The organism is Paraburkholderia sp. Cy-641 (assembly GCF_011752945.1).
In the GTDB taxonomy this organism is placed as follows: Bacteria; Pseudomonadota; Gammaproteobacteria; order Burkholderiales; family Burkholderiaceae; genus Paraburkholderia.
Map to the genome: position 1 here is coordinate 1 of NZ_VWWM01000038.1, position 86864 is coordinate 86864.

At 66.0% G+C, this 86864-nt stretch carries 72 protein-coding genes, 1 tRNA gene, 1 other RNA gene and 1 riboswitch; of the genes, 40 read left to right on the forward strand and 34 right to left on the reverse strand.

Annotated elements, in window-relative coordinates; all coding sequences use genetic code 11:
• The first annotated feature begins 368 nt into the window (after nt 1-368).
• Together F3J20_RS20420 and lgt are read left to right on the forward strand one after the other, a co-directional pair.
• A complete protein-coding gene (locus F3J20_RS20420; RefSeq protein ID WP_167284368.1) occupies nt 369-1460 on the forward strand; it encodes a LysR family transcriptional regulator in 1092 nt (363 codons plus the stop codon).
• 36 nt (nt 1461-1496) lie between these two features.
• Nucleotides 1497-2402, forward strand: coding sequence for a prolipoprotein diacylglyceryl transferase (gene lgt, locus F3J20_RS20425; protein ID WP_167036551.1), 906 nt, complete (start codon nt 1497-1499; stop codon nt 2400-2402).
• A gap of 205 nt (nt 2403-2607) precedes the next feature.
• Here lgt and F3J20_RS20430 read toward each other — a convergent pair whose 3' ends face one another.
• From F3J20_RS20430 to F3J20_RS20450, 5 genes are all read right to left on the reverse strand, one after another.
• Complete coding sequence (locus F3J20_RS20430; RefSeq protein WP_167036554.1) at nt 2608-3336, reverse strand: SIMPL domain-containing protein; 729 nt, start codon at nt 3334-3336, stop codon at nt 2608-2610.
• Between the two features lie 262 nt (nt 3337-3598).
• Nucleotides 3599-4057 (reverse strand): EVE domain-containing protein, encoded by a 459-nt coding sequence (locus F3J20_RS20435; protein WP_167284369.1) that lies wholly within the window; start codon nt 4055-4057, stop codon nt 3599-3601.
• A 131-nt stretch (nt 4058-4188) separates the two neighbouring features.
• A non-coding RNA gene (ssrS, locus tag F3J20_RS20440) (6S RNA) lies at nt 4189-4370 on the reverse strand.
• 177 nt (nt 4371-4547) lie between these two features.
• Nucleotides 4548-4862 carry a cell division protein ZapA gene (locus F3J20_RS20445; protein ID WP_167036560.1) on the reverse strand — a complete coding sequence of 105 codons (315 nt, stop codon included), beginning with the start codon at nt 4860-4862 and terminating at the stop codon, nt 4548-4550.
• A complete protein-coding gene (locus F3J20_RS20450) occupies nt 4859-5218 on the reverse strand; it encodes an ATPase (RefSeq protein ID WP_167036563.1) in 360 nt (119 codons plus the stop codon). Before F3J20_RS20450 ends, F3J20_RS20445 begins: the two co-directional genes overlap by 4 nt.
• 208 nt (nt 5219-5426) lie before the next feature.
• A riboswitch (cobalamin riboswitch) is annotated at nt 5427-5687 on the forward strand.
• 89 nt (nt 5688-5776) lie between these two features.
• Between F3J20_RS20450 and F3J20_RS20455 the strand changes: the two genes are divergently transcribed.
• The 6 genes from F3J20_RS20455 to cobC are packed head-to-tail and all read left to right on the forward strand — an operon-like array spanning nt 5777 to nt 12228.
• Nucleotides 5777-7777 carry a TonB-dependent receptor gene (locus F3J20_RS20455; RefSeq protein ID WP_167284370.1) on the forward strand — a complete coding sequence of 667 codons (2001 nt, stop codon included), beginning with the start codon at nt 5777-5779 and terminating at the stop codon, nt 7775-7777.
• A gap of 27 nt (nt 7778-7804) precedes the next feature.
• Nucleotides 7805-8875, forward strand: coding sequence for an iron ABC transporter permease (locus tag F3J20_RS20460; protein WP_167036569.1), 1071 nt, complete (start codon nt 7805-7807; stop codon nt 8873-8875).
• Nucleotides 8872-9714 carry an ABC transporter ATP-binding protein gene (locus F3J20_RS20465; protein WP_167284371.1) on the forward strand — a complete coding sequence of 281 codons (843 nt, stop codon included), beginning with the start codon at nt 8872-8874 and terminating at the stop codon, nt 9712-9714. The genes F3J20_RS20460 and F3J20_RS20465 overlap by 4 nt, the downstream gene beginning before the upstream one ends.
• Nucleotides 9715-9759: 45 nt before the next feature.
• Nucleotides 9760-10821 carry a nicotinate-nucleotide--dimethylbenzimidazole phosphoribosyltransferase gene (gene cobT / locus F3J20_RS20470; protein WP_167036575.1) on the forward strand — a complete coding sequence of 354 codons (1062 nt, stop codon included), beginning with the start codon at nt 9760-9762 and terminating at the stop codon, nt 10819-10821.
• Nucleotides 10822-10876: 55 nt separating this feature from the next.
• A complete protein-coding gene (locus F3J20_RS20475; RefSeq protein WP_167284372.1) occupies nt 10877-11653 on the forward strand; it encodes an adenosylcobinamide-GDP ribazoletransferase in 777 nt (258 codons plus the stop codon).
• On the forward strand, nt 11638-12228 hold the full coding sequence (cobC, locus tag F3J20_RS20480; protein WP_167036581.1) for an alpha-ribazole phosphatase: 591 nt from the start codon (nt 11638-11640) through the stop codon (nt 12226-12228). Before F3J20_RS20475 ends, cobC begins: the two co-directional genes overlap by 16 nt.
• 6 nt (nt 12229-12234) lie before the next feature.
• Here cobC and F3J20_RS20485 read toward each other — a convergent pair whose 3' ends face one another.
• The 4 genes from F3J20_RS20485 to cobU form a co-directional block, all read right to left on the reverse strand.
• A complete protein-coding gene (locus F3J20_RS20485; protein WP_240162851.1) occupies nt 12235-13185 on the reverse strand; it encodes a cobalamin-binding protein in 951 nt (316 codons plus the stop codon).
• A 223-nt stretch (nt 13186-13408) separates the two neighbouring features.
• On the reverse strand, nt 13409-14446 hold the full coding sequence (cobD, locus tag F3J20_RS20490; protein WP_167284389.1) for a threonine-phosphate decarboxylase CobD: 1038 nt from the start codon (nt 14444-14446) through the stop codon (nt 13409-13411).
• A gap of 40 nt (nt 14447-14486) precedes the next feature.
• Nucleotides 14487-15422, reverse strand: a complete 936-nt coding sequence (cbiB, locus tag F3J20_RS20495) for an adenosylcobinamide-phosphate synthase CbiB (RefSeq protein ID WP_167284390.1) — start codon at nt 15420-15422, stop codon at nt 14487-14489.
• Nucleotides 15422-16003, reverse strand: coding sequence for a bifunctional adenosylcobinamide kinase/adenosylcobinamide-phosphate guanylyltransferase (gene cobU / locus F3J20_RS20500; RefSeq protein WP_167036587.1), 582 nt, complete (start codon nt 16001-16003; stop codon nt 15422-15424). The genes cbiB and cobU overlap by 1 nt, the downstream gene beginning before the upstream one ends.
• 244 nt (nt 16004-16247) lie before the next feature.
• Between cobU and F3J20_RS20505 the strand changes: the two genes are divergently transcribed.
• Nucleotides 16248-17726, forward strand: a complete 1479-nt coding sequence (locus tag F3J20_RS20505; protein ID WP_205192485.1) for a cobyric acid synthase — start codon at nt 16248-16250, stop codon at nt 17724-17726.
• A gap of 184 nt (nt 17727-17910) precedes the next feature.
• Here the strand turns inward: F3J20_RS20505 and F3J20_RS20510 are convergent, their stop codons facing one another.
• A complete protein-coding gene (locus tag F3J20_RS20510) occupies nt 17911-18330 on the reverse strand; it encodes a PaaI family thioesterase (protein ID WP_167284373.1) in 420 nt (139 codons plus the stop codon).
• Between the two features lie 229 nt (nt 18331-18559).
• Here F3J20_RS20510 and F3J20_RS20515 point away from each other — a divergent pair, with 229 nt between their 5' ends.
• The gene (locus F3J20_RS20515) at nt 18560-19198 is read left to right on the forward strand and encodes a ParA family protein (RefSeq protein ID WP_167036593.1); all 639 of its coding nucleotides are present in this window, start codon (nt 18560-18562) and stop codon (nt 19196-19198) included.
• 83 nt (nt 19199-19281) lie between these two features.
• Here F3J20_RS20515 and panD read toward each other — a convergent pair whose 3' ends face one another.
• The 4 genes from panD to F3J20_RS20535 all read right to left on the reverse strand — a co-directional run bounded on the left by panD (nt 19282) and on the right by F3J20_RS20535 (nt 22082).
• Nucleotides 19282-19668, reverse strand: a complete 387-nt coding sequence (gene panD / locus F3J20_RS20520) for an aspartate 1-decarboxylase (protein WP_167036596.1) — start codon at nt 19666-19668, stop codon at nt 19282-19284.
• An 89-nt stretch (nt 19669-19757) separates the two neighbouring features.
• A complete protein-coding gene (panC, locus tag F3J20_RS20525; RefSeq protein WP_167036598.1) occupies nt 19758-20591 on the reverse strand; it encodes a pantoate--beta-alanine ligase in 834 nt (277 codons plus the stop codon).
• A 382-nt stretch (nt 20592-20973) separates the two neighbouring features.
• Entirely contained in the window at nt 20974-21876 is a 903-nt protein-coding gene (locus F3J20_RS20530; RefSeq protein ID WP_240158624.1) for a ScpA family protein, read from the reverse strand.
• A gap of 20 nt (nt 21877-21896) precedes the next feature.
• A complete protein-coding gene (locus tag F3J20_RS20535; RefSeq protein ID WP_167036601.1) occupies nt 21897-22082 on the reverse strand; it encodes a DUF3460 family protein in 186 nt (61 codons plus the stop codon).
• A 210-nt stretch (nt 22083-22292) separates the two neighbouring features.
• On the opposite strand from F3J20_RS20535, the gene F3J20_RS20540 reads away from it, so the two are divergent.
• On the forward strand, nt 22293-24137 hold the full coding sequence (locus tag F3J20_RS20540; protein ID WP_167036604.1) for an autotransporter assembly complex family protein: 1845 nt from the start codon (nt 22293-22295) through the stop codon (nt 24135-24137).
• A gap of 45 nt (nt 24138-24182) precedes the next feature.
• On the forward strand, nt 24183-28484 hold the full coding sequence (locus tag F3J20_RS20545; RefSeq protein ID WP_167036607.1) for a translocation/assembly module TamB domain-containing protein: 4302 nt from the start codon (nt 24183-24185) through the stop codon (nt 28482-28484).
• Nucleotides 28485-28747: 263 nt separating this feature from the next.
• Here the strand turns inward: F3J20_RS20545 and metG are convergent, their stop codons facing one another.
• Together metG and F3J20_RS20555 are read right to left on the reverse strand one after the other, a co-directional pair.
• A complete protein-coding gene (gene metG, locus F3J20_RS20550; RefSeq protein WP_167036610.1) occupies nt 28748-30880 on the reverse strand; it encodes a methionine--tRNA ligase in 2133 nt (710 codons plus the stop codon).
• Between the two features lie 482 nt (nt 30881-31362).
• A complete protein-coding gene (locus F3J20_RS20555; protein WP_167036613.1) occupies nt 31363-32016 on the reverse strand; it encodes an OmpA family protein in 654 nt (217 codons plus the stop codon).
• A 399-nt stretch (nt 32017-32415) separates the two neighbouring features.
• Between F3J20_RS20555 and apbC the strand changes: the two genes are divergently transcribed.
• The 5 genes from apbC to F3J20_RS20580 all read left to right on the forward strand — a co-directional run bounded on the left by apbC (nt 32416) and on the right by F3J20_RS20580 (nt 38034).
• Nucleotides 32416-33504 carry an iron-sulfur cluster carrier protein ApbC gene (gene apbC / locus F3J20_RS20560; RefSeq protein WP_167036616.1) on the forward strand — a complete coding sequence of 363 codons (1089 nt, stop codon included), beginning with the start codon at nt 32416-32418 and terminating at the stop codon, nt 33502-33504.
• 146 nt (nt 33505-33650) lie between these two features.
• Nucleotides 33651-34184 carry a superoxide dismutase family protein gene (locus tag F3J20_RS20565; RefSeq protein ID WP_167284374.1) on the forward strand — a complete coding sequence of 178 codons (534 nt, stop codon included), beginning with the start codon at nt 33651-33653 and terminating at the stop codon, nt 34182-34184.
• Between the two features lie 142 nt (nt 34185-34326).
• Nucleotides 34327-34896 carry a dCTP deaminase gene (gene dcd / locus F3J20_RS20570; protein WP_008924193.1) on the forward strand — a complete coding sequence of 190 codons (570 nt, stop codon included), beginning with the start codon at nt 34327-34329 and terminating at the stop codon, nt 34894-34896.
• A gap of 88 nt (nt 34897-34984) precedes the next feature.
• Nucleotides 34985-37270, forward strand: a complete 2286-nt coding sequence (locus tag F3J20_RS20575; protein ID WP_167036621.1) for an arginine/lysine/ornithine decarboxylase — start codon at nt 34985-34987, stop codon at nt 37268-37270.
• A gap of 2 nt (nt 37271-37272) precedes the next feature.
• Nucleotides 37273-38034 (forward strand): lysozyme inhibitor LprI family protein, encoded by a 762-nt coding sequence (locus F3J20_RS20580; protein ID WP_167036624.1) that lies wholly within the window; start codon nt 37273-37275, stop codon nt 38032-38034.
• A 21-nt stretch (nt 38035-38055) separates the two neighbouring features.
• On the opposite strand, the gene F3J20_RS20585 is transcribed toward F3J20_RS20580, so the two are convergent.
• The 4 genes from F3J20_RS20585 to zwf form a co-directional block, all read right to left on the reverse strand.
• Entirely contained in the window at nt 38056-38982 is a 927-nt protein-coding gene (locus tag F3J20_RS20585; RefSeq protein ID WP_167036627.1) for a bestrophin family ion channel, read from the reverse strand.
• A 175-nt stretch (nt 38983-39157) separates the two neighbouring features.
• The gene (locus F3J20_RS20590; RefSeq protein ID WP_167036630.1) at nt 39158-41074 is read right to left on the reverse strand and encodes a bifunctional transcriptional regulator/glucokinase; all 1917 of its coding nucleotides are present in this window, start codon (nt 41072-41074) and stop codon (nt 39158-39160) included.
• On the reverse strand, nt 41052-41777 hold the full coding sequence (pgl, locus tag F3J20_RS20595) for a 6-phosphogluconolactonase (RefSeq protein ID WP_167284375.1): 726 nt from the start codon (nt 41775-41777) through the stop codon (nt 41052-41054). The genes F3J20_RS20590 and pgl overlap by 23 nt, the downstream gene beginning before the upstream one ends.
• A 204-nt stretch (nt 41778-41981) precedes the next feature.
• Complete coding sequence (gene zwf / locus F3J20_RS20600; protein ID WP_167036636.1) at nt 41982-43445, reverse strand: glucose-6-phosphate dehydrogenase; 1464 nt, start codon at nt 43443-43445, stop codon at nt 41982-41984.
• Nucleotides 43446-43979: 534 nt separating this feature from the next.
• Here zwf and F3J20_RS20605 point away from each other — a divergent pair.
• From F3J20_RS20605 to ugpC, 4 genes are all read left to right on the forward strand, one after another.
• Entirely contained in the window at nt 43980-45227 is a 1248-nt protein-coding gene (locus F3J20_RS20605) for an ABC transporter substrate-binding protein (RefSeq protein WP_167036639.1), read from the forward strand.
• Nucleotides 45228-45389: 162 nt separating this feature from the next.
• Nucleotides 45390-46328, forward strand: a complete 939-nt coding sequence (locus F3J20_RS20610; RefSeq protein ID WP_167036642.1) for a sugar ABC transporter permease — start codon at nt 45390-45392, stop codon at nt 46326-46328.
• Nucleotides 46318-47175 (forward strand): carbohydrate ABC transporter permease, encoded by an 858-nt coding sequence (locus F3J20_RS20615; protein WP_167036645.1) that lies wholly within the window; start codon nt 46318-46320, stop codon nt 47173-47175. The genes F3J20_RS20610 and F3J20_RS20615 overlap by 11 nt, the downstream gene beginning before the upstream one ends.
• Nucleotides 47176-47287: 112 nt before the next feature.
• Entirely contained in the window at nt 47288-48403 is a 1116-nt protein-coding gene (gene ugpC, locus F3J20_RS20620; RefSeq protein ID WP_167284376.1) for a sn-glycerol-3-phosphate ABC transporter ATP-binding protein UgpC, read from the forward strand.
• Between the two features lie 181 nt (nt 48404-48584).
• Here ugpC and F3J20_RS20625 read toward each other — a convergent pair whose 3' ends face one another.
• The 4 genes from F3J20_RS20625 to trxB form a co-directional block, all read right to left on the reverse strand.
• The gene (locus F3J20_RS20625) at nt 48585-49505 is read right to left on the reverse strand and encodes a LysR family transcriptional regulator (RefSeq protein WP_167036651.1); all 921 of its coding nucleotides are present in this window, start codon (nt 49503-49505) and stop codon (nt 48585-48587) included.
• A gap of 271 nt (nt 49506-49776) precedes the next feature.
• The gene (locus F3J20_RS20630; protein WP_167284377.1) at nt 49777-50436 is read right to left on the reverse strand and encodes a glutathione S-transferase family protein; all 660 of its coding nucleotides are present in this window, start codon (nt 50434-50436) and stop codon (nt 49777-49779) included.
• A gap of 309 nt (nt 50437-50745) precedes the next feature.
• The gene (locus F3J20_RS20635; RefSeq protein ID WP_167284378.1) at nt 50746-51513 is read right to left on the reverse strand and encodes a Smr/MutS family protein; all 768 of its coding nucleotides are present in this window, start codon (nt 51511-51513) and stop codon (nt 50746-50748) included.
• 423 nt (nt 51514-51936) lie between these two features.
• Nucleotides 51937-52938 carry a thioredoxin-disulfide reductase gene (gene trxB / locus F3J20_RS20640; protein WP_167036660.1) on the reverse strand — a complete coding sequence of 334 codons (1002 nt, stop codon included), beginning with the start codon at nt 52936-52938 and terminating at the stop codon, nt 51937-51939.
• 438 nt (nt 52939-53376) lie between these two features.
• Here trxB and F3J20_RS20645 point away from each other — a divergent pair, with 438 nt between their 5' ends.
• The 4 genes from F3J20_RS20645 (at nt 53377) to F3J20_RS20660 (ending at nt 57550) form a co-directional block, all read left to right on the forward strand.
• The gene (locus F3J20_RS20645) at nt 53377-55686 is read left to right on the forward strand and encodes a DNA translocase FtsK (protein WP_167284379.1); all 2310 of its coding nucleotides are present in this window, start codon (nt 53377-53379) and stop codon (nt 55684-55686) included.
• Nucleotides 55687-55838: 152 nt separating this feature from the next.
• Nucleotides 55839-56582: an outer membrane lipoprotein chaperone LolA gene (lolA, locus tag F3J20_RS20650; RefSeq protein WP_167284380.1), complete on the forward strand. Its 744-nt coding sequence runs from the start codon at nt 55839-55841 to the stop codon at nt 56580-56582.
• Between the two features lie 319 nt (nt 56583-56901).
• Entirely contained in the window at nt 56902-57132 is a 231-nt protein-coding gene (locus tag F3J20_RS20655; protein ID WP_167036670.1) for a hypothetical protein, read from the forward strand.
• Nucleotides 57133-57322: 190 nt separating this feature from the next.
• Entirely contained in the window at nt 57323-57550 is a 228-nt protein-coding gene (locus tag F3J20_RS20660; protein WP_167036673.1) for a hypothetical protein, read from the forward strand.
• 264 nt (nt 57551-57814) lie between these two features.
• Here the strand turns inward: F3J20_RS20660 and cytX are convergent, their stop codons facing one another.
• Nucleotides 57815-59131, reverse strand: a complete 1317-nt coding sequence (cytX, locus tag F3J20_RS20665; RefSeq protein ID WP_167036676.1) for a putative hydroxymethylpyrimidine transporter CytX — start codon at nt 59129-59131, stop codon at nt 57815-57817.
• A gap of 413 nt (nt 59132-59544) precedes the next feature.
• Here cytX and F3J20_RS20670 point away from each other — a divergent pair, with 413 nt between their 5' ends.
• The 3 genes from F3J20_RS20670 (at nt 59545) to F3J20_RS20680 (ending at nt 62581) form a co-directional block, all read left to right on the forward strand.
• Nucleotides 59545-60858 (forward strand): replication-associated recombination protein A, encoded by a 1314-nt coding sequence (locus tag F3J20_RS20670; RefSeq protein ID WP_167036679.1) that lies wholly within the window; start codon nt 59545-59547, stop codon nt 60856-60858.
• A 93-nt stretch (nt 60859-60951) separates the two neighbouring features.
• Nucleotides 60952-62247 (forward strand): serine--tRNA ligase, encoded by a 1296-nt coding sequence (serS, locus tag F3J20_RS20675; protein ID WP_167036682.1) that lies wholly within the window; start codon nt 60952-60954, stop codon nt 62245-62247.
• A 243-nt stretch (nt 62248-62490) separates the two neighbouring features.
• A tRNA-Ser gene (locus F3J20_RS20680) sits at nt 62491-62581 on the forward strand.
• Nucleotides 62582-62742: 161 nt separating this feature from the next.
• On the opposite strand, the gene F3J20_RS20685 is transcribed toward F3J20_RS20680, so the two are convergent.
• On the reverse strand, nt 62743-63168 hold the full coding sequence (locus F3J20_RS20685; protein WP_167036685.1) for an ester cyclase: 426 nt from the start codon (nt 63166-63168) through the stop codon (nt 62743-62745).
• Nucleotides 63169-63270: 102 nt separating this feature from the next.
• On the opposite strand from F3J20_RS20685, the gene F3J20_RS20690 reads away from it, so the two are divergent.
• Nucleotides 63271-64182 (forward strand): LysR family transcriptional regulator, encoded by a 912-nt coding sequence (locus tag F3J20_RS20690; protein WP_167284381.1) that lies wholly within the window; start codon nt 63271-63273, stop codon nt 64180-64182.
• Nucleotides 64183-64261: 79 nt separating this feature from the next.
• Here the strand turns inward: F3J20_RS20690 and F3J20_RS20695 are convergent, their stop codons facing one another.
• On the reverse strand, nt 64262-65803 hold the full coding sequence (locus F3J20_RS20695) for a methyl-accepting chemotaxis protein (RefSeq protein ID WP_167036691.1): 1542 nt from the start codon (nt 65801-65803) through the stop codon (nt 64262-64264).
• 421 nt (nt 65804-66224) lie between these two features.
• Between F3J20_RS20695 and map the strand changes: the two genes are divergently transcribed.
• From map to F3J20_RS20725, 6 genes are all read left to right on the forward strand, one after another.
• The gene (gene map / locus F3J20_RS20700) at nt 66225-67010 is read left to right on the forward strand and encodes a type I methionyl aminopeptidase (protein ID WP_167036694.1); all 786 of its coding nucleotides are present in this window, start codon (nt 66225-66227) and stop codon (nt 67008-67010) included.
• Between the two features lie 171 nt (nt 67011-67181).
• Entirely contained in the window at nt 67182-67712 is a 531-nt protein-coding gene (locus F3J20_RS20705) for a GNAT family N-acetyltransferase (RefSeq protein ID WP_167036729.1), read from the forward strand.
• 290 nt (nt 67713-68002) lie between these two features.
• A complete protein-coding gene (gene minC, locus F3J20_RS20710) occupies nt 68003-68857 on the forward strand; it encodes a septum site-determining protein MinC (protein WP_167036732.1) in 855 nt (284 codons plus the stop codon).
• Between the two features lie 103 nt (nt 68858-68960).
• A complete protein-coding gene (gene minD, locus F3J20_RS20715) occupies nt 68961-69776 on the forward strand; it encodes a septum site-determining protein MinD (protein ID WP_167036735.1) in 816 nt (271 codons plus the stop codon).
• Between the two features lie 15 nt (nt 69777-69791).
• Nucleotides 69792-70046, forward strand: coding sequence for a cell division topological specificity factor MinE (gene minE, locus F3J20_RS20720; protein WP_094783024.1), 255 nt, complete (start codon nt 69792-69794; stop codon nt 70044-70046).
• A gap of 429 nt (nt 70047-70475) precedes the next feature.
• Nucleotides 70476-70787, forward strand: a complete 312-nt coding sequence (locus tag F3J20_RS20725) for a YXWGXW repeat-containing protein (protein WP_167036737.1) — start codon at nt 70476-70478, stop codon at nt 70785-70787.
• Nucleotides 70788-71074: 287 nt separating this feature from the next.
• On the opposite strand, the gene F3J20_RS20730 is transcribed toward F3J20_RS20725, so the two are convergent.
• On the reverse strand, nt 71075-72682 hold the full coding sequence (locus tag F3J20_RS20730) for a chloride channel protein (RefSeq protein ID WP_240162852.1): 1608 nt from the start codon (nt 72680-72682) through the stop codon (nt 71075-71077).
• Between the two features lie 246 nt (nt 72683-72928).
• On the opposite strand from F3J20_RS20730, the gene waaC reads away from it, so the two are divergent.
• Nucleotides 72929-73933, forward strand: coding sequence for a lipopolysaccharide heptosyltransferase I (gene waaC / locus F3J20_RS20735; RefSeq protein ID WP_167036741.1), 1005 nt, complete (start codon nt 72929-72931; stop codon nt 73931-73933).
• Between the two features lie 615 nt (nt 73934-74548).
• On the forward strand, nt 74549-74683 hold the full coding sequence (locus F3J20_RS32430; protein ID WP_275691474.1) for a hypothetical protein: 135 nt from the start codon (nt 74549-74551) through the stop codon (nt 74681-74683).
• A 26-nt stretch (nt 74684-74709) separates the two neighbouring features.
• On the opposite strand, the gene F3J20_RS20740 is transcribed toward F3J20_RS32430, so the two are convergent.
• The 5 genes from F3J20_RS20740 to F3J20_RS20760 form a co-directional block, all read right to left on the reverse strand.
• The gene (locus tag F3J20_RS20740; RefSeq protein ID WP_167284382.1) at nt 74710-74901 is read right to left on the reverse strand and encodes a hypothetical protein; all 192 of its coding nucleotides are present in this window, start codon (nt 74899-74901) and stop codon (nt 74710-74712) included.
• 306 nt (nt 74902-75207) lie between these two features.
• Nucleotides 75208-76515, reverse strand: coding sequence for an MFS transporter (locus F3J20_RS20745; RefSeq protein ID WP_167036747.1), 1308 nt, complete (start codon nt 76513-76515; stop codon nt 75208-75210).
• A 473-nt stretch (nt 76516-76988) separates the two neighbouring features.
• On the reverse strand, nt 76989-77489 hold the full coding sequence (locus F3J20_RS20750) for an energy transducer TonB (RefSeq protein WP_167284383.1): 501 nt from the start codon (nt 77487-77489) through the stop codon (nt 76989-76991).
• 475 nt (nt 77490-77964) lie between these two features.
• Nucleotides 77965-79371: an argininosuccinate lyase gene (argH, locus tag F3J20_RS20755; protein WP_167284384.1), complete on the reverse strand. Its 1407-nt coding sequence runs from the start codon at nt 79369-79371 to the stop codon at nt 77965-77967.
• Nucleotides 79372-79611: 240 nt separating this feature from the next.
• Nucleotides 79612-80424, reverse strand: coding sequence for a helix-turn-helix transcriptional regulator (locus tag F3J20_RS20760; RefSeq protein WP_167036754.1), 813 nt, complete (start codon nt 80422-80424; stop codon nt 79612-79614).
• 135 nt (nt 80425-80559) lie between these two features.
• Here F3J20_RS20760 and F3J20_RS20765 point away from each other — a divergent pair, with 135 nt between their 5' ends.
• The gene (locus F3J20_RS20765) at nt 80560-81312 is read left to right on the forward strand and encodes a class I SAM-dependent methyltransferase (protein ID WP_167284385.1); all 753 of its coding nucleotides are present in this window, start codon (nt 80560-80562) and stop codon (nt 81310-81312) included.
• 166 nt (nt 81313-81478) lie between these two features.
• On the opposite strand, the gene ppc is transcribed toward F3J20_RS20765, so the two are convergent.
• Nucleotides 81479-84793 (reverse strand): phosphoenolpyruvate carboxylase, encoded by a 3315-nt coding sequence (gene ppc, locus F3J20_RS20770; protein WP_167284386.1) that lies wholly within the window; start codon nt 84791-84793, stop codon nt 81479-81481.
• Nucleotides 84794-85326: 533 nt separating this feature from the next.
• On the opposite strand from ppc, the gene hemC reads away from it, so the two are divergent.
• Together hemC and F3J20_RS20780 are read left to right on the forward strand one after the other, a co-directional pair.
• Entirely contained in the window at nt 85327-86409 is a 1083-nt protein-coding gene (gene hemC / locus F3J20_RS20775) for a hydroxymethylbilane synthase (protein ID WP_167284387.1), read from the forward strand.
• On the forward strand, nt 86409-86864 hold a 456-nt coding region (locus F3J20_RS20780; protein ID WP_205299347.1), incomplete at its 3' end, for a uroporphyrinogen-III synthase. The genes hemC and F3J20_RS20780, both read left to right, overlap by 1 nt.

An 86864-nucleotide genomic window follows, 5' to 3' on the forward strand; every position in this document is an offset into this window, starting at 1 on the left:
AGTGGCCGTTGGCGACGCCGATCATCGGCTTGTCGAAGTCCTCTTTCTGGTAGCCGAGCGCGTAGTACATCGAGCGATTCGGCGAGCGCGCTACACCTTGCGTGATGTTTTTCGAACGACGGTTGTATGCCATGGGGACGCTCCAGTCTGTCTGTTCTGTTCGTGATCCGGGCCGCGAGGGCGGGGCGCCGGCGCGGCTCGCGCCCCGCCCGGGGGCAGCCGCCGGGGCATGCGCCAGCGGGCGCGCCGGCACATCCGTTCAGTGTAGTGCCGCCGCGCCGGGCAGACAGGCGGTTTTGCGTATCATGCGTCGCGTGTATTATTTGCGCGTGTTCAGGTCGTAAAACATATTAATCCGGGTCTTCATCATGCTGCCGACGATTCCCGATCTGCGCCAGTTGCGCTACTTCGTCGCCGTGGCCGAGGAAAAGCACTTCGGCCGCGCGGCCGCGCGTTTGTCGATGACGCAGCCGCCGCTCTCGCAGGCGATCCGTGCGCTCGAGGAGACGCTCGGCGTCGAGCTGTTCGCGCGCACCAAGCGCTCGGTCGAACTGACGGCGGTCGGCGCCGACCTCCTGCCCGAGGTGCAGCGCCTGCTTGCGGCGGCCGAGGGGCTGCGCCCGCTCGCGCAGAGCCTCGCGCGCGGCGAGGCGGGCGTGCTGTCGCTCGCGTTCGTTTCCACCGCCGATTACGGCTTGCTGCCGCTGCTCCTGCGCGATTTCGGCGCGCGCCATCCGCGCGTGCGGCTCGAACTGACCGAGGCCACCAGCGACGTGCAGGTCGAGGAATTGGTGGCGGGGCGCATCGACGCCGGGCTCGTGATCGCGCCGCTGCCGCCGCGCCATGCCGCGCAGCTGTCGTGGCTGCCGATCGCGCGCGAGCCGCTCGTGATCGCGATGTCGACGGAGATGGCGGCGCGTGTGCCAGGCGCGGGCGGCGTGAATGGCGGGGTGGAAGACGGTCTGAAGGACGGTGGGCGTGGCCGCGAGAAGGGCGAGGCTGGAGAGATAGGAAAGGCACGAGGCAAGCCCGGCGCCGACCCCGGCGCGGAATGGCTCGACACGCCGGTGAGCCTGCGCGATCTCGCCGACGCGCCGCTCGTGATCTTCCCAAGACGTCTGGCGCCAGGCTTTTATGACATCATTATGGATTGCTACGGCGTCGCGGGTCTCGCTCCCCGGATCGGCCAGGAGGCGATCCAGATGCAGACCATCGTCAGCCTCGTGTCGGCCGGCATGGGCGTCGCACTGGTGCCGCAATCGTTGCGTAACCTGCGGCGCACGGGCGTCGTGTACCGGCCGCTGTCCGAGTCGGTGCCCGCAATCGAAACGGGTCTCGTCTGGCGTACGGACGAGGTGAGTCCGGTGCTCGCGGGCTTCATCGAGATCGTGCGCGCGCATGCCGCGACGGTCGCGCCGCGCGCCGAGCGCGGCGACGCTGCTGTAAAACCTCTGCTGTAGAAGCATTCCTGAACCTGAACTGCCCATAACCACACGATGCTTATTCACCCCAATTTCGACCCCGTCGCCATTCATCTGGGGCCGCTCGCCGTGCGCTGGTATGGCCTGATGTACCTCGTCGCGTTCATCGCGGCGATCGTCGTCGGCCGGCTGCGGCTGCGTTTGCCGTACGTCGCCGCGCAGGGCTGGAGCGCGAAGGATATCGACGACATGCTGTTCTACGGCGTGCTCGGTACGATCCTCGGCGGCCGGCTCGGCTACGTGCTGTTCTACAAGGCGAGCTTCTACTTCGCGCATCCGCTCGACATCTTCAAGGTGTGGGAAGGCGGCATGTCGTTTCACGGCGGCTTTCTCGGCGTCACGCTCGCGATGATCCTGTTCGCGTATCAGCGCAAGCGCTCGTGGCTGCAAGTCACCGACTTCGTTGCGCCGATGGTGCCCACGGGCCTCGCGGCGGGGCGCCTCGGCAACTTCATCAACGGCGAGCTGTGGGGCCGCGTGACCGATCCGGCTTCGCCGTGGGCAATGCTGTTTCCGGGCGCCGCGCCCGACGATGCCGCATGGCTCACCGCGCATCCGCAACTGGCCGCGCAATGGCATCTGAACGAAGTGTTCGCGCAATATCACATGCTGCCGCGGCATCCGTCGGAACTGTACGAGATCGCGCTCGAAGGCGTGGCGCTGTTCTTCGTGCTGATCTTCTTCTCGCGCAAGCCGAAGCCGCTCGGCGCGATTTCCGCGATGTTCCTGATCGGCTATGGCCTCGCACGCTTTACGGTCGAGTTCGCACGCGAGCCGGACGATTTCCTTGGCCTGCTCGCAATGGGTCTGTCGATGGGGCAATGGCTGTCGCTGCCGATGATTCTCGCGGGCATCGGCCTGATGGTGTGGGCCTATCGACGCGGGCGCCGCGAGTCGGCGCAGGCGGTGAGCGCGAGCTGAGCCTTGGGTCGATGCGGTTGATCCGTCGAGCCGCGCGCCACGGTTTGCCTTGTCTTGTCGGGCAGCGTGGCGGTTGGCGCGGTGGGTCTTTAGAACCTTTAGAGTTTTCAGGACCTGCAAATAGAAACGCCACGGCATGAAGACATGCCGTGGCGTTTTTCCTTGCAGGTATGTGTGTTTGCGCGTTTGCGTTCCCGCGCGCGCGTTACTTCATCTGCACCGATCCCGACACGTTGACCGTCACCGTCGACGTGCCGCCTTCGAGCGGCATCGGCGCCACGCTCTTCGCTTCGGCGCCCATGGCACGCGCGCTCATCATCATGACCGGGCGCGGCATGACGCCGCCGTGATTCACATTGACCTCGCGGATCGAATAGCCATTAAAGCCGAATGCCTGCGCCGACGAAGCGGCCTGTTCGCGGAACGATCGGATCGCCTCGCCGGTGAGCTTTTGCTCGGCGGCACGCTGCGCTTCCGGCGACAGCGAGAAACTCACGTTGCCGACCTGCATGATCGATGCCATCTGTCCCGCGAGCTTCGATGCCGAACCGAAGTCGCGGGATTCGAGCACGACTTCGGCGCGGCCGCGCCACGTCGAAATGTGGCCATCGCGATCGGTGGATGGGAAGATCGAGAATGCGCCCGTGCGCGCCGTTACGCCGCTGACGCCGCGCGCCTTCTGCAAGGCGGCGTCGGCGCGCTCGTTCAGCGTGGCCGTGAGCGAGGACGGATCGCTCGCTTCCTGCTCGTAAAACAATGTGATGTCGACGACGTCCTGCGGGACTTCCGCGCTCGCCTGCGCATTGAGCGACAGCACGCCCGCGGGCTGCGGCATGACGCTTTGCGCGCGCGCGAGGGTCGGGGTCAGCGCGAGCGCGACAGGCGCGGTGCAGGCGAGAGCGAGTGCGAGGGCCCGTGCGGCTTGTTTCGTCATTGTTGAACTCCTTGTATGAACAGGTTGTGCACGTGTGACACAAGTGACATGTGATGGCGTAGGGGTTGCGGGTTCGCTTTCGCGACGGGCTGGCTCGCCGGCCAGGCGAAGCCCTTCAATGAGCCCTGCAACACGCGTGTCCGATCATTAGGCGCGGCTCGCGTTGTCTTGGTTCCCTAATTCGGCGTTATCCGCCATGTGGAGAACAACACGGTGCGTTCACCCGTTCGTCATAAGTCACGAGCGAACGCCGGATATGCCCTCAAACAAGCTGTTTTGTGATGAAACGCCATTCGGCTTCGGTCACCGGCGTGATCGACAGACGGTTGCCTTTGGCGAGCACACGCATGTCCTGCAACTCGGCATGCTCGCGCAGCGCAGCAAGCGGAATCAGCGGAATCTTCTTTTTGAACACGACGTCGACGAGCATCCAGCGCGGCGTTTCCTGCGACGACTTCGCGTCGTAGTACGGACTCTTGTTATCGAACTGGGTCGGGTCAGGATACGCGGTGGACGACACTTCCGCGATGCCCGCGATGCCGGGCTTGGGGCAGCTCGAATGGTAGAAGAGCACGCCGTCGCCGATCTGCATGGTGTCGCGCATGAAATTGCGTGCCTGATAGTTGCGCACGCCGGTCCACGGCAACGTGCGATGCGGTGCGTTGGCGAGATCGTCGATGCTTGCTTCGTCCGGTTCGGACTTCATCAGCCAGTAGCGCATGAATCGAATTGAACGTGAGGGATTGAACGACGCGCGCGAACCGGCGCCTGCAAAAAGCACCTGAAAGCAGCACCGGAAAACGCAGCCCAAAGAAAAACGGCATCGAACCGAAGTACGATGCCGTTCCAGATAAGGTCCCCGCCTTAGCCGCTAGGCCGGCATCCTGAACCGGGGGTTCAGAATTGGTCGCAGTTAGCAACACTTCGGGTACATCAGACAGAGTGACGCGCACGCCCGTGCTACAAATTTCCGCAACCGTGCACATGGCATTGGTTCAAGGAATATATGACCTTGGCGAACCAGGCAGGGAAGCTAAACCGATGAAGCTACAGCAGTTCAAACTTTAACAGAAGAACTCAAACGCTTGCGAGAGGTGCTCATGTGCTTTACCAACACCGCACACCCGCTTTGCAAAAAAGTACTGCGTTTCAAGTTACTTCGTTGAATTCACGACCGGTTCGACATTGGGTTCGAAGCCGGCTGTGACCGCTTACTGCAAGCTGTACTGTTCAATCACAGTACCGAGCTGTTCGTTCATTTGCTGCATTGTACGCCGGATTTCTTCAGCGGGAAATGCTTCTCCGTGTCGCACGCTGTTTTGCAGCTTAAGCAGTTCCGATGCCAGCGACAGCGCGGCCATGACGGCAATGCGATCCGTGCCGCGCACGTTGCTGCCGTTGCGGATTTTCTTCATTTCCGCATCGACGCGTGCGACCGCTTCGAGCAGGGCGGCTTCGGTTTCCGGCGAGCAGGCGAGACGATACGGTACGTCGAGAATCGATACTTCGATCTGCTTGGTGGTCATGCGTTTTCTCCGTGGCGGCTCACGTCGCTTTCCGCTTCCTCGGGTTCGGGTTGAGCGGAGTCGAGCAGATCGAGCTGGTTATCCGGTTCGCTGCTCGCGCGGGCACGCGGCAATTTCTCGAGAATCGCATTCAGGCGCACCTGAGCGTCGTCGATCTTGGCGGAGAGCGCATCGCGTTCCGCCTGCAGGGCATCGCGCTCCCCGCGCAATTGCGCGAGTTCCGCATGCGTGGCTTCGACTTCGGCACGCGTGTGCGCGAGTTGTTCTTCGAGCGCGAGCCGCGCTTCATGGTGGCGCTGGCTGATCGCAATCAGCTTGCCGATGTTCTGGGAGAGTGATTCGAGTTCGGTGAGCATGTGCTGCGTCCTCTAAAGACCTCGCATTTTAGCGCGGAATGTTACAGGTTCCGACAATTGTCTCGTTTCGAGACGTAACAACTTGGCTTTATGCAAGCATTTTCCCGACCATAAGATGAAAAACCGCTCGTCGATCGGACAATAACCTGCACTCAACGGCACGGCTCGCGCAGGGATTGACCTTTCTTGACGCTCGCCGGGGTCGCTCCTAAACTGGCCGCACTCTGGTGCCCGCGCGCGCTTTTCGGCGCGCGCAGTTAAACGGGAAGCAGGGCGCGCGCGGGGTTCGACACCGGCACGCGCGAACCTGCGCTGCCCCCGCAACGGTAAGCGACCGCATCTCGTCATGCAGGTCGGTCCTGATTGCAGGTCGAAGCTTAACCTGCAAGTGTGCCACTGCGCGTCACGCGTGGGAAGGCGGGGCCGATGTGTCGCAGCCCGGATACCGGCCAGAGGGAGAGGACGTCCCCCGCGAAAACGTTAAACATCGGGGGCGCCTCGTTACGCGGCGGCCTGCGGGGAAGCGGGCTGCGCACGCTATCCACAGGACTCTCACCCATGCTGTCCCCCTTCGCCCGCGCGGCGCTGCTCGCGTTCGCGGGTCTGCCGCCCGTCGTGCATGCGCAGACTGCCGGGACCACGGCTGCCGCGTCGGCGGCGTCTTCCGTGCCGGCCGATGTTGCATCGCCCGTTGCTTCGCCGGCTGCTTCGTCGGCCGCATCATCGGCTTCAGCTTCGAGCGCGTCCGCCGATGCGAATACCGATGCCGATGCGAGCCCCCGCGCGAACCCGCCGGCCACCGTACTCTCGCCAGTCGTCGTGACCGCCGAACGCGGACCGCAGGCACTCGCCGATACGATCCCGCCGACCACGCTGTTCGATCAGCAGGACATTGCCGACACGACCGCGACCGATCTGCCCGGCCTGCTGCAGCTCGCGCCCGGCGCGCAAATCTCGCGTACAGGTGGCCCCGGTTCGACGACGAGCCTCTTTTTGCGCGGCGCGTCGTCGACGCAATCGCTGGTGCTGATCGACGGCGTGCGCGTCGATTCGGTGAGCCTCGGTTCCGCGCAACTCGCGCAGATTCCGCTCGACCAGGTCGATCACGTCGAGGTCGTGAACGGCAATGTCTCGGCGTTGTACGGCTCGGGTGCGATTGGCGGCGTCGTGCAGGTGTTCACGAAAGATGGCGGCGATCATCCGCCGCGCTTCAATTTTTCGCTGGGCTACGGCAGTTATCACACGCAGACGCAAACCATCGGCGTCAATGGCGCGCTCGATCAGGACGGCCGCACGACCTTCAGCATCTCGCTCGCGCGCACCAAAACCGATGGCTTTTCCTCGCTCGATCCGCTGCAAGCGCCCGGCGCGAATCCGAACGCGAACGGCAATCTGAACGAGAGCCTCTCGGCATCGCTGCGTCACAAGTTCAGCGACAGGTGGGACGCCGGCGTCACCTATTTCCAGTCGAACGGCAACAACAGCTACGACAACGCCTATGGCGAGCCGACCGATCTGAACAACCTCTATAGCAAGGTGCGTCAGGTCTCGGTGTTCGCGAACGGCAAGCTGACCGACTGGTGGACCACGCATTTCACGGTCGCCGAGGGCGACGACCGCAGCGTGTCGAATACCAACGGCATCGACAACGGCCGCTTCGATACCGACAATCGCCAGTACACCTGGCAGAACGATTTCGCGCTGGCCGCGAACCAGAAGCTGCAACTCGGCTACGAGCATCTCGATCAGAGCCTCGATTCCGATACGTTCGCGGCGCCCAACCGTCACGTCGATTCGGTATTCGCGGGCTATACCGCGCGCTTCGGCCGCAATCAGATTCAGGCTAACGTGCGGCGCGACCAGTACTCCGATTTCGGCGGGGCGAACAGTTACTATCTCGGCTATGGCTTCGACATCACCTCGCACTGGAAGGCAACCGCAAGCTATTCGGACGCGTTCCGCGCGCCGAGCTTCGACGATCTGTACTATCCGTTGAGCGGCAATCCGTCGATCCGGCCCGAGCGCAGTCATTCGGTCGAAGCGGGTTTGCAGTACGCATCGAACCTGCTCGGCGTGGTGCGTGTCAGTGCCTTTCAGACGCGCTATACGAATCTGATCGATTACGTGCAGACGATCCCCGGCATCTATCTGGCCGAGAACGTCGGGCACGCGAAAGTGCAGGGGCTCGAAGGATCGTGGAGCGGGCATGTCGGCAAGACCGACGTGCGCGCCTCGCTGACGCTGCAGAATCCCGTCGATCTCGACAACGACGTCGACCTCGTGCGGCGCGCGCGACGCTTCGGCTCGCTCGCGATCAATCGCAGCATCGGCGGCTGGCGCGTGGGCGGCGAGTGGATCGTGAGCGGCCCGCGCGTGGACAGCACCGGCAATCTGGGCGGCTATGGCATCGTGAATCTGTCGGCGCGCTACAACATCACGAAAGCGTGGTACGTGAGCGCGCAAATCGAGAATCTGCTGAACAAGGACTATGAAACGGCCTACTCGTATAACTCGCCGCGACGCGGTGCCTACGTCACGCTTGGCTGGCAGCAGCAGTAACGCACGCACCGGCGTGAGCGCGCGCGCATGAATCGCGCGCCGGGCTCGCTGCCGGCTGCCGGCCACGTCACGCCTACCATGCGCACGATGAACGCAAGGCGCGCGGCCGCGATCTGGCTCGGACTCGCGGTCATCGCCCTGGCCGTGCTGGTCGCGTCGCTCGCGCTCGGCAGCGTGCCGCTCGCGCCATCGCGCGTGCTGGCCGCGTTGATGCCGTGGCATGCCGGACCCGCGCGCGCCGACGACCTCGCCGGCGAGATCGTGCGTACGTTGCGCTTGCCGCGCGCGCTCGCGGGCTTCGCGTGCGGGGCGTTGCTCGCGCTCGCCGGCGCGCTGCTGCAGGTGCTGTTGCGCAATCCGCTGGCCGAGCCGTATGTGCTCGGCGTATCGGGCGGCGCGGCGACGTTCGCGCTCGTGGCGATGATCGCGGGCGGCGCATGGTGGATCGTCGATGCGAGTGCGTTCGCCGGTGCGTTGGTGTCGATCCTGCTCGTGCTTGGCCTCGCGCGGCGCGAGTTATGGCGCGGCGAACCGCAGGACACGTCGCCGCGGCTGCTCCTGACCGGTGCGGTGATCGCGGCGGGGTGGGGCGCGCTGATTACGCTGCTGCTCAATCTCGCGCCCGACAGCCGCTTGCGCGGCATGCTGTTCTGGCTGACCGGCGACCTCAACGGCGGCGCGCTGCCGTGGACCGCGCTCGTCGCGCTGCTGCTCGCGCTGCTTGTGATCGTGCCCGCCGCGCCGCGCCTGAACGTGCTGCTGCGCGGCGATGCGGCCGCGCAGGCGTTGGGCGTTGCGGTCATGCCGTTGCGTCTGCGCGTGTACCTGGTGGCCTCGCTTGCGGCTGCCGCTGCCGTGACGACGGCGGGCACGATCGGCTTCGTCGGCCTCGTGGTGCCGCACATGCTGCGGCTCGCGTTCGGCAACGATCAGCGCATGCTGTTGCCGGCGGCCGCGCTCGGCGGCGGCGTCGCGGTGATGGGCGCGGATCTCGTCGCGCGCACTGTGATTGCGCCCGCGCAGTTGCCGGTCGGCGTGATGACGTCGCTGGTCGGCGTGCCGGTGTTTCTCTGGATGCTGCTGAAGAGGCGTCCATGACACGCGCCCACGATACCGTCCCGGCTTCGGCGCTGAGCGCGCAACGCGTGACGTTGCGCGCCGGCGCGCGCACCTTGCTCGATGCGTTCACGCAGACCTTCCATGCCGGCGAAATCTGGTGCGTCGCCGGGCCGAACGGCGCGGGCAAGACAACGCTGCTGTCCACGCTCGCGGGGCTGCGGCCGGCGTCGGCGGGGCACGTCGAACTCGATGGCAGGCGTCTTGCCGACTGGCCGCCGTTGCCGCTCGCACGGCACCGCGCGTTGATGCCGCAAAGCGCGCACGATGCGTTCAGCGCCAGCGTGCTCGACATCGTGATGCTGAACCGCTTTCCGCATCTCGGCGGCTGGGGGTGGGAGCGCGACGCGGATCGCGCGGCCGCGCAGGCGGCGCTCGAACGGCTCGGCCTGGGCAGTTTCGCCGCGCGCGATGTGCTGTCGTTATCGGGCGGCGAGCGCCAACGTGTCGCGCTGGCGGCCGTGTTGTGCCAGGATGCGCCGCTTCTGCTGCTCGACGAACCGCTGTCGCATCTCGACCTGCATCATCAGATCGATTGCCTCGAAGCGCTCGTTGCATGGACGCAGGAACCGCGGCGCTGTGTGCTGTTTTCGTGTCACGATCTGAATCTCGCGCGCCGCTTCGCGACGCACGCATTGCTGCTCGATGGAGCAGGCGGCGCATGCGCCGGCCTGGTGCGCGCCGTGTTGACGCCCGAATTGACGAGCCGCGCGTTCGGCTATCCGCTGATTCTGATTCGCGACGGCGAGCACGAGGCGCTGATTCCCGCGCCGCGTATGCGTCATGAATCGCATGCCGATCATGACATTGCATCAGGCTGACTTTTTTATTCCGACATTCTTTTGCGGCGATTTCCGCTTATACCTATGACTCGCTTTCCACGCCCGGCCGGTTTGCCCAACGTCGCTCCGCTCGATCAGACGCTGCGCGCCGAGCTGCAACACATCATCGATACGCGGACCAAGCCGCCCGGCAGCCTCGGCCGTCTGGAAACGCTCGCGCGGCAGATGGGGCTGATTCAACGCAGCACGCATCCGACGGTCGCGCGCCCGGCCATGATCGTCTTCGCCGGCGATCACGGCATTGCCGCCGAAGGCGTGAGCCCGTATCCGCAAGCGGTGACCGCGCAGATGGTCGCCAATTTTCTCGCGGGCGGCGCGGCGATCAATGCGCTGAGCCGCGTCGCGGGCATCGAGCTCGAAGTGGTCAATGCGGGCATCGCGACGCCGTTGCCGACGACGCAAGGGCTCGTCGACATTCCTGTCGCACCGGGCACGCGCAATTTCGCGCACGAACCGGCGATGACCCAGGCCGAGGCGCTGGCCGCCTTGCAGGCGGGCGCGGCGCGCGTGCGTCATCACGCGGCGCTCGGCACCAATGTGATCGGCTTCGGCGAGATGGGGATCGCGAACACCTCGTCGGCCGCGTGTCTGATGAGCCGCTTGTGCGACGTGCCGCTCGACGAATGCGTCGGGCGCGGCACCGGTCTCGACAACGCGGGGCTCGCGCGCAAGCGCAACGTGCTCGCGGCGGCGCTTGCGCATCACGCGCCAACGCCGGCGCCGCTCGACGTGCTCGCGACGTTCGGCGGCTTCGAGATCGCGATGATGGCGGGCGCGTATCTCGCGGCCGCCGAAGCACGCATGACGATTCTCGTCGACGGCTTCATCGCGACGTCGGCGCTACTCGTTGCCGATGCGTTCGCACCCGAGGTGCGCGAGTACTGCGTGTTCGCGCATGCGTCGAACGAGGCCGGGCATCGGCGCATGCTCGATCATTTCGGCGCGCAGCCGCTGCTGTCGCTCGACATGCGGCTCGGCGAGGGCACCGGCGCGGCACTCGCGGTGCCGCTGCTGCGCGCGGCGACGGCCTTCGTCAACGAGATGGCGAGTTTCGACTCGGCCGGCGTGGCCGATCGCGAGGGATGATGTGTGACCTAAGGTGTGACCCAAGGCGTGACGTGACGCGAACCTCGCCCCGCTCATGAACCCGCTCGCGGAATTGCGCTACTTCTTCACGGCGCTCGGTTATTTCACGCGCGTGCCCGTGCCGCGCTGGGTGGGCTACGAGCCGCATTATCTGAATGCGGCGGCGCGCTACTTTCCGCTCGTCGGCGTATTGATCGGCGGCTTGAGCGCGCTCGTCTATCTCGCCGCGTTGCGCGTATTTCCGGCGGGCGTCGCGGTGCTGCTGTCGATGGCCGCGTCGCTGCTCGTCACGGGCGCGTTTCACGAAGACGGTCTCGCCGATTGCGTCGATGCGTTCGGTGGCGCCTATTCGCGCGAGGACGTGTTGCGCATCATGCACGACTCGCGCGTCGGCGCATTCGGTGCGATCGCGCTCGTCGTCGCGCTCGCGTTGAAGTGGCAAACGCTCGCGGCCTTGCCGCCGTCACGCGCGGCCGGTCTGATGATCGCGGCGCACGGCGCGAGCCGCGCGATGGCGATCAGCTATCTGGCCACGCTCGACTACGTGCGCGCCGAGGGCAAGGCGAAGCCGGTCGCACAGCGCCTGAGCGGTCCCGCGCTGGCCTGCGCGGCGCTGTTCGGTTTGCTGTGGCTGCTGTGGCCGAACGGACGCGGCGCGCCCGACTGGCGTTTCGCGCTTGCGGCATGCTGTGTGCTGCTCGTGCTGCGCGTGGCGATCGGCCGTTATTTCGTGAGACGCATCGGCGGCTATACCGGCGATTGCCTCGGCTTCGCGCAGCAGGTTTTCGAATTGAGCATCTATCTGGTGGGGCTCGCATGGATATCGTCCTGATTCGTCATCCCGCCGTCGCGCTCGATGCGGGCATCTGTTACGGACACAGCGACGTCGCATTGGCCGAAAGCGCCGAGGTGTCGGCGAGCGCGCTCGCGCTGCGGCTCGCGACCTTGCAGGTGCCGGCGCCGCGCGTGCTGATTTCGAGTCCGCTCACGCGCTGCGCGGCGCTCGCCACCGAGATCGCGAGCGACTTCGGCTGCGTGGTCAGCCATGACGAACGTCTGAAGGAAATGAATTTCGGCGCTTGGGAAACGCAGCGCTGGGACGCGATCGATCGCGCGCAGCTCGACGACTGGGCCGCCGATTTCGAGCATGCATGCGCGCATGGCGGCGAGAGCGTCGCGCAGTTCGCACAGCGCGTGCATGCGTGGTTCGATGCGTTCGCGCAGACACGCGAGTTGTCGCCGGCCTATGTGGTCACGCACGCGGGCGTGATTCGCGCGATCGCCTCGCAGGTGCTCGACGTGCCGCTCGCGCGTTGTCTGCACTGGGCGCTCGATATGACCGGCATCGTCTGGCTGCGGCGCAACGAGGCCACGCAGCAGTGGGTGCTGGTGCGCTGGAATGCGTGAGGGGATTTACGGCGCGCGCGGTTTTCTGCGTGAGCGCGCGAGGTCGAGGTCTTCGCAGAGTTCGCGCGCGCCCTGCGCGATGCGAGGCGCCGGACGGTTGATGAGATCGCCGTCGATCGCGAAGAGGTTGTTGTTCGCGACCGCGGCAAGGCCCGGCCATGCGCGCCACGTGTCGAGTTGCGGCAGCGTCGTGTCGGGACGCGTCGCGCCCGGCGCGGCGGTGACGATCGCCTCGGGATTCGCCGCGAGCACCGCTTCGGTCGACACGGTCGGCACGAGCGGCTGCAATTGCGCGAAGACATTGCGTCCGCCGCACAGCGCGATCACGTCGCTGATCATGTGCTCGCCGTTGAGCGTCATCAACGGTTTGTCCCAGACCTGGTAGAACACGCTGACGACCGGCCGGCTCGCGTACTGCGCGCGCAGTCGCGCGATGTCGTCGCGATACGCGGCCGCCGCCGCATCGGCCGTCGCCGACGTGCCGAGCAATTGACCGAGCTTCGTCAGCGATACGGCGACGTCGTCGAGATGGCGCGGCTCGCTGAAAAAGAGCGGGATATGCAGTTCGCGCAGCCGGTCGAGCTGACGCTGCGCATTGCCGTGCCGCCACACGACGATCAGATCGGGCTTCAACGCGACGATGCGTTCGAGGTCGAGCGCTTTGTTGTCGCCGACGCGCGGCAGCTGCTTCGCCTCGGGCGGATAGTCGCTGTACGAAACCGCGCCGACCATTTTCGCGCCGCCGCCCGCCGCATACAGCAACTCGGTGACGTGCGGCGCGAGGCTGATGACGCGCTGCGCGGGCGCGGCGAGCGTGACGGTCGCGCCGCTATCGTCGGTGACGGTGATCGCCGCGTGCGCGGTCAGCGCGGCGAGGCCGAGCGATACGGCGCAGAGGAAACGAGCCAGGTGGAGCGGGAGCGTAGAGCGGTGGAGCGGGCAAGCGAAGCGGATCATCGGGCGAGGACCTGGAACCTGGACGAGACGTTGAGCGTGTGGCGCGTGTAGGGCGATAAGCGAGGCGCAGTGAGTGAAGGGCGGCATGAGGCTCGGTATGAAGCGCCGCATAAAGCTCGACATGAGGTACGACATGACGCTCGATTCAAAGCGCAGCACGCGTAGCGCGATGCGCGAAGGACGGCAGCAGGTTCGCGCGGCATCACCGTCTCCCATTTCCGTACTAACCCGTTTGCGTCGCACCGATGGCGCGCATCGCTTCATGCAACTGCTGTTCGAAGCGAGCCCACTCGGCTTCCGTTCCCGGCAGTCCGAAACGCACGCTGCCCTTGGGTGCAACGAGCGACGGCGCGAACCGCCGCGTCCACACACCGCGTTGCGCGAGCGCTTCGTGCAACGCGGCGGCACGCGCATCGTCGGTCCATGCGAAGAGCGGCGTGCCGCGCGTGGCGAAACCGTGCGAATGCAATAGCGCGCCGAGCCGCGCGCTTTCGCCGGCGAGCCGCGCACGCATCTGCGCCTGCCATGCGGTATCGGCGAACGCGGCGCTCACCGCATGACGCGCCGGACCGCTGACCGTCCACGCGCCGAGCCTGTCGCGCAGCGTGGCGAGCCACGCGGGCGCGGCGAGCACGAAACCGGCGCGCACGCCCGCGAGACCGAAGAACTTGCCGGGCGAGCGCAGCACGATCAACCCGTCGAGCTGCGTGCGCGCCGCGAGCGACGCGGCAGGCACCGTATCGGCGAACGCCTCGTCGACGAGTAGCGTGCCGCCGCGCTCGCGCAGTTGCGCGTGCCAGTGCAGCAGCTTGTCGGCGCTGAGATGCGTGGCGGTCGGATTGTCGGGATTCACGATCGCGACGTGCGTGAGCGTGGCGGGCAGCGTGTCGCACTGCACGTCGAGCGCGGCGACGTCGTGCCCCGCGCGCGCGAACGCCGGCGCGTATTCGCCGTACGTGAGCGGCGCGATGCCGACCGTCGCGCGCGGCAGCAGCGCGGGCAGCGCGCGAATCGCGGCCTGGCTGCCGGCGACCGGCAGCACGTGCGCGGCATCGGGCGCACCGTAGTATTGCGCGGCGCGCGCGGCGAAGCCGTCGCCATCGTCGGGCAGGCGGCGCCATGCGTCGGCGGGAACCGGCGGCACCGGATAGCCGTGCGGATTGATCCCTGTCGACAGATCGAGCCATTGCGCGTACGGCAGGCCGTAGCGCGCGGCCGCTTCGTGCAGGTTGCCGCCGTGCGCGATCGGGCCGGCGGGCATCGGCTCGGCGCTGGGCCGATCCTCGCGCGGGTCGATGGCCTTAACCATGAAACGGCACGCTCAGCAAAGCCAGCACGATCAGCACGGCCAGCCACAGAATGATCGTGCGCTCGACCAGCATCAACGCGGCGCCCACATGGCGCGCTTCGGCGGGATGCCCGAAGCCGAGCGTCGGGCGCTGTTCGAGCGTGCCGTGATACACCGCCGCTCCGCCGATCAGCACGTTCAGGCTGCCCGCGCCAGCCGCCATCACCGGGCCCGCGTTCGGGCTATCCCAGCGCGGCGCCTGCTCGCGCCAGCAGCGCCATGCGCTCAGCGTGTCGCCGAGCAGCGCGTAGCTCGCGGCGGTCAGGCGCGCGGGAATCCAGTTCAGCACGTCGTCGATGCGCGCCGCGGCCCAGCCGAAGCGCAGATAGCGCGGCGTGCGATAGCCCCACATCGCGTCGAGCGTATTGGCAAGGCGAAAGCCGAGCGCGCCCGGCCCGCCCGCGATCGCGAACCAGAACAGCGCGCCGAAGATCGCGTCGTTGCCGTTTTCGAGCGCCGACTCGACGGCGGCGCGCGCGAGCGCGGCTTCGTCGGATTGCGTGGTGTCGCGCGACACGATGCGCGCGGTCAGAAGGCGCGCGCTGGCGAGATCGCGGGCACCGAGCGCCCGCGCGATCGGCGCGATGTGGTCGCGCAGGCTGCGCGCGCCGAGTGCGAACCACAGCAGCGCGACGTGCAGCGCGCAGGCCGCGAAAAACGGCAGCACGGCGACGAGCCACCACGCGACCAGCACTGGCGGCAGCACCGCGAGCGCCCATGCGAGCAGCCCCTTCAGACGCAGACGCCGCCCGCGGTTGCAACGCGCTTCGAGGCGCGCGGCCCAGTGGCCGAAGCCGACCAGCGGATGCGCGCGGCGCGGCTCGCCGAACCAGCGGTCGACGGCCACGCCGGCGGTGGCGAGCGTCGCGATCAGCGGCAGAGTCAGCATCACGCGGGGCTCGCGGTTTTCAGGGCGAGCGGCAGGCCCGCGACCATCAGCGTGGCGGTGCGGCTTAGTGCCGCGATGCGTTGATTGAGCCGTCCGAGTTCGTCGACGTAAAGACGCGTGGCCGCGCCGAGCGGCACGACGCCGAGGCCGATTTCGTTGCTGACCACGATGATCTTGCCGCGCGCCGCGGCGAGCGCCGCTTCGAGCGCGGCGGCGCGCGCGTGGTAGGGCTCGATGGGCGGGGCGTTTTCGCGGGTATTGTCGGTGGCGTCGGCGGTGTCGGCAGGACAGAGCAGGTTCGCGAGCCACAGCGTCAGGCAGTCGATCAGCAGGCACTGACCCGGCGCGTCGTGTTGCGAGACGACGCCGGCGAGGTCCTGGTCCGCCTCGACGAGACCCCAGTGCGCGGGCCGCCGCGCGCGATGATGCGCGATGCGCGCGCCGAATTCGGCGTCGCCGCTGACGCGGGCGGTGGCGATGTAGGTGACGGGCAGGGCGCTGTCGCTCGCGAGCCGCTCGGCGTGCGCGCTTTTGCCCGAGCGGGCGCCGCCGAGGACGAAGGTGAGGTCGGGGGAAATCATCGCGTGATTGTACCGGCGTGCGCCTCTGGCCGGCGCGGTGGGATAATGCTGGTCTTGCCGCCGCGCGCCCTGTGCCGGGCATCGGGCACCGAGTGCAGCAGGCGCACGATGCGCGCAACGTGTACGACGTGCATGAAGCACGCGCGGCATCGCCCCGACCGCCCATTCCGATCCGACCGCCCTTGCCGTGACCCGAACCCCGCCGATTTCCACCAACGCCTTGCCCGTGCCGCGCGGCACGCTGATGATCCAGGGCACCACGTCCGATGCGGGCAAGAGCACGCTCGTGGCCGGCCTGTGCCGTCTCGCGCGCCGCGCGGGCGCGCGGGTCGCGCCGTTCAAGCCGCAGAACATGGCGCTGAACAGCGCGGTGACCGTCGACGGCGGCGAGATCGGCCGCGCCCAGGCGCTGCAGGCGGTCGCCGCCGGCATCGCCGCGCATACCGATCTGAACCCGGTGCTGCTCAAGCCGACCAGCGATCGCGGCGCGCAGGTCATCATCCACGGCAAGGCGCGCATGAATCTCGACGCGCGCGCGTATCACGAGTACAAGCCGGTCGCGTTCGAGGCCGTGCTGGCGTCGTATGCGCGGCTGCGCGCGGCGTACGACACGGTGTTCGTCGAGGGCGCGGGCAGCCCGGCCGAGATCAATCTGCGCGAGCGCGACATCGCCAACATGGGTTTCGCCGAAGCGGTCGATTGCCCGGTCGTGCTCGTCGCCGACATCGATCGCGGCGGCGTGTTCGCGCATCTGACCGGCACGCTCGCGTGCCTGTCGGCAAGCGAGCAGGCGCGCGTGCGCGGCTTCATCATCAACCGCTTTCGCGGCGACGTGAGCCTGCTCAAGCCCGGCCTCGACTGGCTCGAAGCGAAGACCGGCAAGCCGGTGCTCGGCGTCGTGCCGTATCTGCACGGCCTCACGCTCGACGCCGAGGACATGCTGCCGGCCGAGCTGCGCGCGGCCGGCAGCGGCGACGCGGCGCGCCTGCTGCGCGTGGTCGTGCCGGTGCTGCCGCACATCAGCAATCACACCGATTTCGACGCGCTGCGCGTGCACCGCCAGGTCGATTTCCAGTACGTGCGCGGCGGCACGCCGCTGCCGCCCGCCGATCTGATCATTCTGCCGGGCTCGAAGAACGTGCCGGGCGATCTCGCGTTTTTGCGCGCGCAGGGCTGGGACGCGGTGCTCGCGAAGCATCTGCGCTACGGCGGACGCGTGATCGGCATTTGCGGCGGCATGCAGATGCTCGGGCGCGAGATTGCCGATCCGCATGGCGTGGAGGGCGCGCCGGGCACGTTCGCAGGGCTCGGCTGGCTCGACTATGCGACGGTGCTCACGCGCGAGAAGACGCTGAAGAACGTGACCGGGCGGCTCGCGCTGCCCGGTGCGCCCGAGGTGGCGGGTTACGAGATTCATATGGGCGAGACGCGCGGGCCGGCGCTCGACGCGCCGGCGCTGCGGCTCGATGGCGCGCGGGAAAACGCCGGTGCGCAGGGCACGTGTCCCGACGGCGCGTTGTCCGTCGACGGACAGATTCTCGCGACCTACGTGCATGGCCTGTTCGACACGCCGGCCGCGTGCGCGGCGCTGCTCGCCTGGGCGGGCCTGAGCGACGCCGAGGAAGTCGATTACGCGGCGCTGCGCGAGGCGTCGCTGGAGCGACTCGCGGATACGCTCGCCACGCACGTCGATATGCGCAGGCTGTTCGCGGCGGTGGGGTGAAGGCTGGCACTGGCCCGAGCAGGTCGCAACGTGTGCTGCGATTGCACCGCGCCTACGGCCGGAGCGCCGAAACACGCCCGCAAGCTGCAAAAAGCGTGCGCCGTCCCGGCCGCGCGCCCGTTGCCTCGACGCGGGGCGAATCGGGCGCGCCCCGCGCCGCTTGCCGTATCGCTTACGGCATCGCTCAGTACAGCACCATCTGCGTGCAGCGGAACAGCGCGATCGTCTTGCCGTCCGGACCGGTGACGGTCGCGTCCCAGACCTGCGTGCTGCGCCCGAGGTGCACGCCCTTCGCGACCGTGCGGATCGTGCCCTGCGTCGCCGTGCCGAGGAAATTGCTTTTCAGCTCGATCGTCGTGAAATTGCGCGCGTTCTCCGGCAGGTGCGCGAGGCACGCGTAGCCGCAGGCGGTGTCGGCGAGGCCGATCACGCTGGCCGCGTGCAGGAAGCCGTTCGGCGCCAGCAGTTCCTCGCGCACGGTCAGCTCCGCGACCAGCATGCCCTGTTCGACGGACAGCGCGCGCAGGCCGAGCAGGTCCGGCAGCTTGCCTCGCTGGCGCTCGTGCAGGCGTTCGACGGTATATTCCGGGCGCAGTGTGCTCATGAGATTCGGGTCCTTATCGATAAAACGGCGGGTTCAGGCAGCCGATTCGCCGTTTTGGGGCTTCGGCCGCGCTGCATTTGTCGATATTATCAACGGCTGACGGGCGGGCGAACCTGAGAAACGACCGATCAGGCACGGATCGGAACCCGCGGGCGCTGGTCTGAACCGATCAGGCGCAATGGCGCGGCAAACCGGCTGGCGGAGTCCAGCCTTCTTTCCAGGAGAATTCATGTCGGTGATCGTGGTGGCGAATCCGAAGGGCGGCGTGGGCAAAAGCACGCTATCGACCAATCTGGCCGGCTATTTCGCCGCGCAGGGCGAATGGGTCGCACTGGCCGACCTCGACAAACAGCAGTCCGCGCATGCGTGGCTCGCGCTGCGGCCCGAGACGCTGCCGGCCATCGAGACGTGGGAAGTCAACACCGAGACGCCGGCCAGGCCGCCCAAGGGGCTCGATCACGCGGTCATCGACACGCCGGCCGGCCTGCACGGCAACCGCCTGAACATCGCGCTCGATCTGGCCGACAAGGTGATCGTGCCGCTGCAGCCGTCGATGTTCGACATTCTCGCGACCCAGGATTTTCTCGAACGTCTCGCGAAGGAAAAGGCGGTCAGGAAGGGCGCGATCGAGGTCGGCGTGGTCGGCATGCGCGTCGATTCGCGCACGCGCTCGGCCGAGCAACTGCATCGCTTCGTCGAAGGGCTCAAGCTGCCGGTGCTCGGCTTTCTGCGCGACACGCAGAACTACGTGCAACTCGCGGCACACGGCCTGACGCTGTGGGACGTCGCGAAAAGCCGCGTGGAGAAGGATCTGGAGCAGTGGCGGCCGATCGTCGAGTGGACGAACGGCACGGGGAAGAAGGACTGAAGCGAAGGACTGAAGCAGAGGGCTGAAGCGAAGCACCGCGGCGGGGCGGCCCGCCGTCGGTCAGGCGGCAGGCCGGGCCGCGCTCAGGTCCAGTTCTGCGTCGGCACGTGATCGCGGCTGCCCTTGATCCGGTTGTTTTCGTCGACGAACACGAGGTCCGGCTTCCAGCCCGCTTTCAGCTCGGCTTCGTCGACCACCGCGAACGCCGCGATGATGACCAGATCGCCGAGCTGCGCGCGACGCGCGGCCGAACCGTTCAGCGAAATCATGCCGCTGCCGCGCTCGCCCTTGATCGCGTAGGTCGAGAAACGCTCGCCATTGTTGATGTTCCAGATGTCGATGCGCTCGTTTTCGACGATGTTCGCCGCTTCGAGCAGGTCTTCGTCGATCGCGCACGAGCCTTCGTAGTGCAACTCGCAGTGCGTGACCACGGCGCGGTGGATTTTCGACTTCAGCATGTTGCGTTGCATGACCAATCCTGTGTGACTGTGCTGGGTAGTTTCGATGAAACCCGGTGCCGTCGCGACCGGTTCGATCGTAGCGCCGGCGGCTGGCGGCGTCAGATTTCGAGGTTGTCGATGAGGCGGGTCGCGCCGAGCTTGGCGGCCGCCAGCACGACGAGCGGCGCGTTGGCGTCCTGCGTGCCGGGCGCGATCAGGTTCGAGCGCTTGCGGATCGCGATGTAGTCGGGCTTCCAGCCGCGCGCGGCGAGGGCTGCTGCCGCCGCCTGTTCGAGCTTCGCGAAGTCGCGCTCGCCCGCGAGCACCGCGTCGCGGATGCGATTCAGCTCGGCGGCCAGCACCGGCGCCTCGGCGCGCTCGGCGTCCGACAGATAGCGGTTGCGCGAGCTTAGCGCGAGGCCGTCGGTGTCGCGCACGGTTTCGGCGGCGACGATTTCGGTCGGCAGCGCGAACTGGTGGCACATCTGGCGCACGATCATCAGCTGCTGGTAATCCTTCTTGCCGAACACCGCGACGCGCGGCTGCACGCACGACATCAGCTTCATCACGACCGTGCATACGCCGTGGAAGAAGCCGGGGCGGAATTCGCCCTCGAGAATGTCGCCGAGATCGTGCGGCGGATGCACGCGATACTCTTGCGGCTCCGGATACAGGTCCTTTTCGGCCGGCGCGAACAGCACATAGACGCCTTCCTTCTGCAGCTTCTCGATGTCGGCTTCGAGCGTGCGCGGATATTTGTCGAAGTCCTCGTTCGGGCCGAACTGCAGCCGGTTGACGAAGATGCTCGCCACGACCGGGTCGCCGTGCTGGCGCGCGAGGCGCATCAGCGACAGATGGCCCTCGTGCAGATTGCCCATGGTCGGCACAAAGGCCGTGCGATTCTGGCCGCGCAACTGGTCGCGCAATTCATGGATCGAGCTGATGACTTTCATGATCGGACAGGAATGGGTTCGCGCGCCGCGCGCGCCCCGGTTGGCGCAAGACCTCGGGGAATCGCGCAGGCCGCCGCCTTACCGGCGATGACGGGTTCGGAGCGCGGATTGTAGTGGATTTGCGGGCCGGGCGCACCGAATGGCGGCGTGTGTCCGGCGCGGGGCGCGGCGGGTTCGCCCGTGGCGCCCGCCAGGCCTTGCGTTGGCGGGGTTCTAGCGGTTTTCCCGTGGGCCGGCCGGCGGCCCGGCGCGGTGCCGGTTCCGTCGCGCGGCCGGGGGAGCTAGGAGCCGCCGTTGCGCCGGCCCCACCGAAAAACAGCAGGACCGATCGGGCCGCCGCGATCGGCCGGTTCACAATCAGGCCGCTTGATCGGCCGCTCAATCAGGCCGGCAGATAAGCGAGCCGCACGTAAATCGGCGCGAACGGCTCCGCCTGCGTAATCTCGACGAGCGATTCGCGGCACAGTTCGAGCACGGCGATGAAGTTCACCACCACGACCGGCACACCCCGGCTCGTATCGAACAGGTCGGAGAACTCGATGAAGCGCGTGTTCTGCAACTGCCGCAGGATCAGGCTCATGTGCTCGCGCACCGATAGCTCTTCGCGCGAAATCTTGTGATGCTGGACGAGCTTCGCGCGCTTGATGACGTCGGCCCACGCGGCGCGCAGATCGTCGCTGCTCACGTCCGGGAAGCGCGGCGTGATGCTCTGCTCGATATAGACCTCGGCGCGCAGGAAGTCGCGCCCGAGCTGCGGCAACTGGTCGATGCGCTGCGCGGCGAGCTTCATCTGCTCGTATTCGAGCAGGCGGCGCACGAGTTCGGCGCGCGGGTCCTCGGCGTCCTCGCCGGTGTCGGCCTTCTTGACCGGCAGCAGCATGCGCGATTTGATCTCGATCAGCATCGCGGCCATCAGCAGATACTCGGACGCGAGTTCGAGATTGGTCTTGCGCAACTGCTCGACGTAGCCGAGATATTGCGTGGTGACATCCGCCATCGGGATGTCGAGCACGTTGAAGTTCTGCTTGCGGATCAGGTACAGCAACAGATCCAGCGGTCCCTCGAAGGTCTCGAGGAACACTTCGAGCGCGTCCGGCGGGATGTACAGGTCGTTCGGCAGCTTGAACAGCGGCTCGCCGTACAGGCGCGCGAACGCGACGCCGTCGACCGTGTCGGGTGTCGAGTCGGTGGCGGGAGCGGCGAGCGCGGCATCGGCCGGCGGACCGTGCAGCGGCCCATGGACCGGCCCATGCAGCGGGCCGTGGGCCTCGTCGGCGTGACTCATCGTCGGCGTGACTGGGGCGCTCAGAAGTTCTGGTAGTACTGGTAGGGTGTCTGCGCGACGCGCGAGGCTTGCTGCTCGGCGCGTTCGTCGAGATCGACCGGCTGTTTGTCCCACAGCAGCGCTCGGCCGCGGCGTTGCTCGGCTTCCAGATTGGGTTTCTGCTGCTTGAGCTGGTTCAGGAACTGGGTGATGTCCGATTGATACATGGCTCGACGTCCGTGATGGGTGAAAGGGCGCGCGTCTGGCAGTGCCGGCGACGCGGCGCCATCGTGGCGGAATTTTACCGCATGCGCCGCGCGCGGTCGAAAAACGCCGCCCCCTCTTTTTGGGATCTCGCCCCCCGCGCCGATGTGGTCAAATAGCAGGCCCGGGCGCGCCGGGAGCAAGCACTGATCAATTCTGGCCGGAGGTCCTGTTTGGCGGTAGGTACGATCGACAAGCCGCGTGGGCGGCGCGGGCGAGAACGGCAGCGGCACGCCGCGCGGCACCGTTCGCTGCCCGTGCGGTGCTGGCTGCTCGCGTGGCTCGCGTTGAGTCTCGTCCTGCTGACGCTCGTGGCCGGCGAGGCCCACGCGGCGCGCGCGAAGCCGAGCTACAAGGTCGACGTCGTCGCCGAGCCGCGCGCGCTGCGCCGGCTGCTCGAACAGCACCTCGACATCGCCCGTTTCGCGAAGCGGCCCGACATCAGCGAAGACCAGTTCTCGTTTCTGATTACCGCCACGCCGCAGCAGGTGCGCGATCTCGCCGCGACCCAGGGCTATTTCTCACCGGTCGTCAGCACCGACGTGCGCACCGTCGACGACGTGCGGCGCGTCACCGTGCGGGTCGAGGCGGGCCCGCAGACCCTCGTCAGCTCGGTCGACCTGTCGTTTCGCGGCGCGGTCGTGACCGAGGACACGGCGCAGGAAAACGCCACCCGCTTCGCGTTCTCGCTGCACGAAGGCCAGCCGTTTTCGCAGAGCGACTGGGACGACGCGAAGAACGCCTCGCTGCGCGAGTTGCAATCGCGCCGCTATCTTGCCGCGAAGATCTACCACTCCGAGGCGCTCGTCGATCCGCGCACGCACACGGCGAAGCTGTCGGTAACTTACGACAGCGGCCCGACCTTCACGATGGGCGCGATTGACGTGCAGGGTACGCGGCGCTATCCCGAGCGCATCGTCCATAACGTCAATCCGATTTCGCCGGGCCAGGTCTACGACACGCGCAGCGTCGCCGAACTGCAGCGGCAATTGCAGAACACGCCGTACTTCGCGAGCGTCGCGATCGATCTCGACAACGACCCGGCCAAGCCGCTCAACACGCCGGTGCACGTGAAAGTGTCGGAGTTTCCGTATCACAGCTTTCGCGGCGGCGTCGGCTATTCGACCGACAACGGTCCGCTCGTGCAGGGTGCGTACACCTATCTGAACACGTTCGGCAAGGCGTGGCCGTTCACGGTCGAGGGGCGCGCCGACCAGACCCAGCAGTACGGCCAGATTCAACTGTCGATGCCGCCGGGCCCGCGCGCGTGGACCAATAGCGTGCTCGCCTCGTACACGACCACCGACGTCTCCGACACGCGCATCTACAGCATTCGCGGTGGTGTGCAGCGCTCGCGCACCTCGCAATACCTCGACTACAGCTACTCGCTGCTGTTCTACGACGACCGGCTCGACCAGAACGCGGCGCCGCCGACCACCGCGCACGCGCTCGTGCCGGCGTGGTCGTGGACCCGGCGCAATACCGACGACCCGCTGTTCCCGCGCAGCGGCAACCTGATCCACGCCGAGGCGGGCTTCGCGGTCAAGGGCCTGCTGGCCGACCAGACCTTCATTCGCGGCTACGCGCGCGGCCAGCAGTATCTGCCGATCGGCCATGACGACATCGTGCTGATTCGCGCCGAACTCGGCGGCGTGTTCACGAGCGGCAGTTCGAGCGGCATTCCGGCATCGCTGCTGTTCCGCGCAGGCGGCTCGAACTCGGTGCGCGGCTACGGCTTCCAGAGCATCGGCAACGACGTCGCCGGCTCGATCCTGCCGACCAAATATCTCGTGACGGGCGCGGCCGAATATCAGCACTGGTTCTCGCACGACTGGGGCGCGGCCGCATTCTTCGACATCGGCACCGCCACCGACACCTGGGGCGAGAAAGTCTTCTATCCGGGTGTCGGCGTCGGCGCGCGCTGGCGCAGCCCGGTCGGTCCGGTCAACGTCGATCTCGCGTACGGCATCCGCAACAGAAGCGTGCGGCCTTACCTGACGCTCGGCATCGCCTTCTGACGCGCCGATGCAAACCCGCCAGCCTATCTGCCAACTTATTCACGCATGACCACGGACGTCACCGACCCGACCCCCGCGCAGCCGCCCGGCGCCACGCCGCCAGCGGAGCCGCCGGGGCAGCCGCCCGAAACGCCGCCGCCGAAGCGGCGCTGGGGCCGGCTGCTGCTCAGAACGGTCGCGGGCACGGTGGCCGTGCTGGTGCTGCTCGTCGCGCTCGCGGCCGGCCTGCTGTACGGCGCGCTTACGACCGAACGCGGCACCGCGTACGCATGGCACGCGGCGCTCAGGCTATTGGGCGGCCAGCTCGGCGGCACGCTCGACGGCGGTACGCTCGCAAGCGGCGTGCAACTGCGCGACGTTCACTGGCGCAGCCTCGACGGCAGCGGCACCGATATCCGGATCGACCGCGTCGCGGGCCGCTGGGCGCTGGCGCGCACGCCGTGGCGCTTCACGATCGACTATCTGCACGTCGGCACGATCGAGACGTGGCTGGGCGCCTCGTCGTCGAGCAGCAGCGAGCCGATGAAGCTGCCGCGCGATCTGCGCCTGCCGATGCCGCTCGACATCCGCGACGTGCAGGTCGAGCGTTTACTGCTGCACCAGGGCACTTCGACGACGGAGTTGTCGCACTTCGCGTTTCATGGGCGCAGCGATGGACGCCACCACGAGGCCTCGATCGATCGGCTCGATACGCCGTTCGGCGCGCTGACGGCGTCGGCGAAACTGGACGGCGTGCAGCCGTTTCCGCTGACCGGCGAGGTCGGCTATTCGGGCAAGGTCCGCGACGAGGCGGTGCAGGTCGGCGGGCATCTGAGCGGCACGCTCGAACAGCTCGTCGCCGAACTCGATGCGAGCGGCATGAAGCTGACCGGTCACGCGCGGGTCGAGGCCGCGCCGTTCGACGCGGTGCCGCTGCAGCGCGCGACGCTGAGCTTCGATCACGTGAATCCGCAAGCTTTTGCGCCTGGCGCGCCGCTGGCCGATCTGGCCGTGCGCGCGGAGTTGCAGCCGGTGGGGCAGGGCGGCGCGGCCGGGGTTCCGGCCGGTGCCAGCGGGGCTGCTACTACCGCGGCTGCTTCTACAGGAGCAGGGGCTGCGAACGCGGCGAGTGGCGCGACCGCGGGCTTTGCCGTCGCGGGTCACCTGTCGATCGTCAACGCGAAACCCGGCGCGATCGACCAGAACCTGCTGCCGCTCATCGACGCGAACACCGACGTGCGGCTCGACGCCCGGACGCAAAGCATCTCGAACCTGAACGTGCGGCTCGTGCGCGACGCGACGGTCACGGGCGGCGGCACGCTGAGCGACCGGCACGGCCAGATCGACCTGCGCGTCGCGCGGCTCGATCTGAACGCATTGCAGGCGACGGTGCGGCCCACGCAACTGGGCGGCACGATCGGCATCCGCCTGAACGACGATATCCAGAGCCTCACGCTCGATCTCGCCGACCCGGCCGCTGCGCTGCGCGCCCAGGGCAAGGTCACGTTCGACCCGGCGCGGATCAGCTTCAACGACGTGCGCGTGACGTCGGGCCGCGGCCGTATCGATCTGTCCGGCGCGCTCAAGCACGACGCGAATTCCACCTACAACCTGAAAGCGCAACTGACCGACTTCGACCCGCTGTCGTTGACTTCGCAGATGCCGTCGCGTACGCCGGTCACGCCGCCGGCCGCTTCATCAGTGGCGTCGGCGGCCGCGCCGGCTGCGGGGACCACCCGAACCGCCGGCGCGAAAAGCGCGGCCCCAGGCGATCAGGCCGCCGCCGTGGCGAAGAACACCGCCCAGGCGGCGGTGCGCAGCGAGGTGCTGGAGCGCAAGACGCCGCCCGCGCATCGTGCAACCCCCGCGCCACGTACGGCAGCGCCCGCGCGCCGGATCGAGGCGCGCGTGAACGGCACGCTCAGCGCAACCGGCGTGCTCGCGCCGGTCTTCACGACGCGCGCCGAATTCAAGCTCGGGCCGAGCGTCTACGACGACTTGCCGCTCACGGGCAGCGGCACGATCCAGCTGGCCGGCACGCGGATTCTGCCGAGCCGCGCGACGCTGTCGGTGGCGGGCAACCAGGTCGATCTGCAAGGCAGCTTCGGCGCGCCGGGCGACCGGCTGCGTTTTCGCCTCGACGCGCCGCAGCTCGAACGGCTCGGTTTCGGCATCGCGGGCGCGGTCGCCGCCGACGGCGACGTGACCGGCTCGCTCGCGCATCCGAACGTCACGCTGAACTACAAGGCCGACGGCTTCGTGTTCGCGAGCAACCGGGTCGGTCATGCGGAAGGCCATGCCGAATTGCGCGACGGCGCGAACGGCGTGCTCGCGTTCACGACCGACGCGCGCAACGTGAGCGCGGGCGGCGTCGATCTGAGCACGTTGACGGCGCGTCTCTCGGGCACGCGCGCCAATCACACGTTGGAGGCTGCGGCCACCGGCAAGATGCAGGACCATCCGCTCGATCTGACGCTCGCCGCCAACGGCAAGCTGACCGATACCCGCGACGGCACGCGCTGGGACGGCACGGTCACGCGTTTGCAGAATCGCGGCATGCCGTCGCTCAATCTCGATGCGCCGCTCGCGGTCGGCGCGGGGCCGGGCCGGCTCACGCTCGGCGCCACGCATCTGATGATCGAAGGCGCGGTGCTGAGCCTCAAGTCGTTCGTGTTCGATCACGGTCGCATCCAGTCGGCGGGCAATCTGACCGGCGTGTCGCTCGCCCGTCTGCAGGACCTGCGCCGCGAAATCACCGGCGAGCCGCCGGCCGTCAGAACCGATCTCGTGTTCGACGGCGACTGGGACTTCTCGCTCGGCACGACGGCGAGCGGCCATATCGAACTGCGGCGGCGCAGCGGCGACGTGACGGTCGAAATCGGCCGCGGGCTGGCCTCGATGGGGATTGGCGAGGTTCGCGCGCGCGCCGAATTCACGGGCGGCAATCGCCTCAACGCGACCGTGCATGCGCAAGCGAGCCGGGTCGGCGTGATCGATGCCGATGCGCACACGCTGCTCGTGATGCGCGATGGCCTGTTGAGTGTCGATCCGCAGGGCGCGTTGTCGGGCAACGTCAATGTCGACGTGCCGTCGCTGCGCACCACGGGCGGCCTGCTCGGTCCGAGCTATCTGCTCGACGGGCACCTCGCGCTCAAGCTCGCGCTCGGCGGCGCGGTCGCGAAGCCGAGCGTGACGGGCTCGCTCGTCGGCGACGGGTTGTCCGCGACCGTGGTCAGCCAGGGTGTGCAACTGAAGGACGGCGTGGTGCGCATCGCGCTGTCGCAGAACATGGTGGATTTCCAGCAGGTCGAGTTTCATGGCTCGAGCGGCACGTTGCGCGCGACCGGCCGCATTCGCCTCGACGGCGCCGAGCCCGATCTGACCGCGAGCATCGTCGCCGACAAGCTCGATGTGTTCGCGTCGCCCGATCGTCATCTGTCGTTGTCGGGCAGCGCGGCCATCGCGAACGGCGGGACCGAGCGCGGGCTCGCTATCGACGGCAAGTTCGTCGTCGACAGCGCGCTGTTCGATATGCCCGAGCAGGCCGCGCCGAGCCTCGGCGACGACGTCGTGATCATCCGCCCGGACGGCACGCGCTCGGGCGGCCAGCCGCGTCCGAGCGAAGGCGGCGAGCAGCGGGTCAGCCCGTTCTCGCCGCGCGCCAATATCCAGATCGGTCTCGGCAACAACTTCCGCTTCCGCGGCCAGGGTGCCGATCTCGGCCTTGCCGGCACGATCACCGCGACGAGTGCGCCGAACATGCCGCTGCGCGCGGTCGGCAACGTGCGCGTGACACCGGGTTCGACCTATACCGCGTTCGGCCGCAAGCTCGCGATCGAGAACGGCTTCTTCACGTTCAACGGTCCGGTCACGAATCCGGGCATCAACATTCTCGCGATGCGCCGCAACCAGCAGGTCGAGGCGGGCGTGCAGGTGACGGGCACGCTGCAATTGCCGGTCGCGCGGCTCGTGTCGGAGCCGAGCGTGCCCGATAACGAAAAGCTCTCGTGGCTGCTGTTCGGCCATGGCACCGACCAGGGCAACAACCTCGGCCAACAGAGCACGATGACGACGGCGCTTGCGCTGCTCGGCAGCGCGACCGGCAAGCGGATTGCGCAGACGGTCGGGCTCGACGAGTTTTCGATCGGCCGCAGCGACGTCGGCCTGACCGATCCGCAGGTCGTGATGGTGTCGAAGGCGATCAACGAGTGGCTCGTGATCGGCTATGAGCAGGGGTTGCAGTCGGCGAGCAACGCGGTCAAGGCGACCATCAACCTGTCGCGCTACTGGTCGTTCGTGGTGTACGGCGGCACGTTCTATGGGGCCGACGTGCTGTATACGCGGCGGTTCGACCGGATCAAGTGGTGAGGGTGGCGGTGGGGCGGGCGGGTGACGTGACGCCGTTGCAGGGCGCTACGACTACACACGGTTGCGTTTGCTGTTCGGCGCGGCTGTTTCCGCTGGCTTAAGCGCGGAGATTGGCTGCAAGCAGTCAGCGCAAACGCCCCGTGCCGTCGCTGCCGCCGCGCCGTCGTGTCATCGCGTTATCGTGCCGCCGCAAAAGAAAACGGCACGCTTCAGGCGTGCCGTTTTCCCACGATTGCCGCACAGCGCCCGAACGGCGCCGCGTCTTACTTCACGCGCATGCCCGGCTTCGCGCCGCTATGCGGTTCGAGTACGTAGAGCCCCGGCTCGGCCTTCTCGTCCGTTGCCGATGCCGCGAGCACCATGCCTTCGGACAGGCCGAACTTCATCTTGCGCGGCGCGAGATTGGCGACCATCACGGTCAGCTTGCCGATCAGCTGCTCCGGCTGATACGCCGACTTGATGCCCGAGAACACGTTGCGGGTCTTCTCTTCGCCGACGTCGAGCGTCAGTTGCAGCAGCTTGTCCGAGCCTTCCACGGCCTTGCAGTCGACGATTTTCGCGATGCGCAGATCGACCTTCGCGAAGTCGTCGATCGAGATGATGCCGGGCTCTTCTTCCTTTGCGGCAGGAGCCTTCGCGGTTTTCTTCGAGGTGCCCTTTGCGTCGGCCGAGGCCGCTTCCGGCGTGGCTTGCAGCGACTCGCGGTTGGCCGCGAGCAGTGCTTCGATCTGCTTCGGATCGACGCGCGTCATCAGATGCTTGTAGGCGTTGATCGGCTGCGCCGAGCTGAGCGGCACGCCGGCGTCGGCCCACTTGAGCGGCTCGATGCCGAGGAACGCCTCGACCGCTTCGGCGAGCTTCGGCAGCACCGGCTTCAGCGCCAGCGACAGCAGACGGAACGCCTCGATGCTGACGCTGCAGGTCTCGTGCAGCGCGACCGCGTTCGCCGGGTCTTTCGCCTGATCCCACGGCTTCGCGGTGTCGACGTAGGCGTTGACCGTGTCGGCCAGCTCCATCGTTTGACGCAGCGCGCGGTTGTACTCGCGCGCTTCGTAGTTTGCGGCGATCTGCGGAATCGCCTCGCGCAGCGTGGCGAGCAGCGGATGATGCATCGCGCTGTCCTGCACGCGGCCGTCGAAGCGCTTGATGAGGAAGCCGGCCGCGCGGCTCGCGATGTTCACGTACTTGCCGACCAGATCGCTGTTCACGCGCGCCTGGAAGTCGTCGAGGTTCAGGTCGAGGTCTTCCATCGTGCTGTTGAGCTTGGCGGCGAAGTAGTAGCGCAGCCATTCGGGGTTCAGCCCCGTGTCGATCACGCTCTGCGCCGTGATGAAGGTGCCACGCGACTTCGACATCTTCGCGCCGTCGACGGTCAGGAAGCCGTGCGCGAACACGTTGGTCGGCGTGCGATGGCCCGAGAATTCGAGCATGGCCGGCCAGAACAGCGTGTGGAAATAGAGGATGTCCTTGCCGATGAAGTGGTACTGCTCGGCCTTCGAACCCTTGCGCACCCACGCGTCGAAGTCGAGGCCGCGCTTTTCGGCGAGGTTTTTGAAGCTCGCGTAGTAGCCGACCGGCGCGTCGAGCCATACGTAGAAGTACTTGCCGGGCGCGCCGGGAATCTCGAAGCCGAAGTACGGCGCGTCGCGCGAGATGTCCCAGTCGGCGAGCTTGGCTTCGCCGGCGTCGCCGAGCCATTCGCGCATCTTGTTGGTCGCTTCCGGCTGGGCCAAACCACCGACCCATGCGCGCAGGAAGTTTTCGCAGCGCGGATCGGACAGGCGGAAGAAGTAGTGCGTCGAGGTCTTGCGCACCGGCGTCGCGCCCGAGACGACCGAGTACGGATTGACGAGCTCGGTGGGCTGGTAGGTCGAGCCGCAGACTTCGCAGCTGTCGCCGTACTGGTCTTTCGCGCCGCATTTCGGGCATTCGCCCTTGATGAAGCGGTCCGGCAGGAACATTTCCTTGACCGGGTCATACGCCTGTTCGATCTCGCGCGCCTCGATCAGACCCGCTTCCTTGAGCGCGAGGTAGACGTTCTCGCTGAGCACGCGGTTCTCTTCGGAATCGGTCGAGTAGTAGTTGTCGAACGAAATGCCGAAGCTGTCGAAGTCGCGCTTGTGTTCCTGCCAGACGCGGTCGATCAACTGTTTAGGCGTCAGCCCTTCCTTTTCCGCGCGCAGCATGACCGGCGTGCCGTGCGTGTCGTCGGCGCCCACGTAGTAGACCTCGTGGCCGTGCATTCGCAGCGTCCGGACCCAGATGTCCGTCTGGATATATTCGACCAGGTGGCCGATATGAATCTGCCCGTTCGCATACGGAAGGGCCGACGTGACGAGAATCTGGCGATGGCCGGACGGCGCGCCTGCGGTGAGATCGGTGGCGGGGGCTGACATAAGGATCTTGGGTGCCTGCGGTGGGACGAAACGGCAATTCTAGCAGGGCGGGCGCGTCACGCGGCACGGGCGGGACCGGCCGGCAGAGCCGCTGTCACGGGGACGGCGAGGGCATTGGACGAGCGGGGGATCAGGGGCAAGGCAGGGGCGGAAGCACGGCTGACCACATCAAAACCGCGCGCCCAAAAAAAAACCGGGGTGATTAACCCCGGAGCAACAACGACAAGAGGAGAATGGTGCCGCGGCGGCTTCGCCAGCCACGTACCGTAAAGAGAGACCACGGTTTTTCGGCAGAGTTCGAAATTTTTTTAACCATCTTTCAAATTCCTTGGATGCCGGCAATTGATGCGAACCCGAGCCGAAATTGTCTTCGGAACGGATCAAAATCGCCGTACCTCCATGCCGGTCTTCCCGATGGCGCCCGAACCGGGGCGGGCGGCAACGCCCGGCCCCTGGCTCGCTCATTCTCCTGAAGCGCGTCCTTATTGCGGAGCGTGCTGAGCCGTCGCGCGCAGATAGATTTCCACGCGGCGGTTCGCGGCGCGGCCCGCTTCCGTGTTGTTGTCGGCGATCGGCTGGCTCGCGCCCATGCCGCTTGCGGAGAGGCGCTGCGGCGCGATGCCGCGTTGCGCCAGGTAGCCCGTCACGCTTTGCGCACGGTTGACCGACAGCGTCTGGTTATATTGCGCCGAGCCGGTGCTGTCGGTATGGCCGACCACCTGGGCGATGATTTCCGGGTTCTGCTGCATCGTCTGCGTGAGCTGGTCGAGCACCGGTGCAAACGACGGCTTGATCGCGTAGCTGCTCGTGTCGAACGTGACCGAGCTCGGGATGTTCAGCTTGAGCGAGCCGTCCGGCTGCTCGGTGATCTGCGTGCCGGTGCCCTTGGTGGCGCCCGACATGCGGTTGCGGATCGCTTCCCAGTTGTAGCCGGTGATGCCGCCGACCGCCGCGCCGGCGGCCGCGCCGATCGCCGCACCCTTGCCGCCGCCGAAGATCGCGCCGAGCGCGGCGCCCGTGCCGGCGCCGACGCCGGTGCCGACTGCCGTATTCGTGCCCTGTTGGGTGGCACAGCCTGCCAGCAGGGAGCCAGCAACTGCGAAGACAGCCATGCGAGTCATGATTTTTGCATTCATTTTCAAATCCCCTTGAGTGAAGCGAGTGAACCAGCGGGTACGGTTGATCCAGCCAAACTATCGAGCCGACGTGACGGCGGTCGTACGGTACAGCGGACTACTCGAAAAACTGCGCGAAACAGCATGAAACGGTGAAATTCGGGTGAAATCCGGGATGAAATCCGGCGCCTGTCTTCGCCGCCGGTCCGACAGCGAAGAAGGGTCTTCGGGCAACGCCTGCCACCAGACACTACAATGATGCCTGAAACACGCGGTGATGCGACCCCATGGCGTCCCGCCTGCGCAAGCGTGCATGGCACGTCTGATTTTCGCAATGCCGTATAACAATTTTTTTCAAATTCTGGCGCGCGGCCGCGACTTCGTTGCCGCCGTGCCCCATGTGTTTCCCACGGAGTGCCAATGAGTATCGATCGGGCTTTGGTGGACGCCGCCCTCGCGGCCGTCACTGACCCTAACACCGGCTTGCCGTACGCGGCCGCAAAAAATGTCCGCAACGTGGTCGTGGCAGGCGACATGGTCAGCCTCGAGGTGGTGCTCGGCTATCCGGCGCAAAGCCAGTTCGAGACGATTCGCCGGCAGTTCGCCGACGCGCTGCGCGCGGTGCCGGGCGTGGCGAACGCGCGCGTCGAGGTGTCCCAGCAGATCGCCGCGCATACGGTGCAGCGCGGCGTGAAACTGCTGCCCAACGTCAAGAACATCGTGGCGGTCGCCTCGGGCAAGGGCGGCGTGGGCAAGAGCACGACCGCCGTGAACCTCGCGCTCGCGCTCGCGAGCGAGGGCGCCTCGGTCGGCATTCTCGACGCCGATATCTACGGCCCGTCGCTGCCGACCATGCTCGGTATCGAGGGCCGCCCCGAGTCGCCCGACGACAAATCGATGAACCCGATGACGGGCCACGGCGTGCAGGCCAACTCGATCGGCTTCCTGATCGAGGCCGACAATCCGATGGTGTGGCGCGGTCCGATGGCGACCTCGGCGCTCGAACAGCTGCTGCGCCAGACCAACTGGCACGATCTCGACTACCTGATCGTCGACATGCCGCCCGGCACCGGCGACATCCAGCTGACGCTCGCGCAGCGCGTGCCGGTGACGGGCGCGGTGATCGTCACGACGCCGCAGGACATCGCGCTGCTCGACGCGAAGAAGGGCCTCAAGATGTTCGAGAAGGTCGGCATTCCGATCCTCGGCATCGTCGAGAACATGGGCCTGCATATCTGCTCGAACTGCGGCCACGAGGAGCACATCTTCGGCGCGGGCGGCGGCGAGCGCATGGGCAAGGAGTACGGCGTCGACGTGCTCGGCAGCCTGCCGCTCGACATCACGATCCGCGAGCAGGCCGACTCGGGCACGCCGACGGTCGTGGCCGATCCGCACGGGCGCATCGCGGAGATCTATCGCGCGATCGCGCGCAAGGTCGCGATCCACATCGCCGAGCGCGCGCGCGACATGACCTCGAAGTTTCCGAACATCGTCGTGCAGAACACCTGAGGGCGCGACCCGCGAAAAACACGCGGGTCGCCGTTCGGGCAAGGGTCCGGGGCGTCTGTTTATGCGTGCTCTCGCGGTATCATGTCGGCTTCACAAGTTCGGCTCGGCGGCCGCAGGGGCGGCCGCCAGGCCGGCAAGAGGATCGCATGGGAAAACGAATCGACGGGCAGGCGGTGCGTGCATTTATCGTTCTGACTGCCTGCTGCGTATTGCTGAACGGCTGTGGCGTGTTCCTGAGACCGCAGGAGAAGCGCGCCGACGCGCAGCTGCTGCCCACCGTGGGCAATCAGGCGCACGGCCTCGTGACGTTCATCGAGCGCTCGGACGGCGTCCAGGTCACCTACAATCTCGCGGGCTTGCCGCCCAATAGCGACCACGCGCTGCAGGTCCACGAGCGCGGCGACTGCAATGCCGCCGACGGCTCGAGCGCGGGCCAGGTGTTTTCGCCGGCGGCCGAGCGGCTCAAGATGGGCGCGCGCGTCGAGGGCGACCTCGGCAACATCCACGCGGATGCGAACGGCGTAGCCACCGGCTTCATCGTCGCGCCGGACGTCTCGCTCGACGGCATCCGCTCGGTGCTGCAACGCGCGGTCGTACTGCATCGCGATGCGACCGATCCTTATGCGTATCCGCAGCACGGCGCCGGCGTCGCGCTGGCCTGCGGCGTGATTCGCCCGTAGCCGGCCGTGGTGGCCGGCGGCGGCATCGCCGTGATCGCGTAAAATATGCGCCTTTCGCAGCGGGCTGGGCACCTGGCGCCGGCCCGCTGTTTTTCACCCACCTTTCGTTACACCTGACATTCACGTCGAGCAGCGTTCACCTATGACCATCAAATCCGACAAGTGGATCCGGCGCATGGCCGAGTCGCACAAGATGATCGAGCCGTTTGCGCCCGATCAGGTCCGCGTCTCCGAAGACGGCCGGAAGATTGTCAGCTACGGCACCTCGAGCTACGGCTACGACATCCGCTGCGCCGACGAATTCAAGATCTTCACCAACATCAATTCGACGATCGTCGATCCGAAGAACTTCGACGAGAAATCGTTTGTCGATTTCAAGGGCGATGTCTGCATCATCCCGCCGAATTCGTTCGCGCTCGCGCGCACGGTCGAGTACTTCCGCATCCCGCGCAGCGTGCTGACCGTGTGTCTCGGCAAATCCACCTACGCGCGCTGCGGGATCATCGTCAACGTGACGCCGTTCGAGCCGGAATGGGAAGGGCATGTCACGCTCGAATTCTCGAATACGACACCTTTGCCTGCGAAAATCTACGCGAACGAAGGCGTCGCCCAGGTGCTGTTTTTCGAAAGCGACGAAATTTGTGAAACGTCGTACGCGGATCGCGGCGGCAAATATCAAGGTCAGCACGGCGTCACGTTGCCGAAAACGTGACCCCGGCAGCGTCTTGACCCATCAGCTATGCGGGTGACCGCTGCACTTGCCAGGTAAGTCAGCGGTCGTTCTTTTTGGAGAATCGCCCATGAAGTTCCGTTTTCCCGTCGTCATCATCGACGAAGATTTCCGCTCCGAGAACATCTCGGGTTCCGGCATCCGGGCGCTGGCCGAAGCCATCGAGAAAGAAGGCGCGGAAGTGCTCGGGTTGACGAGCTATGGCGACCTGACCTCGTTCGCGCAGCAGTCGAGCCGCGCCTCGTGCTTCATCCTCTCGATCGACGACGACGAACTGCTGCCGTACGTCGACAACGTGGTGGTCGAAGGCGAGACGCCGGAGCTGGCCGCCGCGATCGTCGCGCTGCGCGCGTTCGTGACCGAAGTGCGCCGCCGCAACGCCGACATTCCGATCTTCCTGTACGGCGAGACGCGCACCTCGCGCCATCTGCCCAACGACATCCTGCGCGAACTGCACGGCTTCATCCATATGTTCGAGGACACGCCGGAGTTCGTCGCGCGCCATATCATCCGCGAGACGAAGGTGTATCTCGACTCGCTCGCGCCGCCGTTCTTCAAGGAACTGGTGCAGTACGCGGAAGAAGGTTCGTACTCGTGGCACTGCCCCGGCCACTCGGGTGGCGTCGCGTTCCTGAAGAGCCCGCTCGGCCAGATGTTCCATCAGTTCTTCGGCGAGAACATGCTGCGCGCCGACGTCTGCAACGCGGTCGACGAACTCGGCCAGCTGCTCGACCATACCGGTCCGGTGGCGGCCTCGGAGCGCAACGCCGCGCGCATCTTCAGCGCCGACCACGTGTTCTTCGTGACCAACGGCACCTCGACCTCGAACAAGATCGTCTGGCACGGCACGGTCGCGCCCGGCGACATCGTGCTGGTCGACCGCAACTGCCACAAGTCGATCCTGCACGCGATCACGATGACGGGCGCGATTCCGGTGTTCCTCACGCCGACGCGCAATAACTTCGGCATCATCGGGCCGATTCCGCGCAGCGAGTTCGAGCCGGAGAACATCCGCAAGAAGATCGAGGCGAACCCGTTCGCGCGCGAAGCACTCGCGAAGAACCCGAACCTGAAGCCGCGCATCCTGACGATCACGCAAAGCACCTACGACGGCGTGATCTACAACGTCGAAATGATCAAGGAGATGCTGGGCGAATGGCTCGACACGCTGCACTTCGACGAGGCCTGGCTGCCGCACGCCGAATTCCACGAGTTTTACCAGGACATGCACGCGATCGGCGCGGGCCGTCCGCGCATCGGCGCGATGGTGTACGCGACGCACTCCACGCACAAGCTGCTCGCCGGCATCTCACAGGCCTCGCAGATCGTCGTGCAGGATTCGAAGAACAGCCGCTTCGACAAGCATCGCTTCAATGAAGCGTATCTGATGCACACGTCGACGAGCCCGCAGTACGCGATCATCGCCTCGTGCGACGTGGCCGCCGCGATGATGGAAGCGCCGGGCGGCACTGCGCTCGTCGAGGAGTCGATTGCCGAAGCGCTCGACTTCCGCCGCGCGATGACCAAGGTCGACGCCGAATACGGCGACGACTGGTTCTTCAAGGTCTGGGGCCCGGAACAGTTCGCCGAGGAAGGCATCGGCTCGCGCGACGACTGGATGCTGCGCCCGAACGACGCATGGCACGGCTTCGGCCCGCTCGCCGAAGGCTTCAACATGCTCGACCCGATCAAGGCGACCATCGTCACGCCGGGTCTCGACATGGACGGCGGCTTCGGCGAAACCGGCATTCCGGCCGCGATCGTCACGAAGTACCTGGCCGAGCACGGCATCATCGTCGAGAAGACGGGGCTGTACTCGTTCTTCATCATGTTCACGATCGGCATCACGAAGGGCCGCTGGAACTCGATGGTCACCGAACTCCAGCAGTTCAAGGACGACTACGACAACAACCAGCCGCTGTGGCGCGTGCTGCCCGAGTTCGTCCAGCATCACCCGATGTACGAGCGCGTCGGCCTGCGCGATCTGTGCCAGCAGATCCACAGCGTCTATCGCGCGAACGACATCGCGCGCCTGACGACCGAGATGTACCTGTCGAGCATGGAGCCGGCGATGAAGCCGTCCGACGCGTTCGCGAAGCTCGCGCACCGCGAGATCGACCGGGTGCCGATCGACGAACTCGAAGGCCGCGTCACCTCGATCCTGTTGACGCCGTATCCGCCGGGCATTCCGCTGCTGATCCCGGGCGAGCGCTTCAACCGGACCATCGTCAACTACCTGCGTTTCGCGCGCGAGTTCAACGAGCGCTTCCCGGGCTTCCATACGGACATCCACGGGCTTGTCGGCGAAATGATCAACGGACGCATCGAATACTTCGTCGATTGCGTGCGCGTTTGACGATGCAGTGGGCGAAGTTCCTCGCGGGTAGCGATGGCTGGCGGCGCGTCTCGGGCGCGCTGGCCGTCGCGGGTTCGGTGGCAGCGGCGGTAGCCGGGCCGGTTGTGGTTGCGGTGCTCGGCGGCGCGTGGAGTCCGGTCGCGCATGCCGAAGTCGCCGCCGCCGATCCGATCGACGCGTCGATGCGCGCGTGTCTCGCGCGCGCCGACATGTCGACGACGGTCGGCCAGGTGCAGTGCATGGACAATGCGCGCATCGGCTGGAAGGCCGCGGTCGATAGCGCCTACCAGCAGTTGCTCGACAAGCTGCCGGCCGCGCGGCGCAGGCTATGGCAAAAGAGTCAGTCGAGCTGGCTCGCCTCGCGCGACGCCGAGAAGCAGTTGCTCGCCGCGGTATTCGCGACGACGCAGGGCTCGATGTACGTGCTCGCCGAAGCCGACATGCAGTTGCAGCCGGTGCGCGACCGCGCGCTCGTGCTGCGGGGCGCGCTCGCCAACGTGAGCGGGGCGCAGCCGCGCCGTCCGCGCGCGTGCAATGCCGATGCCCGCTGCGAACACGCGATGTTCGATCTGAACCGCTACTACCGTTTGCTCAATTCGCGGATGCCGGCATCATCGCGGCCCACGCTCGTGCGCGCGCAACGCGCGTGGAGCGCGTATCTCACGGCGTCGACGCCGCTCGTCGACGAGCGCGGGCGCATCGACATCATTGGCGCGCGCGTGGCGACGATCAAGCGCCTCTCCGAAACGGTCGGCAACGACTGAGCGCCGCACGCGGCACCCGCCTCAATCGAGCTGATAAGTTTCGGCGCGCGGCCGTGGCGGCGCGAGCGGCGGCTCGCCGCGCAGATCGCGCATCGCGTCCTCGATGACCGCCGACATCGTATTGAGCGCGAGGTCGTTGTCGTCAGTGCCGAACGGCTCTTCGAGCTGCGCGGCAATCGCTTCGTGCGCCATGAACGTATAGGCGACGAACACCGCGAACACCGGCGTGAAGATGCCGATACTGTCGACGAGCCCGAACGGCAGCGACGCGCAGAAGAAATACACGGTACGGTGAATCATCACCGAATAGGCGAACGGCAGCGGCGTGGACGCGATGCGCTCGCAGCCGCCGATCACATCCGACAGCCCGTTCAGATTGCGGTCGAACGCGAGCACCGCCAGCGGATCGAGCGCGCCCGCGCGGGCCTCGCGCTGCACCCATTCGCCGAGGCACAGCATCAGCGTGGCCGGTTTGTAGCGCGATGCGATCACGCGCTCGAACAGCGCGGCGGGCAGCCGCGCGGCAAGGTCTTCACGCGGATCGCTGCCGCGCAACTGATGGCGCAGCGCATGCGGCAGCGCGCTCAGCAGCGCGAGAAATTCGTCGACGTCCTGTTGCGGCAACTCGCGGTTGGGCAGCGTCAGCGCTTCGCGCGTCAGCGAGCGCGACTCGTTCAGCAACTGGCCCCACAGCTTGCGCGCTTCCCACCAGCGGTCATAGCTCGCGTTGTTGCGAAAGCCGAGAAACACCGCGAGCGCGATGCCGACCAGCGAAAACGGCGCGGTCGTGTTGAGGTTCAGGCTGACGGGCAGCAGATGATCGTGCGCGGCGAGCGCGACGATCGAAATGCAGAAGATCAGGGCGAGCCGCGGCAGCAACTGCGGCAACACCGAGCCGCGCCACGCGAGCAGCATGCGGAACCAATGGAGATGCGGGCGGATGATCATCGGACTGGGCGGACGGCGCCGGGCGGGAAAGCCCCTATTATCGAACGCTTTGTGCCGCGCCCGAAGCGCCGCACGCAGAAGAAAACCCGCACGGCGCACATCGGATTCGATGCGTGCCGCGCGGGTTCATCGAGCGCAAGCGCAGAACGCCAGGCAGATTCAGCGCCGGGCGGATTCAGTCGCGCGCCGACGGAGCCGCGCCGTGGCTGAGCCAGTCGAGCACGGCCGTTGCGTCGTCGTCGGCGCCTTCGCGCGCCTTCTCGACCGTCTCGGTCACGTCGTCGCTCGGCACCGCGCGGCGGATCGCCACGCCGACCGCCAGAATGTCGATCATCACGAGATGCAGGATGCGCGAGATCATCGACAGCTGCGACTCGCGAATCTCGATGTGATCGGTTTCCAGCGCGACGGTCGCGCGCTTGGCGAGCGGCGTATTGCTCGAGGTGATCGCGATCACCTTCGCGCCGGCCTGCATCGCCACGTCGAGCACGCGCAGCAGTTCGGGCGCGCGCCCCGACTTCGACACGGCCACGATCACGTCGCCCTTGCCGAGCAGCGCGGCCGAGGCCGCCTGCATGTACAGGTCGCCGTAAGCGATCGTCGGGATGCCGAAGCGGAAGAACTTGTAGTGCGCGTCCTGCGCGACGATGTTCGAATTGCCGAGCCCGTAGAACTCGATGCGCCGCGCGCCGTTCAGCAGGTCGATCGCACGCTCCACATGCTCGAAGTTCAGATGTTCGCGCAACTGCAGGATCGCCGAGACGGTGTTGTCGAGCACCTTCGCGCCGAAGTCGGTGGCGGTGTCGCCGAGATGCACCTGGCTGTGGCTGACCGGGATCGTGCCGGTCAGGCCGGTCGCGAGCTTGAGCTTGAAATCCGACAGGCCCTGGCAGCCGAGCGAGCGGCAGAAGCGGATCACGGTCGGCTGGCTTACGTCGGCCTTGCGCGCGATGTCGACGATCGGATCGTTGATGATCGAGCGCGGATGGTTCAGCGCGAGGTCGGCGACGCGGCGCTCGGCCGGCGTCAGCGCGTCGCGCATCTGGCGAATCCGCTCGAACACGGCCGACGAACTGCCGCCCGCGCGGTTCGACAGCTGCTCCGCGAGAATCGCCGAGACGCCGAGAAACGCCGGATATTCGGCGGTAATCACATAGGTCGGCACGTTCTGCAAGTACGCTTCGAAGCGGCCCTTCGCCTCGAAGCGCTTGCGGAACGACGAGCGCGCGAAGAATTCGCCGAGGCGCGGCACGACGCCGCCGCCGATGTAGATGCCGCCCAGCGCGCCGAGCGTCACCGCGATATTGCCGGCGAAGGTGCCGAGAATGCCGCAGAACACGTCGACCGATTCGGCCGCGAGCGGCTCGCCTTCGAGCGCGCGCTTGACGATCTCGATCGTGTCGACGTTGGCCGCCACGCGCTTCTTGTCACGGCCCGCGAGCGCACGGTAGATCACCTCGATGCCGGGACCCGCGGCCACGCGTTCGAACGACACGTGCGACCACTTCTTGCGCGCGTAGTGCAGCACGATATCTTCACGCTCGTCGGCGGGCGCGAAGGTGGCGTGGCCGCCTTCGCTGCCGAGTGCGATCCAGCGGTCGTCGGCGGGAATCAGGCCCGACACGCCCATGCCGGTGCCGGGGCCGAGCAGGCCGATCACGCTGTTCGGCCGGCGCTGGCCGCCGCCCACCTGCACGCGCTGCGCGTCGGTGAGGCCCGGCAGCGCCATCGCGAGCGCGGTGAAGTCGTTGACGACGAGCAGCGTGTCGAAGCCGAGCGCGCGGCGCGTCGCTTCGATCGAAAAGGTCCAGTCGTGATTGGTCATGCTGACCTGGTCGCCGTCGACCGGGTTCGCAATGGCGATCGCCGCGTGATTGACGCGGCCGATCTTGGTGTCCTTCAGATACTTCTTGATGACCTCGGCGATGCCCGCATACTCCGCGCACGGATAGACCTGCACCGAGCCGATTTCGCCGGGGCCCGTCTCGAGCGCGAAACGCGCGTTGGTGCCGCCGATGTCGGCCAGCAGCCTCGGTCCGTCGGCGTGCTGGCCTGCGCCCGGCACAGCTTTAGTTTGCACACCAGTAGACATCGAGTCTCACTCCCTTGTCGTTTGCCAGTTGCGAGATGGCATTTTTTTGTAGCGCGGCGGTGGCGGCATTGAGCACGTCCATCTTGCGCGGTCCTGCGATCAGCAAAAACAGCTGCTTCACTTCCTTGAGCGCCGACATCGACCAGCTCACGCGCGCATGCGGCGCCGCGCCCGGATGCACGGCCACGAAGCGCTCGGCGGTGGTGATCGCGTGATCCCATTCGGGCGCGTCGGCGAAGATCGACGCGGTGTGGCCGTCCTCGCCCATGCCGAGCACCGCGACGTCGGGCACCGCGGCAAAGCGCGGGTCCGCGTTCAACGCCGCGACGTGCGCGTGCAGATCCTGGGTGGTGTCGACGAGCGGCCAGAACGTCGCGTCTTTGGCGGCGTTCTGCAGCAGCGTGGCATGCGCGAATTGCGCGTTGCTCGCGCTGTCGGTTTCCGGCACCCAGCGGTCGTCGACCAGCGTGACCGCGATGCGCGCCCAGTCGAACGCTTGCGTGGACAGCGTTTGCAGGAACGGCCGCGGACTGCTGCCGCCCGACACGGCCAGCATGGCGGGACGCGCGGGGCGCACGAGCGGGGCCGGCGTGCCGGTGGCGGCCGCCTGTGCGGCAAGCGACGCATGCAACGCATCGCCGACCGCTTGCGCCAGCGCCTCGGATTGGGCGCGCTGGTCGTCGAAAGCGTGAAGCTCGATCACTTCTCCTCCGTGCAGCTTTTTGTTGGGTCTGCGGCAACGCGCCGTCTGCCCTCGTGCGATACCTGCAAGGCGAGGTGGCCTGCAGCGTGTTCGCGCGAGTCCGGTGCGTTGCCGTTCAGTTCGTCAGTGGGTTTTTTGCCTGCGCCGCGCGGTGTTGCCCTCGAACCGGTGCGGCGCCTTCCCTCAATCTCAATGCAGTACCACTTAATTCTCTTCCTCGAGCCAGCAGGTGCCGTGCTGCGCGAGCATCGCGCTCGCCGCGGCCGGTCCCCACGTGCCCGCCGCGTACGGCTTGGGCGGCCGCGTCGAGGCTTTCCATTCGTTCAGGATCGGCTCGACCCAGCGCCATGCGGCTTCCTGTTCGTCGCGCCGCACGAACAGCGCGAGGCGCCCGTGGATCACGTCGAGCAGCAGCCGTTGATACGCCTCCATCTGGCCTTCGCGGAAGAACTGGTCGAACGCGAGGTCGAGGTGCACGCTCGCGAGGTTCATGCCTTCGCCGGGCTGCTTCGCAAGACAATACAGACGGATCGTCTCGTTCGGCTGCAAACGGATCACGAGCCGGTTCGCGCCGGCGCGCAGCGCCGAGGCGCCGAGCGCCGAATGCGGCACCGGACGGAAATTCACGACGATTTCGGCGACGCGATCGGCAAGCCGCTTGCCCGTGCGCAGAAAAAACGGCACCCCGGCCCAGCGCCAGTTCTCGATCTCGACCTTCAGCGCGACGAAGGTTTCGGTCGAGCTATCGGGCTTCACGCCGTGCTCGGTCGCGTAGGCCGGCACCGCGCTGCCGCGGATCACGCCCGAATGATACTGGCCGCGCACCGCGACCTTGGCGATTTCCTGCGAATCGATCGGTTTCAGCGCGCGCAGCACGCGCAGCTTTTCGTCGCGCACCGAGTCGGAATCCATCGAATGGGGCGGCTCCATCGCGACGATCGAGAGCAATTGCAGCAGATGGTTCTGCACCATGTCGCGCAGCGCGCCGGTGTTATCGTAGAAGTCGCCGCGCGCTTCGACGCCGAGCTCCTCGGCGATCGTGATCTGGATGCTCTCGACCCATTCGCGGCGCCACAGCGGCTCGAACAGCGCATTGCCGAAGCGCAGCGCGAGCAGATTCTGTACCGGCTCCTTGCCGAGGTAGTGGTCGATCCGGTAGATCTGCTCTTCCGCGAAGATTTCACCGACTGCATCATTAATTGCATTCGACGACCTGAGATCGTAGCCGAGCGGCTTTTCGAGCACGATGCGCGCGTTGGCATTGAGCCCGACCGCGGCGAGCGCGTGGCAGATCGGCACGAACAGCGACGGACCGGTCGCCAGATAGAACACGCGGATGCCGGGCAGGTCCTGAAGCGCGTCGCGCAGATGCACGAAGTCTTCCGGCTTGCCGAGATCGATCTTTACGAACTCGATGCGCGCGAGGAAGCCGGCCCATGCCGCCGCGTCGACACCGTTCTTCGACACATGCGGCTTGACATGCTCCTCGACCCATTGCAGGTACTCGCCGCGATCCGCCACATGCCGCGCCACCGCGACGATCTTGCCGCTTTCGGCCAGCATGCCGCCGGCCCGATGCGCCTCGAACAACGCGGGCAGAATCTTGCGCATCGACAGATCGCCGGTTCCGCCGAAGAGAACGAAAGTGAAGCTTGAGTCGGTTTGCATGAGTCTCCGTCGATGTCCTGAAGGGCCGCCGCGCTGAGCGCGTATCTGCACCGGAAAGGCGACCGTAGTCCGATAAAATATTTTTTGACACTGAATTGTAGTTTAACTACAATCCAAATCAAGAGGTAGCGTAAATTCGATGAAAAAAGCGTGAGCTGTTCAGGCGGTACGCGCGCTTCTGCGAATCGATGGGCGTCCCCGGCATGTTAGCGGACAACGCCCGTCGATACGTGTCAGCCGCCGCTGGCGATAGCTGGCCGAGGTCGGGTTTGCGTCGAATTTGCGTATGAAGCACCTCGAGTCTGCCGCGCGACGCGGGCAGGCAAAAATCAAAAGAGGAGACAGTCTTTGCATTCCGAACCACTCACCTCTTGAGCGTCCGGCGGCCGGCCATCGGTCCGCCGGCACATGCTTCGCGCATGCGCCCGACCGTGCTCGATCGCCCAGTGTTTTGCCTGTTTGAACCAACCACAGCACCCTGGCGATATCAGGGGTCATTCGTTTTTTTGTTCAGGTGTCTGGAGGAGATAAGCAATGAAATTTCGCGCGATCATGGGCGCTCTGTGCGCTGCGGGTCTGATGTGTGGCGTGTCGGCCGTGCAGGCTGCCGAGTCGGTCGAAGTGCTGCACTGGTGGACGTCGGGCGGCGAATCGAAGGCCGTCGGCGTCCTCAAGGACGACATGACGAAGCAGGGTTACACGTGGAAGGACTTCGCGGTCGCGGGCGGCGCCGGCGCGGCTGCCATGACGGCACTGAAGACGCAGGTGATCTCGGGCAACGCGCCGAGCGCCGCGCAGATCAAGGGCCCGCTGATCCAGGACTGGGCTTCGCAGGGCGTGCTGGTGCCGATCGACTCCGTCGCGGGCGACTGGAAGAAGAACCTGCCGCCGGAAATCGACAAGATCATGCATGCGGACGGCCATTACGTCGCCGCGCCGTTTTCGGTGCACCGCGTGAACTGGCTGTACATCAACAAGGCAGCGCTGGATAAAGCCGGCGGCAAGGTGCCGACCTCGTGGCCCGAGTTCTTCGCGGTCGCTGACAAGATGAAAGCCGCGGGCATCCAGCCGATCGCGATGGGCGGCCAGCCGTGGCAGGACCTGACGCTGTGGGAAGACGTCGTGCTGTCGCAAGGCGCGGACTTCTACAGGAAGGCGCTGGTGGACCTCGACGAGAAGACGCTGACCTCGGACAAGATGGTTCAGGTGTTCGACACGGTCCGCAAGATCCAGGGCTACTTCGACGCGGGCCGCACGGGCCGTGACTGGAACCTCGCCACCGCCATGGTCATCAACGGCAAGGCCGGCATGCAGTTCATGGGCGACTGGGCGAAGGGCGAATTCTCGAACGCCGGCAAGAAGTCGGGCACCGACTTCATCTGCGCGGCCGTGCCGGGCACGGAGAAGGCCTATACGTTCAACGTCGACTCGTTCGTGTTCTTCCAGCAGAAGGACCAGAAGGCGGCAACGCCGGGTCAGCTCGCGCTTGCGAAGACGATCATGTCGCCGGACTTCCAGGAGCAGTTCAGCCTGTACAAGGGCTCGATCCCGGTGCGTCTCGGCGTGTCGATGGCCAAGTTCGACGACTGCGCGAAGAAGTCGTACGCGGATGAGCAGGTCGCGATCAAGGCCGGCGGCTACGTGCCGTCGCTCGCTCACGGCATGGCGCAGCCCGATGCGGCAGCCGGCGCGATCTCCGACGTCGTCACGAAGTTCATGAACTCGCAGGAAGATTCGAAGAGCGCGGTGCAGGCGCTCGCGAAGGCAGCGAAAACCAGGTAAGCGAAGTCAGTCGGTGAAGTAAGCGAGGCATTGCGCCCGGCGCTCTTTCAGGCGCCGGGCGCGGGCTTCATCGTGGTTTCATGGAGTCACATCCAGGCCGTCGCGGTTTCGCGCGCAACGCGCGAGCCAGCCTGACGGTCCAGTTTCAGCAGGAGTCGAGTAGTGACTGCTTCTATCAGCGGAAACGGGAAAACGGCCGCCGCCACCCGCCGCGCGTCGCCCACGGCGGCCTTGGCCGATCGCTGGATTCCGAAGCTGGTGCTCGCACCCAGCGTCGTTATCAGCCTGGTCTTCGTCTATGGCTTCATCGCAATCACCGGCTATCTGTCGCTGTCCGATTCGCGGCTGATGCCCCGTTTCGACTTCGCGGGCCTCGACCGTTACCGCGAACTGTTCGACAACGACGTGTTCTGGACCTCGGCTGCCAATCTCGGCTGGTTCGGCATTCCGTTCATCGCCATCTGCATCGGCCTCGGGCTTTTTCTCGCGATCCTGCTCGATCAGCAGATTCGCAACGAGGGCGCGCTGCGCGCCGTGTTCCTGTACCCGATGGCGCTCTCGTTCATCGTGACCGGCACGGCCTGGCAGTGGATTCTCACGCCGAGCATCGGCATCGAGAAGGTGTTTCACGACTGGGGCTGGACGAGCTTCTCGTTCAACTGGCTCGGCGACCCCGACAAGGCAATTTTCTGTATCGTGATCGCGGCGGTGTGGCAGTCGACCGGCTTCGTGATGGCGCTGTTCCTCGCGGGCCTGCGCGGCGTGGACGGCGAAATCTTCAAGGCCGCGCAGATGGATGGCGCGAGCCTGCCGACCATCTACCGCAAGATCGTGATTCCGAGCATGCGCCCGGTGTTCTTCTCGGTGCTGCTGATTCTCTGCCACATCACGATCAAGACCTTCGACCTCGTCGTCGCGCTGACCGCGGGCGGTCCGGGTACCTCGTCGTCGCTGCCGGCCATCTTCATGTACACGTTTTCGTTCAATCGCGGGCAACTCGGCGTCGGCGCGGCATCGTCGATGATGATGCTCGCCACCGTCGTGGCCGTGCTCGTGCCGCTGATGTATATGGAATCGAGGAGCACGCGCAATGCAGCCTAAGATGACGCTCAGCCGTGCCGTCATTTACGCGGCCCTGATCCTGTTCGCCCTGTACTTCCTGTTCCCGCTCTACGTGATGCTGTCGACGTCGTTCAAGGACATCGACCAGCTGCGCACCGGCAACCTGCTCACGCCGCCGTCGCACTGGACCTTCGCGCCGTGGCTCAAGGCGTGGAGCGGCGCCTGTACGGGCGTGCGCTGCGACGGCATGCAGCCGTTCTTCATGAACTCGGTGCGCATGGTGATTCCGGCCGTGCTGATCTCGTCGATCATCGGCGCGTTCAACGGCTACGTGCTCACGCACTGGCGCTTTCGCGGCGCCGATCCGATCTTCACGATGCTGCTGGTCGGCTGCTTCATTCCGTTCCAGGCGATCCTGCTGCCGATGGCGCGTCTCGAAGGCTTTCTCGGCCTGTCGAACACGACGAGCGGCCTCGTGCTCGTGCACGTGATCTACGGCATCGCGTTCACCACGATGTTCTTCCGCAACTTCTACGTGAGCGTGCCGGCCGAACTCGTGAAGGCGGCACGCATCGACGGCGCGGGTTTCTTCACGATCTTCACGAAGATCCTGCTGCCGGTGTCGCTGCCGATTTTCATGGTGTGCCTGATCTGGCAATTCACGCAGATCTGGAACGACTTCCTGTTCGGGATCGTGTTCTCCGGCGTCGATTCGATGCCGATCACGGTGGCGCTGAACAACCTCGTGAACACCTCGACCGGCGTGAAGGAATACAACGTGGACATGGCCGGCGCGATCATCGCGGCATTGCCGACGCTGCTGGTCTACATCATCGCCGGACGCTATTTCGTGCGCGGCCTGACGGCCGGCGCGGTGAAGGGCTGAACGAGGACCGGGCGAGGAGCCACTCCCTTGAGGCGCGGCGGCGCATCGCGAAGAGAGCGCCGCCGTCACACAGACGTTTTCAGGCAGTACCAGAGAATAGAGGATTCACAGCATGGCAAGCCTTTCCATCCGTGACGTGTACAAGACTTACCCGAACGGGATGCCGGTTCTGAAGGGTGTCAACATCGACATCGAAGACGGCCAGTTCCTGATCCTGGTCGGCGGCTCGGGCTGCGGCAAGTCGACGCTGCTCAACATGATCGCCGGCCTCGAAACCGTGACCAAGGGCGAGATCCAGATCGACGGCAAGACGGTCAACAACCTGTCGCCGAAAGACCGCGACATCGCGATGGTGTTCCAGTCGTACGCGCTCTATCCGTCGATGACGGTGCGCGAGAACATCTCGTTCGGCCTGAACATCCGCAAGGTGCCGAAGCAGGAGCAGACGCAGATCGTCGAGCGCGTGTCGAACACGCTGCAGATCAAGCATCTGCTCGATCGCAAGCCGGGCCAGCTGTCGGGCGGCCAGCGCCAGCGAGTCGCGATGGGCCGCGCCCTCGCGCGCGATCCCGTCATGTTCCTGTTCGACGAGCCGCTCTCGAACCTCGACGCGAAGCTGCGCATCGAGATGCGTTCGGAAATCAAGCTGCTGCATCAGCGCCTCGGCACGACGATCGTCTACGTGACGCACGACCAGATCGAAGCCATGACGCTCGGCGACCGCATCGCCGTGATGAAGGACGGCATCGTGCAGCAGTTCGGCGCGCCGCAGGACATCTACGACTCGCCGTCGAACCTGTTCGTGGCGGGCTTCATCGGCGCGCCGCCGATGAACTTCATCGAAGGCAAGCTGGTCGAGCAGGGCGCGGGCGTCGGCATCGAACTCGATACGGGCGTGGCGCGCAAGGTGCTGGTGTTGCCGTTCGATTCGTCGAAGGTGCGCTCGCACGTCGGCAATAACGTGATCCTTGGTCTGCGCCCGGAGCGCATCACCGATGCGCGCGGCGCGCACGGCGACGACGGCAAGCTTCAGCCGGTCGAAGTGAAGGTCGACGTGATCGAGCCGACCGGTCCGGACACGCTCGTGTTCGCGCAGGTCAACGGCAAGCGCGTGGTGAGCCGCGTGCACCCGGCGTCGAACCCGCAGCCGCAGACGAATACGACGCTGCTGTTCGATACGTCGAAGGCGGTGTTGTTCGATCCGAGCAATGAAGAGCGGATTGCCTGATTGGGCGGTTTGCCGCGATTTGCAGTGCTGTAGCGCGGCGGTTTGCTCATCGTAGTTCGCGCGGCAGGCCGTGCAATGCGTTGAGTGCGCTGCTGCTGCATTGAAAAAGCCCCCTGCGTCGTATGGACGCAGGGGGCTTTGTGTTTGGCGCAGGCTGCATGAGGCCGACGCCCCCGACGCGTTAGGCCCCGTCCGGCAAACGCAAATCCGGATTATTGCGCGCCAGCTCGCTGACCCAATCGATGAACGCGCGCAGCCGCGAACTCAGGTTGCGGCGATGCGCGTACAGGATCGACAGCGGCGTGCCGGGGCTCGTGTAGTTGCCGAGAATCTCGGTGAGCGCGCCTTGCTCGATCAACTCGGCGACCATGAAGCGCGACGGCTGGATGATGCCGTGGCCGAGCACGCCGGCGGTGATGTACACCGAGCCGTCGTTGACGGCGAGCGTGCCCGTCATCGCAATCCGCTCGATCTCGCCCTCCACCTCGTATTCGAACGGGAACGTCTTGCCGCTGCGCGCGGACACGTAGTTGACCGCGCGATGCCGGTCGAGCTCCGCGAGCGTGGCCGGCGTGCCGTGCTTTTCCAGGTACGCGGGCGAGGCGCACGTAACGATGCGCGCGAGCCCGATGCGCCGCGCGACGAGGCTCGACTCTTCCGGCGTGCCCATGCGGATCACGCAATCGACGCCGTCCTGAATCAGGTCGATGTTGCGGTCCGCGAGACCGAGCCGCACGTCGATCGCGGGGTACTGGCGGTAGAAGTCGTCGAGCGCGGGCAGGAGCAGCGAGCGCGCGAGCGTGCCCGACGTATCGACGCGGATCGTGCCGGCCGGGTTTTCGCGCTTGTTCGACAGCGACGATTCGGCATCGGTGACGTCGGCGAGAATGCGCACGCAGCGCTCGTAGAACTCGGCGCCGTCTTCGGTCACGCTGACCTGGCGCGTCGAGCGGTTCAGCAGGCGCACGCCGACGTGTTCCTCGAGCGCCTGGATCGTGCGGCTCACCTTGGCGCGCGGCAGGTCGAGCGATTCGGATACCTTGGTAAAGCTGTTTGCTTCGACCACACGCGTGAAGATCTCCATCGCTTCGAAACGGTCCATGGTGTGCCTTGTGGGTGGTGAGCCGGGGAAAGGTCGAGACGCGCTTGCGAAATGAAGTCTACAGCGAGGAAAGGGGGTTGTCTGCGCGTGGGGGCGAGCGGTGAGGGCGCGCGCAGCCCGGCCGCGGTGGGGGCGACTGGTGCGGCGGTTGTGCGGGTTGCGGCCGTTGTGTCCACCGCGTTTGCCGGGGGCGCGGGGCTTGCCGAAGGCCGCTGAAGTTGCCGTGTTTGCTGGGGTTGCCGAGGTCGCCGCGGCCAATGCTTTGCCTCGCTCAATCGCGGTCCGGCGCGCCGAGCGGAAAGAAATGACGATACGGCCGTGCTTCGTCGACCGCGCGCGCGAACGATGGCCGCGCCAGCAGCCGCTGCCGGTACGCGCGTACGTGCGCGAAGGCCGGGTCGATCGGATGCGTCCAGTCGGCGTAGAACAGGAACGGGCCCGCGCCGCAGTCGGCGAGGCTGAAGCGGTCGCCGGCGGCCCATTCGCGGCCGGCCATGTGTTTGTCGAGCCACGCGTACGCGGTATCGAGCATCGCGCGCGCCTCGGCGACGCCGCGCGGATCGCGCTCGGCCTCGGCGCGCAGGCTGTCGTAGACGATCCGCTGCTGCGGCGTCGAAATGTAGTTGTCGAAGAAGCGGTCCATGCCACGCACGTCGAGCGCGGCGCGCGCGTCGGCGGGCAGCAGTGCGACCGGGCCCGGATGATAGAGGCCGAGATATTCGATGATGATGCTCGCCTCAGCCACGGTCCGGCCGCCGTCGACGAGCACCGGAAAGCGCTTGATCGGCCAGAGCGCGGCGAATTCGGCCATGATCTGCGGGTCGTCGTGCGCGAGCAGGCGCATCTCGAACGGCGTGCCGTTTTCGTAGAGCGCGGTCAGGGCCTTCTGGCAGTAAGACGAGAACGGGTGGGCATAGAGCTGTAGAGGCATCGCGATCACCTTTTGACGGTTGCACGGCACGGTGCGGTGGCAATGGCGGCCACCGCGCGACGGCCACGATGGCCGTTTACCCGACGACGAACGGCGGCAGCGAAAATCGACAGATTGCGATGAGAGTGTGGAAGTGCGGCCGCGTGACCACAAGCTCACGCGAGACCTTGCGGGTTATAAGCGGGGATGCGTGGGCGGGGCCGCCCAGCGGCTCGGGCTCAGGTCCGGAGCCAGAGCCAGAGCCAGAGCGGCCCAGGTCTTAGCCCAGGCCGAGGCTTAGCCTTGCAGCCTCGCCCCCGGAGAGGCCCGTCAACCCTTCGCCTGCACCCCATGCGCCAGCAACGCGCCCGGTTGCAGCAGCACGACCACCGCGCCGGCACCGCCGTCGTGCGGCCGCGCCTGACAGAACGCGATGACCTCGGACTTCTGCACGAGCCATGCGCGCACCTTGCCCTTCAGCACCGGCTCCTTGCCGATCGACCCCAGGCCCTTGCCGTGGATCACGCGCAAACACCGCAAGCCGCGCCTCACCGATTCGCGGATGAACTCCGCCAGCGCCTCGCGCGCTTCCTCGCGCCGCATGCCGTGCAGGTCGATTTGCGCCTGCACGATCCAGTCGCCGCGCCGCAGTTTGCGCACGACGTCGCGGCTCACGCCGGGGCGGCAATACGAGAGCGTCTCGTCGGTTTCGAGCAGCACCTCGGGATCGAATTCATCGGAGATCGCTTCGTGCAGCACAGCCTCTTCGTCGAGCAGCGTTTGCACCGGCAGCGGCGGCGGGGGATTGCGTGTCAAGGTCGCGCGCGGCGCCGCCACGAGCGGCGCGACTTCGCCGATCTCGTGGCGGAACAGGTTGGCGTCCGCCGCGGCTTCGCGCTGCGCCGCCCGGGCCGCCGCCTGTTCGCGCTCGCGCTGCTCGGCATCGCCCTTCAACGCCTCGCGTAGCGCGCCGAGACCGGCGAGCCCCGTCGTGCGATCGGGTTTCGGCACGGCTGCGGGTGCCGCTGGGGCCGGCGCGGGCCGTGCGGCGGCTTGCGGGCGTTTCGGTTCGTTGGGGTGGGGCAGATTCTTCGGCATATCGGCAATACACGGAAAGAGTAGGTCGGTCGCGCGGGGCTTGGGCGGCGGATGCGTTGGCTTGCAAGGTCGGCTCAAGCGAAGCGCGAAGATCGTGCGCCGGTGCCAGCGAGCGCAAGTCGGACACACAAGCTCGGCGGGACGCTTGGCGCAAAGCCTGGCACAAAGCGCTCGATGAAGCGCGGCACACAGCACGAGCGCGTCACACGAAGCCTGGCGAGAAGGCGCAACGCGCAAAGTGCATCAAGCAAGTGCATCACGCGGACGCATCGCAAACCCTCAATCCGAGCGCGCCGGACACAAAAAAGGCCGCCGGCTTTTCAGCCGCGGCCTTCTTTCGGTCGGACGGCCGGGCTGCGCCCTGCCGTCATTTTACCGTCGCGCTTTCCCTCACAGTCCCGCATCGCGACGAAGCGCTGTGAATCAACGCTCCGCTTCCTGGCTCATCGCGTGCTCGCCGGCCATCTCGTCGATGGTTTCGAGGTAGCGCTGCGCGTCGAGCGCGGCCATGCAGCCCGTGCCCGCGCTCGTGATCGCCTGACGGTACACGTGGTCCTGCACGTCGCCGGCGGCGAACACGCCCGGCACGCTCGTCGCGGTCGCGAAACCGTTCAGGCCGCCCTTCGTGATGATGTAGCCGTTCTTCATCTCGAGCTGGCCTGCGAAGATGTCCGTGTTCGGCTTGTGGCCGATCGCGACGAACAGGCCCTGCAATTCGAGGTCGGTGGTTGCGCCGGTTTGCGTATGCTTGATACGCAGTCCGGTGACGCCGGACGCGTCGCCGGTCACTTCGTCGAGCACGTGGTTCCACTTGATTTCGACGACGCCTTCCTTTTCCTTCGCGAGCAGGCGGTCGATCAGGATCGGCTCGGCGCGGAACTTGTCGCGGCGATGGATTACGGTCACCTTCTTGGCGATGCCGGAGAGGTACAGCGCTTCTTCGACCGCGGTGTTGCCGCCGCCGATCACGGCCACGTGCTGCTGCTTGTAGAAGAAGCCGTCGCAGGTCGCGCAGGCCGACACGCCCTTGCCCATGAACGCTTCTTCCGACGGCAGGCCGAGGTATTGTGCCGAGGCGCCGGTCGAGATGATCAGCGAGTCGCAGGTGTATTCGCCCGCGTCGCCGATCAGGCGGATCGGCTTCTCGTCGAGCTTCGCCGTGTGGATGTGGTCGAAGATGATTTCGGTGTTGAAGCGCTCGGCGTGCTCGAGAAAGCGTGCCATCAGTTCCGGGCCTTGCACGCCGTTGGCGTCGGCGGGCCAGTTCTCGACGTCGGTCGTGGTCATCAGCTGGCCGCCTTGCGCGAGGCCCGTGACGAGCACCGGCGAGAGGTTGGCGCGCGCCGCGTAGACCGCCGCCGTGTAGCCGGCGGGACCGGAGCCGAGAATCAGAACCTTGGCGTGTTTCGTTGCAGTTGCGGGCATGATCGAATCCTTGTGCAGCGCGCGGCCCGCTCATGCGAGGCCGTGCGGTTTTGAGCTGAAACGGTAGATGGGTGTCAGTCCGGCATTATAAAGGGCGAGGCGCGCGGCTGCGCCATGAAGCTTTCCGATCGCCGCGATAGGGTGGCGGCATAGGCCGGCGCCATGGCTGCGCGCAGGCGGACAGCCGGACGTCGGGCACGCGGCTCGCGCGCCGAACCGGTCGGGCCGCCTTCCGCGCCCCCGCGTTTCAAGCAGCCGAACGGCCAAAGCGGTCAAGTTACCGTCATTTACAGCCCTGTGCGGGGCACAGCGTTTACAATAGGCCGGATCGAAGTTTCCGGTAGCCGGGATCGGGCCCGAAGCCACGCGCGGCGAGGCCCGGGCCGTGTTCCCGGCGGCAGTCTCGGCCTGAACCGGCTACCCCAGGCAACAGGATCAATGGCAAAAGCTCCTTATTCCGCGAGCGCGCAGGCATTGCCTCACCGCATGTCGCGCCTCTTCACCGAAATTCGCTGGATTCTGCAGGTAGCGCTCGGCGTGTTCCTGCTGATGGCCCTCGTCAGCTATAGCAGGCACGACCCGAGCTGGACCCACGCCGCGCAGGTCGACCACATCTCGAACTGGGCGGGCCGCGTCGGCGCATGGACGTCCGACATTCTGCTGCTGCTGTTCGGCCTGTCCGCCTACTGGTGGATCGTGCTGCTCGGCCGCCATATCTCCGCGAACTACCGGCGTATCACCCGCCACGAAGAGCCGCAGGACGACGCCGCGCCGCACGGCGTGAGCTGGCTCGCGGACGCATTCGCGTTCATGCTCGTGCTGCTGTCGTGCAACGGCCTCGAGGCGCTGCGCATGTGGTCGCTCAAGGTGCAGTTGCCGCGCGCGCCGGGCGGCGTGATCGGCGAGGCCGTCGCGCGCGGCATCTCGCATGCGCTCGGCTTCACCGGCGGCACGCTCGCGCTGCTGCTCGGGCTCGCGATCGGGCTGTCGCTGTACTTCCGTTTCTCGTGGCTATCGGTTGCGGAGAAGGTCGGCGAGTCGATCATTTCCGCGGTCACGTTCGCGAAGCTGCGCCGCGAAGCCGGGCGCGACCGCAAGCTCGGCGAAGCCGCCGCCGTCAAGCGTGAGGGCAAGGTCGAGAAGGGCCGCGTGCGCATCGAGGAACATGAGCCCGTGATGATCGTGCCGCCCGTCGTTACGCCAGTGAAGTCGGAGCGCGTCGAAAAGGAACGGCAGGTGCCGCTCTTCACCGATCTGCCGGGCGACTCCACGCTGCCGCCCATTTCGCTGCTCGACCCCGCGCCCGCCGCCCAGGAAACCATTTCCGCCGATACGCTCGAATTCACTTCGCGCCTGATCGAGAAAAAGCTCAAGGACTTCGGCGTCGAAGTGAGCGTGGTCGCCGCCTATCCGGGGCCGGTCGTCACGCGCTACGAAATCGAGCCGGCCACCGGCGTGAAGGGCAGCCAGATCGTCAATCTCGCGAAGGACCTCGCGCGTTCGCTGTCGCTCGTGTCGATCCGCGTCGTCGAAACGATTCCGGGCAAGAACTACATGGCGCTGGAGCTGCCGAACCAGCGCCGTCAGACCGTGGGCCTCTCCGAGATTCTCGGCTCGGCCGTCTATGCCGATGCGGCTTCGCCGCTCACGATGGGCCTCGGCAAGGACATCGGCGGCAAGCCCGTGTGCGCCGACCTCGCGAAGATGCCGCACCTGCTCGTCGCCGGCACGACCGGTTCGGGCAAGTCGGTCGGCATCAACGCGATGATCCTCTCGCTGCTCTATAAGGCGAGCGCCGAGCAGGTGCGCATGATCCTGATCGATCCGAAGATGCTCGAAATGAGCGTCTACGAAGGCATTCCGCATCTGCTCTGCCCGGTCGTCACCGACATGCGCCAGGCGGGCCACGCGCTGAACTGGGCGGTCGCCGAAATGGAGCGCCGCTACAAGCTCATGAGCAAGCTCGGCGTGCGCAATCTCGCCGGCTACAACAACAAGATCGACGACGCGGCCAAGCGCGAGGAGAAGCTGCCGAATCCGTTCAGCCTCACGCCGGACGATCCGGAACCGCTTACGCGCTTGCCGAACATCGTGATCGTGATCGACGAACTGGCCGACCTGATGATGGTGGTCGGCAAGAAGGTCGAAGAGCTGATCGCGCGCATCGCGCAGAAGGCGCGTGCGGCCGGCATCCACCTGATTCTCGCCACGCAGCGGCCGTCGGTCGACGTCATCACCGGGCTCATCAAGGCCAACGTGCCGACGCGCATGGCCTTCCAGGTGTCGTCGAAAATCGACTCGCGCACGATTCTCGACCAGCAGGGCGCCGAGTCGCTGCTCGGCATGGGCGACATGCTGTATCTGCCGCCGGGCTCCGGTTTGCCGGTGCGCGTGCACGGCGCGTTCGTGTCGGACGACGAAGTGCATCGCGTCGTCGACAAGCTCAAGGAACAGGGCGAGCCGAACTACATCGAGGGCATTCTCGAAGGCGGCGTGACGGGCGAGGGCGACGAAGGCTCGGCGGGAACCGTGTCCACCGAAGGCGAGTCGGACCCGTTATACGATCAGGCGGTCGACGTCGTGCTGAAAAACCGCCGCGCGTCGATCTCGCTCGTGCAGCGGCACTTGCGCATCGGCTACAACCGCGCGGCGCGCTTGCTCGAACAGATGGAGAATTCGGGCGTGGTGTCGGCGATGTCGTCGAACGGCAATCGCGAAATTCTGGCGCCGGCGCGGGAAGCGGAATAAGCCGTTGCCGCTGCGGGTAGGCAGCGCGGCATGCCGTTTCGGTATGCGCGGCACCGCAGCCTCGCTGCCGGATGCGCGCAAAGGCGGCCCGAGTGTTTATCCACATGCGCCTCGCGCGGCCCGTCGGCGAATTCAATCAAGGGAGAAACCATATGCACACCATCGCGCAGCATGACGTTCGAGAGCGTCGATCTGGCCGTCTCGGCGAGCGCATTCGCCAGAGCGCGCGCAAGTTCGCGCGCGGCGCGGGCAGCGTGGCGATCGGCGCGTCGCTGCTGGTCGCTTCGCACGCCTTCGCGAGCGGCACCGAGCAACTGAAGGCGTTCGTCGCACAGGTTCATGCGGCGCGCGGCACCTTCGTGCAGCAGGAAGTGCGCGCGCCGAGCAAGGCGCAGGGCTCGTCCGGCGCGCTGCCCACGGTGGACGCGGGCCAGCCCACCACGTCGAGCGGTACGTTCACGTTCGCGCGGCCCGGCAAGTTCATCTGGCAATACGAGAAGCCTTACGCGCAACTGTTGCAGGCGGACGGCGACAAGCTCTACGTCTACGACAAGGACCTGAACCAGGTCACGGTGCGGGCGCTCGGCAATGCGCTCGGCGCGAGTCCGGCGGCGATCCTGTTCGGCAGCAACGATCTGGACAAGAACTTCACGTTGCATGATGCCGGCGTGAAGGCCGGCATCGACTGGCTCGAATTGACGCCGAAGGCGAAGGACACGCAGTTCCAGCGTGTTGGTATCGGCTTCAAGGACGGCAATCTCGAAGCGATGGAATTGCATGACGTGTTCGGCAACGTGACGCTGCTGACCTTCTCGAATATCCAGAAAAATCCCGCGTTGCCGGCCGATGCGTTCAAGTTCACCGTGCCGAAGGGCGCGGACGTCATCAACGGATAAGCTGCGTGGCCGGCGTCGGTGGTCGACGCCGTGTGAATCGCTTCGCAAAGCCGCGTTCGCCGGGCGCGGCTTTGCTTATTGACGCGGAGTGCGCGGGCCCTTGCCCGTGGTTGGTGCAGATGTGGTTTTTTCGGCGCAAACCGTCGTTGTCGTGCGGAGCCGGATAAGCGGCATCCTCAGAAGATTGACACAGGCGTGTCAGACTCTTTTCAGTTTTCCTCTACATTCTCTGACATTTTTTTGCTGCAACGCAGCAAGATAACGCCTAAACTGGTCGAAGTGGGTAGTGGCTTCGAATGTTCGGAAAGTGAGGCATGTTATGAGAGGATCTTTATCACAAGATTCGCATTTATCCCCGACGCTCCATGTCTTCGAGCAGGAGGGCGGTTGGCATTGGGGCATCACGATTCCGCGGCCGGTCGGCAGCGGCGTCAAGGTCATCGATTACAGCGAAACGACCTTCGGCGATGAAGCCGAGGCTCAACGCGACGGGAAGCGGGCGCTCAAGCGCTTCGCCGACACGCCCGTGCTAGCGCTCGAGCACCATTAACGCGCGGCCGGAACTGGGGTGGGACCCGAGGCCAATGCACGCCAATCGCGGCCATAGCGAGGTTTGCGGGCGCGCCGCGGACGGGGCGGCGACACGTAATGACTTAATATGCAACAATTTGCATATATTTTTTGATTTGTAGGAGATCGAAGCGATAATGTCTCGTCTTTTTTGAGATATCGCTTTTATCTTGACCTTTGCAGAATACGAAACCACGCACGCGCTGAGCGTGGAACTGGACGGCGTCAATTACGCCGGTACCTATCGCGTGATGACGGGAACCGTCATCGTTCACTTCGAAAACGAAACCAAATTCGCGTCCTATGCGCCGAATCGCCCTGAAACCGTGGCGCGTTGGCTGCTCACGGACTTGTGCCGAAAAATCGAATCGCGCAGGCGTAAAGCCGCGAAGAAATAGAAATCGGCCGTATCGCAGCAGGGGCATTGCTTCGGCCGCGTGATTTTCACAGCGATCAAACTGATGGGTGGGGAGACGGCGCGCGGCACGCCGTTTCTCCACGCGGCCGAGGCTGGGTGATTCGACTGCGGGCATATCGCGCAGATCGGTTTGCGCGATATGCCGCGATACGCCGCGCTATGCAGCCCACGACTTCGGCCAATGCCGTCGTGCTGAGAGCTTCGAGCTCGCACGGGCCGCATGCAGCGCCGAAGCATTCACCACTCAGGCATACGCGGTCTTGCGCGTCGACACGAACACGAAATAACACACCGCTCCGATCGCCAGCGAAGGCAGCGTTGCGCCGAGATTCGGCAGCCATTGATTGATCACCTGATACGAGGCGATGCCGATCGCCCACGCGACGAACGCGCTCAGATGCCAGCCGCTCGAGAAGCCGTAGCGGCCGCGCAGGTCGGCGAGCACCGTGGCGTCGATGCGGCGTTTGCGCACGATAAAGTGATCCATCAGCACGACGCCGAACAGCGGCGCGAATACCGAGCCGATCAGCAGCAGGAAGTTCTGATACTTCGCCATCGGCACGAGCAGCGCGATCAGCGTGCAGAGCGCGCCGAACGCGGCCGACAGCAGCGGCACGCTCGCTCGCGTCCAGAACGTGCCGGTCGACACCGCGGCCGAGTGGATATCGGCGAATGCGTTGTCGATTTCGTCGATCAGGATCAGCAGCAGCGCAAAGCCGCCGCCCGCTTGCGCGAGCGCGCTCGTCAGCAGCGCGTCGCCGCCGCCCGCCGCGAGACCGTAGATCGCGCCGAGCGCATAGAACCAGATGTTCGCGATGCCGTAGCCGTACAGCGTGCCGCGAAACGTCTCGCCGGCGCGGCGGCCGAAGCGCGTGTAGTCGGAAATCAGCGGTAGCCACGAGAGCGGCATCGCGACCACGAGGTCGATCGCGCCGCCGAACGACATCTCGCCCGTGCCGGGGCGCTGCATCAGGTCCGCGAGATGGTGGCGCGCGAGCAGGTTCCACGTGAGCCATGCGGCGCCCGCGAGCAGCAGCCAGATGCCCCATTTGCGCAGAAAGCGCCGCACGAACGACAGCGGCCCGCTGACCGCGAGCAGCGTCGCGAGCGCGCCGAAGAGCACAGTCCAGACGAGCGGCATCGACAGGCCGAATGCCTGCTTCGCGAGCGCGTCGGCGGAATCGCGCATCACGATCACCTCGAACGAGCCCCAGCCGACCAGCTGCACCATGTTCAGCACGGCCGGCACCGACGCGCCGCGCACGCCGAGCGTCGGACGCAGCGACGACATCGCCGCGAGCCCGGTGTCGGTGCCGATCACGCCCACGAGCGCGAGCAGCACGACGCCGATCACGCTGCCGAGCGCGATCGCAATGAGCGCGTGCGGCAGCGATAGCCCCGGCACCAGCAGTGCGCCCGCCTGCGCGACGAGCAGGCCGATGCCGAGGGAGAACCAGAGCGCGAATGCGTCGCCGGTACGGAAGGCGCGGCGCGCGTCGGGCACCGGCGTGAGCGGCGCGTAGGTGGAGCCGGTGTCGCCGGCGAGGGGTTCTTGTGCCATCTGATGTCTGTTCCTGTTGGTGTCGCTGCCTGTCGTTCTGCCGAGCTTGGCCGATGCCGCTTGCCGCGCTTCGGGCCCGGCATTCTGCCGTATCGTCTTGCCGTATCGCTGTGCCGTATCGCCTTGCCGGTTATCCACGCCGCGATTTACTCCGGCGCTCCCCTCAGGCATGCCTCGCCCGCGCCCACGCGATACGCCGCTTGCGCGAACCGATGCGCCGGCTCCGCGACACCCGGCCTTCGCCCGGACGCCGTCGCTGTCATAATGCAGGACGTTGCCCGTGGCTTGGCCGGCGGGCGTTGCGCTTGTCCGGCCGGCCGCCGCGTTCTCGCGGACCGCGCCCGGGAAGAACCCGCAAGGGCCGGGGCACCGCCTCGAAAAGCCCGGAAAGCCGAGATTATCCCCAAAACGTCATGTTTGAAGAAACCCGTGCCAATGTTCCGCTCGCCGAACGCCTGCGGCCCCGCAATATCGACGAAGTGATCGGCCAGGCGCATCTGCTCGGGCCGAACAAGCCGCTCAGGGTCGCGTTCGAATCCGGCGAAGCCCATTCGATGATCCTCTGGGGGCCGCCCGGCGTCGGCAAGACTACGCTCGCGCGGCTCATGGCCGATGCGTTTCATGCTCAGTTCATCGCGCTCTCGGCGGTGCTCTCGGGCGTGAAGGATATCCGCGAGGCGGTCGAGACCGCGCAGATTCATCGCGCGAACGGGCATCAGACGCTGGTGTTCGTCGACGAGGTGCATCGCTTCAACAAGAGCCAGCAGGACGCGTTCTTGCCGCACGTCGAATCGGGGCTGTTCGTATTCGTCGGCGCGACGACCGAGAACCCGTCGTTCGAGGTCAACAGCGCGCTACTGTCGCGCGCGGCGGTCTACGTGCTGAAGAGCCTCACCGACGACGAGCAGCGCGAACTGCTCGAACGCGCGCAGAAGGAGCTCGGCGGCCTCACGTTCACCGACGAAGCGCGCGCCGCGCTGATCGGTTCCGCCGACGGCGACGGCCGCAAGCTGCTGAACAACCTCGAAATCGTCGCGCGCGCGGCCGCGCAGCAGAAGACCCGCGAGATCGACGGCACCTTGCTCGGCAGTGCGCTCGCCGAAAACCTGCGGCGCTTCGACAAGGGCGGCGACGCATTCTACGACCAGATCAGCGCGCTGCATAAATCGGTGCGCGGCAGCAGTCCGGACGGCGCGCTCTACTGGTTCTGCCGCATGCTCGACGGCGGCGCGGACCCGCGCTATCTCGCTCGGCGCATCGTGCGCATGGCGTGGGAAGACATCGGTCTCGCCGATCCGCGCGCCGCGCGCATCGCGCTCGACGCCGCCGAAACCTACGAGCGGCTCGGCACGCCCGAAGGCGAGCTCGCGCTTGCGCAGGCGATCATCTATCTCGCGGTCGCGCCGAAATCGAACGCCGGATACAACGCGTACAACGAGGCCCGGCGCTTCGTCGGCAAGGACCAGTCGCGCGCGGTGCCGGTGCATCTGCGCAACGCGCCGACGAAGCTGATGAAGGAACTCGGCTACGGCCACGACTACCGTTACGCGCACGACGAGCCCGATGCGTACGCGGCCGGCGAGACCTATCTGCCGGACGGCATGCGCGATCCGCGCTGGTATCAGCCGACGCCGCGCGGGCTCGAAGGCAAGATCGGCGAGAAGCTCGCGCGGCTTGCCGATCTCGATGCGCAGTGGCGCGCGGAGAACAAGGCGAAGAAGGGGTGAGCCACTCGCCACACCTCGCTTTCCGGACGTTCCGGCCGCCCGTGCCGGTGCGTTAAAATCGCGCTTTCATACAACGAACACCCGTCCCATCCCATGCTCGACATCCAGCTGCTGCGCAAAGACCTCGACGGCGTCGCCAAGCGCCTCGCCGACCGCGGCTATACCCTCGACGTGGCGGCTTTCGCCGCGCTCGAAGCGGAACGCCGCGACACCCAGACCCGCACCGAAGAAATGCAGGCGCGCCGCAACAGCCTGTCGAAGCAGATCGGCGCGATGAAAGGACGCGGTGAGGACACCTCGGCGGTGATGGCCGAAGTCGGCGGCATCGGCGACGAGATGAAGGCGTCGGCCGTCAAGCTCGACGAGATCCAGAAGCGTCTGTCGGACCTGTTGCTCGGCGTGCCGAACCTGCCGCACGAGAGCGTGCCGGTGGGCCGCGACGAAGCGGACAACGTCGAAGTGCGCCGCTGGGGCACGCCGCGTCAGTTCGATTTCGAGGTCAAGGATCACGTCGATGTCGGCACGCCGCTCGGCCTCGACTTCGAGACCGGCGCGAAGCTGTCGGGCGCGCGCTTCACGATGCTGCGCGGGCAGATTGCGCGGCTGCATCGCGCGCTCGCGCAGTTCATGATCGACACGCACACGCAGCAGCACGGCTATACCGAGATCTACACGCCGTACATCGTGAATCCGGACATCCTGTACGGCACCGGCCAGTTGCCCAAATTCGCGGACGACATGTTCCGCGTCGAGAAGGGCGGCGGCGAAAACACGGTGACGCAGTATCTGATCTCGACCTCGGAAATTTCGCTGACGAACACGGTGCGCGAGAGCATCGTCGAAGCGGACGCACTGCCGATCAGGTTGACCGCGCATTCGCCGTGCTTCCGCTCGGAAGCGGGCTCGTATGGCCGCGACACACGCGGCATGATCCGCCAGCATCAGTTCGACAAGGTCGAGATGGTGCAGATCGTCGCCCAGGAAGCGTCGTACGATGCGCTCGAACAGATGGTCGGCCACGCCGAGACGATTCTGCAGAAGCTCGAACTGCCATATCGCGTGATCACGCTGTGTACCGGCGACATGGGCTTCTCGGCCACGAAGACCTACGACCTCGAAGTGTGGCTGCCCGCGCAGAACACGTACCGCGAGATTTCGAGCTGCTCGAACACTGAGTCGTTCCAGGCGCGGCGCATGCAGGCACGCTATCGCAATGCGCAAGGCAAGCCCGAACTTGTGCATACGCTGAACGGCTCGGGGCTCGCGGTGGGCCGCACGCTCGTGGCCGTGCTCGAGAACTTCCAGAATGCCGATGGTTCGGTGACGGTGCCGGCGGCGTTGCGTCCGTACCTCGGCGGCGTCGAGCGGCTGGAAGTGCCGGCGGCCTGAGTGCGTGATCGGCTGGTGCAGCTGTTGTGAGTGGCGTGTCGTTCGGCGTCGTCGTGTGGTTCGATTGCGCCGCAACGGCTTGCTGCCTGCCCGCCTGTCGGGCTTTTCTAAAAAAATTTTCGGCGAAGGGCTTGGAAAACAGGCTCGAGCTGTTCTATAATCTTGTTCTCCCAAGCAACGACCCGCTTGGATCTGGCGAAGCAGTAGCAGGAAGTTGAAGTCGCACTGCGAGTTGGAATACCCGGAAAGGTGGCAGAGTGGTCGAATGCGCTGGACTCGAAATCCAGTGTACGGTTATACCGTACCGTGAGTTCGAATCTCACCCTTTCCGCCAAATTAGAAAACCCCGTAAGCCTCAGGCTTACGGGGTTTTTGCTTTTTAGTCTCCAGTTCCTGGCGCATCACCTTGCTCGATTCGAGGTGGTGTTGCGTTTAAAAACTGCTGGAAACCAGAGACCGCCTCATCAAAACGAAGCACAAACACGAACCACGCGTCTAGCTCGCCTCTGCGCGCTTGAGCAGGCTCCGATGCACCTCCAGCGCATTACGCTCGACCCAGTTGTGCTGAAGCAACCCATCTTCGCGGACATGAATCACCGCGGTCCCGGTCATGTAAATCGGCGACCCGCACGGCTCGGCGCCCATCACGCCGTTGTTCTTGCCCGTGACCGCCCAGCGGGTCGCGACACGGTCTCCCGCTTCGTTCTGAAACATCTCGACGATTTCGAAGTTGAAGTCGTCGATCGAGGTGAGGAACGCGCCGACCCACTGTTTGAACGTTTCGCGAGGGCCGATTACCGTGCCGCCCGATGTGATCGCAAAGTCTTCCGCGACGAGCCGATCGGCGGCCTCGGGATTCTTGCCTTGCCATACTTCTCGCCAGAAAGCCTCGACGATCGAAACAGAATTTCGCTTGCTCATTTTTTCTCCAGTAAAACGAGGTGATGAGGTAATATCCGCCTCTATAATGAAGAAATCAAACGAATAAGACTTATAGGATCAAGTAGCGATACTTATAGATAGATGAAACTTCCCGACCTCGAAATGGACCTGCTGAGAGCTTTTGTCGCCGTTGCCGAGGCGGGCAGTTTCACGGCCGCCGCGGAACGGGTCGGCCGCACGCAATCGGCTGTCAGCCAGAAAATTCTTCGTCTCGAAGAGGCGCTGCAGATGCGCGTGTTCGAGCGGACCAGCCGCTCGCTCACGCTGACGCGCGACGGCGAGCGCGTTCTGGTTGCCGTGAGGCGGCTGCTCGATCAATACGAGAGCTTTCTGCGCGAAGTATTCGAGCCGCCCAACGTGTCTGTTCTGCGGCTTGGCGTGGCGGAAAATCTGCTACAGGCGCAGTTGCCGAATTTTCTCGCGCGCCTGAAGAGTCTCTACCGCGACGTGCAGCTCGAGCTGACGACCGATTCGAGCCAGCACCTTCTGAAAGCCCTCGAACAGAAAAAGCTCGATGTCGCCATCGTTGGGGTCATCGGCAAAACGTCGGCGCGGCGTAGCCGGGTCGTCTGGAGCGAGCCGCTAGTGTGGGTCGCCGGAGCCGGTTTCCGCGACGAACCCCGCTATCCCGCGAAGCTCGTCATGATGCAGCCGCCCTGCATCTATCGCGAGATCATTGCCGACTCGCTCGCGTCGGCGCGGCGCGAATGGACCCCTACCTGCACGGTCAGCAATCTGGGCGGCATGCAGGCGGCGATCCTTGGCGGCTTGGGGGTGACGGTGCTGAGCCGCTCGCAGGTGCGGGACGGCATGCGGGTCATGCCGGCGTCGAGAAACTGGCCTGCGCTACCGCCGATCAAAGTCGAAGTAATGGGCGACCGGACCGAAATTCAGCACATGATCCCGCCGCTCGTTTCGCTGCTCCAGGAAAGCCTGGAAATGGGCCTCGCAACGAACCTGGAAACGTCGTCGAACCCGGCGCAGGCCCGCTGATTCCGCCAGCCTCGGTCGAGGCTGGCTGGCCCACACCACGAGGCTCGAATCCGCGTTTCGAGTCCCGCGGCGGCGGCCCTCACGCCACCTTGAACCCTTCCATCAACTCGCTCAAGGCGCGCGCCTGATCCGCCAGCGATGCCGCCGCCGCCGCGCTTTCCTCGACGAGCGCCGCGTTCTGCTGCGTCACTTCGTCCATCTGCGTGATCGCGAGTCCCACCTGCTGAATCCCGTCGCTCTGCTCGCGCGAAGCCTGCGCGATCTCGCCGACGATGCCCGTCACGCGTGCAATCGCCGCCTCGATCTGCTGCATCGTGCCGCCCGCGTCTTCGACGAGGCCCGCGCCGCGTTCGACGCGCGAGGTCGAATCGGCAATCAGCGCGCCGATCTCGCGCGCCGCGGCCGCCGAGCGTTGCGCGAGGCTGCGCACCTCGCCGGCCACCACCGCGAAGCCGCGGCCTTCGTCGCCGGCGCGCGCGGCTTCGACGGCCGCGTTGAGCGCGAGGATATTCGTCTGGAACGCGATGCTCTCGATCGTGCCGATGATGCCCGTCATCTGCGCGGAACCCGTGTGGATCGCGCGCATCGTTTCAATCATGCTGCCGACCGCGTCGCGGCCGTGCGCGGCGAGGTCCGACGCGCCGCGCGCGAGTGTGCTGGCCTGCTCGGCATGGCTCGCGTTGAGCTGCACGGTCGCGGTGATCTGTTCCATCGCGGATGCCGTTTCGCCGAGCGAGGCCGCCTGTTCCTCGGTGCGTTGCGAGAGGTCCTGATTGCCCGCCGCGATCTGCTGCGTGGCCGAGGCGATCGCCGTCGAACCCGAGCGCACCGACGTGACCGTGCCGAGCAGACGCGCCTGCATCGCGGCGAGCGCGCGCAGCAGCGTGCCCATTTCGTCGTTCGCGTGCGCCGCCGCGCGCGTGCGCAGATCGCCCGCCGCGATCGCGTCGAACTGATGCAGCGCGCTCGCGAGCGGCGTCATGATCGCGCGGCGCAGCGAGCGCCAGCTCAGGAACGCGACCGCAAGCGCCAGCACGATGCTTGCCGCGCAGGTCGCGAGCATCGCGCGAAAGAGCGCGTTGGAGCGCGCGCCGGCCTCGGTCGCCTGCGCGTCGAGATAGCTTTCGAGCTTGCCCTGGCTCTCGTTCATCGCGCTGTAGAGCGCGATCAGGTGCTGCGCGCGGCTTTCGTCCATCCAGCCCGTGTCGCCGCCGCGGATCGCCTCGATCAGCTTGTCGATGCCGTCGTGGCGCACGGCACTGCGTTTCGTGTCGAGGTCGGCGGTGAGGGCCGCGAGTTCGGCGCTCTTCGGCAAGGCGCGGAACTCGGCCCAGTGACGGTCGGATTCCACGAGCAGGCTGTTCGCGCGATCGAGCTGCATCGCAAGCTGCGGCGAGTGCGGATTGGCCATCGCCCAGTCGAGCCCGTAGCGAGCGCGCGACATCGCCGTGCCGGACTTGCCGAGCACGACGACCGACGCGTAATGCACCGCATAGGCGTCGCGCTGCGCGCGATTGCTTTGGGCCATGCCGACGATGCCGATCGCGCCGGTCGCGATCAGCAGCAGGGCGAGGAACGCGATCGTGGCGGCGATGCGTGCGTTGAGCGTGAGATTTTTCATCGGAAGGGAGCGTTCGGGTTGCCGTAATCGTCGTCTCGTTCCTTTAATGAAACAAAACGACACCAATGGAATGAATAACGGCATATAACGGCATTTCGACGCGATCTATTTAGGCCTGGTGGCGAAGTTAAGGCACCTCGCCGTGGGTCCGCCTGCGGGTCGCCGAGATGCTCGGCCCGCCCCGGCAAGCCGAACGGACTGCTAAGCGATACTGATTTATTCCGGGCTCCGGCGCGACGACGCGTCTCGAATGGTTCACCGCCGCGCAGGTCGTTTTGCCCGGTTTTGCCAGGGGGGCCGCGCGATCCTCTGTACAATTGACACGATCGACCGCTGGCGCGAGCAGGATCGGCCGCTTCGCTCGCGGCGGCACGACGTCGTCGAACATTCGAAATCCATCCGACCCACATCGACTGAATTCATGGCCATTACCTACAAGACTCCCGACGATATCGCGAGGCTGCGCATTGCCGGCCGCCTCGCGGCCGACGTGCTGGCAATGATCGGCGAGCACGTCAAGGCCGGCGTGTCCACCGACGAACTCGACGCGCTGTGCAACGACTACATCGTCAACACGCAGAAGTCGATTCCGGCCAACGTCGGTTATCTGGGCTTTCCGAAGACCGTCTGCACCTCGGTCAACAGCGTGGTGTGCCACGGCATTCCGAACCGCAACGAGGTTCTCGAGGACGGCGACATCATCAACATCGACGTCGCGATCATCAAGGACGGCTATTTCGGCGACACGAGCCGCATGTACTGCGTCGGCCAGCCGAGCCCGGTCGCGCGTCAGCTGATCGACACGACTTACGAGGCGATGGTCGCCGGCATGCGCGAGGTGAAGCCGGGTGCGACGCTCGGCGACGTCGGCCACGCGATCCAGAAGGTCGCGCAGCGCGATGGTTTTTCGATCGTGCGCGACTACTGCGGACACGGCATCGGCCGCGTCTATCACGAGGACCCGCAGGTGCTGCACTACGGCCAGCCGGGGCAGGGCGTGCGCCTGAAACCGGGCATGGTCTTCACGATCGAGCCGATGGTCAACGCGGGCCGCGCCGGCACGAGCGTGCAGCGCGACGGCTGGACCGTGGTCACGAAGGACCGCTCGCTCTCGGCGCAATGGGAGCACATGGTTGCCGTGACCGAGGACGGCTACGAACTGCTCACACCGTGGCCGGACGGCACCGGCCGCTACGAGGCGCCGTGAGCGCGCCGCATGCCAGATTGCAGCGCATGCGGGCCGTATCGAGAGTGGCCTGCATGGTTCGCATGCGAGGCGAACACGTCGCGCGCGCGGCTGTTCTGGTCAATAATAATTTGACTCGCGTGCCGGTTCGGTTAAAGCTACGCGTTAGGGTTTCAAGGGGTTTTTGTCTGCATGAGTCCGTCACTGACCGTTCGCCGCATCACCGCTGAGCAGGGCGCCGTTTTTCGCGAACTCCGTACTGCGTCGCTGCGGGAGGCGCCCTATGCCTTCGGCGCGACACTCGAGGACGCGTTGTCGGCCGACGCCGCCAGCTTCGATGCCACCGCGGCCGAGCACGCGGTTTCGCCGGCCGTCGGCACCTTCATTCTCTACACCGAGGGTCATCCAGCCGGGCTGATCGAAGCGCATTTCGAGGACACCGCGGCGCGCCGCGCGTTCGTCTGCGAACTATGGGTGGCGCCGGCGGTGCGTCATCTGCGCGGTGGCGAACTGCTCGTCGATACCGCGAGCAACTGGCTTGCGAGCGCGAGCGCCACCGAAATCTACGCATGGGTTGCCGACGCGAACCGCAACGCGATGCGCTTTTACGAAGCGCTCGGCTTCGGTCCCGCCGGCGAGCACCGGCGCGTCGTGCGCGCGCCCGAGCAGGCCGAAAGCCTGCTGGTGCGACACGTGAGCGCCACCTCGCACACGCACGGGTAGCGGCGAGCGGCGTGCCAGCAGGCCGCCTGCCTCTGCGTCGCGCTGCTTCGAGATGTCTCCGGCGCGCATGTCCGGTGGGCCAATTTCTTTTGTCTCGTCCACGATTGCGGCCGCGCCACGGTGTTGCCGTCGTTCGCGCATGTCTTGCGCGATATGTCTTGCGCGAGACGTGTGGCGGCGCGTATCGGGCGCTGCGCCGCGCCACGCGCGCGACAGCAGATTCTCCCGGCAAAAAAACTGGCCGGGCGCGTGTACGCCTGTAAAATACGCAAAATTTTTTGCCGAACGCTATGTCGCCCAAGAAATCGCCTTTTTTCGAACTTCGCAGCGGCTCTGTCGACACGCTCATGTTCGTGGTCAAAACGACCGACCTCGACGCGATGCGCGCCGAACTGACGCGGCGCTTCGAGGCGACCCCCGAATTCTTCGCTAACGACGTCGTCGCGATCGACGTGCGGCGTCTCGCCGAAAACGAACGCGTGCCGCTCGTCGACATCGCGCAACTGCTCGACAGCGTGCGCATGCGGCCGGTCGGCGTGGTCGCCCATGCGGCGCAAGCGTGGGCGACCGAAACCGCCTTGCCGCTGCTCGAAGCGCGCGACCGGCGCGGCGCCGCGGCGAAGCAGGGCGACGAAGAGGGCACGGCGGCAAACGTGAGTGCCGGCGTAGCGGCAAGCGCGACAGCAGGCACGGCGGCAGATACCGCGACGAACACCGCAACCGCCACGGCCACCGCGTCCATTGCCGCTGGCGTAGGCACCACGCTCGACCCGGCGGCCGCCGCTGAATCCGCGCGGCTCGCCGCCTCGCCGCAAACCATGGTGATCGACAAGCCGCTGCGCTCGGGCCAGCGCATCTACGCCAAGGGCGACCTCGTCGTGCTCGGTCTCGTGAGCTACGGCGCCGAGGTGATCGCGGAAGGCAACATCCACATTTACGCGCCGCTGCGCGGCCGGGCATTGGCCGGCGTGCAGGGCAATCACGACGCGCGCATTTTCTGCACGTGTCTCGAACCGGAACTGATCTCGATCGCGGGCATCTATCGAACGACCGAGAACCCGCTGCCGGCCGACGTGCTCGGCAAGCCGGTGCAGATCTGGCTCGAACAAGAAAAACTGATGATCGAACCGTTGCGGCTCACCTGAGAGAGGCGACGCGCGTGCTGCCCCGGGGGTAGTCCGGCACACCGCGTTTCACGGGAAAAAGCCGCACATAATTGACGCATTTGACGAACACAAGGTAAGGGTAATGGCAAAAATCATTGTGGTGACTTCGGGCAAGGGTGGCGTGGGCAAGACGACCACGAGCGCGAGTTTTGCATCGGCCCTCGCATTGCGTGGCAGCAAGACTGCCGTGATCGACTTCGACGTCGGCCTGCGCAACCTCGACCTCATCATGGGCTGCGAGCGCCGGGTCGTGTACGACCTGATCAACGTGATCCAGGGCGAAGCGAATCTGAACCAGGCGCTGATCAAGGACAAGAAGTGCGAGAACCTGTTCATCCTGCCGGCGTCGCAGACGCGCGACAAGGATGCGCTGACGATGGAAGGCGTCGAGAAGGTCATCAACGACCTGATCGCGATGGACTTCGAATACATCGTCTGCGATTCGCCGGCCGGTATCGAATCGGGCGCGCTGCTCGCGATGCACTTCGCCGACGAAGCGCTGATCGTGACGAATCCGGAAGTGTCGTCGGTGCGCGACTCGGACCGCATTCTCGGCATTCTCTCGTCGAAGACCAAGCGCGCGATCGAGGGCAAGGAGCCGATCAAGGAGCATCTGCTGATTACGCGCTACAACCCGAAGCGCGTGAACGAAGGCGAAATGCTTTCGCTGACCGATATCCAGGAAATCTTGCGCATCGACCTGATCGGCGTGATTCCCGAGTCGGAAGCCGTGCTGCACGCGTCGAACCAGGGTCTGCCGGCCGTGCACCTCGACGGCACCGATGTGGCCGAAGCCTATAAGGACGTCGTGTCGCGTTTCCTCGGCGAGCAGAAGTCGCTCCGCTTTGTCGATTACCAGAAGCCCGGGCTGCTGCAGCGCCTCTTCGGCACCAAGTAAGGGGGGACGCACGTAATGTCGATTCTTTCGTTTTTGCTGGGCGAGAAAAAGAAGTCCGCGTCGGTAGCGAAGGAACGCCTGCAGTTGATCATCGCGCACGAGCGCGCCGGCGGCCATGCGCCCGCCGATTATCTGCCTGCGTTGCAACGCGAACTGGTGGCCGTGATCTCGAAGTACGTGAAGATTTCCGACGACGATATTCGTGTGAGTCTCGAGCGTCAGGACGATCTCGAGGTGCTCGAAGTCAAGATCGAAATACCGCAGGTCTGATCGTTCCGCGGGTGGGTTTGCCTGGCCGCCGGTGAGCGGCCAGTTTGTATCGCCGCAAATGCGCTGCATGGTGTCGTGTTGATTCAATGCGATGCTGTGCGGCGCTTTTCGTTTGTTGCTTCCCGTTTGTTGTTTGCGCTCGCATAGGCATGCACATGCGGCGGTCATGTAGACGCATCGTGCTGATGCTCATGTGCAGACCTTCTCTCCGAGTCTTCCCTCACCGTTGTCTCGCTGAAACTCCTTCGGTCATCGGCTTTCCGCTTCTCTCCCGCCTGACCCTGGAGGCGCTCGCCGCGCCCGATTCTCCGATCGAAATAATCCGTTGCATTTCAGCGTGCACCGTTACACGCGGCTCGTCAGCCGCCCGGAGCCCTCGCGCATTAAACCGGTAACGCCGCATCCGGTGTTCAACCCAAGAGGGAGATCATGAACAGAACCTTTCGCCTGCTGCTTGCCAACACCGTTCTGATCGCCGCCGGCGCTGCCGCGATGGCGTCGGCTTCGGCCGAGGAAGTCGTCATCGTCGCGCCGTCCGCGCCGCCGCCGGTCCGCTTCGAGGCCGTGCCCGCGCCGCGGGTCGGCTACGTGTGGGATCACGGTCACTGGCGCTGGGATCATGGCCGCTACGTGTGGGTCGTCGGCCACTGGCAGGCCGAACGCGTCGGCTATCACTGGGTGCCGGGTCACTGGGTCGAGCATGGTCCGAACTACCGCTGGATTGCGGGGCATTGGGCGTAACGACCGCAGTCGCGTGCGTGGCAGCGAACGCATGGGCGAACGCGAAGCCGCACGCAAAAACGCATGCATTGGCGACGCGGCGGCGTTCGATACCGCTCGCGTCGCGTCTTCAGCGCATTTTCCCGTTTGATCGATAACACAGGCGTCGGCGATCGCGCGCTTGGGAGTGTGGAGAACTATCCGATGAAAAAGAATCTGCTCGTGCTCGCAGCGCTCGCGGTGATGCTGGCCGGTTGCGTCGTCGTCCCCGCGCGGCCGGTGTATGTGCATGCGCCGCGCGTCGTGGTTTATTGACGCGGGGTGTCGGAGGCGTCGTTCGCGAGGTCTGTCGAGGTTGGCGCGACGGCGTTCGCGGCGGTGTCCGCCACGGTGCTCGCAGCGCCGTTTGCCGGGACATTCGCAGCGCCATTCGTCGCGGTGTTTCGAGTTGCGCTCTCCGGGGCTTGCACCTGTGCGTCCGTTGCCGGTTGCTCGCCGTGAGTGCCGTCGGCTTTGGCCATGGCAGCATCGACCTCGGGGCTTTCTTCCGCCGTCGGCTCGGGCACTTCAACCTTGGGTACTTCAACCTCGGGCACCTCAGGCGCGGGCGCAGGCTGCGGCAACGGCGCCATATAACGCCGCGCCAACGACTCGTACAACGGCGGCGCAAACAGACGCGATACGCGGCTCGCGATCAACGCGGTGGCCATCAGCGAAATCACAAGCGCATGGCCGTCGATCATCTCCATCACGATCACGAACGACGTAATCGGCGATTGCGTGACGGCGGCCAGATAGCCGACCATCGCGAGCGCAATCAGCATCGGCAATTGCATCGAGTCGAACACCATGTGCAGCAGATTGCCGAAACCCGCGCCGATCGACAGCGACGGCGCGAAGATGCCGCCTGGAATGCCGGGCAGGTATGAGCCGATCAGCGCGATCATCTTCAGGAACGGATAGAACACCGATTGCGCGTGTCCGTCGAGCAATCCGCGCGCTTCCGCATAACCGCTGCCGAACGTCGCGCCGCCCGACAGCAGCCCGACGACCGCGATCGTGAAGCCGCATAGCGCGGCGAACGCGACCGGCCGCTCGCCGTGCAACTGGCGCAGCGGCGCCGGAATCCAGCGCGCGGTATTGAGCAGCAGCCAGCCGAACCCGCCGCCCGCGATACCGGTGACGAGTGCCGTGAGCAGCACCGCGAGCGCGAGCAGATCGGGGAAATGCGAGCCGATCTGGATCGTGCCGAAATACGTGTAGTTGCCGTTCAAGCCCAGCGCGACCACCCCCGCGATGATGATCGCGGTAATCAGCACACCGCTCGCGCGTGCTTCGAAGCTGCGCGTCAGTTCCTCGATGGCGAACACGATGCCGGCCAGCGGCGTATTGAATGCCGCCGACAAACCCGCGGCCGCGCCCGCCAGCGCGAGTTGCCGTTCGATCTGCGCGTTCGAGCGCGGATAGAGCCGGCGCAGATTGAACATCAGCGCGGCGCCGACCTGCACGGTCGGTCCTTCGCGGCCGATCGTGAAGCCGCCGAGAATCCCGAGAAACGACACGCCGATCTTGCCGAGCAGAAGCCGCACCGAGAGCAGCCGCGCGCCGTAGGCGCCAGGCTTCGTGTGCAGCGTTGCGATGACCTGCGGAATGCCGCTGCCCTCGGCGCCGCGGAAAAACGTGCGCGTGAGCCACACGGCGAGCGCCGCGACCGCCGGCGTGATGATGAGCGGCGCCCACGTATGCTGTTGCTGCACGCCGCGAAACACGTCGTAGCCCCAGTCGATCAGCCGCGCGTACAGCACCGCGACGAGGCCGACCGCGATCGCGCCGAGCCAGAAAATGCCGTATTGCCGCCACAGGCGTTTCGCGCGGCGCAGGAGGACGGATGGACTGGGAGGGAAGGACCGGGGCATGGAATCGGCTGGCGGTGGGCGGGATCGGACAGGCGTAAAGGAAAGAGTATAAGGCGTACCGCATGGCCCAGGATTTGGGAAAGCCTTTTGAAATGCCATGGGCGGACAGTCTGGGGCGACACTTTTCGCGCCCCCGGTGTAATAGACGGTATTAAGAGACAGACTGTGTCCGTTGCGCGTTTGGCAGGGGTGTGACGGAATCGTCAGCTAAAATGGTTTGAATCTCGAACAACGAACAGTTCCTCAATGAAGCGAGTCCTTATCGTCAAGGTCACTTCACTAGGCGACATCGTGCAGGCACTGCCGGTCGTTGCCGATATCAAGCGCGCGTTTCCCGGCGTTCAGGTCGACTGGGCCGCCGACGAGGCGTTCGCGGATCTGGTGCACTGGAGCCAGGGCGTCGACCGCGTGCTGTGCGCGCCGCTGCGCCGGTTCAAGAAAGCGCGCCGCTGGAGCGATTTCAAGGCAATCTGGGCATCGATTTCCGATCTGCGCGCGCATCGCTACGACTACATCATCGACATTCACGGCGTCTACAAGAGCGCGATCATTGCGTTTCTCGCGCGCTCGTCGAAGCGCATCGGTTACCAATCCCAGGATCTGGGCGAGCGCGGTGCCGCATTCGCGTATACGGGCCGTTTCGGTCCGCGTCCCCAAGGTAATGCGTGGCATGGCATGCGCATCAGCGCGAGCGAGGCGCTCGGCTACAAGGTAGACGGTCCGGCGATCTACAACCTGCGTCTGCCCGAACCGGTCACGCGGCCGTTCGCGCGCACCAAGGCGCCCGTCGCGGCATTTTTTCATGCCACCTCCAAGGACGACAAGAAGTGGCCGCTCGGTCATTGGGTGGCGGTGGGGCGTAAGCTGGGCGAGCGCGGTTTTCAGGTCGTGCTGCCTTGGGGGTCGCCTGGCGAACGTGCCGAGGCCGAGCAGATCGCGGCGCAAGTGCCGGGCGCGACCGTGCTGCCGCAAATGAGCGTGACCGAAGTCGCGCAGATGATCGACGCGTGCGCGCTCGTCGTCGGCACGGATACGGGTTTCGTCCATCTCGCGCACGCGCTGCAGAAGCGCACGGTCATGATCTTCGTGGCGACCTCGCCGTCGCATTGCGGCGTCGAAGCGCCGTTCCGTTCGACCTCGATCGGCGACGGCCGCTCGGTGCCGCCGATCAGTGCGGCGCTCGACGCGATCGACTATGTGCACTCAGGCGCGGACGCGTTTGCGGTGCAGGACGATTCGGCTGCCGCCTGAATTCCGCCGGTTTTCCCCGGGTCGTTTGGCAAACGTTTGCGCCAAAGAAGTGAGGCGCGACGCACAATCCGCTCCTGCGAGCCGGATGGCCTCGTCGCGCCTCTAAAAAACGCCCGCGTCGGGGAACGACGGGCGTAGAGGAATCGCGGGCGTAGCGGAATCGATTACACGCCTGTTAAATCTGTCGCTTTTCGTTGGGCGCCAGGGCGGCGGTCATGCCGTTCTTACACCACGCTCATGCGGTTCCGTCTGCATGCGCGATGCGATCGGGCCTCATTGCAAACTCGCGAGATACCGCGCGCCAAGGTCCCGCTGTCGTGTCTGAAATCGCTGCCGAGGCGCGTGCAGGCGCGCTCGGCGGGGCAGCCGCTATGCCGGCGCGACATCGACGCGCTCAACGCAGTATAGGCGTTGTTTTTCGCCATATCGACGTGCTCGCGCTTCAGTGACAAGTGCTTGTCGAATACGTTTCAGCGGCGTGAATCGGCCCCGCCGGTTCTGTAACACCGCGGTGATTTTCCCTTACAAATGGCAACGTTCACGCGGGGGCGGATCGTGTTCAATCGGGTCATTCGGGGCTTCGACTCGAATCAAACTGACTCGATGGAGAACAACATGAAACGCTTGATTCTGACTCTGGTTGCCGGCACGGTCCTCGCAACGGCACTCGGCGGCTGCGTCATCGCACCGGCGCCGGGCTATTACTACGGCGGCGGAGGCTACTACCATCACGGCTACTACTACCGTTGAGCGCGATGCGCGGCTCGGGTCTGGACTCAGGCCATGAGCATTTCGAATGCGATGACCGCGGCGATGACCGCGGCGATGGCCGCGGCGTTCGCCGCGAGCGCCTCGACGACGATGCCTTTCCAGCTCGCCGGGCGAAAGCGCAGCGCGAGCAGCAACGCGCCGAGCAAGGCCAGCGCGATGATCGTCACGATCTCGGCATTGTGAAGATGGAGGTTCATGCGAGTCTCCCTGTTTTTCGTAGGGTTATGACAGGGAGTATAGGCACGTCGAAAAGACGTACAAGGCGGGGGATTTACCGAGCCGCCTGCCGCCAAGGGCGGAGGGGAGAGGGCGCCGCAAAGGCCGGGTGCGTGAGCGCGTCGGCGGTGATGTCGGCGCGCAGAAGCAGCATGAAGCGGCAGCGCCAAAACAGCCGCGCATGAGTCACGATGCGCGAGGCAGTACGAAAGGGCAGTATGAGAAAAACGGCATACGCGCATCGGCGGAAGAACATTTCCGCCGATGCGCGCCGCGACCTCATTGCCTCATTTCATGAGGCTTTCATCGCGCGTTTCGCGCATGCACAGCACGCCGAACAGGCTCACGGCCGCGGCGACCGACACGTACGCGCCGACCCACGGCAGGCCGCCGTGCGCGGCGAGCACCTGGGCGATATACGGCGCGACCGATGCGCCGAGAATCCCGCCGAGGTTATAAGCGACGCCGGCGCCGGTATAGCGCACGTTGGTCGGGAACAGTTCCGGCAGCAGCGCGCCCATCGGCGCGAACGTCACGCCCATCAGGAACAGCTGGATCACGAGGAACAGCAGCACGAGCAGCGTTTCGCCGCTGCCGAGCAGCGGTGCCATCGTGAAGCCCGACAGGATCGCCGCGATGATGCCGACGATCAGCACCGGCTTGCGCCCGAAGCGGTCGCTCGCGCGCGCCGACAGCGGCGTGGCGAGCGCCATGAACACGACCGCGATGCACAGCAGGCCGAGGAACGTCTGCCGCGGAATATGCAGCGACCCGACGCCGTACGACAGCGAGAACGTCGTCGCGTTGTAGAACAGCGTGTAGCAGACCACCATCGCGAGCGCGCCGAGCAGCGTGGGCGCCCAGTGCTGCGAGAGCAGCGTCGCGATCGGCACGCGCACGCGTTCCTTGCGCTCGATGGCGGCCTTGAACGCGGGTGTTTCGGCGATCTTCAGGCGCACATAGAGGCCGAGCGCGACCAGCACCGAGCTGACGATGAACGGCACGCGCCAGCCCCAGCTGCGGAACTGCTCGTCGGAGAGCGACAGCGCGAGCGCGAAGAACAGGCCGTTCGACGCGAGAAAGCCGATCGACGGCCCCAACTGCGGGAACATGCCGAACCAGCCGCGCTTGCCGGCCGGCGCGTTTTCGGTGGCGAGCAGCGCGGCGCCGCCCCATTCGCCGCCGAGGCCGATGCCCTGGCCGAAGCGCAGGATGCACAGCAGGATCGGCGCGAGGCTGCCGATCGCGTCGTAACCCGGCACGAAGCCGATCAGCGTGGTCGAGAGGCCCATGACGAGCAGCGAGGCCACCAGCGTCGACTTGCGGCCGATGCGGTCGCCGAAGTGGCCGAACAGGAACGAGCCGATCGGCCGCGCGACGAATGCGATGCCGAACGTGACGAACGCCGATAGCGCCTGCGCGGTGGCCGAGCCATGCGGGAAGAATACCGGTCCGATGACGAGCGCCGCGGCGGTTGCGTAGACGTAGAAGTCGTAGAACTCGATCGCGGTGCCGATAAAGCTCGCGAAGATGATTCGCGCGCTGCTGTTTTGCCCGCTTGCAGGCTGAGCCGCGGAAATCGGCGAAATGGACATGCAGGTCTCCCTATGTCGTAAAGCCGTGGGGCGCAATGCGGCTGCTGGAGCAGGCGGCATGCGCTCGCGCGGTGTCCGTGTTGAAATTCTGAGGGCTTGCCCGCCGCGCCGGCGGGTGTGCGGGCGGCGTGAGCCATGCCGGATGCTGCCGGCGCAGGGGATCGGAAATTATAGCGAGCGCGGCCGGCGCGCAGCAATGGCGGCGTAAGGTTGTGGCGGCGCGCGATGCGGCGCACTACCTGGCGCACTACCCGGCGGGGGCGGCAGATTGTCGTAGTCGTACGCGATGCTGCGCGGCGTCGGGCGAAGTGAAGCGCAATGAGGCAACGCGCGATGACGCAATGACGCAATGCATCGCGGAGCAAGGCACGGTAGCGCAGAGTACGGAGAAGCAAGACGCGGAAAAGCAAAACGCAGTGACGCAAAACCGCAGTGAAGCAAAACGCGGTAAAGCAAAACCGCGGCGCAAACGCCTACTCAAGCGATTCCGCTTGCGGCGCGGCCAGCTCGCGCAACTGGAATTTGCCGTTGTCGTTGAAGAGCCAGTCCTCGAACAGTTCGAGCTGACCGCGGCTGTTCAGCAGCTTGCCCGGCGGTAAGGGCAGCGGGGCCGAGCGGCGCAGCGTGGCGAGGGCCGTGCTTTCGGCTTCGTCGTCGCCGTTGGAGCGATAGACCGACGACTCGACGATGCGTCCGTTGCGATCGACCGTAAACGACACCACCACGAGCGAGCGCAGCATCGCCTGCGGCTTGCCTTGCAGCACATACGAGGGATTGCGCTCGACGATGCGCCGCGCGACCGCGTCGCGGTATTGATCGAGCGTCGCGCTGTTGATCGCGGCGAGCGGCGTGTTGACGGTTTCGCGCGGCATCAGCGAGGTGATCGTGCAGCCGGCGAGCACGGCGGCGCTCAGCGCGGCGAGCAGCACGCGCGACGTATGCGACGAGCGTCGGATGCATGGCAGGCATTGCATCGCGCGGCGACGCGGAAGGGCGGGGAGACGGGAAAGCATCGTCGGGGAACAGCGCGAAGAGGGCCTGATTCGATGGTAGTCAAAAACCACCGGTATTCAATCGGCGTTCACCCGCTACGCGGTCGTTGCGTGGTCGCTGTGTGATGTATGGCACGTCGATGTAATGGCCGGAAATATCCGCGAATTGGTCGATGGATCAAACGCGCCTACACTTTGATGGCCTCTTCAACGAGGCATCGGTGGAAGTCTTTTCAGCCCGCTTTACGCGGGCTTTCTTTTGTCTTCGCTGGCCGCCTCACTTGCCGCTTCGGTGGCTGGCGTGGAGTCCGCCAGACGCAGGCGAAAAAAAAGCGAACCCGTCTGCGGGGTTCGCCTTCTGCATGTCCGTGCTGCATGTTCGTGTAATACAGGTCCATGCCGCACGCGGATTCCCGCGAGACCGCAAGCTCACGCCCGCGGCCTCGCCGGGCATCGCTTACTTCAGCGCTTCGCGCGCGGCCTTCACTGCGGCCAGCACCTGCTCGGGCGCCGTGCCGCCCGGATGATTGCGGCTCGCCACCGAGCCTTCGAGCGTCAGATACGAGAACACATCCTCGCCGATCAGATGCGCGACGTTCGGCAATTCGCCGCGCATTTCGTCGAGCGTCAGGTCCGCGAGATCGCAGCCGCGATCGGCGCACACGCGCACCGCGAGCGCGACCGCTTCGTGCGCATCGCGGAACGGCAGGCCGCGCTTGACCAGATAGTCGGCGAGATCGGTCGCGGTCGAGAAGCCTTGCAGTGCGGCGGCGCGCATCGCGTCGGGCTTGACCGTGATACCGGCGACCATCTCGGCGAAGATGCGCAGCGTGTCGGCAACGGTATCGACCGTGTCGAACAGCGGCTCCTTGTCTTCCTGGTTGTCCTTGTTGTACGCGAGCGGCTGGCCCTTCATCAGCGTGAGCAGCGCCATCAGATGGCCGTTCACGCGGCCGGTCTTGCCTCGCGCGAGTTCGGGCACGTCCGGGTTCTTCTTCTGCGGCATGATCGACGAGCCGGTGCAGAAACGGTCGGCCAGATCGATAAAGCCGACGCGCGGGCTCATCCACAGCACGAGTTCTTCGGAGAAGCGCGACACGTGCGTCATCACGAGCGCGGAAGCCGCCGTGAATTCGATCGCGAAGTCGCGGTCGGAGACGGCGTCGAGCGAGTTCGCGCAGATGCCGTCGAAGCCGAGCGTCTTCGCGACCGCGTGACGGTCGATCGGATAGCTGGTGCCGGCAAGCGCCGCCGCGCCGAGCGGCAGACGGTTCACGCGCTTGCGGCAGTCGATCATGCGCTCGGCGTCGCGCGAGAACATCTCGACGTAGGCGAGCAGGTGATGGCCGAACGTGACCGGCTGTGCAACTTGCAGGTGCGTGAAGCCCGGCATGATGGTCGAGGCATTTTTCTCGGCGATGTCGAGCAGCGCCGTGCGCAGTTCGGTCAGCAGTCCGCCGATGCGGTCGATCTCGCCGCGCAGCCACAGGCGGATGTCGGTCGCGACCTGGTCGTTGCGCGAGCGGCCCGTGTGCAGGCGCTTGCCCGCGTCGCCGATCAGCGCGGTCAGGCGCGCTTCGATGTTCAGGTGCACGTCTTCGAGATCGAGTTGCCATTCGAACTCGCCGCGCTCGATTTCACCCTTGATCTGCGCCATGCCGCGCTGGATCGCGGCGAGGTCGTCGGCGGAGATGATCTTCTGCGCGGCGAGCATCGAGGCGTGCGCGAGCGACCCTTCGATGTCGACGAACGCGAGACGCTTGTCGAAGAAAACCGACGACGTATAGCGTTTGACGAGCTCCGACATCGGCTCCGAGAAGCGAGCCGACCAGGCTTCGCCTTTTTTGTGCAATTGGGACGTCATGGTGTTGGGCGGTTAAGCGGCAGTTAAATGGAAACCAGGCCGCAATGAAGCGGCCGTTGATCGGGCGGTAAAGCGGCTGACGGCAAGCCTGGCTGAGTGGCCCGAAGGCCGCGCCGCAGCGAGGAGAAACGACGATTTTAACACCGGGCGTGGGCGCTCAAGACGGGGCAGGAGCACGGCGAACGGCGCAGCGGCGATGGGCGCGCGCTTGAGGCTGCGCCGCGACGGGCAGCCGCCAGCCTACTCCCGCACCAGCACCACCAGCTTCAGATCCTCGCGATGCGCGGGCTTGAACGTGATCTGGTCGTAAACGAGGCGCCCGTCGCGCGGATGATTGAACTCGCGCCGTCCGCCCTCGCGGCCGCCGACGTCCTGCGAGGCCCAGTAACGCGCGAACTCGTCGCTCGCGGCGGACAGCGCATCGATCAGCGCGTGCGTCGGCGCATCGCTCAGATGGCGGATCGAGTCGGCGCGGAATTCGGCCGCCAGCCGCCGCGCGCGCGTTTCCCAATCGACGATCAACGCGCGCGCGGCCGGCTCGGTGAACGTGTAGCGCAGCAGATTGCGGTCGTGCGCGCCGTCGAGCCAGCCGACGAACAGCTCGGCCGCGCGCTCGTTCCAGGCGAGCGCATTCCACTGCCGGTCGAGCACGTAGGCCGGCGAGCTGACGAGCTGCACGGTTTGCAGCAGCGTGGCGGGGGCATCGGCGGCGGCCGGGTCGGGCTCGGCCGGATCGCGCTGCGCGGCCAGTTCGAACAGATAGGCGCGTTCGGCGCGCGAGAGCTGCAACGCGACCGCGATGCGCGCGAGCGCGTCGGCGGAAGCGGACACGGGCCGGCCCTGCTCGATCCACGTGTACCAGGTCGGGCTCACGCCGCACAGTTGCGCGACTTCCTCGCGCCGCAGACCGGGCGTGCGGCGGCGCGGCCCCGGCGGCAGGCCGACCGCCTGCGGCGCGAGCCGCTCGCGGTGGGCGCGGATGAAGTCGCCGAGCGCGCGGGCCGGCGTGGCGTCGAGCGGTGGCGGGTGATCGGCGGTGGGCTGCATGGTCATGCTGGCGGGCTGCGCGTGGAGGGGGTAATAGAGATACCAGAATAATTGCTTAACTTGTACTGGTACATGACCGGCTCTATTGTAGCGGCTGGAAACCCCACGGCGCGTTGCCATCTCACCCTAACGGAGCCACCCATGAAGCATCACGATCAGGTCGCCGACGCGTTCGGCTCGACCGCCGCCGCTTACTTGACGAGTCAGACCCATGCGAGCGGCGCCGATCTGCGCACGCTCGCCGACGCCATCGCCGCGACGCCGGGCGCGACCGTGCTGGACATGGGCTGCGGCGCGGGGCACGCGAGCTTCGCGGTTGCGCCGCATGCGAAAGAGGTCGTCGCCTACGACATCGCGCCGCAGATGCTCGCGACCGTCGAAGGCGCGGCGAAAGAGCGCGGCCTCGCCAACATCCGCACGCAGCAGGGCGCGGCCGAAACGCTGCCGTTCGCCGCTCATGCGTTCGACTGGGTGATTAGCCGCATGAGCGCGCATCACTGGCACGACGTGCCGCTCGCGCTCGCCGAGGTGCGGCGTGTGCTGAAGCCGGGCGGCAAGGTGCTGTTCATCGATATCGCGGGCATCGATCATCCGCTGCTCGATACGCATATCCAGGCGATCGAGTTGCTGCGCGACGGCTCGCATATCCGCGATTACCGCGCCGACGAGTGGATTGCGTTGTTCGCCACGGCCGGTTTCAAGGCGTCGATTCGCGAGCGTTGGCGCATCGACCTCGAATTCAAGTCGTGGGTTGCGCGCATGCGTACGCCCGAGCCGCGCATCGTCGCGATCCGCTCGCTGTGGGATCACGCGCCCGACGAAGTGCGCCAGTATTTCGACGTGCAGGCGGACCACTCGTTCAAGCTCGACGCGTTGATGATCGACGCGCATTGAATGAAAAAAGCCGGGGGTGGCCTTTGCTGGCCACCCCCGGCGTGTGTTGTGTATCGCAGACTGAATGCACCGCTTGCACTGATGATTCCGCATCGGTGCGTCAAGCCCGCTTGCGCTTCGACGGCAAACAGCGGTTCAAACCCCGGTTCAAACCGCCGCTTCAGCCTCAACCCGTATTGCGCAAGCCCGCCGCGATCCCGTTGATGCTCAGATGAATCCCGCGTCGCACGCGCGTGTTCGTATCGCCCGCGCGATAGCGCTTGAGCAATTCGACCTGCAAGTGATTGAGCGGATCGAGATACGGGAAGCGGTTCTTGATCGAGCGCGCGAGCAGCGGATTTTCCGCGAGCCGATCGCCCTTGCCGGTGATCTCGGACAACACCTTCGAGGTGCGCTCCCATTCCGCGACGATGCGCTCGAATACGTGCTTGCGCAGCTTCTTGTCGGTGACGAGCGCGGCGTAGCGCGACGCGACCGCGAGGTCGGTCTTCGCGAGCACCATGTCCATGTTCGAGAGCAGGTTCGAAAAGAACGGCCACGTCTTGTGCATTTTCTTCAGCAGCGCGAGCCGGCGCGCGCGTTCGGCGTCGGAGGGCGCGCTGTCGAGATGCGCGGCGACCGCGCTGCCGAAGCCGTACCAGCCCGTCAGCAGCAGACGGCATTGGCCCCACGAGAAGCCCCACGGAATCGCGCGCAGGTCCTCGATCTTGCGCTGCTTCGGGTCCTGCAGCTTGCGCGAGGCGGGCCGGCTGCCGATGTTCAGCTCGGCGATCTCGGCGATCGGCGTCGACTCGAAGAAATACTCCTTGAAACCCGGCGTTTCGTAGACGAGCGCGCGATACGCGGCCATTGCCGTATCGGACAGTTGCTGCATCGTTTCCTCGAACACGGGCAGCTCGGCGGGCGCGTTGCCTTGCGGCAGCAGCGACGCTTCGAGCGTCGCCGCCACCACCGTTTCCAGATTGCGCCGGCCGATCTCGGGGTTGGCGAACTTGCTCGCGATCACCTCGCCCTGCTCGGTCAGGCGGATCTGTCCGTCGACAGTGCCGGGCGGCTGCGAGAGGATCGCCTGATAGGTCGGGCCGCCGCCGCGGCCGACGGTGCCGCCGCGGCCATGGAACAGGCGCAGCGTCACGCCGCGTTCGTTGAACAGCGAGACGAGCGCAAGCTCGGCGCGATACAGCTCCCAGTTCGAGGTCAGGAAGCCGCCGTCCTTGTTGCTGTCCGAATAGCCGAGCATGACTTCCTGCTCGTTGCCCTGGTGTTCGATCAGCGCGCCGACGCCCGGCAGCGCGATCAGATCGCGCATGATGTGCGGCGCGTTGCGCAGATCGGGGATCGTCTCGAAGAGCGGAATCACCATCAGGCCCGCGCGCGCCGGATCGTGTTCGTCGCCGAGACGGCCGCGCAACAGGCCGGTTTCCTTCTGCAGCAGCATCACCTCGACCAGATCGCTGACCGTTTCCGTGTGCGAAATGATGTAGTTGCGCACCGCGCGCGCGCCGAATTTTTCGCGCGTGATACGCGCTTCCTCGAGCACGCCGAGTTCGCTCTTCACGAGGTCCGAGTACTCGGCGTACGGCACGCGCAGCGGGCGTGGCTGCGCGAGTTCGGCGAGCAGCACCTCGAGCTTGTCCGCCTCGGAGAGCGCCGCGTAATCGGCCTCGACGCCCGCGCGTCTGAGCAGTTCGGCGATCACCGCTTCGTGGATGTCCGAGCTTTGCCGCAGATCGATGCTCGCGAGATGGAAGCCGAACACCTCGGCGGCGCGCGTGAGCGGCGCGAGACGCGGGGCCGCGAGCGGCGCGCCGTGATGCTCGGCGAGCGAATCGATCAGCACGTGCAGGTCGCGCACGAAGTCGGCGGCGTCGTCGTAGGGAATCGCGCGGATCGGCGCCACGCCGCGCCCGGCGCTGCGCACCGGCACGCTGCCTTCGCCGAGCCGCACGCGCGCGCTGGCCGCGAGCCGCGTGTACATGCCGATCAGCGCGCGGCGATACGGCTCGTCGGTGCGGTGCGGCGACTGGTCCGGCGAGATGGCCGCGAGTTCCTTCAGCGCATCGCTCGCGCCGGCCAGCAGGTTCGACACCGACAGTTCCGCGCCGAGCTTGTGCACCTGCTCCATGTAGTGCTCGAAGATCACCGCGGCCTGGCGCGTGATCGCGTTTTCGAGCGTGTCGGCCGTGACGTTCGGATTGCCGTCGCGGTCGCCGCCGATCCAGCTGCCCATCTGGAAGAACGGCGGCAGGCGCGCTTCGATGCCGTGTTCCTTGAGGGCGTCCTCGATGTCGCCATAGAGCGCGGGGATTTCCTCGAGGAAGGTGGCGCGATAGAACGACAGCGCGTTCTCGATTTCATCGGCGACGCTCAGACGCGCGTCGCGCAGCATGCGCGTCTGCCAGAGCGAGGTGACGCGCGCGCGCAGCATCGCTTCGTTGTGCGCGCGTTCGCGGTGGGTGAGCGGCTGGTCGCGCTCGGCGAGCAGCCGCGCGATGTCGTGCTGCGCGTCGAGAATGCTCTTGCGCTGCACTTCGGTCGGGTGCGCGGTCAGCACCGGCATGATCAGCGCGTCGTTGAAGAACTGCTGCAGCACCGGCGTTGCGGCCGCGCCCGCCGTGACGAGCCGCTCCAGCGCATAGGCGATCGTGCCCGGCTGCGAGGCCGAGCCCGCGAGCGCGTGAATCCGGTGCCGGCGGTTGCGGTGGCGGTCCTCGGCGATATTCGCGAGGTGCGAGAAGTAGCTGAACGCGCGCACCACGCTGACCGTCTGCTCGGGCGTCAGCGTGCGCAGCTTCTTGTCGAGCGTCTGCGCGGCGGCGCTGTCGTCCTCGCGGCGAAAACGCACGGCGGTCTGCCGGATCGTTTCGACGACGTCGAACACCGCGTCGCCTTCCTGCTCGCGCAGCACGTCGCCGAGCAAGCGGCCGAGATAGCGGATGTCCTGGAACAGCGGATGGTCCTTGTCCTCGCGCGTGCGGGCCGTGCTTTTAGCGGCGGGGACGGCGGCGCCCGCGCCTTGCGCGACGGCTTTCAGCTTCGGCTTTTTGGCGGCGCGCGGTTGGGCTGCGTCGCTCGCGGCCGCTTCGGTTTTCGCGGAAGCGGTGGCGTTCGCATCGGTGTTGGCGGCCTTGGCCGGCTTGCGCGTATCGGCGGCGCTTGCGGCTTGCCCAGCCTTTTCAGCCTTGCTGGCTTTGGCTGTCTTCACGGGTTTTTCCGCTTTGACGGACACGGCGGTGCGCGCGGCTTTCGGCGCCTTGGCGGCTTGCGCGGCGAGGGCACGTTGGCCCGGGCGTTTTTCCGTGCGCTGTTCCGTGCACTGGTCGGCGCGTTGAGCGAAGGCCGACGTCGTGCCGTGCGCGGTGGAGTCGGCGAGGGCTGCGGCAGAGGCAGCGGAAGCGTCCGGCGTCGCGGCATGGGCCGGGCGAGCGTTGGACGAAGCAGTGTTGCGGCGGTCAGGGCGCGCCGATCCGGAAGACGTCACGATGGGTTTCCTCAGGGAAGCCAGGGTCTGTTGAGTGATGAACTGCAACTGCGGAACTGCGACAGAATGTGCAACGTGGACTGCGAGTAACGTGAACAGCGTGCAACAGGGACTGCGAACGGGACTGCAATTAGAACAGCAAAGAGAACTGCAAGGCGCACGACAACGCGCAACGGCAAGGCGCGGCGGCAGGCGGGCCTGCAAAACGAACCGCCCGCGACGAGCCGCATGAGCCCTACCGACGCCGGATGGAGAGAGGGGCCACGACACATGAGGTGAGGCCGCACTGAACGCGCGGCGCGTGCCGCCCACGCGGTTACGCCGCATTGCATCATCGCGCATGCCGCCGCGCGATGCGCGAACGACCGTGCGTGACGAGCCGGAATGGGGCAGGCGCTTGCCGCGCGCAGCCCGTCTCCTCCATCGATACCGCGTCTGCCCGGCGCCCGGCTGTGCCTTTGGTGCAAGGGCGCAAGCAGGGGCGCGTGCTAACATTGATTGTTATTCCATCCCGAGATTCGATCAGCAAGCTAATGAACACCGAGACGTTTGCCGCGCCACCCCACACGCTTGTGATTGCTTCGCGAGAGAGCCGCCTTGCCATGTGGCAGGCGGAGCATGTGCGATGTGCGCTGCACAAATTATATCCATCTTGTGACGTAAAAATCCTCGGAATGACGACGCGCGGCGATCAGATTCTCGATCGCACGCTCTCGAAGGTCGGCGGCAAGGGCCTCTTCGTCAAGGAACTCGAAGCCGCGCTCGCCGATGGCCGCGCCGACCTCGCGGTGCATTCGCTGAAGGACGTGCCGATGGAACTGCCCGCGGGCTTCGCGCTGTCCGCGATCATGGAGCGCGAGGACCCGCGCGACGCGCTCGTCTCCAATCAATACGACTCGCTCGCCGCGCTGCCGGCCGGTGCCGTGGTCGGCACCTCGAGCCTGCGCCGCGAGGCGATGCTGCGCATGCGTTATCCGCATCTCGACGTGCGGCCGTTGCGCGGCAATCTCGACACGCGCCTCGCCAAGCTCGATCGCGGCGATTACGCGGCGATCATCCTGGCCGCGGCCGGGCTCAAGCGTCTGGGTCTCGGCGAGCGCATCCGCGCGCTGCTCGATCCTCGGGACAGCTTGCCAGCCGCGGGGCAGGGCGCGCTCGGCATCGAGATTCGCGCCGATCGCGCGGACCTCGCCGCGTGGCTCGCGCCGCTCCATCACTCACATACGGCGGCCGCCGTCGAAGCCGAGCGCATGGTGTCGCGCGCGCTCGGCGGCAGTTGCGAGGTGCCGCTCGCCGCGTATGCGACCTGGCATGACGGCGCGCTGCATCTGCGCGGCATCGTCGCGACGCCCGACGGCCAGCGCGTACTGAGCGCGCAGGCATCGGCGCCCGCGCCGAGCATCGAGCGCGCGCTCGCGCTGGGCCAGCAGGTCGCGAGCGAGCTTGCTGGGCAGGGCGCGCTCGACATCGTCCGGGCGCTCAGCACCGCCAGCGGCCCGGCTGTGGCGGATAGTGCCGCGCATGCTGCCGCAAGTGATGCCACAAGCGACGCGGCAGGTGACATAGCAGGCAGCCCCGCAACCCCCGCCGCGAACGGCGCGGCGGCCGGCGAGTGATGGCCTCGGGCACGCCGGAGCAGGCGCCCTTCACGGTCGTGATCACGCGGCCGGCCGGCCAGTCGAGCGAGCTCGTCGGGCAGCTCGAAGCGGCCGGCCTCGCGACGCTCGACTTTCCGCTAATCGACATCGCCCCCGTCATCGACCCTGCGCCGTTGCGCGCCGCACTCGCGTCGCTCGAACGCTATGCGCTCGTCGTCTTCGTCTCGCCGAACGCGGTCAATCACGCGTTTGCGCACCGCGACGACATCTGGCCGCACGCGTTGCCGATCGGCGTGGTCGGTCCTGGCAGCGTGCGGGCGCTGGCGCGCCACGGCATCGGCGCGCCGGGGCATCGCGTCATCAGCCCGGCCGCGGGCGCCGACGACGAAGCGGCGAGCTTCGACTCCGAGGGCCTCTTCGCCGCGCTCGACGCGCAGCTCGGCACGACGGCGCTCGACGGCAAGCGCGTGCTG

Bases quoted from the DNA above. Each gene is read 5' to 3' on its own strand.
- cobU (WP_167036587.1), bottom strand. From the start codon at position 16,003: ATGATTTCCCCCGACCTCACCTTCGTCCTCGGCGGCGCCCGCTCGGGC.
- F3J20_RS20625 (WP_167036651.1), bottom strand. From the start codon at position 49,505: ATGGACCGTTTCGAAGCGATGGAGATCTTCACGCGTGTGGTCGAAGCA.
- serS (WP_167036682.1), top strand. From the start codon at position 60,952: ATGCTCGACATCCAGCTGCTGCGCAAAGACCTCGACGGCGTCGCCAAG.
- apbC (WP_167036616.1), top strand. From the start codon at position 32,416: ATGAGTATCGATCGGGCTTTGGTGGACGCCGCCCTCGCGGCCGTCACT.
- F3J20_RS20530 (WP_240158624.1), bottom strand. From the start codon at position 21,876: ATGAGTCACGCCGACGAGGCCCACGGCCCGCTGCATGGGCCGGTCCAT.
- minD (WP_167036735.1), top strand. From the start codon at position 68,961: ATGGCAAAAATCATTGTGGTGACTTCGGGCAAGGGTGGCGTGGGCAAG.
- F3J20_RS20765 (WP_167284385.1), top strand. From the start codon at position 80,560: ATGAAGCATCACGATCAGGTCGCCGACGCGTTCGGCTCGACCGCCGCC.
- F3J20_RS20430 (WP_167036554.1), bottom strand. From the start codon at position 3,336: ATGACGAAACAAGCCGCACGGGCCCTCGCACTCGCTCTCGCCTGCACC.
- ugpC (WP_167284376.1), top strand. From the start codon at position 47,288: ATGGCAAGCCTTTCCATCCGTGACGTGTACAAGACTTACCCGAACGGG.
- cobC (WP_167036581.1), top strand. From the start codon at position 11,638: ATGGATATCGTCCTGATTCGTCATCCCGCCGTCGCGCTCGATGCGGGC.
- F3J20_RS20435 (WP_167284369.1), bottom strand. From the start codon at position 4,057: ATGCGCTACTGGCTGATGAAGTCCGAACCGGACGAAGCAAGCATCGAC.
- F3J20_RS32430 (WP_275691474.1), top strand. From the start codon at position 74,549: ATGAAACGCTTGATTCTGACTCTGGTTGCCGGCACGGTCCTCGCAACG.
- F3J20_RS20465 (WP_167284371.1), top strand. From the start codon at position 8,872: ATGACACGCGCCCACGATACCGTCCCGGCTTCGGCGCTGAGCGCGCAA.
- F3J20_RS20645 (WP_167284379.1), top strand. From the start codon at position 53,377: ATGGCAAAAGCTCCTTATTCCGCGAGCGCGCAGGCATTGCCTCACCGC.
- F3J20_RS20730 (WP_240162852.1), bottom strand. From the start codon at position 72,682: ATGCCCCGGTCCTTCCCTCCCAGTCCATCCGTCCTCCTGCGCCGCGCG.
- argH (WP_167284384.1), bottom strand. From the start codon at position 79,371: ATGACGTCCCAATTGCACAAAAAAGGCGAAGCCTGGTCGGCTCGCTTC.
- F3J20_RS20725 (WP_167036737.1), top strand. From the start codon at position 70,476: ATGAACAGAACCTTTCGCCTGCTGCTTGCCAACACCGTTCTGATCGCC.
- F3J20_RS20420 (WP_167284368.1), top strand. From the start codon at position 369: ATGCTGCCGACGATTCCCGATCTGCGCCAGTTGCGCTACTTCGTCGCC.
- F3J20_RS20455 (WP_167284370.1), top strand. From the start codon at position 5,777: ATGCTGTCCCCCTTCGCCCGCGCGGCGCTGCTCGCGTTCGCGGGTCTG.
- cytX (WP_167036676.1), bottom strand. From the start codon at position 59,131: ATGGCACAAGAACCCCTCGCCGGCGACACCGGCTCCACCTACGCGCCG.
- dcd (WP_008924193.1), top strand. From the start codon at position 34,327: ATGACCATCAAATCCGACAAGTGGATCCGGCGCATGGCCGAGTCGCAC.
- F3J20_RS20485 (WP_240162851.1), bottom strand. From the start codon at position 13,185: ATGATCCGCTTCGCTTGCCCGCTCCACCGCTCTACGCTCCCGCTCCAC.
- F3J20_RS20670 (WP_167036679.1), top strand. From the start codon at position 59,545: ATGTTTGAAGAAACCCGTGCCAATGTTCCGCTCGCCGAACGCCTGCGG.
- F3J20_RS20505 (WP_205192485.1), top strand. From the start codon at position 16,248: ATGATCCAGGGCACCACGTCCGATGCGGGCAAGAGCACGCTCGTGGCC.
- F3J20_RS20740 (WP_167284382.1), bottom strand. From the start codon at position 74,901: ATGAACCTCCATCTTCACAATGCCGAGATCGTGACGATCATCGCGCTG.
- panD (WP_167036596.1), bottom strand. From the start codon at position 19,668: ATGCAACGCAACATGCTGAAGTCGAAAATCCACCGCGCCGTGGTCACG.
- F3J20_RS20705 (WP_167036729.1), top strand. From the start codon at position 67,182: ATGAGTCCGTCACTGACCGTTCGCCGCATCACCGCTGAGCAGGGCGCC.
- F3J20_RS20555 (WP_167036613.1), bottom strand. From the start codon at position 32,016: ATGAATGCAAAAATCATGACTCGCATGGCTGTCTTCGCAGTTGCTGGC.
- F3J20_RS20515 (WP_167036593.1), top strand. From the start codon at position 18,560: ATGTCGGTGATCGTGGTGGCGAATCCGAAGGGCGGCGTGGGCAAAAGC.
- F3J20_RS20590 (WP_167036630.1), bottom strand. From the start codon at position 41,074: ATGTCTACTGGTGTGCAAACTAAAGCTGTGCCGGGCGCAGGCCAGCAC.
- F3J20_RS20695 (WP_167036691.1), bottom strand. From the start codon at position 65,803: ATGAAAAATCTCACGCTCAACGCACGCATCGCCGCCACGATCGCGTTC.
- panC (WP_167036598.1), bottom strand. From the start codon at position 20,591: ATGAAAGTCATCAGCTCGATCCATGAATTGCGCGACCAGTTGCGCGGC.
- zwf (WP_167036636.1), bottom strand. From the start codon at position 43,445: ATGCAAACCGACTCAAGCTTCACTTTCGTTCTCTTCGGCGGAACCGGC.
- F3J20_RS20760 (WP_167036754.1), bottom strand. From the start codon at position 80,424: ATGACCATGCAGCCCACCGCCGATCACCCGCCACCGCTCGACGCCACG.
- cobD (WP_167284389.1), bottom strand. From the start codon at position 14,446: ATGCCCGCCGGCCCGATCGCGCACGGCGGCAACCTGCACGAAGCGGCC.
- F3J20_RS20545 (WP_167036607.1), top strand. From the start codon at position 24,183: ATGACCACGGACGTCACCGACCCGACCCCCGCGCAGCCGCCCGGCGCC.
- trxB (WP_167036660.1), bottom strand. From the start codon at position 52,938: ATGCCCGCAACTGCAACGAAACACGCCAAGGTTCTGATTCTCGGCTCC.
- F3J20_RS20585 (WP_167036627.1), bottom strand. From the start codon at position 38,982: ATGATCATCCGCCCGCATCTCCATTGGTTCCGCATGCTGCTCGCGTGG.
- F3J20_RS20565 (WP_167284374.1), top strand. From the start codon at position 33,651: ATGGGAAAACGAATCGACGGGCAGGCGGTGCGTGCATTTATCGTTCTG.
- F3J20_RS20445 (WP_167036560.1), bottom strand. From the start codon at position 4,862: ATGACCACCAAGCAGATCGAAGTATCGATTCTCGACGTACCGTATCGT.
- F3J20_RS20685 (WP_167036685.1), bottom strand. From the start codon at position 63,168: ATGAGCAAGCGAAATTCTGTTTCGATCGTCGAGGCTTTCTGGCGAGAA.
- lgt (WP_167036551.1), top strand. From the start codon at position 1,497: ATGCTTATTCACCCCAATTTCGACCCCGTCGCCATTCATCTGGGGCCG.
- minC (WP_167036732.1), top strand. From the start codon at position 68,003: ATGTCGCCCAAGAAATCGCCTTTTTTCGAACTTCGCAGCGGCTCTGTC.
- F3J20_RS20460 (WP_167036569.1), top strand. From the start codon at position 7,805: ATGAATCGCGCGCCGGGCTCGCTGCCGGCTGCCGGCCACGTCACGCCT.
- F3J20_RS20475 (WP_167284372.1), top strand. From the start codon at position 10,877: ATGAACCCGCTCGCGGAATTGCGCTACTTCTTCACGGCGCTCGGTTAT.
- lolA (WP_167284380.1), top strand. From the start codon at position 55,839: ATGCACACCATCGCGCAGCATGACGTTCGAGAGCGTCGATCTGGCCGT.
- F3J20_RS20605 (WP_167036639.1), top strand. From the start codon at position 43,980: ATGAAATTTCGCGCGATCATGGGCGCTCTGTGCGCTGCGGGTCTGATG.
- F3J20_RS20615 (WP_167036645.1), top strand. From the start codon at position 46,318: ATGCAGCCTAAGATGACGCTCAGCCGTGCCGTCATTTACGCGGCCCTG.
- minE (WP_094783024.1), top strand. From the start codon at position 69,792: ATGTCGATTCTTTCGTTTTTGCTGGGCGAGAAAAAGAAGTCCGCGTCG.
- map (WP_167036694.1), top strand. From the start codon at position 66,225: ATGGCCATTACCTACAAGACTCCCGACGATATCGCGAGGCTGCGCATT.
- metG (WP_167036610.1), bottom strand. From the start codon at position 30,880: ATGTCAGCCCCCGCCACCGATCTCACCGCAGGCGCGCCGTCCGGCCAT.
- waaC (WP_167036741.1), top strand. From the start codon at position 72,929: ATGAAGCGAGTCCTTATCGTCAAGGTCACTTCACTAGGCGACATCGTG.
- F3J20_RS20535 (WP_167036601.1), bottom strand. From the start codon at position 22,082: ATGTATCAATCGGACATCACCCAGTTCCTGAACCAGCTCAAGCAGCAG.
- F3J20_RS20510 (WP_167284373.1), bottom strand. From the start codon at position 18,330: ATGAGCACACTGCGCCCGGAATATACCGTCGAACGCCTGCACGAGCGC.
- F3J20_RS20690 (WP_167284381.1), top strand. From the start codon at position 63,271: ATGAAACTTCCCGACCTCGAAATGGACCTGCTGAGAGCTTTTGTCGCC.
- F3J20_RS20655 (WP_167036670.1), top strand. From the start codon at position 56,902: ATGAGAGGATCTTTATCACAAGATTCGCATTTATCCCCGACGCTCCAT.
- cbiB (WP_167284390.1), bottom strand. From the start codon at position 15,422: ATGCTGACTCTGCCGCTGATCGCGACGCTCGCCACCGCCGGCGTGGCC.
- F3J20_RS20450 (WP_167036563.1), bottom strand. From the start codon at position 5,218: ATGCTCACCGAACTCGAATCACTCTCCCAGAACATCGGCAAGCTGATT.
- F3J20_RS20580 (WP_167036624.1), top strand. From the start codon at position 37,273: ATGCAGTGGGCGAAGTTCCTCGCGGGTAGCGATGGCTGGCGGCGCGTC.
- cobT (WP_167036575.1), top strand. From the start codon at position 9,760: ATGACTCGCTTTCCACGCCCGGCCGGTTTGCCCAACGTCGCTCCGCTC.
- F3J20_RS20635 (WP_167284378.1), bottom strand. From the start codon at position 51,513: ATGCCGAAGAATCTGCCCCACCCCAACGAACCGAAACGCCCGCAAGCC.
- F3J20_RS20575 (WP_167036621.1), top strand. From the start codon at position 34,985: ATGAAGTTCCGTTTTCCCGTCGTCATCATCGACGAAGATTTCCGCTCC.
- hemC (WP_167284387.1), top strand. From the start codon at position 85,327: ATGAACACCGAGACGTTTGCCGCGCCACCCCACACGCTTGTGATTGCT.
- F3J20_RS20745 (WP_167036747.1), bottom strand. From the start codon at position 76,515: ATGTCCATTTCGCCGATTTCCGCGGCTCAGCCTGCAAGCGGGCAAAAC.
- F3J20_RS20750 (WP_167284383.1), bottom strand. From the start codon at position 77,489: ATGCAATGCCTGCCATGCATCCGACGCTCGTCGCATACGTCGCGCGTG.
- F3J20_RS20630 (WP_167284377.1), bottom strand. From the start codon at position 50,436: ATGCCTCTACAGCTCTATGCCCACCCGTTCTCGTCTTACTGCCAGAAG.